This window comes from Waddlia chondrophila WSU 86-1044 (assembly GCF_000092785.1).
Taxonomy (GTDB): domain Bacteria; phylum Chlamydiota; class Chlamydiia; order Chlamydiales; family Waddliaceae; genus Waddlia; species Waddlia chondrophila.
In genome coordinates, this window is the sequence record NC_014225.1 from 1,958,120 (window position 1) to 2,073,462 (window position 115,343).

Sequence of the window (115,343 nt, forward strand, 5' to 3'; positions counted from 1 at the left end):
ACTCGATTTTGCACATCGACTTGTGCAAGGTCTGGATCCCGCGACAGATCGAAAAACACATTAAGCGTCATATTTCCGGTAGAAGAGCAGGAGGAATACATATAAAGCATATCATCGGCGCCGTTCACCTGCTGCTCTATCGGGGCTGCGACGTTATTAGAGACCACTTCTGCGCTTGCACCGGGATAAGCTGTCGTCACCTGAACCTGGCGCGGCGTGATCTCCGGATATTGCGCAATCGGCAAGTTCACCATTGCCATGAAACCTGCAAGCACAATCACAATGGAGATCACGGAAGATAGAATGGGCCTGTCGATAAAAAAATGAGAAAACATCTATGAACCCATATTTACTTTAATCGGCTTTTCCGGATTCAATTTCATGAGATTGTCAATAATCACAAGATCGCCGGGCTGAAGGCCCTGTTCGATAAACCAGTTATTTCCTTGCCAAGGCCCCACTTCAACGCTTCTGACTTGTGGATGATTGTCTTTACCCACCACCCAAACAAAGTGCCCTTTGGAGCCTTGCACAACAGCTTTCTGAGGAACTAAAATGGCATTCGGCCTTTTTGCGCCATGCAGGTTGACTCTGACAAATTGTCCCGGCCTCATATTCCCTTCAGGGTTCTTTAACTCCGCACGGATGAGAAATGTTCCGGTATTCGGATCAATATTCGGTTCTGAAAACGTAATGGTTCCCCAATAGGGATGGGAGGTGCCATTTGCCAAGATGACCTCCACTTCAAACTTCATCTCTTCCGGAGGGATAATCGTTCCGGAAGCTACGTCCTGATTGAATTGCAGTGCCTGATTTTCAGAGATGCTGAAGTTAATCCAAATCGGATCCAGTTGTGCAACATACGTTAACAGGCTGTCCTGTCCTGTAGGAATGTAGCTTCCCACCTGTTTATCCGTCTTACTGGCCAACCCTTTCAATGGCGAATAGATGGTGGCGTAGCCTAGATTAAGCTGTGCTTCATCCACTGTCCCTGCAGCTGCTAATACAGCCGCTTGGGCAGCTTTTTCCGATCCGATCGCATCGTCTAAATCCTTTTTACTCACAGCATCTTGTTCCGCCAAGGGGCGTATCCTTTTCAAATTGGCGCTTGCAGTGTCTAACCGCGCTTGCTGCAGTGCAAGCTCCCCTTTTGCCTTCTGCAGGGCAGCTTCGTAGGGTTTTTTATCCAATTCAAATAGGATCTGCCCTTTTTCCACCATTTCTCCTTCTTCGTAGGCAAGTTTATCTAAAAAACCATCTACGCGTGCGCGAATCTCTACCTGCAAAGAACTTTTCGCTTGTCCCACGAATTGGTAGACAACAGGAGCATCGACCGTTTCGATCGTCATGACATTGACATCCACTGGCGGGGGGTGCCGAGGCTGAACATTGCCGCTTCCGCAGGAAGAAAGGAGGGCAAAAACGGGGAGAATCCACTTATTCATCACAATAAACCTAAAAATGACCTAAAGTTAGCAGCTTAATTGATTATTTTTTTGAATGCACGTACGAGCTGCAAGATCAGTGATTTAAATAAATTATTTTACAAAAAAATCGAAATCGCTGTAAATGGAGAAACGAAGAAATTATTAAGGAGGAGAAGAGATGGTGCGGACACTATTGCTTGCTGCGCTCTGCGCATTTTCGCTGCCCTTGGCTGCTGAGTCTTTGGCTGGAACTTATGGAATTACGGGTTTTGATCCGAGTTCGGGAGAGCCTTACCAAGGGAAGGCGAAAATCACAGGGGAAGGGGATGTTTATCAGATGACCAGGAACATTCCTTCGGAGAAGAAAGTGTATATTGGAACAGGAATTCGGCAGGGAGACATTGTTTCATTTGTGCTGATTGACCAGAGAGCGCCTAATTCTCCAAGCGTTCAGATATACAAGATTGAGGATGACACTTTGTCAGGAAAGTGGGTTCATTTAGGACGGACGAAGAAAGGTTCGGAAACGCTTAAAAAGATCAATTAGAGTAATTTGCTGCCCTCCTCGGCGGAGGGCAGATTTTTATTTCATACGATTCTGAGGCAGCAGTGTTTAAATTTTTTCCCGCTGCAGCATGGGCAAAGGTCGTTGCGTTTTACTTTTTCAGCGGATTCGCTTTTAAAGTTTCGCAGCCAAGACATCGATTGCTCGGCAGTAGAAACCAGTTGCTCGAAATGTTGCTTGCCATATTCTTCTGTCTGAAAGTTTTCTTCAAAAAATTCTCTATCAAGAATAGAAGTATCTATTAACTGACGATCGAATGCGATCCTGACTTCATTACCAAGCCTTTCTAATTTTAAATCGCTTGCAGTACTGGCGAAAGCTGTAGTTATGATAACATCCTGATTTTCAATTGCTTGGTGCAATATAGGCAATAAGTGATTTTCCAGCGTCAAACTGTCGATCAACCCTGCATGCGTTTGTATTTCAATTGCAGACATCGCTGCCAGGCGGGCAAATTCATAAAGCTCCCTATCTTTGAAAATTGCGAGCAGCTCCTCATATCTTCCCATAGCAACGCTGGCGATGGCAGAGGCGAACCCTTCGGTGAGATGATCGCCTAGTAAAAATTCAAGAGTATCTTCTTTTAGGAAAAGCAGTCGAAGCATTGGTTCGTAGGCTTCTTCGGCCCTAAATTCAGCCAATAGATAGAGGGCATAAATATGTCCCATATAAGGGTCAGGAAGCTCAACTCCGCAATCTACAGCGTATTCTATCCGCTTGATAAGCTCTGGGATCATTTCTTTGCGCACTTCTTTTGCTAAGCGAAGAGGTTTAATCGGGAAAAAATTATTAAAATTTTCCGTAGCTCGCAAAACATATTGTACTAGTTCTGCTTTATCCTGTGTCATGCCTATCATATTTTTTATCCATTATTTATTTTGTGATTCTGGCTCTCGACAATGCGTCTCGCCTCTTCTATGGTTTCCATCTCTCGCTGCTTGTCTTTTACAGCATTGCCAAGCTCTTTCAGGTAAAAATCGTAATAAATTTTTTCATTATAAATTGATACAGAGTCAATATCAGGAAAAAAGATCCTTTCCCCTCTTTTCTTTTCATTCACAAAAATATTGATCACGATGTGGTTACTGTCAAAGGGATGGACCGTTAAATATTTCCGAAACGCTTGCGTGTTGTTAATTTTATCTAAAAATTCATCCATAATTTTTAAGATCAGCCTCCGTCCCTCATCTTTGGAAAGTCTCCTGTAAGTATGAAAGTCCATTCCTAAGTTATCATACTTACCATCGGGTGCTGCTTCCGAAATCCCACTAAGCCGCAGCCCATACAGCTCCTCGTAGGGATCGGTCAATTCATCCACCATTTCGTACGCCATTTTCCGTTTTTCCGACATCTTTCCTCCATAAGCTGAGCAGGAAGCGAGAAACATGAGCGCTACTAACAACACAACAGTCATTTTATCCATTGTCTATGTAATCTCAACTGTGATTTTGGCTCTCGACAATGCGCCTTGCCTCTTCTATGGTTTCCACCTCTCGCTGCTTGCCTTTTACAGCATTACCAAACTCTTCCAAGTAATATCCGTAATAAATGTTTTCATTAAAAATAGAAAAAGATTGGTAATTTGGGAAAAAAATTTCTTCTCCTTTTTCCTTCTCATTCACAAAAATATTGATCACAATATGGTTGCTGTCAAAGGGATGGACCGTTAAATATTTCCGAAACGCTTGCGTGTTGTTAATCTTATCTAAAAATTCATCCATGATTGTTAAGATCAGCCGCCTCCCTTCATCTTTGGAAAGTCTCCTGTAAGTATGAAAGTCCATTCCTAAGTTATCATACTTACCATCGGGTGCTGCTTCCGAAATCCCACTAAGCCGCAGCCCATACAACTCCTCGTAAGGATCGGTCAGTTCATCCACCATTTCGTACGCCATTCTACTGCTTTCAGATATCTTCCATCCATAAGCTGAGCAGGAAGCGAGAAACACAAGCGCTACTAACAACACAACAGTCATTTTATCCATCATCTATAATCTCCATGATTTTTACGTATCCAATACATTCTTTCCTCTATTTCTTTTTGATAAGTCGGACTCGACACGGCGTGGTCGAAAAAGGGAGCATCGGGATGCGGATCCAGCTCCACAGTCGTATGCCTGTTTCTCATCCTCCCCACAACGTCAATCCACGGCACAAAATCCCGCTTGCTCACGTAGTGCATCACCGACCCGCAGAATTTTTTATCAATATACGCAGCCGGAGCAACGGCTACGACGTGAATCCGCTTCCTTAGCTCTTCATCATAAGTGCTAAGCGCATTCCGTGTCAAAATCGCCCCCTGGCTATGGCAAACCATAATGATGATCCCATCCTCGGGGCAGTTCGCAAAAAAATGATCCCATTCCTTGTGCAAAAGCTGCGCCGGGCGGGTCACAATCCCCAAAAGATTGAGAAAACTCTCAATTAGGTCAAACACGCCATGGGAAGCATTATAGACAAATGAGGACGTGCAGCCGCCTGCCAGCTCCGACATCCGGCCGCAAAGATCTTCCGATTCCTCATAAGAATTGAAGATCCCATTCACTGTCATCACATGCACAGAGCCATACACATCATTTTTGGCAGATGTTGATTTTGATTGGTGGTCAAGCGAGGGGTGCGTGTTAAAATTAACCTGAATATTTCCCCGCTCATCCGCAGAAACATCGACATTCTCAACTAGAGCTTTAAAGATTGCTCTAAATGTATCCTTCAAGAATTTGACGATCTCATTAAAAAATAACCCCTCCGAGTCGATGTACATGGTCGGATTGTTGCGCACATAGCAGTAGAGGTTCGTTCCATTGACAAACCACATGGGATCAGGCGTTGTCCAACGCCCCATCTCTGCATCGTAGTAGCGCGCTCCAAAATAGACCCAGCCTGTCTCGGCATCCACACGCTTGCTGCTAAACCGCCAAGGATTGAGCGGAACTTTAGACTGGCTCGATACGGTCTCCACGCCAAAGGCGTCAAAACGGTAGCTTTCAACCACTTCTGCAGTGACTGCATCGACAAGCATGGAAACGTTGCCGCGATAATCGTGCAAAGGCAGATACGCTCTTCCTAAAAACTCCATCAGGACTGCAGCGCCAACATCTCCCTTAACTCCGACTCCCATGACGCGCAAGCTCTCGAGTTCTCCATGCTCGCCAATTGTGCCGATCTCCTTATCCCCCTGATAGAGATATTTCTCAGAAGAGATCTCTACCCACTGCTCTTCCTGAAGGGTAAAGCGGGTTTTTGACAATCTGCGGTGAAAGGGATCATAGGTGTAGGTTGTGCGGAAACTTTCTGTTAATGCCTCTGTTAATCTCCCAAAAGCATCATAGACATACGATTCTTCGTTTTTCGCAATCAGGTTGCCGTCGGCATCATAGCGATAGGTGTTTTCCCCCTGTTTAAGAAGCTGATTGAGTGCGTTATGCGTATTGTCCACTCCATCGCAGGCGACGCGGTTGCCCAGGGAATCGAAGGTGTACTGATGGCTGTTGTCGGAAATGAGCTGATTCATGGCATCGTATTGATAGCTGTAGCTTTCGCTTCCTAAATCATCGGTATAATCGACTGCTTCGACATTGCCGATTGCGTCATAGGCCATTTCCATTTTGAGATATTGTGATTCGATGAGGCTGGGGCGCAGCGACTGATCATAGGCATAATGGATCTCTCCTAAACGTTGCACCATTTGAGAGGATAAGCGCTTGCCGTGGCTGCCGTAATTATCCTTGTGCACATATCTTCCCCTGCGAATCTCTCTGAGATACCCGGCATCATAGGAGTAGCTGATCGAAGAGCTGTCCGGCAAAGTCACTTCTGTGAGCCGGCTTAATGGATCGTAGGCATATTCCAATGTGCTTCCATGAGCGAGCGTTTCCGAGACGATATTGCCGAATATGTCGTAGATGCGCGTTGTTCGGGACTGCGAGATGAGGTCTTCCACCTCAAGGATATTGTTGTTCCTGTCATAGGTGTAAGCATAAGAGATGGCGCCGTCGCTTGTCTTAAGCGATGACAGGCGCCCCAAGGGGTCATAAGCGTGATTCACGATCACTTGGCTTGGTTTGATGATCTCTTCCACTTCTCCAAAGGCTGTGTAAGTACGGCGGGTAATTTTTTGCTCGGGCTCCCCTTTTGCTTCGATGACTGTCATTTCTCTGTCTCTTGAATCGTATTCAAATGCTGTGGTGTGAATGCGCAAAATCTCCCCTGAGACAATCACGCTTTCTTTTTGCAAGAGGGGCTTGCCTATCTGATTGTAGAGATACTCGGTTTTCTGCACGGTTTCCGCATAGGTATTCTTTCTCTCCTGAACGGCGGGCCTGCCTCGTGCATCGAAGACTGTGAATGTGACATTTCCCCTGGGGTCGATCTCGGTGACTGCGGCAACTGTCTGCCCAAAGGTGTTGAGATAATTGTTGTCGTAGTGAAAAAGTGTTTCAAAGCCCTCCGCGGTCACTGTTCTTACTGGCTGAGAAGAGGAGTTGTAATCGGTAGACAAGGGGCAATGGCCGCCGATGATTTCACGCGTGCGGTTTCCCCAGGCATCGTAGGCATACTGCTTCAATAAAAAGAGGTTTCCGCTTTCATCGATGATCTTCTCTTCGACTACTTGATCTAAGAGGTTGTATTCCAAAACGGTGATCCGATAGGTGTGATCGCTGCACTTCTCCCACTTTTCTTTCTCTCGGCCAAGGGTGTCGTAGAAGATCAGGGTTTCGGCATCGCCTTTTCTTTTGGCTGTGAGCTGCCCTGCTCCATTATAGGTGTAGGTGGTCGCATTTCCTTCGGGATCGATCTCTTCAAGGAGATCAAAGGCGCTGTATTTCCACTCTCTTATCGACAGCAGTTCCCCTTCCCGGGAGATTTTTTCCTCTTTGATTTTCCTGGACTTGTAATCGTAGGCAAATTGTGTTTTGGTCCCTTGCGCATCGGTTGTCATCTTAAGAGAGCCGTCTTTGTTGTAAAGAACATGCTCGACTGTTTTGTCGGGATATTCGATCCGATAAGGCTTTCCATAAGCGGTGGTAAGGATACGGGTGATTTTCCCGTCGGGGTCTTCTCTGGAAGAGAGGTGGTTTAAGACGTTGTAGGTGTAGCGCTCAACTCCTGTAGAAAGCTTTCCGGAGCCGTCTTCGACAGGGGGAAGGGTTTTGGCAATTAATCGGTCGTAAGGGTCGTAGGTGTAGAGGGTCTCGTGTCCGCAGGGGTCGACCTCCTTGATTTTGTTTCCTTTTAAATCGTAAGCATACGATTTGACAAATGACCTGCCGTCATCATGCAGCTCTTCTTCTTTGATGAGGCGGTTGGAAAAGTCATAGGTGTAAAGGATTTGATACTCAAAATGGGGAAAACTTTTGCGGATGCAGTTGCCGTTTGCATCGTAGCTGCATGTTGTCACTCTTCCTGCGCGGTCGATCTCCTCTGTGATTAATTCGTAATCGTTGTATTTCCACGATTCGGAATAGAGATAGGTATTCTCGGTATCGTAGTAATCCTTTTTTACGATGAGTCTTCGGGAAGAGTAGTGGTTAACGACACGGCTGAGCTGTTTTTCGGCGCCTGTTTGAAGATCGAGATAGGAGTATGCCTCCTCGATCGGAACCCCTTTGGAAGAGAGTTTGATCCGCTTAAAGGTGCGCCTGGTAACGCCTGCAAGATCGTTGATGGAAGAAGAGGAGCCGTCATCAACGATTTCAAATGCTACCTCTCCGCAAGGATCATAAGCATAGTAATAACGCTCTTTGATTCCACCGGGATCGGAGACCATCTTCGTTTTAACCAGAGAGCTGTCGCCATAGTAGGTGTAGGTAATTCTTTGCTTAAAGTCTTCTCCTTCTCCCTGAAACGTCTCCGATTCGATGAGATTATTGGGATAATACGTATAGGTTTTGATGTACTTTTCACCCGATTCATCATCGATGTCTCTACACAATTTCCCCTGGCCTGATAAATTCCCATAGAACACTTCTTTAGAGACATTTCTTTTATTGTCGTCACAGAACTGTTTGCCGGCCCAGACATAACCTTTATCATCGACGATATAGTGGGATCGAAAATAGGTGGGATCCCAATGTTTATAACTGCCCCAGCGCAGCTCTTCTGAACGGTAAGGGGTTGTGTTGTCTGAACGGTAGTGGCAGATCGTGGTCAATCGATCTTCCTCGTTCCAGTGATAGGTGCTGCGATTCCCCCTTGCATCGATAACGTAGGTTTTTCGGTCGTCGTACACGAATGTGTACAAACGCTTCGGCTGCTCATCTGTGCCAATAGGAGCTTCTAAAGCCGAAACTTTTTTAGGCTTTTTCTTTTCCCCTCGATATGAAATGTTCAGATAGCGGTGATCGGGAAAGGATTTGGAGATTAATAAAGGACTCCAAGGGTCGCCTTCATGATCATATTGATAACTGACAGGGGGAGAAAAATTCGTCTCGACGCGATCAAGGCGGAAAAAATCTGATCGATGATACTCCACTGTTTTCCCTTCATCGCAAACGAGCTTGATGTTTCTTTCTTTGGAATTCTTGGCGATCACAACTTCTGTGATCAAAGCCCTCTTGGTGTCGTAAGACTGTATCCTATCGACATTGAACGAAGAATCGCCGTTATAAGCATAATAGTGGTGGCAGCCATTTCCGAAAGTGACATTGGTCAAAGAATAGTTGCTATCACCCTGTTTACGGCCGAAAAAAAGTATCTCAGCACCATGTTTCATCAGGGGACAGTTGTTTGAGATAATCATCCAGCTATTTCCTAAATTGACACGGCCGGAAAGCTTGGGAGGCGCTGTATTGGAAACTCCCCGTTTTAAAAAATCATAACGGACATGGTGCAACGCGTATTTTGAAGGATTGCTAAAAAAAACAGAGCTGTTCCGATAGTTAACATCAGCTATCCAAACTCTTTCCCTGCGATTCCAATGAAGAACAGATCCCCATACAGTCAGATCCCAACGCCCCCCTAAAAAGACTTTTCGATCAGATCCGCTGTTATAGTTTCTTTGGATGTGAATCGGACTGGCAGATCTGCTGAGGTAATCGGTTTCTGTTTCCACATAGTGGCCGGTGATCACGTTGACATTGCTGACAATTGCGCTGGGAGCTGTCTCAAAATCAATCAGGGAAGCGTACTTCTCCGGATCCATCTCTTGTAAGTCATCGGCATGCAAAGCAAACAGGGAAGCAATTAAAAGAAACAGAAAAAAGCGCATTTATCAACCTTTCAGGATTTAAAAGCGCTTGAGAGTACCTTATCAGGGATTTTTTGGAAACCAGCAAAAATAGGGATGATCAGCCGCTTTCATCATTTCCTTGTCTCCAATGGTATCTCCATAGGCATAGATCTCGTAATTTTCAAGCGGCCCCAAAACCTCCTCCAGCCGGTGCACTTTCTCCTCCCGCCTGCAATTTTTTCCGGCCAATTTTCCTGTTACGCACCCTTTGTGATCTACTTCCAGACGGGAAGAAAGCACCCGCTCGATCCCATTTTCCTTCGCCCACGGCTCCAGCCAAACATCAACCGAAGCGCTGACAATAAAGCAGCGATGCCCCTGCCTCTGATGCCAGCGCAAGCGGGCAAGCGCTTCCGGCCTAAATTTAACGAACTGACTCTTAACAAAGCTTTCGCCCATTTTCCTTACCTCATCCATCGGCCTGCCCTTAAAAAACTGCGTCAAGAGGGACTCTTTTGCTTCAGTGCGGGAAACCTTTCCCAAAAGATACCAAACCAACTTGGGAAGAATCGGAAGCGTCTTTCGGATAAAATCCCACCACCCGAACGTGTAGATGAGAAACTGAAAAAATGAATCGCGATAGGTGAGCGTCCCATCGAAATCAAAGGCGGCAACGCCTTTCTTAAGCTTTTGTTTTGACTCCAAGACAGAGATATCCTATTCTGAATTCACTTCACTATATGGAAAAATCTCTTTTAATCACAGGAGCCGCAGGATTTATCGGGTTCCATCTGGCAAGAGCCGCAAAAATGCGCGGCGACCGTGTTGTTGGCCTGGATAACTTCAACTCCTACTACGATCCAAAGCTCAAAGAGATGCGGGCACTTCTGCTCAAGCAGGAAGGGATTGAAGTCATCCACGGAGACATTTGCGATGAGGCGCTTCTTGAAAAGACCGCGAAAAGCCATGCAGTGACTCACATCGCCCACCTTGCCGCTCAAGCCGGCGTGCGCTATTCATTAGAAAACCCCAAAGCATACGTCAAATCGAATATTGAAGGCTTCCTTAACGTTTTGGAAGTGTGCCGCCGCCAAAATCTCAAACTTGTTTACGCTTCCTCCTCGTCCGTCTATGGCATGAATGAGAAAGTTCCCTTCTCTGAGATCGACAGGGTCGATCTGCAGGCAAGTCTATACGGTGCAACCAAGAAGTCCAACGAACTGTTTGCCGCCACCTACCACCATCTTTTCAACATTTCTGCCACAGGCCTCCGTTATTTTACCGTCTATGGTCCTTGGGGCAGACCCGATATGGCCTATTATTCCTTTACGCAAAAAATCCTAAACGGAGATCCGATTAAGGTTTTCAACCATGGCAAGATGCTGCGAGACTTCACTTACATCGACGATATTGTCCGTGGCACTCTCGCTGCCATCGACAAAGAGTGCGCCTGCGAAGTGTTTAACCTTGGCAACCACAGGCCGACAGAACTTAGAAAATTTATTGAAATCATTGAAAAAGCCGTAGGGAAAAAAGCGAAAATGGAATTTCTTCCCATGCAGCCCGGTGATGTACCAGCCACTTTCGCCGATATCTCCCATAGCCAAAAAAGCCTGGGTTTTGAACCGAAAACTTCTCTTGAAACAGGCATTCCTCTATTTGTAGAATGGTTCAATTTCTTTAAGAAAAATTAATAGTTTTATGTAATAATTTTCTCTAACAAACAAAAACATTTTTGATATGAAATCTACTTTTTCAATTTTATTTGATTCTGATCACATTTTCCACCCTTGGCAAAAGAAAAAAATAGACAGCCGCGATGAGCCGACAATATGTAGACGCATCCTTGGCATTATGCTGCTTGCCTTGAGCATTCCCTTTACATTAGGAATTGCGACAGGGCTTTACACCTACTGGGCCTATCGCAAAGTCACGCAGATCAAACAACAAAACCTCAATGATTTGCAAAAAAAGACGGAAGAACAAAAAGATGCCTCCATTGGATCTCAGAAAAATACAAACGAACCTTTGAAAATTTCTATAGATTTTGATGCAATAGAAACTGAAACAAATACACTTACATTCCAATATACCGATAAACCTTCAGGAAGATTCTCCAATATTCGATGTCCAGAACACACTGCATTGCAAATCAACGGCAAAGCCATCCACGCTAACTGGATTCAGATGCCTGACGGCAATACGTATCTATCAGCTCAAGCCCCCGTTCTTGAAGACTTTGAGAGTTTTTGGCAGGCCGCCTTTGAAAACAACTGTTTAATCGTCGATCTCACAACTTCTGAAGACAACCTCATGACCCGCTCAGATTTCACTATCGTCTATTACCACTCTGACAAAGGAAGAGAATCTCTTGAAGATTGCTCTGTGGAGCTCACAAAAACAGAACAGATCAAAGAGCATTTCACACTTTACACATACAAAGTGACAATTAAGGGAACGGGAAAGGAAGTTCAAAGGCTCCATTTCGATTCTTGGAAAGACTTCGACGGCGCCAGCATAGATACATTAAACCTGCTGGTCGACACCATTGATGAAAAGATGACGGACGGTAAAATCCCTTTAGTCCATTGCCGAGCAGGAGTTGGCCGCACAGGAACGCTTATCTCTGTCCTCACTCTCAGAAATCTGCAAAAGCAGGAGAAGATCACCCAGGGTAACGTCGATGAAACAGTCAAAGAAGTTGTGTTAACCGGACGGAAGTGCCGCGGACCCGGCTTTGTCCAAAGTGAAGAACAATTTAATGTCATTAAAGCTTCGTTGACAGTTTAACGACAGTCTCTACATGCGCCGTTTGAGGAAACATGTCAAAAGGGCAAGCGCCATCGATTTTATAACCCGATTCCTGAAGCATTGCAAGGTCACGCGCCAATGTCGCAGGGTCGCAGGAAACATAGATCAACCGAGTCGGGCGCATCTTGCCTATCGCTTTGATCATCTCAGGATGGCACCCTTTTCGAGGAGGATTTAAGACAACAAGGTCCATTCTCTCTGCGGATTGAATCCATTTTTCTGCCTCGGCACAGACAAACGAAACATTAGCAAGGCAATTGAGACTAGCGTTTCTTTCCGCGTCTGCAATCGCCTGCGGAACACATTCAACACCAACGACTCTGCCGGCTTTCCGCGCTAACAAAAGAGACAGCGTTCCCACTCCGCAATAAGCATCCAGAACCCTCTCCCCTCCTTTAAGCTCTGCCCAATCGATCACCTGACGATACAATTGCTCAGCTTGCGCCGGATTGACTTGGAAAAAAGAAGCAGGAGACACATAAAAACGGAGATCTAAAATCTCTTCTTCCATCCATCCTTGTCCGGATAACACTTCAAACGTTTTTCCCAAGACAACATTATGCAAATGGGGATTCACATTCTGGATCACACCCTTGACCTCAGGACATTGGCGCTGGATCTCTTCCGCCAAACGAGCTAAAGATTTTTTTTGATCTGTTCCGGTGACGATCACAACAAGAGCTTGCTCTGTTTTCACAGCTGTTTTAATGATTAAATGGCGCAGCTTTTCTTTGGAAATGCCAGAACTTTTGAGCAAAGCGACGCTTCTCTCATACACACGCTGTCCTAATGCGCAATGAATGTAGCACAGGTCGACATCGACTAAATGGTGGGAGTTGCGGGCATAAAAACCAATGCTTAATCCCTCTTTTTTCTGACGAATGGGCGCTTGCACCTTATTGCGATATTTCAAAGGCAAAGGCGAAGGGACGCAAGGGAGGACCTCCACATCCATTAACTTGCCGATCCGTTCAAAGGCATCGACCACCCTCTGCCTTTTCCTCTCTAGTTGAGACGAATAGTTCAAATGCATCACCTGGCAACCGCCGCAGCGCCCAAACAGAGGACAGACCGGATCAACCCTATCGGGAGACCGTTCAAGGATGCGAAGAAGTTTACCGACACCGTAAGTTTTCTTCACTGCAGTCAGCTCAACGAAAACTCTTTCCCCGGGAAGTGCACCATCGACAAAAAGGGTAAAGCCGTCGAGGTCTCCAACGCCCTCGCCATGAGTTCCTAGTGATCTAATTGAAATGTCAAATTTATCGCCAACGATTTTCATAAGGAAGAGATCATACAACTTCGGAATTTTGCTTTGCAAATATCTCCCGAAAAAATAGTATGGAAAGTTCACTATATCAGAACGAGGCGTTTGGAATGACTCGATATTTAGGGCTGCTGCTGATCATCGCCGCCTTTTGCGGTTGCGGCACTTCCCAACCACCTAAAATGGAAAAAGCCATTGACGCAACGGAAGTTTCCCGTCAAATTCTAACCTACAGCGAAAAACTCAGATTTCAAAAACATCTGCAATTAGAAGACTCTGTCGTTTACTACAACAACAAAATTAACCGCATCCGCCTCGACTTCTCATCAATGGATGTCCTCGATATTTGGGAAGCACGAGCGCTGCTGGTCGATCTCGTCGATGAGTTTCTCGAACGGATCAACGGAAACGCTATTATCTATCGCGATTTGGGAACCTTCCCTTTTACCGCGTCAGACCTTGAGGTCTACATTTATTTTAAGAGTTTTTACAACCATTACGTCAAGCTCGACTCCGTCGGAATGATCTCCCTAAAGCAGGGAATTGCCAGCTACATAGCCTCCGATGGCTTTGATTGCGAAGGCCCTTGTTGGCGCAAACGGAACGAATACTATTTTCAAAGCCGAAATTTCATTACGTTCAAACGGCAAGGAGAGGCCTTGTATAAGCCTGATACCGAGTCTGACTTCAATATCTTTGGAGACGAGCGCTATATTGATCCGGAAACGCGAAAATACTTAAACCGTATATCACCTAGAATCAAAACGAACCGGCCACGTTGACCGCTTGCAATCTTCAGGAAATCTACTCTGCCTGCCAATCTAAAAAATCGGGAGAGCCGGCGCTTGTTCCCAGCCTGATCTCCCAACGTGTCTATCACTCCAGCTACGGATGGGGACGTTTGTGGAAATGGTTTTATCTGGCAGTCCAATTCCTCACTGGAAAAGATCTTAAAACCAAACGTTTGATCAAAATCATGCAAAAAATGGAAAAAATCTTTTCCAAAAAGCTGCCGCAAGTGATCGAAAACGCCGCTGCCTATCAAGATTACCTAGAAAAAAGGATTCGAGAAGAAGAAGTGGATGAGAATGAAGTGCATGCCCTTCGCAAAAACGTCAGGCGGTGGACCCGTGCAACGGCTCCTCTTTCATCTATTGCGGGAAAAAAACAGAACGAGAAAATCACCTCCTTATTCCAAACTTACTATCCGGATTCAATCGAACGGGGAGAACTCCCCTTCTCCTATGGCCAAGGGGAAGTTCTCTTGCGGGAAACGCAATTACTGATCGATTTGGAAGGGTATCTGCACAGCCCGCTTCCTCTCGCTCTTTTCAAAAAACTTGCGAGGAAAGAAGATCTTTCGTCAAATGAACAGCACGAGCTGGAAAAATGGATTAAGATCCTAAATAAAAAGAAAGAAAACATTCCTGTCGATCTGTTTATCGACTGTCTAAGAGTGTTGACAAATAAGCCTTCATTTGGAGGCAGCTTGATCGAGCTAAAAGTCCGCTTGCTGCAAAACAATCTGGAACTTCTACGGATGAAGGAAGAGAAACATCTCTCTTGGAGAGCTGCTCTGCAACCGGGAGATGAGCTGAAAAGCGGCAGCCATACTTATCGACTGGGAGAAGCGATCGGCGTCAAGAGCGAAGGGTTTGATTCAACGCTAATTTTCGAGATTGAAGGAAACGAGGATCATGTCATCGCCGTTGGAATGAACCGGGCCTACTGGTCAATCAAACAGAAGGTGGCAAATGAATTTCAATGGGGAATAAAAATGCCTGAGATCAAGGAGATTTCTCCAGACGGGCGCTTTGCCATCATTGAAAGGCTGACACCGGCCATTTCCGAAAATCAATGGGAAAGTCCCGAAAATCAGCCTTTGGTTGAAAGCGACCTTTCGATCCTGGACCCAATCTCCAACCTCTTTAAATGGTGGGGCAAGGAATCCGTTTGCCCTGCAAATTTTTCCCTTAATCGCCTGATGTTCAACATGGACGGCGAGCTCAAGTACACACACTCACTGCAACCAACAGCCTTCGATTTCCGCCTACTGGAAGACCTTGCGTATGAGGTTGCGCAAGGGCATCTAAATGTTTACCTGCACATCATGCAACAATCGAAATTGAGCTCCCATCTAACGATGAATTTCTATCGGCGTGTCGTTGAGGCTTCTCTGAAAAATGAATCCGTCAAAATTAGAGATTTAGCTGCATATAGGAAGATCTCCGACCCTCTAGTGATCCAAAGAGGACGGAAACTCTACAAAAAAATTCAAAAATTAAGAGCCAAAATCATCAAGACATTGAATAAAGAATTTGATCATATTGATCAACACAGTCTCCTTGCCAACACCAATAAAGAGTTGAAAGAGTGGTATGAAGGCACCTGTTCAGCATCGCGCCTTTGGCCATCGATAGAAGAGGCGGTCACCGGAAACTTAAGGCGGCCCCTTCAACTAGGAAGGAATTTATGAACATTGCTCAATTTTTAGACCAGCCTGCAATCGGCTTTTTTGTGGGAGGAAGCTTTTCTCCCTGCCGCCATGCCTTAACTGAAGATCTCATCAGTCCTTATACAAAAGAAAAATGGAAAAGCTACATCCCTGCTAATGAACAGGATGTCAAACATGCAATAACCACGGCTAAAAAAGCTTTTCCCATGTGGAAAAACACTCCCGCACCGGAAAGAGGGCGTCTTTTGCGCAAAATCGGAGACTTGCTCTTAGAAAACAGCAGCACTTTCGCCAATCTAATGGCGCATGAGATGGGCAAGCCGATCACTCAAGGCAAAGGGGAAGTGAGCTACACAGCAGGCTATTTTCATTGGTTTGCCAGCGAAGCGGAAAGAATATACGGCATGACGATCCCGTCCCAATTTCCTGCCAAAGAGCTGACAATTCAGTACGAGCCTGTAGGGATCTGCGCTGCGATTACCCCATGGAATTTCCCGATTGCAATGGCAGGAAGAAAAATTGCCGCAGCACTTGCTGCCGGCTGCACAATCATCAACAAACCCAGCAGAGAAAGCCCTATTTCCATGCTGCTATTTGCTTACCTATGCCAAGCAGCTAACCTTCCGGAAGGGGTTGTCAATATCATTCCTGGTCCGGAAGAGATCATCGGCAAGGTCTTGCTCGCCTCATCCGATATACGCAAGCTTTCATTCACCGGAAGCACTGAGACGGGGAAATATCTTTACCGCAAATCAGCAGACACATTGAAAAAGCTGACAATGGAATTGGGAGGGCACGCTCCTCTTCTGGTCTTCGACGATGCAAACATCGACATTGCCGTCGCAGGAACAATTGCTTCAAAATTCCGCAACAACGGCCAAACCTGCGTTTGCCCTAATCGCATTTTTGTGCAAAAAAGCATTTACAACGCTTTTCTCGATAAATTTGCCGAAGAGACGGCAAAATTGAAAGTCGGCGATCCCCTGGATCCTCAGTCCGATTTGTCACCCATTCTACATCCAACAGCTGAATCAAAGGTCAAAAAGCACATTGCCGACGCACAAGAAAAGGGAGCTGAAATTATTTTGCAAGGAAGCTTCCCTTACGAGCCTTGCATCCTCAGCCAGGTGACGAGCGACATGCTGATTTACAAAGAAGAGACATTCGGCCCAGTAGCGGCTGTCATCCCTTTTTCAACCGAACGAGAAGGAGTAGAAATGGCAAACGATACCCCATTTGGCTTAGCCTCCTACTTTTTTTCACAAGATTTATCGCGCTGCAAACGAGTAGCCTCGGCTCTTCAATATGGCATTGTCGGGGTCAACGACCCTCTTCCCAGCACTTATCAAGCCTCATTTGGGGGAATCAAATCCTCCGGTTTCGGCCGTGAAGGGGGGCCGACAGCGATCAAAGAGTATCTGGTGGAGAAGTACATCTCAACATCAATAAATGCCGGGAATTAAGCGGTAAGGAACGCGGCGGCAATACTTTCTCCAAGCGTCTCCATATTTATTTTCACAACGGTGCTCATCACGGTAGCAGCGGTTAACCAATAGAATTGTCATGTACACAAAGTAAAAATAGGGCAAAAGATGGGAAAAACCGCAAGCCAAACAATAGGCAAGCGACAGCATCAAATCTCCGGTATAGTTCATATGGCGCGCCCTGCCCCACCAACCTGAAAGCAAGAGCTTCGTGTGGTGAAGAGAACCGTCTGCTGCTGTATACTGACAAGAGATAAACTCCGGCATTTTCCCCCAAATCGGCTCTTTTCCCTGGACTCTGCGAAAATGGTCTTTTTGATGATTTGCAGAACGAAAAATCGCATATCCGACAACTCCCAGCGTCAAAACAAAAAGAGCAAACCCTGTTGATAAGTCGACGGGATGATACAGAAGATACAACCCTTGCAAAGTATACATATACGGCAGCCAAACGAGATCACCCCAGGAAAGCATCCAGCCAAAATGATCGTGGCAAATGTCGATGGTTTTCAAATACCAAGTCTCGTGCCAGAAAAAATCCAACACATAGATGGCTTGAAGCACATTGACAAGGAGCATTGAATTAGGTAAATATCCCAAATCCGCATATTGCTTTGCAGCAAATGACCAGTTGATTAACGTCCAAGCAATGATCCCGGGACGTCCATTGAAAAAGAGTTTGAAGTCAAATTTTCCGATGCGGGGATTGAACTCGATTCCCATGAAAAAATCGTACAAAGGATTTCCACTGAATTTCCGATCTTCTGCATTGGAAGGAAAACGGTAAGCCTTCACATAGACGAAAATCGCTGTTAAATACCCCATCACGTTGGTTACGATCAAAAACCCTCCCCAGTTCTCCGCAATGATACTTGGAGAAAACCATCCCAAAACATAAGCGCCAATCCCGAAAAAGAGATGTGAGATTAACCACGCTTGCAAGCCATTGATTTGATAAACAAGCTGTTTGCCTGCCGGAGTGACCGCCCCCTCTTGGCGCCCTCCGCGATAGCGGGGAAGAATGCGATGGAGAAGATCCGGCAACCCGAGATAGAGGAGCAATTGAAACGCAAACCACCCTAAATACAACGCAAAAATGCCCACTTCGAAAGAGGGAAACAGTGAATCAAGAGAAACAGCCCCGGATGCTAACGCATAAGCGGGCCCGATCAAAGAACCTCTGAAGCGGACGCAAGCAATGTAGCAATAAAGCACCATCATTGGCGCTGTGGCAAGCAAAGCGATCGTTGAAAATAAACTGAGCCAGGTTGTTTCCCAAGCACGTCCCCAGTTTCTTGTTTGGACATTGGTAGTTGTTGCCGCCATTACAATTTGATACGTCTATATTTGTTTAGATATTTTTTATAAGTGATTAAGATTTTTTTTTATAGAAAAAGGAGCGGTCAGAAACTGACCGCATGAAAAAAATTTAGAAATTTGCGCCTAAACGAAGAACAAGGCCTCCAACACCTAAATATGCATGGCTCAATGCATCTTCAGCAATCCCTTTCCATCCCCAGTACTGAGCTTCGTAACCAATCTGGAAAAACGCATCGGCATCGCAAAGAACACACATTCTAAATTCCAGCCCGGCATAGACTTCATGGACTGGAATAAACCGAAATGCCTTGGATTCACGTCTCTCCTTTTCAGTAGGAGCTGGAGGTTCTGTCCGTGTAAAATCACTATCTAAAATACCTGTACTCATACGACAAACAAAAGCAACAGGAATGCAGCAACCGCACGCATTAAAGCTGCACAACTTCCAATGGCTGCTGGCACCAATATAAAGCCCGCTGCCATCAAGTCCTTGAGTAAAATCCCTTTCAAGTTCGCTAACATGGTCATCTGTCACGTCAATGTTGGCGAATTTCACCCCTAAGAAGGGCCGAAATAAAAGGCCATCGCAAATACAGCAAGAAGCCCCTAACTCAGCATCAAATACGCGATAATCAAATGCATATTTCGCCACTATCGGCACCTGATCAAAATGTGCCTCTTTATCTGCTTTAGAACGAAAAGAGGTGTAGCGCAGACTAAGATCCCATACATTCCAGCGTGCTGAACCGCCAACTCTCCATCCCCAATCATTCCCTGGAGTTAATTTATCGAAACTTCCATCTCCAAGAACAAGATCCGTACTGTGAAGATGCCAAAACAAGGCGTCGGCATACACAGAAAATTCCATGTTGCAAAAATCAACGCAGAGAAAATCGCATGTATTCTGATCATAGCAAGGATCACAATGATCATAGCCATCAAAAGCATGCGTAAAGTGGGCAGATGTTAAAAGGATGCCAAAAACAAGATTCTTTAGAATTTTCATCATCAGTCCAATCAAAAATTAAATGCTTTTTAATGATAAAGGCGATCTCTTCCGGATCGCCTTTAATGAAAGAAAGATTTAGAAATTCGCGCCTAGACGGAGAACAAGACCTCCAATACCTAGGTGAGCAAGGCTATCGATTGCCCGTACTAGTTCTCCTCTCCAACCCCAGTACTGAACTTCATAACCGACTTGGACAAACGCATCGGCATTGCAAAGGCCGCACATTCTAAACTCAAGACCTGCATACAATTCGTGCACAGGAATAAATTGGCAATCTTTAGCAGAACCCTCTTCTCCTACCTCTTCTCCTACACTGTATTTAAAGTCTCCATCAAGAACACCTGTGCTGAAACGGGAAACTAATGCAACTGGAATGCTGCGATCGCAAACATTGAAGCTGCAGATCTGCCAGCGGTTGTCGAAACCAACGTAAAGACCGCATCCATCCAATTTTAGCTTACGGTCTAACCCTTTGTCGAAAATAAACTCAATGTTTCTAATGTCTACTTTGATTCGTGCAAATTTTCCACCGAAGAAAGGCCTGAAGAGAATGCCTTCACAGATGCAGCACGCACGGCCAAGCTCAACATCGAACACATCGTAATCGAATTCACTTGCCGCCACGACAGAGCTTTCTCCAAATTGAACATCTCTCTTCGCTGTTGAAGAAAAAGAAGTGTAGCGGAAACCGATATCCCAAGAATTCCAGTAGGCGGAAGCTCCGATTCTCCAACCCCAATTGTAATCGTGATCGGTTTTTCCATCGTTTAATCCATCTTTTCTTCCATCATTTGTAATTAGAGAAAGATCGTTATGCCAGTAAAGCGCATCAGCATACAACTCAAATTCCATATCGCATAAGCTGATGTTGCACAGATCACATTCCGTACCCATGTAGCATGGATCGCATGCATCGCATGCTTCATCGGAATAAGCAAACTGAGCGGAGGCCAACAGTACAAAAAGTACTAAATTTTTCAAATGTTTCATTGTGAACTCCATTTTTGTTACCAAATAGAAAAAACCATCTTAGACTACAGCCTTGAGAGGATTTTTTCCAAATTTTATTTTCGTCACTGAAAGATCAATAAAGAATCTTAGACTGTGTAAAATGTAATACATCCATCGATTTTTTGAACAGTAGAAATCATCACAATCTCGTTAAATGTGAATAACGCGCTGCAAGATCTTTAACCTGGCAATCACTAGAGAACAGCACTTTGTAGATCATCCCGACCGAACTATCATACACTTGCTGAACAACACCAACACCAAATTCCTGATGAAACACGGCATCCCCGGACTCAAATTCTGTTTCCATTTCAGATGTTTGCATCATTGAAGAGCCCCCAATCGTTATCCCATCACGCACCCTTTGCAGATGTTCGATAGGAATTTCTTTGAGAAAACGGCTAGGCCTCTGCGTACGCGCCTGCCCCCACAAATAACGGAAACGGGCATCTGTAATATAAAGATACTCTTTGGCTCGTGTCATGCCGACATAGCACAAACGCCTCTCCTCTTCAAGCGCTTCTTGACTGCCCCTGGAGTTAGCATGAGGAAAAAGGTCCTCTTCCATGCCGACCAGGAACACAAGCGTATATTCCAGCCCTTTTCCATTATGGATCGTCATTAAATTCACTCTATCAACAAGGCCGGCGTCAGCTTCATCAAGACTCGATTTCAAGGACAATTCTTCAAGAAAGTCGGCAAGTTCGGCGCTGTCCCTCTCCTGTTCCCACTCCATTGCCTTTGTCCTCAATTCATCCAGGTTTGCTTTGCGGTCGTCAACGGTTTCCGGATCTTCAGATAAGTGGTTCAGATAACCTGTTTCTTCAACAGCTGCGATGACAAGCTCTTTGAGAGAACATTCAGCATAGATCCGCTTCAATTTTCGAATCATGGAAAGGTATCCCTCAAGCCCCTCTTTCTGCTTAGTGGTCATCCGCAAAGAAACACCGCCATCAACCAATGCCTGGCAATATTCCAAAATCGTCATCCCTTCCTGAGTTGCTCCCAGACGAATCTTTTCAATCGTCGCATTCCCAAGTCCACGGCGGGGAAGATTAATCGTCCGTTGAAAAGAAATGAAGTCTGAATCCGAATAAGTCATTCGTAAAAAGGCGAGCACGTCTTTGATTTCCTTCCGCTGGTAAAAAGAAATTCCTCCAACAATGACGTAAGGAATACGAGAAGATAATAAACGGTCCTCAAATGCACGCGATTGGAAATTGGTCCTGTAAAAAATGACCATTTCCTGATAGGGGATCCCTTTTTCCTCGTGGAAATAACGGATCGTATCTGCAACAAACTGCGATTCATTGCGATCGGAATCACCGGTGTAATGTTTAATCTTTTCTCCCGGCCCTAGCGCACTCCATAAATTTTTTTCGAAACGCTGCTGGTTGAATCCGATCAAGTGATTTGCCGCATCTAAGATATTGGCACGGCTGCGATAATTTTGTTCAAGTCTCACCACTTTAGCGCCTGCAAAATCGTTCTCAAAATTGAGAATATTCTGGATATTTGCTCCTCTCCAAGAGTAGATCGATTGGTCAGGATCTCCGACAACGCAAAGATTTTTCGTACGTTCAACAAGCTTGCACACAATTTCATACTGCGCATGGTTCGTGTCCTGATACTCGTCGATCAATAAATGAGACCATCTGTCTTGATACCCTTTCAGCACTTCCGGACACTCTCTAAACAGTTTCACGACAAGAAAAAGAAGATCGTCAAAATCAAGGGCATTATACTCTTTCAGCCTCTCTTGGTATTTCCTATAAACCATTGGCAAAGCCATGTCGGCAGGATCTTTCGACTGCGAGCTTTGCACTTGATCCGGCCCCAGCAACTGATTTTTCGCTTTGGAGATCAACGATCGGAACACTTTGGGCTCCATTTTTTTATCCCGAATTTTCAGCTCTTCCAAACAGGCTTTCAGCAATTTCAACACATCGTCTTCGTCATAAATGGTAAAATCACTGCGATATCCCAGCTCATGAATCGACTCCCTCAAAATCCTTGCCCCTAAACTATGGAAAGTGCTGATGAGAACGTGGCTGTTTGCGATCTTTCTGATCCTCTCCTGCATTTCCCCCGCAGCTTTGTTTGTGAATGTGAGTCCAAGGATTTGAGAAGCAGGCACTCCACTTTCGATAAGAGCAGCAATTCGGTAAGTCACTACGCGCGTCTTTCCGGAACCTGCGCCGGCCAAGACAAGTAAAGGCCCGTTAAATGTATTGACAGCATCTTGTTGCGGTTCATTCAATCCAGCGGCATACATCATTGTTTTCATCCTTATAAAATGGGTGCGCGCTCTTCATGTTCACGCATTCCTAAGTTTCCATAGCGATGGTAATCACAGCTATAGCTGACTTCTCTCAAATAGTGAAGAAGCTCTAAACGGCCATTAGCGACTACCTGGGAGAGGTGCACATGGCAACAAGCTTCCGAAAGCGCCTGACTTAAGCTTGAAGATGGAGCAGAAATCAGCCGTATCCGCTCAACTTCTCCTTTAAGCACGCGGTCGATAAAATTGGATTCCGACTCCGAAATGACATGCACTTTTGATGAGAGATTCACCCAATCTCCCTTAGAAATCTGCAGGACAGTTTTGCTGTCTCCGCTGACTTCTAAGTGTGTGCGGCAAATCGCAGCGGCAGCAATAATCCGCATCGTATCGATGAGTTCATCTTGAGGCTGTACGCGCAGCACAACTTTCTCGTGAGGAACATACTGAAACAGATTATCCTCTCCAACAATTTTACTAGGATCGGCCGCTGTAGAAAAATCGTGCTTATAATGATAAGCGTAACTTTGCACACTAGCTTCCCAAATCTCCATTTTTTCAGAAGACAACTCAAATTTCTGAATGAAAAGCCCAAGAACATTGATCGAGCTATCAAGCGCAGTGCGATGAGAGGGCAGTGCTTTTTGTTCCGCTCTCATCAATTGCGAAACGTAGTTTGGCCCTCCAGCTTTAGCCCCTTTGCCAAAACCGCTCTTCTTACAGCCGCCGAACGGCTGCCTTTGCACAATAGCTCCTGTGATCGTGCGGTTGACATACAAGTTGCCCGCAATCACCTTTTCCCGCCACAACTTCTCTTCCCGTTCATCGAGTGAATGCAAACCTGACGTCAAACCATATCCGGTTCCATTCACTAAACGAATCGCATGCTCCAGATCATCGGCGCACATTACACTCAAAACGGGGCCGAAATATTCCGTCCGATACGCTTTGCCGCCCTGTTTAACCCCCAGCTTAATTCCCGGAGACCACAGGCGTGGATTCTTAGGATCCTGCCTCGGCTTAAGCAGCCAGGATTCTCCCTCTTCCAAAGTGGTCAACCCTTCCAAAAGTTTATCTGACGGTTCGTTAATCAGGGGATTAATCTTTGTTGACAAGTCCCATGCAGATCCCGTTTGCAAACTTTGCGCCGCATCCTTTAATGTCTGCAAAAACTTGCGGTCCTCGTACACTTCTTTCTCCAGGATCAACAGACTGCACGCACTGCATTTTTGACCGGCGTGGCCGAAAGCCGAACGTACAGTATCTTTGATCGCAAGGTCGCGATCAGACATCCCTGTGACAATCATCGCATTTTTGCCGCCAGTCTCTGCCATTAAATCCAGTCCGGGACGCATCCTCAGCATCAGCTCAGCTGTAGATGTGGCTCCTGTAAGAATCACGGTATCGACGCGAGAGTCTTGAACCAACCGGCTTCCGACAGGCTCATCTTCGCATAAAATAAACTGCAACGTTTCCTTGCTGATTCCTGCATCCCAACATAAGTTGGCAAGCAGCCAGGCAACAAGCACCGTCTCTCTGGCAGGTTTAAAAATCACGCTGTTGCCAGTAACAAGCGCAGCCACAACGCCGCCGAGAGGAATTGCGCAAGGGAAGTTCCACGGCGGAGCCACAAGCACTGTTCCTTTAGGCGCCCATTGCAGATCGGACATCTCATGCCAAAATTTAGCTTGCCGCATGTAATATTCAACAAAATCAATTGCCTCAGACACCTCAACATCGGCCTCTTCAACAATTTTTCCAGCATCTGCGACCATGGCGCAAATCAGTTCTCCCCGATTCTGCCTTAACAAAGAGGCTAGTTCGGAAAGAATGCTGCATCTTTCCTCAAGAGAAACTTCATCCCATTTCGCTCCGGCGACCGAAGCGCACTGCAAAGCCTTTTCCGCCTGTTCCTGATCAGCAAGAGCGTAGTGGTAGAGCACCTTCCCAGGTACGGAAGGATCTACCCCTTCTCCGAAACAGTGGTCGTCAGGAGGAATTTCCCTACCGGCAACCACAAGCGGAATCGGAGCAATCTCCTTTTTTTTCCACCCCTGAAGAATTTGCTGGATCCATTTCCTGTTCTGTGGCAGCGTCCAATCTGTGTCGGGTTCATTCTGAAAGGGCAGCTCTATCGATACCGAAGCCGCTTCATGAAAGCGGTTCTGCGTTCTCCTCGGACTTTTACTGACAGCATTTGCAGCATGGCACGCAAGAGAAAAATGGTTTGCCTGGGATTGCCACTCCTCGGTATCGGGATAAAGGCCGAAAATATGGCGCAGGAAATTCTCCGGAGCTGTGTTTTCATCCAGCCGGCGCACCAAATAGGCTACAGCATGGACAAACTCTTTTTCCGTGGCTGCAGGGCAATATAAAAGGATGTCTCCGCTCAGCGTCTGCACAACGCGCCGCATATGATCTGCCATCCCTTCGAGCATCTCAAATTCGACAAATCCCTCCATCCCCGTCTCCGATCGAAGCAGCATCGCATAAGCAATATCAAATAGATTATGACTGCCCACGCCGACACGCGCCGCTTTCGCATGATCAGGCTGGCACGCATAAGCGAGCATCCGCTTAAAATTGGCATCCACATCAACTTTGTTCGTATAAGGAGCCTGCGCCCACCCCTTGAGCGACGCCTCCACTTGCTCCATCGCCAAATTCGCTCCCTTGACAAGGCGGATCTTAATCGGCGCCCCTCCATTTGCAACCCTCTTCATTGCCCAAACAGTGAGTTCCTGTTGAAGGAGATAAGAATCAGGCAGGTAACTTTGCAGAACAATTCCTGCAGAGTGTTGATAAAATTCCGGATCGTCCAGCACGCGTCTAAAAAGTTCCACTGTCAAGTGCAGATCCCGATACTCTTCCATATCGAGATTAACAAACTTCGGCACCCGCTTGCCGTTTGCCCGCACATAAAAATGGGTCATCGCCTGACGATAGAGTTTTTTCAATCTCGGCTCTAAAACTTCTAAAGTCTCCTCCCAGGAAAGCAAATTAATTTGGCTGCAAATGGTTGAAATCTTGATCGAAATATACTCCACTTCAGGACGCGCTAAATCTTCCAGGTAGATTTCCAACCTGCGCTTTGCTTCCTCTTCGCCAAGGATTGCCTCGCCCAAATGGTTGAGGTTCACTCTAACTCCTGCCTTCTTCCGTTTTTCCATATAGCGGGACAAAGGACGCTTTTCTCCCGGAAGGATGACACGGGACGTCTCTTTTCGCAGCATGCGGCGCGCCAACGGTACAAAAACCTGAGGAATCGACTGCCCCAAACACTTGAACACAAATAACTGCAGCTGCCTAAAGTAGGAAAGATACTTTGGAATCCCGAATTTATTGATCAGATGGATCATTTGATCTGCAACACGGGCAGGAAGTTTACTGCGAAAGCATTCATCTGTCATGCTTGTTGTAAACACTTTCCCTACAGGATCTTCCATCATATGATCGAGCTGGGCAAGAATGCGGTGCTCAGAAGTGGTTTGCACCCGTCTGGCTTCGTTAAGCATCAATGCAGCTAACTCGATCGCAAGCTCCCTGCGTTCCTCAACAGAAATCATACGTCCTTTAACATGATCGATCAGCCGTCTGGCATTTTCCAAATAGGGAGACTCTTCCATAACTTCCTTAACCAAAATCGCAAGTTTTTAAGATTGGATTCAGCATATCAGAATCGCTCCTTTACAAAAAGCGGATTCCAAGGTCAAAATAGACGTCAACCATGGATTCTAAATTGAAACAGTTGCTCTTTGTTTTTTTCACCTGCTTTCTGCTTCCTTTGTCTGCCAAAGTTTCCCTTGGAATCGATCAATTAGTCAGTGGAAAGTACGATTCTTTATTGAAAGGGAAGCGGGTTGGGTTGATCACAAACCACACAGCAGTCAACAAACAAATGGACAGCACCATCGACCTGCTGAAAAAACACGCTAAAAAGGGAGGCTTTTCCCTTGTTGCGTTCTTTGCTCCTGAGCACGGACTGACCGGTGCATCGCACGCCAATACCTTGATTCAAGACAGCCGCAGCCCTGAAGGAATCCCTATCTTCAGTTTACATGGCAAAACCAAGCGTCCGACAAAAGAGATGCTTTCCCACATCGACCTTCTCATCTTCGATATCCAGGATATCGGATCGCGCTCCTATACCTATATCTCCACACTTTTTTACGCCATGGAAGAGGCAGCAAAACACAACATCCGCGTGATTGTCCTGGACCGTCCCAATCCCATTAACGGCATCACCATCGACGGGCCGATGATGAAAGAACAGTGGCGTTCGTTTGTCGGCTATATCGATGTTCCTTACTGCCATGGAATGACAGTTGGAGAATTGGCACGCTATTTTAACGAAGAGTACAAGGTCGGATGCCGCCTTGAAGTGATTCCAATGCAGGGATGGACAAGGGAAATGACTTTTCGCGATACCGAGCTGCCATGGGTACCCACCAGTCCGCACATTCCCGAAGCCAACTCAGTCTGGTACTATCCGACAACAGGAATTCTTGGAGAGATCTCGATGGTCAGCATTGGAATCGGCTATCCTCTTCCCTTTAAAATGATAGGAGCTCCCTGGATCGACGCCGACGCTTTCGCCTCGCAATTAAATGCTCAACATTTTTCCGGAGTGCGCTTTCATCCTTTCCACTTCAAACCTTTTTACGGATTGTATGCCGATCAAGATTGCCACGGAGTCTTGATCGTGATTACCGATGACCGTCAGTTTCTTCCGGTAACCACGCAATATCTGATTATTGGAATGCTTAAAAGCTTGTATCCTAAAAAATTCAAGGAATCGATGCAGAAAACGGCTCACAGAAAAGAAATGTTCAGCAAAGTCAACGGCACAGACGAGGTGTGGCGCTTAATGCAGGAAGAACCCTATATCGTATGGCGGCTAAAAGAGCTTGACCGGGCGAAAAGGGAGCAATTTAAGCAAAAGCGGGAACGGTATTTATTGTACCGCTAAAAACTGGCACTTAAATTCATCAACTGCTAATATGTTGACGTAAATCCATTGAACTCTTAAAATTTTGGCTAACATCAACGAGGAGAAGCCACTATGAGTACCAAAATGAAAATCAAGCCGTTAGGCAACCGTGTTCTTATCAAAAGATCTAAAGCAGAAACGTCAAAAGGGGGAATCCTTCTGCCCGATTCTGCGCAGGAAAAGCCGAAGCAGGGCACTGTTCTCGCTGTAGGACCGGGGAAACTGGATGAAAACGGCACGATGGAAGCGATGCATGTTGCTGAAGGCGATTGCGTTCTGTTCAGCTCTTATGCGGGAACCGAAGTTAAAGACGTGGACGAAAACAGCGAGGATGAATATCTTATTCTTTCTCAAGAAGACATTTTAGGAATCCTCTCATCATAAGGAGCAAAAGACACATGGCTAAATTACTCAAATTTAAAGAAGACGCACTCAAAGCGATCCTTAAGGGAGTCCACACGCTTAGCAAAGCAGTTAAAGTCACACTTGGCCCTAAAGGGCGCAACGTCGTCATCAACAAAAGCTTTGGCGCTCCCACTTCAACCAAAGATGGAGTAACCGTTGCAAAAGAGATTGCCCTCAAGGATAAATTTGAAAACATGGGCGCCCAGCTTGTCAAAGAGGTGGCTTCTAAAACATCTGATACGGCAGGAGATGGAACGACAACAGCAATCGTCTTAGCAGAAGAGATCGTGAGAAAAGGCGCAAAAAATGTGGCTGCCGGATCTAACCCGATGAGTTTGAAGCGCGGGATCGACCTCGCAGTGCAAACATTGACTGAAGCTTTGCAAAATCTTGCAACACCTGTCAAAACATCGGATGAAGTGAAGCAAATTGCGACCATCTCCGCTAACAACGACCCGGAAATCGGCACGATCATTGCCGAAGCGATGGAAAAAGTGGGCAAAGACGGCATCATCACAGTTGCTGAAGCCAAAGGGATCGATACCACTTTAGACGTTGTCGAAGGAATGCAGTTCGACAAAGGGTTTGTTTCTCCTTATTTCATTACAAATGGGGAAAACATGACTGTGGAACTGGAAAACGCTTCTATCCTCATCACAGACAAAAAATTGTCCGCAGTTAAAGAACTCGTCGCATTTTTAGAAAAAGCGATGGAAAAAGGCCCTAAACCGCTTTTGATCATTGCAGAGGATATCGAAGGGGAAGCATTGGCAACATTGGTTGTCAACAAGCTTAAAGGGGGACTGCCTGTCTGCGCAGTGAAAGCTCCTGGCTTTGGCGATAGACGCAAAGCGATGCTCCAAGATATTGCGACCCTCACAGGAGCGACTGTTGTCAGCGAAGAGGTTGGCCTGCAATTGGAAGATGTAGGACCTGAAGTGCTTGGACAAGCAAAAACGATTAAAGTTTCCAAAGAAGAGACAACAATCGTCGACGGCATGGGCGACCATGGCAAAGTTCAAGAGCGCGTCGCTCAAGTTAAAGGAGAACTCTCCAAGCCGAATATCTCTAACTACGATAAAGAGAAGCTTGAAGAGCGCCTGGCTAAATTAGTCGGAGGTGTTGCAGTAGTCAACGTCGGCGCAGCAACTGAAACAGAGCTCAAGGAGAAGAAAGCACGTGTCGAAGATGCATTGCACGCAACGCGAGCGGCTGTCGCCGAAGGGATCGTTCCAGGAGGAGGCGTTGCTCTCTTACGCTGTGTGGATGCATTGAACACTCTGAAGTTGACTGACGAGGAAGCAATCGGCGTACAGATCATCCGCGATGCGGCGTTTGCCCCAGCAACCGCGATTGCCAACAACTGCGGAAAGCAAGGCAACCTGATCGCAGAGAAGATCTATGAATCTAAAGGCGCTATGGGCTACAACGGACTGACTGACACATTTGAAGATCTGCTTCAAGCAGGTGTTGTCGATCCGGTACTCGTAACTAAGCAGGCGCTGACCAACGCAGCTTCCGTAGCATCCTTGCTGCTCACAACTGCATGCATGGTCACCGACAAACCTGAGCCTAAGTCTCAGGAGCCTGCCATGGGCGGCGGCATGCCGGGCATGGGAGGTATGGGTGGCATGGGCGGAATGCCTGGAATGGGTGGCATGGGCGGTTTCTAACCCCAACCCTATCATTATTATTTGGAGGAAGGAAAATTCCTTCCTCCTTTTCTAAAATAAGGAATACTTTCATGCCAACATATGCCTACATTTGCGAAACATGCAAACATCAAATGGATGCGTTTCAAAAGATTACCGATTTCCCTTTGAAAGAGTGCCCGAAGTGCGCGGCGCCAACTCTTAGACGAGGACCTGGCGGCGGCATTGGTCTATCATTTAAAGGATCCGGATTTTATATCACGGATTATTCCCAAAAGCAAGAATGCCCCTCTTCATGCGGCAAAGAGGGTGCCTGCAAGCAGGTTTAAGAGAGGTCTCAAGAACTCTTAAAATAGTCTCTCATCGCAAAGATAGTGAGAAAATGATAATCAAAAGGGGATTTCACATCACCCATGACTTTTTGATCTTCATGAGCTATCTTTGATAATGTTTGCCCCCCTAAACTGGGACTTACCGCAAGCAAAGCTTGTATGAAAGGAAGAAGATCATCTCCACCCGGAACCGCAGCTTCTTCAGAAAGCATGACAGGGAGATATTTTTCCGTAATAGGGATCAATTTTTCTATAAACCTTCTGCGATTATTTTCAGTAGAAGAGAGCTGATCGTTCTCAAGATATTCATTCAGCAACGCTTCGACATCACTTTTAAATTCAGAGTGGTTAAATAGTTTTTGCAGTTTCTTCGCATCCTCGATATCCACCTTTTCGACTCCCTCCTGAGGCGATTGAGGATCCATTTTCGCAAGCCTCCCATTTTTCTCTTTAAACAATGAAAAATTTTCTTCAAAAATCTCGGCATCAGGATCTCTTGAAATTCCTTCTCTTTTATTGTTTAAAATTAAGATTTCATCGATTGTAGACACATTTCGAAGATCCACTCCCCCAACAAATCCGATCCCTTGATACAAAGAATCAAGGAATGGATGCGACAATCCGGGGTTTTGCTCTCTAATCAACATCATATTTAAGACAAATTGCGAGAACCGATGCTGATCATCATTACATAATTGATAAAGCAATGCCGATATAAGAGTGCTGTCATCAGTATCAGGTGCTTTGTCATCAATGTATTCTGCAATAAGAGCTCTGATGGCATTCCCTCCTTTTTTTGATGCTTCAAGCAGTCTATCGGAAAAATCAGAGAAATCTTCTCTGGACTTCCAATAATCAACAGTTTCCAAAAATTCTTCCCTGAAATTTTTCTTGATTCCTTTCGTTTCATTGCAAGCTCTGGAAAAGCCTATTTTAATTCTCGCTTGAATCATTTCCAACGCCTGGGAACGTCTGGTGTTTTTCACTTGAGAAAGATCGATCTTTCCATATTTTTGCATCGCCCTGATAAGAGATTCTACAACTTGCTGAGATTGAGAATTGAGATCATCCAGTTCAGACTCCCTTAAAGACTTTTCCAACAACATAGCAAACGCAGAAAAGAAATCCCCTTCATCCTTGGCAAGGGCTCTTACAAAGATTTCAGCCAATCGCTCAATATTATTTTCATTTGCAAGCTCCGGCAACGGCACCTTTTTTTCTTTGAAAAGGGCAAGCAACTCTATTGTCAAATTATTTAAGGCAATTTGTGAAGATTGATGCCGATGATCTTTCCACATCTGCTGTACCATCTTTTTTGCCCGACTTCCTTCCAAGTTGATATGCCCTGATAGCACATCGACCTCTTCTGCAACATCCACAGGCTTGCTGTAAATAGGCTTGGAAAGATCTATCTTATCCTCTGCCAAGTCTGCGACTGCTTTTGCTAAATGCTGGAAAAACTCTGATTGCTTGTTTAAAACACCGCGACTGATATCGGGAAAAAGAAATCCTGGCTCCTCCCGCCGAATGCGATCCATTTGCCTAATTAACCGAGGCACATGCTCCTTTCCTACCAATAGCACCGCTTTATAAAGATCGTCTTGATCGACTTCTTTGCTTCCAAATTTCTTAACTAGAGCATTCAACTCTTTTTTCCATAGCATGATATGTTCATCTGGAGGAAGCTTTCCCGTTTCGGCCATTCGCTTGACGGCTGCCGATGCAGCCTCTGTAAATCCTTTGCGAAAAACAACATTGCCGAAATGATTTCCTTCTAATTTTGCTTCTAACCCTGAATTTTCCGCATCTTCTCCTTTTAAATCTTCCAAAGCTCGAATTTTTCGTTCGTATGCCTGGATTGTCCCATCTAACGATATCAAAGCTTTTTCACGGCTGACTCTGTATCGACGATTAAACAATACCATCACCTTTTTCAAAAAACTGCATTCGGGATATTCCTGCTTGATCATGCGCAAACCACCAAGAACCCGTTGTAAATCTTCGACATCCCTTTCTTTAGACAAATATTGATGGGAAACCTTGACAACCTGCTGCAGACTCCGGCAATGGCACCTTTTCTTAAAACGGCTATAACGCTTTGAAAATTTAGATTTATCACTCTGATTTTCTAAAGAATGGATAAATCCCGAATAAATTAAAGGTTTTGATCGAATAGACATTATGACATCTAGCCCCTGTCTTTATTATAAAATAATTTTTATTTTATATCTTTAAAAAAGCTAATTATTCAGCACCCTTGTAAAAAGAATAAAAAATTTTTTGGAGTTACAAAATGGATAATATATAAAAATGGGTTTACCCCATTTTGTAATATTTCCTACTGTGATATAATGAAGAAAAAGGAAATACCCATGGAAGCACAAAGATCAATTAAAGCAGATGCTACAGGGCGCATTAACTTAGGCAAGGAGTGTGCTGGCCGCTTATTTACTATCTCTAAAGAACAGGATAAAATTGTTCTCGAACCAGCTCGAATTGTTCCTGAAAAAGAATTAAAATCCCATGAAACAATTGAAAATATAATTCTCGATGAGAATGAGTGGTTCAGATTTCAAGAAATCATGGAGTCAGATGACGAACCAACTGGCAATTTGCGACGACTCATGAAAGACTCTGATTAATGGCTGAGAACATGCAACTAAAGTTCAAACGATTAGACAATTCAATTGAATGCATTGGATTTGATTGTGGAGAGGAAGCCCTCAATAAATTTTTATCTTTAAGAGCACTCACCGAAATGTCTCAGCGTCTTTCTGTCACGACTGTAGCTTTAGATCAAAGGACTGCATCTATTATAGGTTTTTACTCAATTTCCCCAACTCAAATAGCCAAGGAGTCTTTATCCAAGCGCGAAGGGCGCGGAGTCCCATATGATTTAGTACCAGGCATACGAATAGGACGTTTAGCCATTAGTAAAAAATATCAAGGTAAAGGGTTTGGTGCAAAGTTACTAAGGCATGCTCTGCAGAAGTGTTTGAAAATATCAGAGGAATTTGGCGGAAGAGTAGTTGTGGTTGATGCAAAAAATGAAATGGTTGCGGCCTTCTATGAACGCTACGGGTTCAAATCAATCAAAGATGATCCCTTAGTATTCGTCCTCAAGGTTTCGACGCTGGTTAAAATTGAAAACAAGGGCGACACTATCTAGTACCCAACCATGAGAATTTGTTTCAAAAATTTTCATGGTTGGGTACTAGTCGGCCTTGAAAAGATGTTATACCGAACCAACTTCAAAAAAATGATTTTTGAAGTTGGTTCGGTATATTATTTACTCTTTTGCCAAAAAGCCGGAACCATCACAGCAAGAACGGCTAAGAACTCCAAACGGCCAAAAATCATAAGAAGAGAGGAAAATAACAAAGCAAAGTCCGATAAAAAGGCGCACGATTCCATGGGGGAGGCCATACGGAAGCCCATTCCTATATTATTGATCATCATCGTAGACAAAGACAAAGAGGTTTGAGGATCGATGCCATCCCAAACGTAAAAGATCGTCGAAAATGCCATCATTGCTATCACAATCACAAAATAACAAAGAACCATGATCGACGCTCCTGATCCTACTTCCTTCTCCCCTAATTTGAAGAAACGCAAAGTTTCAGGACGAAAAAGTGATTCGCACTTGTATTGAACGATACGAAACACCATCAGCTGACGGATCACTTTCATCCCTCCGGCTGTTGAACCGGACATTCCACCGATAAACATCACAATCAGCATCAACACTTGGACAAAATAAGGCCAGTGATCGTAATCGACTGTGGCAAATCCCGCTGTCGTCATGGCTGAGATAAATTGAAACGATCCATACCTGATCGCATCATGAATCGACATAAGACCCAACTTTTCCCCAGACAAAAGAACTAGAGGATTTCCAACCAGCTGCCAAGACACAACCCCGCAGCCAAGAATAAGAATCGCAATAAACAAAAAAAATTCCGGCTCATAGATCCGATAGAACTTTCCCTTCAATAAAAAAAAATAGAGGGAAAAATTAATTGAACCAAGTACCATAAAAATCATCACAATCCAATCGGTGAACGGATTGTCGAAAGCTCCAATACTCGCATTTCGAGTCGTAAATCCTCCTGTAGAAATTGTCGAAAGTGTCACAGTGGCAACTTCCAGCCAACTCATTTCATGATTTGTTACTAAGAGCAAACCTGCGAGGATAGCAGTGAGACCGAGATAAATTTTCCATAATTGCAAAGCTGTCTCTTTGATACGAGGTGTCAAAGAGTCTTTAATCGGACCGGGAATTTCTGCTTGAAACAACCTCTTTCCGCCTATGCCAAGAGCTGGCAAGATGGCGACAAACAAAACGACAATTCCCATGCCGCCAAGCCATTGAGTAAAGCTTCTCCAAAAAAGCAGCGCCTTCCCAACCGCTTCGATCCCTTCATAAAGTACTTTCCCTGTTACAGGATCTACTACAGGCTTGATCGTCCCGTAATAACTGTAGATGGTTTTCTGCTGTCCGCCAAAAACGCGCTCGATCGGAATTTCCTGACCCGTGCGCGGATCATACTTCTTTGCCTGCATAGTCGTAGCTCCAGCAGTTGAAAACCCCGAAGCAGCTTCAAAAAATGCGTGGCAAGGATTTTCAAGCGTTCCGCTCAAGTAAAAAGGAAGGCCTGCGAAAACCGGAGTCAAAAACCAAATTAAGACGACCGCAACAAGCCCCTCTCTGCGGTAAAGATGCCCGATGGAATGTTTTCCATATTGATAGCAGCAAAAAGAAATCGCAAGACATGAGGCAGCCGACCAAAAAAATGCATGCGTTACATGTGGCTGAGGATGCATCATCGGATCTGCAATCCACTGATAATAAGCAGCAAGAAGCAAAGGAACAACAAGAACTACTGCCAGGCCTAAAAGATAGTATCCTAAAATCTTACAGATATCGCGGTATAGCATAGAAAGTTAAAAAATTTTTTCCAATTCAGGAATATGTTTCGGGCTTGTGATGACAATCACCGTATCTCCAGGAGAAATAATTCTGTTTCCGTTCGCTACCATAATTCTCCCGCGGTTTTGAATCATTGCAATCAAAAAATCTTTGGGCAGCAACGATCCAAGCTCGGACAAGGGAATGCCGACAAGCTTGGATTCCATGGAAACGTTAATTTCTAAAATTTCCGCCTGATTGTCGTAAAATGAGACAAGTGAAGTAACCGTTCCCCCAAGAATGTGGGAAAGAATATGGTCTGCAGTGCTGATTCTCGGAGACAATGCATGATTGATTCCAAGCTGATTGGCAATAGGGGCGTAGTTTGTGTTAGACAGAGTAACCACCACATCATCGCAACCAACCTCTTTCCCCAAAAGAGCAGCAATCATGTTCATCTCATCGCTTTCAGTGCAGGCGACAAAGACTTCGGCCGTTCCGATCTTTTCGGATTTAAAATAATCGATATCATTCAACTGATGGTTCATGATTGTTGTATTGGGAAGCTTCTCGGCAAGATAGCGGCAGCGGTCATAATCTTTTTCGATTAAGCGTACATCAACTTCGCGTCCCTCAAGAAGACGTGCAAGGTTCAACCCTGTCAGCGATCCTCCTATGATCACAACGGAAGAAATTCTTTGCTGTTTAATGCCAAGGAACCGATGTAACTCAGAAATGGCCTCCGTTTCTCCAATGAACGTCACTTCATCGCCTGGTTTAATCACATCCTGGCCATGAGGAAAGATCACTTCCTTGGCCCCTTTCTCTTCTGCATCCGGAATATCACGTCGAATGAGACCAATAATCACCCCTTTCGGCAACGTCAAATGCTGCAATGGCACATCGCTTTTGCGCCATTTTTCCGGAATTGCCAAGGTTCTCAATTGAACAGCGCCGTGCGCAAAGTTCTCCACAGCCAAAGAACCCGGACTGACCATGTACTTCAGGATATCATTTGCCACAAGGAGTTCGGGGCCGATAAAATAATCCACTTCAAATATGTGGGAAAAATCCAAACGTGTCCGATTGAGGTAGCGATTGTCACGCACCCTAGCAATCGTACGGGGATATCCTAAATGCTTAGCAATGGCGCAAGCTGTAAGATTGACCTCGTCTTGACTTGTCAACGCAATCAAAAAATCGGGAGAGAGATCTAAGAGATCATCAAGAAGCTGCCAATCCGTTCCGGAGCCTTGGCGGATCGCAACATCCATCTCCCAAGAAGCTTTTTCCAATTTTTTTTCGTTAGGATCGATTAAAATCACATTATGCTCTTCTTTTGAAAGCACTTGCGCAATGTAGCGGCCGACGCCTCCGGCACCTAAAATCACAATATTCATTGACTAAACCTTAAGAGACATTCTCCGAATCCTTTGATTATCCAACAACATATGTTTTTTTTCACCCACCTTTTTTACATTGATTTATTATCCATTTTTGGTTATCAACTAACAATACAGACGTTAATTATTTTAAAGGTTAAATTAACGATTTACTTAACTAATGAATAATAAATTTATTACTTTATTGATTGTCAATCTGATCTTCCTCTTTTCTGCCGAGGCAGAAAACACTTTCCAAATCGAATCGATTTCAGAAGCTTTGCAAGGACCGTATCAATACCAAACTGTCAACGTGATTACTGGCGAGTACTGCGAAAGCTGTATTGATCTATCATTAAAAGATCCCTGCCCGCTTGAGCTGCGCAGATACTACACTTCTCACGATCCGATAGCTCAAGGATGGCATTTCAACCATCCGAATATCCTCCATGCTGAAAACGCCGTTCCCCCCGATTGGATTCCAGAGTCTCTCCATTACACATTCGATCAGCAAAACCGCCTGACAGCAATCTCTGCAGGCCCCGGCTCTCCTGAGAGAATTCGGCTTCGCTACCAAAGCGAAGGTACTGTCTCAATGGATGTCGAGGATGAAGATGGCAGACTGCTGCAATACACATTTGAAACCTATCAGACATCCCGCGCTATCCATCCTTACGTTCTTACCCAGTTAAAAGATCAGAAAGGCAGAGAGATCAATTATCAATATGCCGACCATCCCACCGAAAGAAAACTGCTGCTGAAAAAAAGAGAAGAGCCTGAGGGACGATATTTAATTACTGAATACTACGATGCCTCCGCAAATAATGTCGGAGGAAAAATCGTCATCATCGACGATCTCATACGGGATCCCCGCATTGGAAGGGTGAAGCTGCAAAAAGCTCCTGTCGGACCCGATCATTCTCCCGTTATTACCAACCGCTTTTTTTATCAACCGGGACAGACTGAGGTGTATGACGCACTGGGAAATAAAACCGTCTACCAATACGGAAATTTCCAAAAATTGATCAGTGTCGATCATTATTTAGATGAGCATACCCTGTACCGCAAAGAGAGAATGTTCTGGGATGGAGAGGGAAAAATGACCAGCCGCGCAATCGAAGACAAAGACGGCAGTGTCAGCCTCCTGCACACCTACGATTACGATTCTTTCGGCAATGTAGTGAAAACCACTGTTTGGGGAAATTTATCGGGAACCTCTTCCCATCCAGTAGAGATCTATTTGAACGGACAGCCCATCGACCAAAAGCTCGAACATTACTCCACAACCTACGACTATTCCGAAGATGGGAAATTTCTCCTCCAAGAAAAAGAAGACAACGGACTCATCAAGCGCTACTGCTATCAAAATGGTAAATTGACGGCCAAACTTATCGGTGAAGAGGAGCGCATCCACTGCCGTAACTTCTATCATTACAATGAAGACGGTATGATTATTCAAGAGATCGAGGACGACGGCTCCTCTTTTCAAGAATCGGACCTTTCGAACGTAACAGAAAGACGATATACGCGTATCTCTCCAATGAAAGAGGGACCGGGAAAAGGAAAACCTGAAATCATTGAACAGGGATTTTTGGATCTTGGCACAATGCAGGAAATCCTTTTGAATAAAATATTGCTGGCATACGCCGCCAACGGCGAAATTGCCGTCAAAACGGCTTTAGATGCCAACCTCAATCTATTTGAAGAGACAACTTATGCATACGACTCCTTTGGAAGGCTGATCTATACCGCAAACCATAAGGGTGAAGAGCAACAGTTCGAATACGATCTTCAAGGCAACCTGACCAAACAGGTCGTCGATGGCTTGGAAATGCACTGCACCTACGACTTCGCAAATCGCCTGATCAAAAAAGAGCACTGGAAAGATGAAGAGCTCCAGCAATGCATCTCCTATCGATATGACTACGCAGGCAACATGACCGCATCGACTGACGCCAACGGGAATGAAACACACTACATCTATGACCCGATGGGCCGCTTAATTAAGACAATCCTGCCAGCAATGCTCAATAGCAACGACATTCCCGTCTATCCGACGACTAAAGAGAGCTACGACATTTTCGACAGAGTTGTCGAATCCACTGATCCAAAAGGATACTGCACCAAGACTTCTTATAATGCCCGAGGGAATCCTATTGCCGTGATCCACCCCGACGGCACTCAAGAATTTTTCAATTACAATCTCGATGGATCGTTAAGAAAGAAAATTTCCAGGCAAGGGTTGGCGACCCATTTTCAACGCGACCTTTTTTCCCGTGTCACCAAAGAGACCTGCTTTGACTTAGAGGGTAGATTGGTTGGAGAGAAAATTTTTACCTATTCCCCTTTCAGACTGATTTCCGAAACCTCAATGGATGGATGCCTGACCACTTATACTTACGATGGGGCTGGCAGGCAGATCAAAATTGCCAAAGAGGACCGCTACAAGCTCGAAATCACCTATGACGCGGCTGGGCAAATAGAAAGCAAAAAAGAGTGGTATGGAGATGATCAAGATGAATGTGTCATCGGAATGATTGAGAGAGGCAGTCAAAACGAAGTGATTGCCATGGCTATTCAAGACTCCAAAGGACAAATTCTGCGCCACCGCGAAGTTCCTTCTGAAAAAAAAGAGGAAAACGCAGCATTTCAAGAAGCGTATGATTACAATAGCCTTGGTCAGCTCGTTCTGAAAAGAATAGAGGTCGATTCCAGAGGCGATTCAACATCGATCACTTTTGACGCATTGAACAGGCCTGTCTCAATCGAAAAAAGAAACTCTCTGGGCACTCTATTGACAAAGAAAGAGATCCGATATGATCTCTCGGGAAACAAAGAGAAAGAGATCCACGACATTGTCAAAAACGGAGAAAAAAAAGGTGTTTATGCCATTCATTGGGCATGGGGACCAAACAACCGTCTGGAAAGCGTCACGGAAGGGCTAGGTTCTCCGCTTGCTCGCACAACAACTTACCACTACAACAACGACGGCTTTCTGAACCTGGCTGTCAAGCCTGATAATGTCTCCATCTCTTTCGAATACGACAGTAAAGGGGCGATCGCACGGCTCGTCAGCTCCGATGGAACAGTCGATTACTCCTATAAGTATAATGATGCGGGGCGGGTCGCCGAAATTGCAGACAATCTCTCAGGAACTCTCACAAAAAGAAGCTACGACCCGTATGGAAAAATGATTCAGGAAACCCTTGCTAACGGAATGGATTTTCGCTATGACTACGATCTTCTGGGACGCTTGAGGCAATTGACCCTTCCTGACAAATCAAAGATCAGCTGGGAATACAATGCGGCTTACCTGACAGCGGTTACCCGCTTGTCAAAAAGCTGCGACGCGCTCTATTCCCATCAATATACAGCATACGACCTCGATGGGCGTTTGCTGGAATCGCACATGATCGGAGAGCTGGGGCCGATCCACTACGAATATCAGGGTAGCGAGATCTCTTCAATCCATTCTCTCTACTGGAGTCAAGGGATTGAATACGACAGCCTCGGCAGGATTGCATCGCTAAACACAGACGACCCCATCGGAACACTCACGAATTCCTACGAATACGATGATCTCGATCAGATTGTTTCGGAAGCAGGCCTGGACCAACATGGCTTCAGCTATGACTCGATCGGCAACCTTGCATCGATCGATGGGTTCGAATGCTCCGTGGACGGGCTCAACCAACTATTGGGAACCGGATCCCATGCAATGACTTACGATAAAAATGGCCAAATCATCGAATGCTGGGACAACGGGCAGCACTTCTTCTTCACTTATGATGCCTTAGGCCGTCTTTTGACCGTCAAAAAAGAAAAAGAGCTTCTTGTTTCATTTACCTACGACCCTTTTGGACGCAGGATGACCAAATCCGTCTCCCGCTATTTTTCAAAGGATCACACCTATCGTCCGGAAACGTTTGAATCTTATCTTTGGGAAGGGGAAAACGAAATCGGAGCGGTAAGCAGCGGTGGGGAGATTGTCCAGCTGCGCGTCCTTGGCTTTGGGTTAGGGGCTGAAGTGGGCGCGGCGGTCGCGTTCGAAATCAATCAGAAACTTTACGCTCCCATTCACGACCACAGGGGAAATGTCGGCTGTCTGATCGATGCGGACAGCGGAGCTCCCGTTCAATGGTACCACTACAGCGCTTTCGGCAAATGCACTCCTTTTTCACAGCAGTACAAACCAGTCGACAACCCTTGGAAATTTTCCAGCAAACGGGTGGATCAAGAGACCAATCTTATCTACTTCGGCAAACGCTACTACATGCCCGGAGTCGCACGCTGGATTTCAAAAGATCCTTTAGGCACTCCGGATTCAGTCAACCGTTACGCCTACTCCTTGAACCAGCCAATGACAAGAATCGATCCGTTCGGGCTGTTTTCTTTCGGAGACTTATGGAACAGCGTATCAACATTTATCGGAAACGCCTGCCACTATGCGCACCTCTCTCTCCAATCATTGAAAAACTCTCTCAGCTTTGAAAACTCTCTCCATCAGACGATCGCTAAAATCGGAGAATTAACCATTGGAAAAACCCTTCTTCTGCTAGGAGGATACTACAAGCATCAATCCGAATCCGGCATCTATGGAAAAGGGGAACTCAACGATAAAGTTCGAATCACTTTAATCAATGGCATCCTAAACGCCCGCTGCAATTACAAAGAGTCTCTAGATTTCATTTCCAATGCCCACGGCGGCGTCAACATTCACTACCTTTTTGATGCCACTAATGGGTGGACGAACGATATGCTGCGTGCTTTTTTATCCCGAATGGGATACACCTCTTCCACTTCGTACAAACTTGCCGAAATGTGGAAACAGCTGATTGATGAAATGGGGGGCATCGGCGAAGGAGGCCTGATCATCCACTACGCCCATAGCATCGGCGCCACCCACACAAAAAACGCTCTAAATTTGCTTTCTCCGGAAGAGAGGGCGATGATCCGCATTTATACCTTCGGTTCGCCGACAATGATTTCCGATCCATGCCTGGAAAACGTGAAAAATTTCATCAGCTATCGGGATGGAGTTCCGCTGCTTGATCCCATTGGATTTTTCTCAGGGCTTTTCGGTTTGTCGGAGACAATTTCCATGGTAGGCTCTCCCTGGGGAATTCCTTTCATCGAACACACCTTAAATGGAGGCGTCTATCTCGACATCATTAATATCCTCGGCATTCATTTCCTCAAACATTACGTTGGCAAGGAATAGCTGCCTTTACTTAAAGAGCTGGAAACCCGTATAATGTTCCGCATGAAATACACCCCCATCGTCGGAACCTTAGGCTACGTGCTACATCCCAATAGCAAAGAAGTTCTTCTTATGCACCGCAATGCACGAGAAGACGACGACCATATCGGAAAATACAATGGGCTAGGGGGTAAAATGGAACCGACAGAAGATATCGCTACTTGCATGAAAAGGGAAATTCTGGAAGAAGCCGGCATCGAAGTGGAAGAGATGCAGCTAAGAGGGACCCTCAACTGGACAGGTTTTGGCCCGAAGGGAGAGGATTGGATGGGGTTTATTTTTTTGATCACCCGATTTTCCGGCACTCCACTCAATCGTTGCCCTGAAGGGGAATTGGAATGGGTACAGATAGACAACATCAATACTCTACCCATGTGGGCCGGAGACCGCTATTTTCTTCCGCTTATCTTTGATCAAGATCCACGTCCTTTCCACGGCTACATGCCCTATGAAGGAGATCAACCGTTAAGCTGGTCTTATCTTCGTTATTAAATAATTTTTACTCACTTGCTTTAAACCTCAAAATTTTATACAATTTCCCCTTACTTCATGCACTGGTAGCTCAATTGGATAGAGTACCCGGCTACGAACCGGGCGGTTAGAGGTTCGAATCCTCTCCAGTGCGCATCACTTCGACGGCGAGACATCCGGTATATTATGATCGTGCAAGCTTTTCCCTCAGGCCCGTTCGAGACCAACGCCTATATCATTGCCTGCAAAAAAACATCGGAAGCTGCAATCATTGATCCCGCGCCCAATTCCGCCGATGCAATCATTTCCTACTTGAATGAACACGAATTCAAGCCTCAAATGATTCTCATCACCCATTCCCACTGGGATCACATTGGGGATACAGCAATGCTAAAATCAACATTTCATGCGCCGGTTTACGTTCACCAACTCGATATGCCCAATTTGAACCGGCCAGGATCGGATGGGCTGCCTCTGTTAACAGAGATCGAAGGGGTCCATCCGGACAAATACTTGAATGACGGTGATCTGATTGAAGTGGGTGAGTTAAAGCTAAGAGTGATCCATACTCCGGGACATACGCCCGGAGGCGTCTGTCTTTACTGCCCCGAGCATCATACACTGATTTCCGGAGATACTCTTTTTGCTGGCAGCATCGGAAATCTTTCCTTCCCCACAGCAAGCCCAAAAGATATGTGGGAATCACTGGAGAAGCTTTCCAAGCTTCCTTCGGAAACCAAAGTTTATCCAGGCCACGGGCCTGCAACGACCATCGGCCATGAAACTTGGCTATCAAGAGCTAAAGAAATTTTTGGAGGTTAACCCCATGAACACATTAATAGGTAAAAAAGCGCCGGCGATCAATGCCTCGGCAGCTGCAGGAAAAAAAACAATCAACAATTTTTCCCTTGAGCAATACAAAGGAAAATATGTTGTTCTCTTTTTCTATCCACTCGATTTTACATTTGTCTGCCCAACCGAACTGCACGCATTCCAGTCTAAGCTGGAGGAGTTTCAAAAACGCGGATGCGAAGTGATCGGCTGTTCGATCGACAGCGTATTCTCCCACCATGCATGGCTGAAAACCCCTGTCAGCAAAGGGGGAATCGAAGGAGTTTCCTATCCAATCATTTCAGACATTCACAAAACAATCGCAAAAGATTACGGCGTGCTATGCGAAGAAGAAGGAGTTGCCTACCGCGGCCTATTCCTCATCGACAAGGAAGGATGCATCAGGCATCAGCTCGTTAACGACCTGCCGCTTGGCCGCTCCGTTGATGAAGCACTACGCATGCTCGACGCTTTGATTTTCTTTGAAAATCACGGAGAGGTCTGTCCAGCCAACTGGAATGAAGGAAGCAAAGCGATGAAGCCTACCCAAGAAGGCTTGGAAAAATTTTTCGCCGCTGAAGTTAACTAACAGTTCCGACCATCAGGGAGAAGCGATTCTCCCTGATGCGATGTCAGGTAATCGTATAAATCTGATTCGGAAGTGATAAAAATACTTTGATAATATTGACAAAGCGGAATGACTGTATCAATAATTTCAGAATCGCCAACACCTGGAAGGCAGACAGCCAAAACATCATCAAATAAATCTTCTTTTTCTAAAATCTTCAGCCCGGAAAAATAGTCCTGATAGCTAAACCCCTCCTCTTCAACACGGAAGAAGATCAGGTCGTAATCATATAGGAGAGCTTGAACTGCACAGAAAAGTCCTCGGCTATCGGGAGGCGGATTTCCTAGAGACTCCATCACCTGTGGCAAAGAGCTTAGGAGATGAGGCTTACGGAAAGTCCCTTTTTCTGCTTCCCCAAATAAAGCAAGTGTATGTAAAGGGGTCATCTTTTCACCTCTAAACGGCTAGTCCTTCTAACCAGCATTATATCAAATATTTTATTAAATTTAAAATTTGAGAAATTATTTTATCTTTGATTGCTATCGTAATAGCGGGCGACGTTTCCCAAACCAGCCTCTATATTCAAAAGGCGGTTGTACTTGCAGATTCTGTCTGTTCGGGAAAGAGAGCCGGTTTTAATCTGTCCGGAGTTCACCGCAACGCTGATATCGGCAATCATCGTATCCTCTGTTTCTCCGGAACGATGGGAGATCACAGACGTGTATCCATGAGTATGGGCAATTTTGACCGTCTCCAACGTCTCTGTCAACGTGCCGATCTGGTTTACTTTAATCAGAATCGAATTGGCAACTTTTTCTCTGATCCCTTTGCTCAAATAGTCAGGATTCGTCACAAACAGATCATCGCCGACAATCTGCACTTTGGCCCCTATCTGCTCGGTCAAAAGCTTCCATCCACTCCAATCAGCTTCATCAAGTCCATCTTCTATGGAATCTATCGGATAGCGAGCGCATAGCTCTTTTAAATAACCGATTTGCTCCTCTGATGTGCGCTCCGCATAACTTTGATTGCGCTCCTGCTTTTTTTTCTCGATATATTTTTTCGCCATTTTGTCGTAAAATTCCGATGCTGCACAATCAAGAGCTAAAGCGATCTGCTCGCCAGGCTTATACCCTGCCTTTTCAACCGCTTCAAGAATCAGATCAAGAGCTTCTTCATTGGAGTTTAGATTAGGGGCAAATCCTCCCTCATCTCCAACGGCTGTGACATGTCCTTTCTTTTTCAGCAATGCTTTAAGCGTATGAAAAATTTCCGATCCCCAACGCACAGCTTCCTTGAATGTAGGCGCACCGACGGGACGTATCATAAACTCTTGAAAATCAAGAGAATTATCTGCATGAGCTCCTCCATTGATGATGTTCATCATCGGGCAAGGAAGAACATACGTATGGCAGCCTCCGATGTAGCGATAAAGGGGAAGGCCGGCAGTTAACGCGCCGACTCTTGCCAGAGCCAGAGAGGCCCCAAGAATTGCATTGGCCCCCCAGTGTTCCTTATTTTTCGAACCATCCGCAGCGATCATCAGCATATCAAGACGGGTCTGATCAAAAACATGCTCACCGATTAACAATTGAGCAATCGGTCCATTGACGTGCTGAACAGCCAACTCGACCCCTTTTCCAAAATAGCGGGATTTGTCTCCGTCGCGCAGCTCAAGCGCCTCATGCGTTCCAGTAGAGGCTCCTGAAGGAACAACTGCTTTTGCCATCATATTCTGATCGGTTGTAATCATCACTTCAACTGTCGGGAATCCGCGAGAATCGAGAACTTCAATTGCTTTTACAGAACGAATACGGGACATGATTAATCGCCTCACTTATGGTAGGTTTAAGATAACGATTTTCCCATTTGATCTCAACGCCTGTGATGTTTTTGAACAACGCTTTCAATTAAAGAGAGATAAGACTCGAAACGCAAGGGGGAAATATTTCCATCCTCCACATCTTTGCGTACCTGGCATTTTTCCTCATGTGTGTGTGTACAATTAGGGAAACGGCAAAAAGAGCTGATCTTTTCGATTTCAGGAAAATACTGCTGAATCTCCTCTTGTGCCAAATCCCACAAGCCAAAACTTTTAATACCCGGAGTATCAACGCAAAACCCTCCACAATCGAGAGGGACGAGCCTGGCCTGCGTCGTTGTGTGTGCCCCTTTGCGCGTCTGTTTGACCGTATCCCCAACTGGGAGATTCAAACCTGTCAGTTCATTGATTAAAGAAGATTTCCCCGTTCCCGATTGACCTGAGAAAACCGAGGTTTGATCGCGCATTGCTTCCTTCAACTCATCAAGCCCGCAGCGGCTTTCAACACTCACCTCGAAAAAAGAAATACCAACCTCTTTGTATGCCTGTCTGCATTTTTCCAACAGATCCCTTTGCTCTTTACGGGCTTCATCATCAAAATCATGAGAGTCCAAAAGATCTACTTTATTGACAATGATCACAGGCCTCATCCCGCCTTTGCAAGCTGCTATGATATAGCGGTCGATCAAAGCCGGCTTCAACGGAGGGATGACAACAGAACTTGTGATCAACACTTGATCGATGTTAACAGCAATCAGATGCTCTTTTTTCCTTGATAGATTATCTGCGCGGGAAAGGATCGATTTCCTTGGCTCGACATCAACAATCATCCCTTCGTTATCAGGCATTTTAGCAAATCGGACGATATCGCCGACGGCCACAAGCGTCTTAGTTTGAGTTTTTTCCCTCTTTAACAACCCGCGGATCATGCAGGTGTAAATCTCCCGATCGCAATCGACTACAATTCCTTGCGAAGTCACGGACAAGACCCGGCCAAAGAAAAGCTCCTGGTCAACGACACGCTCTTTGATCTCTTTTTGCAGGCTGTCTGTGTATTTGCTCTTATCGGTTTTTTTGAATTTAGAACGGTCTCTCGAAGATTTTTCTTTTCTTTCCTTCCGTTTTTGCTTGCGGTCGCTGCCGAGGTATTCCTCTTCGATCGGGCAAGCGATCCATCGCTTTGAAACTGTCGGATTTTCTTGATCTTCCATGTTTAAATGATAGCACATCTATTTAACTAAGCACAAATATTTAAAAAATATATTTATAAAAATAAACATTTCATTTTAATAAAAAAACTGATAAAATTATTAAAAGATCGTAAAGTGAGGATCTCGAAATGTCAGCTGAACTTTCAAATAATCCTTATTATGCAAAAGTGTATATTTGGGATACCAAGGTTGGAAATGAGGACGGCGAAGGAACAACGGTGGGACATGCTTCCATCGATCTTCAAGGGAAAAATCGAGGCCGCTATTTCAGTTTCCGCCCACGCAATTCCCTCTTAGTCAATCCCCTCTTTTTATTTTTTCCTGTTCTCGGGAAAAGCGAACCAAATCTTATATCTGACATTGAAAAGGAGGATAAAGCTCCAGACCACACTTACAAATTGCAGCTTAACCAAAGCCAATATGACAAAATGGCTAAAGAAATAGACCGCCTGACAAAGCAGACTAAGAAAGGAAAATTGCTTTACCATCTTTTTCCAAATATCACTGTTCTCAAACCGATACAGATGCTGGCAACAGAAATTGCCCAGAAAGAGATAACCAGATGCCCATTTTCCGGGCACCTTATGGGAGACGAACGCTATAAAGATTTTTCTGAGTTGCTTAAAATTAAAGAAGGCCACTGCGCATCGACAGTTCATCAGATCGTTAGCAGCGCCTTCCAGTTGCCTCCTACCGGCCCAACTCCATGGAAAATCCACCCAACTCAACTTGGTTCATATATAGAACATCTAACTAAAGAATAAGACTCGGAATTTTGACAAAAATTTTCCTTGAATTTGAACTTAGAGAAGCCGACGCGTCAAGCCCCGCGAGCCTGAATAGGCCCCCGCGATGCAAGCGGGGGGTTCAAGTTAGTTCAGTATAAAGATATTCTATAGATCATCACTATAACGATCTCGGAATTTCGGAGTCCGACTATAATGCTCGGCTTGGATTTCAGCATGCTCCTCACTCAACTTAGCCAATTGAGAATTCAACCCCAGCGGAGAAATTCCCCATGGACTAAATGATTCTCTAACTTTAAAACCTGCCGTTTCTACATATGACTTTGCAAATGAAGTGCAATGCTCACTTCTCAAATTTCTTATAGAAGCTGCATTTTCCAAGACTTCAGGGTACTCTTCAAGAAAATCACCATCCATGACATTTCTCATAAAGCTTTCATTAGCGCATAATTTTACAACTGAAAGCAAATTAACTTTTTGGAAAAGACTGTAAAGAACCATGCCTTTATCAACATCACCTTTATCTTTCGACATTTTTTCCTTTAATTCCCTATATTTACTCTCAGTCACATCTATCGTGTAAACGGAATCCGGCCTCATCGCTTCGTCATCTCCCTCCCTTTCCTCACAGTGGCTGCGCTTAGGATGAATCTCTCCTTTTACAGATGCAAGCAAGTAAGCAAACGGATGCGAAAGAAGGATAATATTTTTCTTATCCGGCCACATTCCTCCATATTCTTCTTCAGAGTGCCCATCTTTCTCTTCATGAAGAGAAACACTTGTATGGCCACACCTTCCTTCCTCTGCATCAGTTTGCCAAATATGAATTTTCATGGAATATTTGCTGGCTTTATTATCCTGCTCTGATAATTCCCTCTCCGAATCGGCTGGTTTTTTAGAATTTCCTGTTATTCCTTTCCAAAACGAAAAATAACTTGTATTAATCATTTTCAACTCCTCCTATTAATAATAAATAAAATATAATATAAATATAACTTAATTATGTTTGTTTTATATTAAATTAAATTTAATAAATAATTAATTTAAAATATTAATTAATAAATATTAGAGGTTTCGGAAAAGAAATAATTTATTGAAAATGATGCAGCAAAATCCCTCCGGCAACAGCGACATTGAGAGAGTCTAAGCCGCTGCTGATGGGGATTGTCAACCTCTCGCCTATAGAAATGACCTCTTTTGAAGGACCGTGCGCTTCACTGCCAAGAACAAGTGCCATTTTTGAAACTTTAGGGATAGCACCTATCTTTTTTCCTTCCAAATCGGCAATAAAAACGCTCATTTGATGATCGATAAGCAATGTTTTCAAAGATTCAAGATCTCCAACAACTATCGGAAGCTTAAAGATCGCTCCCTTGGATGCGCGAATTGCTTTGTCATTGAAGGGGTCGCAACAATTTCCCAATAAAAACACTCCGTCCCAGCCAAACGCTAAAGAGGTGCGTATCAAAGTCCCTAAATTCCCGGGATCATTGAGATTTTCCAAAACTAATAAGCGTTGCAGCCGAGCAGGAAGTTTAAAGCTTGGCATCTTCACCTCCGCTAAAACCCCTTCCGGAGATTTCACCCCGGAAATCTTTTGAATCATTTCTGGAGAAACTGCATACACCTCCGCACTTTCAGGCAAAGAAAATTCTGTGCTGGGCGATGTTGTTAAAAGAGTGCGGACCAATCTTACATTTTCTCTGACCAGCTTTTTGCCTTCGATCACAACGCTTCCTTCTTGCTGCCGCATTTTGCGCTCTTTTCGCAATGCCGTTAAACGTTTAATCAATGGATGCTGCAAGCTAGAAAGCGTTCTCATTCTTTACTCCATACGGTTTGCTTTTTCAGCAATAACAGAACCTCCTCAGGAAGATGTAAGTCATGAGAAATCGCAAGCCTCTCCGCTTCCCGAAGCAACTCCCCCATCTGTCTTCCTGGAACAATCCCCTCTTCTAACAACATCGATGCGGAGACAACTGGAGATTGATTAACAATTCTGTTAATGTGGACGCGCAAACGATCCATTCTTTCACGATGAACCTGAAATTGCCCGCCGTTTTTCCTTGCGCATACGACCTGTAAAACGGTTTCCGCTTGAGGATGAGCATACAACGGAACCCAATCCGCATCCTGGTCGCTGACCTGAGTGCGCACTTGATGGGTATATTCAACGAGTTTAATTTCTTTGTTGCTTACCTTAAGATAATAGCAAAAAGCAACCTGCTCTTCCAAAGGACTGTTAGGAAAAAGCTCCATGACCTGCAGAACAGCCGGACATTCCAAAGGAAAGCGGTTGATCGCTTCCACCCGTTTCAGCAGCTCTATTTCAGGCACTTTTTTCAAAGGGGGAAAGACCTCTGCCAATAAACCGACAGCATGCATTTTGAGGAGAGCTTCGCCAAAAGAGGGATAACGAGCCATCTTCTGCAGTTCATGCCACACTCTCTCCATAGCTACAGCGGGAAATAAACAATGCGCATGATCCTTAATTGCCTGTTCTGTATCAGGATCAAGTGCATAACCGAACCGGTACGTAAAACGGATTGCACGAATCATCCGCAGCCGATCTTCCTTAAATCGTTCATACGGATCGCCAATTGCGCGGATCACACCTTTTTCAAGATCCTTGCGGCCATCTACAAAATCGATCACGTTCTTCTCCAAAGGATCGTAAAACATGCCGTTGATGGTAAAATCGCGCCGCTTAGCGTCCCCTTCCGCGTTCGTATAGGCACATTGTGTCGGACGCCTTCCATCTTCATAACCTAGGTCTTCCCGAAAAGTAGCCACCTCGTATTGATGGCCATCCATCAAGACCACCACGACCCCGAAACTGATTCCAACTTCTATCGTCTTCTGAAACAGCTCAACGATTTTCTCCGGTTTGGCGTCGGTGGCAATGTCGATATCGTCCGATGGGTGGTCGAGCAAAAAATCGCGCACCCAACCCCCTGCATAATAGGCGGCATAGCCTGCATTCCTAAGAGTTTGAATAATTTTCAAAGCGCCGGATTCAACATTCGTCATGTTTTCATTTTACGATATTTCCTATTTAAACTAACCCGTTTTCGTGTAAACTATTGATACTATGGATAAAAAGATTCAAGTTTTAGACGAACAAACAATCAATCAGATCGCAGCCGGAGAGGTGGTCGAAAACCCAGCCTCGGTTGTCAAAGAACTGGCAGAAAACTCTCTGGATGCGGGGGCGACAGAAATTACGGCAGAAATCCGTGCTGGCGGCAGGCAACTGATCCGCATTACCGACAATGGAGCAGGGATGTCCGGTGAAGACGCTCTGCTCTCCCTCGAACGGCATGCGACCTCCAAAATCCGAGGGATCGAAGATCTCTACGACGTCTACACCATGGGGTTTCGCGGCGAAGCCGTGCCGTCGATTGCCAGCATCTCCAAGCTGACCATCCTCACCCGCTCAGTTGAAGAGAAAAAAGGAACCCTTATTTATGTAGAAGGAGGAAAACTCCTCAAAAACTGCCCCGTTGAAAGAGATCCAGGCACAACAATGGAGGTGGACAGCCTTTTTTTCAACGTCCCGGTGAGAAAAAAATTTCAACGATCTCCGACATACGATTCTAACGAAGTGCTCAAAGTTCTCTCAATGCTTGCATTGACCCGCCCGGATGTCAAATTCACCTTGATCAGCCAGGGAAAAACGCTCTTGAAAGCAACTCAAGGAGATTTCAAGAGACGAATCGAAGAGGTTCTGGGCAAAGAATTTTCCTGCGGCCTATGTCCCCTTTCTTTCGAAAAAGAGGGAATTAAATTGGAAGGCTTCGTCGGGCTTCCTTACTACAATCGACATAACCGCACAGGACAGTATCTGTTTATCAATGGACGCGCCGTCTTCAGCCCTTTAATCTCCTTTGCTGTGAAAGAAGGGTATGGAACGGCAATGGGAACGCACCGATATCCCGTTTTTGTGCTGCGCTTATCTATTCCTGGAAGCCTCGTCGATGTCAATGTCCACCCCCAGAAAAAAGAAGTGAGGCTAAGGCAAGAGCAGCAATTTAAACAATTGATCGCCGAAGCAGTCGAGAAAGCTTTGTCCCACGAAATTCTCCCGGAAACAACTGTCGAAACACCGCTTCCTTTCACCTACTCTCCATCTCTTGCAAGTCTTCCAGACAAAGTAAGCATAGAAGAACGATTTTATACAACGGAAGATTCTGCTATTGACTTCAAGGAGTGGATGATAAGAGAAGCTGAAAGCGAACCTGTGGAAACATCAAAGACCGCCCCGCTCTTTCCACAAGAGTCAGCAGACGCCCCTCCTTCTGTCCTGGCAACCGTCCCCGGATTTATCTTAGTCCAAACCTCCAAAGAAAAACTTTATTGGGTGAGTGCAAGAAACGCTCACGCTCGTGTCCTCTATGAAGCATTAGACAAAAATTATCTGCCGGCAACGCAGATCCAACAACTGCTTATCCCTCTGAATTTCGATTTTTCCCCTATTGAAGCTGCAGCGATCAGAGAACACCTTGAAATTTTGGAAAAATGGGGATTAGGAATCAAGGAATTCGGACGAAATAGCTTTGCAATAGACGCCATTCCCAGGTTATGGGACGAAACAAAACTTGAAGACCTCTTGCACTCCATTGCAAAAGAGGCTGCAGAAACCTCGAAGCCTGAAAGGAAGCTGTTTGTGCAAACTGTTGTGAATTCTGCTTTTGCAAAAGATCAAATGCTTTCACAAGCTCAAGCGCAAGCTCTGATCAATCAGTTGCATCAATCAAAAAACCATCGTTTCTGTCCCTTAGGGAAGCCGACGGCGGCTGAAATTTTGGAAGAGGAGATTGCAAAACTATTTCAGACATGAGAAAAGCAAAAGTATGAACATCTTTAATCAACGAATCGAAAAACTTAAACAACTGCTCGAACATGAGGAGTGCGACGGACTGATTGTCGACGACACCATCAATCTCTATTACCTCACCGGGCTCTATCTCTCTGCCGGAAAATTATTGATCTCTCCAAAGGAAACGACTCTCCTGGTCGACTCCAGATATTACGAACTTTGCAAATCAGATAGCCCGTTCCCGGTTGTCTTATCGACAAAAACATCCACGATCAACGATCTTCTCAGTGGCTCCGGGATCAAGCAGCTGGCCTTCAATAGCGATAATACGACATATGGAGAATTTAAGAAGCTCGAAAAAGAAGCTGAACTCCTCAATTTGAAACCGATCTCAAATCCCATCTTAAAGCTTCGCGCAATCAAAGACAGCCAAGAAATCGAAACGCTTAAAGAGGCCGCAGCTCTGGGATCTGCGGGATATGATTATCTTGTAGAGCTTCTGAAAGAGGGAATTTCGGAAACAGAGCTTGCCATTGAACTGGAAATTTTTTGGAAAAGACGCGGCTCTAAAGCGATCGCCTTCGATCCTATTATAGCGTTCGGCTCTAACAGTTCTATGCCTCACTACAGGGTAGGGCAGCGCAGGCTGAACAAAGGGGAATCGGTACTCATCGATATCGGCGTCAATCTCGATCACTACCACTCAGACATGACCCGTGTCGTCTTTTTTGGCGAACCGGACCCTAAAATCACCAACATTTACCGCATCGTTTTAGAAGCGCAAGAAAAAGCGCTTGCACTCTGCCGTCCAGGCACTTTGATTGCAGACCTGGATGCAGCAGCGCGCTCCCATATCGAAGAGCAAGGCTATGGAGAAAATTTCACTCACAGCCTCGGCCACGGAGTCGGACTTGAGATCCATGAGCTTCCCATAATAAGAAGTCAAAATAGCAACGCAGAATCCAGGCTGGAAGAAGGGATGGTGATCACAATCGAACCCGGAATTTATCTGCCAGGGATTGGCGGGGTGCGGATCGAAGACACAGTGGCCATTACAAAAGGGGCTTGCGAAAATCTCACCAACCGATCGAAACAATTAATCACTATCTGATGTTTAGCTTTAGACAAAAGATTTTTATCACTTACGTCTTCGTCTTTCTGGTTTTGATTGCGATGATGTTTCCTTTTGCTCAAAGGGCCGTCAAAGACATCGTCAAAAAATCGATGGAGGACAGAGCTTTAGAATTGATCTCAAAGATCAAAAGCGCGCCCAACGACGAAGCGCTGATCCGCAACTTGAAAGAGCAAAAAGCACTGATTTTTTTCCGCGTCAGCGTGATCACCAATGAGCGGAAAGTGCTGTACGACTCCCATACAAAAGGGATATTGGGCCCCCGTTTCAGCCGTGAATACATCGTCAGCCACCCTGAAGTGCTGCAAGCGTTCCGGGAAGGGAGCGGATACGCTCAGGAATATTCCCAAATCTTAAACCAGGAGTTCGCCTATTTTGCAAAATCTTTTCCCTTCCATGAAAAAACCTATGTTTTGCGCACCGCCTTCCCTCTGCAATACGTCGAGGAGATCACAAAAGACTTTGAATTCGGATTCCTCGGCTCTGCCATCGCAATTCTGCTTCTTTTCAGCGTCATGACCTGGTTTATCATTAACTATCTGACTCGTCCAATCCAACAAATCATCACTGCGGTAAAACCTTATCAAGAAGGCGCTTCCCCTACGATCCCGCAAATTTTTCTAAAGCCGAAAAATCGTTCGGATGAATTTGGCAAACTAGCGAGCACTCTGAATTCACTCTCCATCAAGATACGGAGCCATATCGATTCGCTTACAAAAGAAAGGAATGAGAAAGAAGCTGTCTTAGAATCTTTAGTAGAAGGAGTCATTGCTGTCGACAATCAAAACAGGATCATTTTTGCCAATACCATGGCGTGCAAACTTCTAGGAACTGAGCTCCCCTCCATTTTAAACAAGCCGGTGGAAGCCATTCAACAGCCTAAGTGCTCTGAGCTCGTGCGCTTGTGCCAACAAGAAGAGAAAGTTTTAACTGATACACTTGAAATCAAGTTGCACAGCAAGCGGAGACACTTTGATCTTGTTGCCGCTCCAAAAAAAGATGCCACAGGAGCGATCCTCGTCCTTCAAGATAAAACAGAGCATTACAAGCTCATCGAAATGCGCAAAGATTTTGTCGCCAACGCCTCGCACGAGCTAAAAACTCCAATTACCATCATTCAAGGATTCGCTGAAGCGCTCCACGACAACCCTGGTTTGCCGATAGAAACCTCATCAGAGATTACTAGCAAGATCGTCAGAAATTGCATCAAAATGACGATGCTTATCAAAGATCTTCTCACATTAACCGATATTGAACACATCCCAGAGTCGCGGCTATTGGAAACCGATCTTCTCGAATTGATTCAGACGGTCGAATCCACCGTTCAGGACGCTTATCCGGACGCAGTGATCACAGTTCACTCCAATCCCGATGAACAGTATTTTTTATTGGCTGATCCTTATTTGCTTGAGCTTGCATTTAATAACCTGATCGAAAACGCCGCCAAATACTCCCCGCCTCCGGCAAAAGTGAATGTCACGTTGAAACAGATCAAAAACGGTGTGCGCATTGATATCTCAGACCAAGGATATGGGATTCCCAAGAAAGAGCTGGAAAATATTTTCCAACGCTTTTACCGAGTGGATACGACAAGAGCAAGAAAAGTGGGCGGCTCCGGTCTCGGTTTGTCGATTGTGGAAACCATTATCGCCAAGCACTTTGGAGAAATCAGCGTCACTTCCGAAGAAGGCAAAGGGTCTACATTCACCATTTTTCTTCCCTCTCAGCGAGAAAGGTAGCAAAAAACGGGAAATAGATTTATAAGAGTGAGACGAGGAGACTTTGACCGTGGATGTTGACGAACTGACAGACGTCATTAAGACCTGCAACCAGAAATTCCGTAAAGCACGTGAAGAGATCAGCCGAGTCATCGTCGGCCAAAAGGAGATGATCGACCGCCTGTTTGTTGCTCTTCTTTCCGATGGCCACGTCCTTCTGGAGGGGCTGCCCGGACTTGCAAAAACGTTGGCAGTGAACTCATTGGCAAAGGTGATTCAATGCGATTTCAAAAGGATCCAGTTCACTCCGGATCTGCTGCCGGCAGACCTGATCGGCACCAACATCTACAATCCCAAAGAAGCGGCCTTTACCGTTAATAAAGGGCCCATTTTTACCAATATCCTTCTTGCAGATGAGATCAACCGCGCTCCAGCCAAGGTCCAATCGGCTCTTCTTGAGGTGATGCAAGAAAAACAGGTGACTATCTCAGGAAACACTTATCCTGTCGGCAAGCCCTTTCTCGTTTTAGCTACGCAAAACCCGATTGAGCAGGAGGGGACCTATCCTCTTCCCGAAGCGCAGACCGACCGCTTCATGATGAAGGTGCGGGTCGGATACCCTAGCTTAGAGGAAGAAAAAGAGATTTTGTCCAGAATGGCGACGCTGGAAAAACCTCCTGAACCGGCAGCCGTTATGACAGGAGATGAGATCATTGAAGCAAGAAAAATCGTCAATCAGGTCTACATCGATGAAAAAGTGGTCGACTACCTTCTGCAAATCGTTTTTGCAACAAGGGATCCAGGAGTTTTCGGTATTGATGCCGAAAACCTGGTCATGTATGGCGCCTCTCCTCGGGCGAGCATCGGATTGACAATGGCGGCAAAAGCGCTCGCTTTTCTTTCCGGGCGCGCTTTTGTCACACCGCACGACATCAAGCAGCTAGGGCACGATCTGCTTAGGCACCGGATCCGGCGCACCTATGAGGCAGAAGCTGAAGAGATCTCTTCTGATGAAATCATTAACCGTGTGTTCGAAAAAATTCCGGTGCCATGAGCGAAACATCGCTTGAAGTTGTCAAGAAAATCCGCCACATCCAGATGACGACGACCCATTTGGCAAACGACATCATGGCAGGCGCCTGGCACTCTGCTTTCAAAGGGCAGGGGATGGAATTTGAAGAGGTGAGGGAATACCAAGTTGGAGACGACACCCGCAGCATCGACTGGAATGTCTCTGCCCGCATGGACCACCCTTATGTCAAAGTCTTTGGAGAAGAGCGGGAACTAACGGTCTTCCTCGTTGTAGATGTTTCCGCCTCATCCAGGTTTGGAGGAAAGCATCAGTTAAAGCAGGATCTGATCGCGGAAGTGGGAGCTGTCCTTGCGTTTTCCGCAATCAAGAACAACGACAAGATCGGACTTGTCCTGTTTTCAAGTGAAATTGAAAAATACATCCCTCCCAAAAAAGGAACAAGGCATGTCCTGCGCTGCATCAGGGAGCTATTAGCATTCAAACCGAAGCATAAGGGAACCGATCTGGAAAAAGCGCTCGAATTCCTGGGCACGGCTCAAAGCAAAAAAGCGATCTGCTTTCTCCTTTCAGATTTTCTTTGCTCAATTCCGGAAGATTCCCTAAGCGTGATTGCCAAGCACCACGATTTGATCGCCATTTCCTTTCGCGACCCTTATGAAATGGAGCTTCCCAATCTCTCGTTGGTCACTTTAGAAGACCTGGAGACAGGCAAACAAGCAACCATCGATACGGGCAACGCAAAAATGGTTCAACAATTCAATCAACACTCTCAAATGGATCTTGAGCGGTTGGATAAAATCATGAAAAAAATCCATGCTGGTACGATTCATCTAAAAACAGATAGTTCCTATCTCAAGCCCATGCGTAAATTTTTCAAGCAGAGAGGGGTTCGTCATTGAGAATTCTCTATCTACTCATTCTCACAGCACCTTTTTTATTATTTGCAGAAGACAGTTGGACTCAAGAACTTCCCGGAGGTTTCCGCGCCTCGGTGCATGTTCCCAAAACCCGCATCAGTATCGATGAAGAACTGATCCTGCATCTCGCATTAGAATATCCTTCAACTCATTTGCCTGATCTAGATACGATCCGCATGAATCTTCTCAAGTACGTTGGAGTGACAGAGCCTCCGTTTGCCCTAATAGGAGAGAAGGTTGAAGAGGCGGGAAAAGGAGCGATGAAAATCACTTTCCGCATGGAACCGCAGCTTGCAAAAATCCACTTTGTCAGCTTTTACGACATTCCGTTTGTCCCTTTAGAAAAGGGGCCGACAAAAAAAATCATTTCGGAAATTTTTGAAATCGATGTTTTCCTTCCTAAAATCGATCCTGCATACCACGGACACGCCATCGGCCTGCTTTCATTGACCGAACCGCTGCCGATCGGCATGGATATCAAAAATACACAGCGAATTGAGCACCCTGACCGCATTCAAGAGGAGGCTAAAAGAAGCGTTTCCATCGTTTCTTCCCGCTCCATTCCCTGGACTCAAATGATGGGCGTTTTGTTGTTTTGCATCATTGTGTTTATTGCCAGAATGCAGCCCAAGAAAATTCCAGATCCGAAAAAAACGATTCAAAAACAAGCTGCCAGCGCTAAGCTCAAAGCTCTTGACACAATTCGCACACTGGATTCAGCGGAAAAAGAAAGATTTTACATCGATCTAACGAATACAGTGCGAACATTTATCGAGGAAAAATATCAAATCAAGGCAACCTCGCAAACAACACAGGAATTTCTGCATGCGATGGCCAATCATCCCTCCTTCGACAATGAGACTCAAGCAATGCTATCCGATTTTTTAATCAGCTCTGACCGCGTTAAGTTTGCCGATCAAAAACCGTCAGAAGATGATTGCAACAAAGCACTGCAGACAGCTGAACAATTTATATCGAAATAGCTTGGAAGATCATTCTTCAAGATCCGGAGAAGGTTCATATCTAAGATATACGCAAATACCTTTTTGTGGTATTTTTTGCGGATAAGAAATGGCTCGAATTTCAAATTCAGTATCGTCATCTGGAAAATCCGAAATAAATTCCGTATCTGCCAAGCTTGCAAGCTCTTGCTCGTCTACGAAAATCACAAAAATTTTAGAGCAAAGATCTTTTCCGAAAAAGAGTATCACGGATTTACCGCGTCAAAGAACCAATATTTTTTTGGTATTAAAGTTCATATGATTGTGGATACCGAAGGAGTTCCCATTGAATTTTCATTTACTCCTGGGACGCAGATTGCTACCTAAACTTGCCTTAGAGGTCATTAGTTTGGTTCAGATGCGTAGAAGGGATTTGAAGAGTAAGGGTAATCCCTTACCGAAAATCAATTCTTAGCAGATGAATCGAAATAATGACCTCTAAGGCAAGGAAGCGTAATATTTTCCATTTCGTTAAAGGAGAATATTCATGGAAATGTATGCAACCACCGTTTACGTAATTGCCGATGAAGTGCTTCGAATTCTAAATTTAAAAGATGACAGTCAATCAAGAATGTCCAATGCAGAAATCATCACCTTTGCCATATGTACGGCAAAGTTCTTTTCAGGAAACTTCAGAATGGGAAGATATATGTTCAAGAAACTTGGATTATTTCCAAATATATTGAGCAATAGCAGGTTAGATCGCAGAATTCACAAAATACCCAGTAATTGCTGGGATGCTATTTTCAGGTTTTTGTCCTTCCTTGCAATCAAGTCATCCGATACCTGTTACTTTGCAGTCGATAGCTTTCCGGTCACTTACTGTCAAAAAAACCGCATTGATAAAAGAAAGCGGTTTTTAGATCGGAAATATATTGGCTTTGCAGCCTCAAAGAAACGATATTTCTGCGGCATCAAAGTTCATATGGTTGTTACGAATCAGGGACGTCCGGTTGAAATGCATTTTAAACCAGGTGCAGAAAGTGATCTCAATGCCCTATGGCAGATGGAGCTGGATATTCCAGAACATTCGATTCTTTATGCTGATGGGGCATATAACTGTTTCGACTTGGAAGACATACCCTTTGAACAAAACATCATATTATTAGCAAAACGTGGAAATAAAGCAAAAAATAGGGTGCGCTCAATTAGCGAAGAACGTTCGATCAGCAGCAAAAGACAAATCGTTGAGACTGCATTTAACTCAATTACGACACTCTTTCCAAGAAATATCAAGGCGAGTACAGAGAGGGGATTTTTAACAAAAATCATTTGCTTTGTTATAGCCTATAGCACCTCGTTCCTCTGTCCGATGAAGCTCATTTAGAACGGATTGAAACGCACCATCTACAGCTCTAACCATCTCGGTAAGGGATTACCCTTACTCTTCGATGCTTAAAACTGTATCTGGCACCTTTCAATCCGTTCTAAATGAGGTTTCGGTAGCAATCTGCGTCTGGGAGTTGCGCAGATATCAAAGCTTTGATGAGCATGGATTTAGATCTATAAAGGCGCAATTCTTTTGGGTGATAGGGCCTGCACGAATGATCATTTTGAAGAACAGCTTTTTTTAGAAAAACACATCTCATTGATTCCAAAACGGAGAAAAGATCTAAAGCGTCAACATACAGCGGAAACGAAACAAAATAGAAACAGTTTTCAGTAGTATCGTGAGCAGGATGCCAAGGAATATTGGAGCAAGGACTGAAGTCGGATTTTATTTGAAAATTATTTTTTTTATTCTTGCGTATATGATTAATCTATCGTTTCCGTTGAGAGGAACGCACACCCCGTGATGATGCCGCACACCAATTGTTTCCCATTGACGCGCCGCCGGTGTGGAAGATAGGAAAAATCTTAGATTATTCATTCATTTTCATTTTTTAATAATAAGAATTTGAAAGCAAAAATATTTTTTGTTTATGCTCTGGTGTAAAAAAGGACAATGTCTATGAACCAGCCGAGCAAAGCTAGAAAAATCGCCTATTTTTCCATGGAGATTGCCTTGGAATCCTCCCTTCCTACCTATAGCGGAGGGCTCGGCGTTTTAGCGGGAGACACCATTAAATCAGCGGCAAATTTAGAAGTCCCCATGGTTGCGATCTGCCTTCTCTATCGAAAAGGCTACTTTTTCCAACGGATCGATTCCGAGGGAAGGCAAACGGAAGAGCCTGTCGAGTGGGAAATTGAAAATTTTCTCCACAAACGTCCCGAAACCCTGACTGTGACGATTGAAGGAGAGGAGGTAACGATCAACCTTTGGGAATATAAGGCAATTGGCCTCAAGGGCTTTCAAATTCCCGTTTACTTTCTTGACAGCGACCACCCCTCTAATTCGGAATGGCACCGCTCTCTGACAGATGTCTTATACGGAGGAGACGAAAAATACCGCCTCTGCCAGGAAGTGATTTTGGGCATTGGAGGAGTGCGTGCGCTAAGAGCTCTTGGATACGACAACATCGAACGCTTCCACATGAACGAAGGGCACGCCAGCCTGCTTACCATCGAACTTCTTAGAGAAGAGTGCAAAGGGAAAAGCATCAACGATGCCTCCGAAGAGGAGATTTCCCAGGTAAGACAGCAATGCGTATTTACGACACATACCCCTGTCCCTGCCGGCCACGATCAGTTTTCCTGGGAGCTTGCCCAGTCAGTATTAGGAGAAATGACCCCAACGGCATTAAAAGATCTTGCTTGTTGCGAAGACAAACTGAATATGACCTATCTTGCGCTGAATTTAAGCCATTACATCAACGGAGTCGCAAAAAAACATGGCGAGATTTCAAACCTTATGTTCGCCGGCCATAAAATCGAAGCGATCACGAACGGCGTCTACGCTCCTTTTTGGGCAAGCGCTCCATTCCAGAAGCTTTTTGATCAGTATATCGTCAATTGGCGCGAAGACAACTTCTCCTTTCGCTCAGCTCTTCAACTCCCCATGGAAAACATTTGGGAAACCCACATCCAAGCAAAGAAGCTCCTTTTAGATTACATCAATCAAAAAGAAAACTACAGCATGGATCTGCAAACGTTTACCATCGGGTTTGCCAGACGCTCTGCGACTTATAAAAGAGCAGACCTGATCTTTCGCGATCTGGAAAGGCTTAAGAAAATCGTCAAAGAAAAGGGGCCGATCCAAATCATTTTCTCTGGTAAAGCTCATCCAAAAGACGCTCAAGGCAAGATTCTGATTCAAAAAGTTTATGAAGCAAAAAAACAGCTTGAGAATGAACTTAAGATCATCTACCTTCCAAACTACAACGTCCAGATCGCTAAATTGTTGGTCGCTGGAGTTGATCTTTGGCTGAACAATCCACGCGCCCCGATGGAAGCTTCGGGAACAAGTGGAATGAAAGCGGCTCTAAACGGCGTTCCCTCATTGAGCGTTTTGGATGGTTGGTGGATCGAAGGATGCTTGGAAGAAGTCACCGGATGGGCAATCGGAGATGAGCAAGAGGAAGCAAAATTTAATTTTTCACAAGAAGAGAAAGAGAAAATTGATCAATCAGATGCAAAATCGCTTTACGACAAATTGGAGAACCGGATACTCCCGCTTTTTTATCAGCAACCCAATCAGTACCGCAGCATCATGCGGAACTGCATCGCTCTAAACGGAGCATTTTTCACAACTCAACGAATGGTCCAGCAATACGTTGTCAACGCCTACTTCAGATAAAACCATGGGACAAAATCGAGTCGTCATTGAACACGTCAGCCCTCAGATTAACTGCGGACAATTTCCTATCAAACGAACCTTAGGAGAGTCTATCCGGATCTCTGCGGATATTTTCTCCGATGGACACGATAAACTTTACGCAAACGTCCTTTGGAAGCATAAAAATCACCGTTCCTGGAAAAAGGAAAAAATGCACTTTTCCGGCAACGACAGCTGGACAGCGGAATTCACACCGGAAAAAACTGGCATTTACCTCTATACAGTCATCGCAGGGATCGACCATCTTTCCACCTGGTATTCGGACCTGCTAAAAAAAATTGAAGCTTCTCAACCGATTATGAATGATCTAAAAACAGGCGCCAGGCTGTTGAAACGCCTATCCCGCATCAAAAAAATCGAAGAGATCCTCCAACTGATCGAAACAGAAAAAGGGATTGAGCTTCTTAAAAAGCCTCAAACCGGAAAGTTTCTCTCCACACTGTTCCACAACTACCCAGAGGAACAATTTTTGACGAGATATCACAAAGAATTGGAGATGGAAGTCTCAAGAATAAAAGCTCGGTTCAGCACATGGTACGAACTGTTTCCAAGATCAACTTCAAAAAGAAAAGGTTCGCATGGAACATTTAAGGACTGCCAAAAGCTCCTTCCTGAAATCGCTTCAATGGGGTTCGACGTTCTGTACTTTCCTCCGATCCATCCGATAGGGATCGAACACCGCAAAGGAAAAAACAATCAGATCAAATCGCATAAAAACGATCCAGGGTCTCCCTGGGCGATCGGTTCCAAAGAAGGGGGGCACGACGCTGTCCATCCGCAGCTGGGAACACTTGAAGATTACCGGGAATTGCATAAAGAAGCTAAAAAATTCGGCATCGAGCTTGCCCTTGATCTGGCCTTTCAATGCTCTCCTGACCACCCTTACATTAAAGAGCATCCCGAATGGTTTCTTTGGCAGCCCGACGGGACTGTCCGATATGCGGAAAATCCTCCTAAAAAATATCAGGATATCGTCCCCTTTGATTTTGAATGTGCTGACTGGAAAAGCCTTTGGGACGAACTGAAGCGCATCGTCTTGTTTTGGTGCAAATCAGGAGTGCGCATTTTCCGCGTGGACAATCCTCACACGAAGCCTTTCGCGTTTTGGCAGTGGCTGATCGCCGAAGTGAAAACCGACTACCCCGACACACTTTTTCTATCCGAAGCTTTTACCAGACCCAAAGTGATGCAGCATTTAGCTAAAATCGGCTTTGATCAGTCCTACACTTATTTCACTTGGAGAAATACTAAAAAAGAGCTGGAAGACTATTTCCAGGAGCTGGCTTCTTCGGAATATTTAAGGCCGAATTTTTGGCCGAACACCCCTGATATTCTTCCGCAATTCCTACAGCAAAAAAAGCGTCAAGCCTATGTCGCACGCCTCGTTCTAGCAGCTACAGCAAGCTCTAACTACGGAATCTATGGGCCCTGTTTCGAGTATATGGAACATTCTTCCCTGGAAGAGAACTCCGAAGAGTATCTGAATTCGGAAAAATATGAAATCAGACATTGGGAAGCTCCTAAAGAGACTCTTAAAGAGCTAATCGCCCTTGTCAACGCCATCCGAAAAGGAAATGCAGCTCTTCAATTTACGCGAAACCTGACAATCATCCCCAATGACAATCCCCAGATTATTTCATATGCTAAGCAATCTCCGATCAATGACAACCTATTGATGATCGTCGTTTGCTTAGATCCGCAGCACACGCAATCGGGCTGGCTCTCCATCCCTTCAGAGCAGCTTGGCCTCCCTACTGACCAGCCTTACTTAGTGCAGGATCTTTTATCAGGGGATAAGTACATGTGGCAAGGAAATTCCGCTTTTATAGAACTTAATCCTTTCGTGATTCCCGCACACATTTTCAAAGTGTGCAAAAAAATGATCAAAGAACAACAATTCGACTATTTCATGTGAGAAATGATGACAAACTGGTATAAAGACGCAATTGTCTATCAATTGCATGTCAAATGCTTTCGCGATAGCAACAAAGACGGCATCGGCGATTTCAAAGGACTGACAAAAAAACTCGATTACCTGCAGAACTTAGGATGTACGGCAATCTGGCTCCTTCCCTTCTATCCGTCTCCTCTAAGAGACGATGGCTATGACATTGCCGACTATCTTAATGTCCATCCCAATTACGGCAGCTTAAAAGATTTCCGCACCTTTTTAAATGAAGCGCACAAAAGGGGCCTTAAAATCATCACAGAGCTTGTGATCAACCACACCTCCGACCAACACCAATGGTTTCAACAATCCCGCAAAGGAAAACCCGGCTCTCAGTGGAGAGACTATTACGTTTGGAGCGACACACCGGACAAATACTCTGAAGCCAGGATTATCTTCAAAGATTTCGAAACTTCCAACTGGACTTGGGATCCTGTAGCAGAGGCGTACTACATGCACAGGTTTTATTCCCATCAGCCTGATTTGAATTATGAAAACCCTGCCGTGCACCAAGAGATTTTCAATATTCTGAATTTCTGGATGAACATGGGCGTCGACGGCATGCGGCTGGATGCGATCCCCTATCTTTATAAAAAAGAGGGCACCGATTGTGAAAATCTTCCGGAAACTCATCAATTTTTGAAAAAGCTGCGCCGCTTTGTCGATCAAAACTATCCGGACCGCATGCTGATTGCCGAAGCCAATCAATGGCCGGAGCAATCAGCCGCCTATTTTGGCAATGACGACGAGTGCCATATGGCGTTCAATTTTCCGGTGATGCCCCGTCTCTACATGGCTTTGCAAATGGAAGATCGCTTCCCCATTATCGATATCATGGAACAGACCCCCAAGCCTCCTCCTTCCTGCCAGTGGGGAATTTTCTTGCGCAATCACGACGAATTAACGCTGGAAATGGTCACAGAAGAAGAGAGGGACTACATGTACCGTTCCTACGCGATCGACCCTCAAGCGCGGATCAATCTTGGTATCAGGAGAAGACTTGCCCCCTTGATGAATAACGCAACGCAAAAAATCCACCTGATGAACGTCTTGCTCTTTTCTCTTCCGGGTTCCCCAATCATCTACTATGGCGATGAGATTGGAATGGGCGACAATTACTATTTGGGCGACAGAGATGGAGTCAGAACACCGATGCAATGGAATACGGATAGAAACGGAGGATTTTCCGACGGCAACCCGCAAAAGCTTTATCTCCCTTTGGTGATCGATCCGGAATATCACCACGCTTTCGTCAACGTAGAAAATCAGGAGAAAAGCCCCTCTTCACTGCTATGGTGGATGAGAAAAATGATCAGCGTACGCAAAAGATACAAAGCTTTCAGCCGAGGAGATATCCACGTTCTGTCCCCTTCTAATTCGAAAGTGCTGGCATTCATTCGGGAATACGAGAAGGAAAGCATCCTCGTCTTGATCAATCTCTCCAAATATCCGGTCTACGTCAATCTTAATCTGAGCCAATACTCTGGAGGGAAGCTGAAAGATATTTTCGGCAACCAGGAATTTTGCTCCATTAAAGAGGGTTCCGTCGGTTTGACAGTTGGAGGCTACGGCTATTATTGGCTAGCCATTTTTCCCAGCGATTTGGAGTTGCCGCACGGGGATCACCTTGAAGAGCTTCAACTTAAGAAATCATGGCAAGACATTCTTCTGCCTGAATACGAACACACATTTTGCAATCGCATACTCATGAACTATCTTCCGTTGTGCAGATGGTTTCAAAGAAAGGCGGATAAGATTATCGACATCTCCATTTCCGATAAAACCGCGTTCGATTCTGCCATTTTTCTCCATCTTAAAGTGGACTATGCCAGCCATGAGACAGAATACTACCAGTTGCCGATTAGCTTCAAACCTGGAATCGGGCACGAAGATTATCAGCACGGGGTGATCGCAAAAGTCCGCTTCGAAAATACAGAGGGGCTTTTAATCGATGGAATCTTCGATGAAGAATTCCGCTCTCACCTTTTAAATCATTTAATTCTGGAAAAAAAACAATTGAAAAGCCGAAAAGGCTCAATAACAATACAAACAACTGCAGCTTTGAACAAGCTTGGAAAAGCAGAAGGAAGCCAATTTTCAAGAGTTTACTCCGCTGAACAGACAAACAATTCCATTTCTTACGGAGATGCAATCATTGCGAAGTTCTTCCGCAAGGTTGAAAACGGGCTTAACCCCGACTATGAAATTGCCAGGCATTTAACACAGAGCGCGAAATTCAAACAAACGCCGCGCCTGCTCGGCTCGATTCAATACACCATTAAAGGAAAAGCGCCATCCATACTCGCCATGATCCAGGAATTTGTCCCAAATGGCGGCGATATGTGGCAACATTCATTAGATACAATCAGATTATTTTTTGAAAATGCCTTAATCCGAGAACCTGGAACGAATTTCGATGCGCTCGAAGAATCTATCGGAACCCATTTTTTACAAACAATCAAGCTCTTAGGAATTCGAACGGCCGAACTCCATCTCGCCTTATCAAACGATTATGGAAAAGAGGAGTTCAAACCGGAGCGCTTCACGTGGATGTATCAAAAATCGCTTTTTCAATCCATTAGAAGCCAAATCAAGAAAGCCCTCTACCTGCTTGGTCAACGTTATCAAGAGTTCGATGAAGCAGATCAACGGCTTGCAATCAATCTTCTCGATAAACAATCAGAATTTGAAAAACGAATTGCCGACTTGCAAACCCGAAAAATCGAAGCGAAAAAAATAAGGATCCATGGCGATTACCATTTGGGTCAAGTTCTCTATACCGGCAACGATCTTGCCATCATCGATTTCGAGGGAGAGCCTGTGATGCCGCTTAGCGAAAGAAAGCTGAAAAAATCTCCGCTTCAGGATATTGCAGGAATGGTGCGTTCGTTTCATTACGCATCTATCTGGGGCTTTCAATTATTTGAACAGTACAGAGGAGACTCTTCCTCCGCTGTTTTGCCTTACAGATCGCGATGGTACACAACTCTAAAAGATCTCTTCATTTCAAGCTATTCTACAAGGCTGTCCGATGCAGAACCTGGAATGATCCCTACAAATCCGGAAGACTTCCAAACGCTGCTGTTTGCCCACCTCATTCAAAAGGCTGCCTACGAACTTTCCTACGAGATGCAAAGCCGTACAGGCAAAGTGATGATTCCCATGATGGGATTAACAGAATTATTGGAGGAAAAAAGCGGATGAAAGAAGCAGTCGCCGTTTACTCGCTACTCTCTGAAAAAGATATCTATTTATTCAAAGAAGGAACGCACGATCGGCTGTATGAAAAACTTGGATCCCATGTGGTTGAAGTAGACGGAATCAAAGGCACCCAATTTGCTGTCTGGGCTCCAAATGCCGAATCTGTTTCTGTCATCGGAGACTTCAACGATTGGGATCGAAAGAGACACCAACTTCATGTCCGCTGGGATGAGTCGGGAATTTGGGAGGGGTTTATTCCCGGAGCCAAGCAAGGAGACTGCTATAAATACCACATTGCATCCAAAGTGAACGGGTACCGCGTCGAAAAAGGGGATCCTTTCGCGTTTTTTGCCGAAGTCCCGCCTAAAACGGGTTCTATTATTTGGGATCTTGCGTACGAGTGGAAAAGCCTCACGGAAGAACGGAGTAGATCCGACAAGCCGATCAGCATCTATGAGATGCACTTTGGATCCTGGAGAAGAGACGAGAAAAACACTCCGCCCTCTTACCGGGAAATGGCAGAATGGCTGCCGCCCTATCTCTTAGACATGGGATTCACTCACGTCGAATTTATGCCGATGATGGAACATCCGTTCTATGGATCGTGGGGGTACCAAAAAACTGGATATTTTTCCCCCACAAGCCGATATGGATCCCCTCAAGATTTTATGTTTCTGATCGAATCTCTGCATCAAGCAGGGATCGGCGTCTTCTTAGACTGGGTACCCTCTCATTTTCCTTCCGACCAGCATGGCCTTGCGTTTTTCGACGGCACACACCTTTTCGAGCATGAGGATCCCAAAAAAGGGATTCAACCCGACTGGAACAGCTACATTTTCAACTATGGACGCAACGAAGTACGCTCCTTTTTAACCAGCAGCGCAAATTTTTGGTGCAGCCGCTATCACATTGATGGGCTTAGATGCGATGCAGTCGCCTCGATGCTCTATCTCGACTACTCACGCAAAAATGGCGAATGGATTCCAAATGCATACGGCGGAAACGAAAATTTGGAGGCGATAGATTTTTTAAAAACTCTCAACACAACGATCTATCAAAACCATCCGCATGTCCAAATGATTGCTGAAGAATCGACCGCCTGGCCAATGGTTTCACGTCCTGTCTACCTAGGAGGGCTTGGGTTTGGCTGGAAATGGAATATGGGATGGATGAACGATACACTGGAGTATTTCAAAAAAGATCCCGTCCATCGGAAATATCACCACAATGAATTGATTTTCAGCATTTTATACGCCTTTACAGAGAGTTTTGTCCTCAGCCTTTCCCACGACGAGGTTGTGCATGGGAAAGCATCTCTTCTAACTAAGATGCCGGGTGACGAATGGCAAAAATTTGCCAACCTTAGATTATTATATGGATACATGTTCACCCATCCGGGAAAAAAGCTTCTTTTCATGGGAAGCGAAATCGCCCCTTGGACGGAGTGGCATCATGAAGCTGGCTTAGAGTGGCATATCCTGGACTATGAGAGGCATGCAGGAATTCAAAGGTGGGTCCGAGATCTCAACAAAGCTTACTGCACTCTTCCGGCGCTGCATCAACTGGATTTTTCCGAAGAGGGATTTTCATGGATTGATTGTTCGGATTGGGAAAACGGAGTGCTGAGTTATTCAAGAAAAGGATTTGATCCGAAGGATACGGCCGTTGTGATCTTAAATTTGACGCCGGTGCCGCGTGAAAATTACAAAATCGGCGTTCCTTTTTCAGGAAACTGGCAGGAAGTCCTGAACAGCGACTCCCACTACTATGGAGGCTCGGACAAAGGGAATTTCGGACGAGTGGCGTCCTATCCCATTGCCATGCATGGACACGACTACGCTTTAAGCCTCACCCTTCCCCCTCTGGCTATGATTTGTCTGTCCCCGGAATAGCCGAATAAAGATTTAAATAAAAATCATCAAGATATGCTTCCTCTGAAGGTGAAAGCTCTAATGGGTTTTCCCGAAAACGTTCCATTGCAATGATCAGTTTCGAAAGGTCGAATGTCGATGATCGCATATAAAAATTGGAAAGATCGTGCGCTTTGATTTGAAAGAAGGGCTCTTTTGTTTCTTTGCCGGGGTTTCCCAAGGCTTTAATTAAGTTAAGAGCGTCTTCCGAGGAGAACCCATGGAAATAAAGGCTTATTAAGAGATTTTTCGCAACGATGTTTTCGATTGCATCATGCGGCGATGAAGTTAGTGTGATGGGATTAGATTGAATGACAAGATCTTGCCCCGTCAAAAGGAAGGTGATATTTTTTAAAAAATCTGGATGATCAAGCTTCCGTTGGATGATTTTTTGAGCCTCTATCAGCTTTTTGTCAAAGGCATCAGATGTTGGATCGTTTTTTCTGCGACCATAGATGAAGCAGGGTTTTACTCGAGTCAGCTCGTCAACTGGCAGAGTAACCAATTCCGATAAATAATTTTCTTCCTCTTCAAGAGACTTAAATCCAATGCTAGGGTTTAAATTCTTGCTATTATGCTGTAGGGCTTCCTGTCGACTAACAATTAGAGAATTTTCTGTACCGTAACCTAAAGCTATCCCCACAAGAACATTATCATGTCCCCCAAAGGTTTCAGAAAAATCTTTGGAAGAGTTGATCAGTGTATCGTAGAAGCTATGAGAAGTCAGATGCGGACCCAAAACATATCGAAAAAGAGATAAATTTTGATCTACTGTATTTAGAAAAAGTTTTTTATGGATAAATAACAGATGTTTGTATGTGGACGCTTTAGAATCTGGGTGATCATAAGCTTTTATTCGAATGGGTGATGAAATGTTATATTGGGATAATTTTGCATTCCATACTCGTAATCCTTTTTTGAGAATTAAAGATGTTTTATGACCCGGAAATCCGGCATATACATCTCCTTGCTCTGCAATACCCAGAATACAAAGAGGCTTTACGCCTTCAATAACATATCCAACCTCATGTTCCTTTAGCACATGTCTAAAAAATATTTCCAATGAAGCAGCTTCTTCATTGCTTAACAAAATGGAAGCATGGCCTGTAGAGGCCATACCCAACAAAAATAGTAAAGATAAAAAGTAGGAAAGGATTAGCCGAAGCATTTGCAACGTCCTGGACACCAAATAATACTACATCCTCCATCTGCGAGATATGATCAAAAGTTGTGTTTGAGATAAAAAGAGCGTACCCTATGAAATTTTAGAATCAAAAACAAATTTTATAGGAGATACGCTCATGAAGAATGATGTCATTTTTTTGGATAAATTTCACGCAACAAGTGAAATGAACAGCTTGCTGGAACAAACTTTGAGGGAAGGAGCTCGCCTGTTGCTTCAACAGGCTATTGAAAATGAAGTCAATGAATACCTGGAATCGATGAAAGGCAGGAGGGATTTCGAGGGAAGAAAACAATTTGTCCGCAACGGCTACCTCCCTGAAAGAGAAGTACAAACAGGAATCGGACCGATATCAGTGAAGCAACCTAGAATGACCTGCTCCCCTGAAATCGGTCCATATAAAATTAGAGGTTTGTGTAAACTATTAACCACAAAAAGGAACACAAGCCATGAAAAAAAGATTTTCGGAAGAACAAATAATAAATGTTCTCAATGAAGTAAAAGCAGGTCTTAAAGTCGAAGAAGCCTGTCGCAAATACGGAATTTCAAATGCTACTTACTACAACTGGAAAGCTAAATTTGACGGTATGGTTGCTTCAGATGCAAAAAAGCTTCGCTCTCTTGAAGCAGAAAACAACAAGCTAAAGCGATTGGTTGCTGAGCAAGCTCTCGACATCGTAGCTTTGAAGGATGTTGTTTCGCGAAAGTGGTAACCCCGCGAGCCAAGAAGGCATGCGTGCAAATTCTTGTAAAACAACACAAGAGAAGTGAGCGGCGCGCATGTCAGCTTGTTGGGGTTCATCGATCGGTTGTACGATACAGCTCAAGAAAACAAGATGAAACCGCTCTTATAACCAAGATAAAACAAATCGCTTACGAGAAACGGCGGTTTGGATATCGTCGCATACATATGATACTCAAACGCGAAGGCGTGAAAGTCAATCATAAAAAGGTGTACCGTATTTACCGTGCCTGTGGATTAAAGGTCCTGAAGAGAGGGGGAAGAAAACGCGCTATTGGCTCAAGAAGAGCTCAAGATAAACCTTTCGCTCGCAATCAACAGTGGGCTCTTGATTTTGTCCATGATGCTCTAGCTAATGGCAGGAGAATCAGGCTCCTGACTGTGATTGATACCTACACCAGAGAATGCCTTCGGATATTTGTGGACACATCTATAAATGGGAGGAAGGTAACAGAGATATTAAGCGAAATTATGGTTGCAAATGGAAAGCCAAAGGTAGTCCTTAGTGATAACGGAACAGAGTTTACCTCGAATACCGTGCTAAAATGGTCGTCTGATCAGGGAATAGATTGGCAATACATAGAGCCAGGGAAACCATATCAAAATGGTAACATAGAGAGTTTTAACGGTGTCAACAACGGTTTAAAATTGACCCACTTTTTCTAAAATCAGCGGTTTAAAATTGACCCACCCACATACTTTTTCTTTAGCTGCCCGCAGATCCGAAGCCGCGCCGAGCTAGCCACCCCGCAGCTCGGCGAGGCGCGGCAAGGATCTTAGCCTTCTTCTTTGGGATTAAAAATTCCCATCTTCTTTTTTTCTTTTAAACGATAGCTGTCTCCCTTAATCGGAATGATGTGGCTATGGTGCAACAGCCTGTCCAACAAAGCCGATGTCAATGCCTGGTCTCCGGAAAGAGACTTGTCCCATTGGGAAAAATTCAAGTTCGAGGTCACTATTGTCGACCCTTTTTCGTATCGCTTGGCAATGACTTGGAAAAAATGATCTGCTTGATGCCTTTGCAGGGGCAAATATCCTAGTTCATCAATAATCAATAACTTGGATGATAAAATTCCATTGCGAAACACAACTTCGTATTTGCCCTCCTTATACGCATTCTCAAGCAGTACCACAAGGTCTGCTGCTGTGATAAACCGAGCTTTTAACCCTGACTGGGTGGCTAAATATCCCAACGCTATTGCCAAGTGGGTTTTGCCAACTCCACTTGGACCGAGAAACACAATGTTTTCCGCTCTTTGGATGAATCCCAGGCTTGCCAACCCCATTATTTGCTTTTTATCAACTCCTTGAGCGAAGCTAAAATCAAACTGCTCCAAAGTCTTTATTGAGGGAAAACCGGCAAATCGCGTAAGGGTATTTTGCCTTCTTGTTTGTCTCGCTAAATACTCTGATTGCAACACTTGCTCTAAAAAATCCACATAGCTTTTATCCTCTTTGACAGCCTCTGATGCAAGGGATTGAAATTGGTTCTCAATTCCGATCAAGTTCAGCTTCTGGCACAAATCTTCGATTCTCTCATGTTGGAGATTCATATCATATCCCCCGTCATTTCATAGATCTCTAAAGGGTGTGGTCGGACAATTTCAATTTGTCGTATTTGACATCTTTTATCGGAAAAATAAGCGGGAGCCAATGGCTGCAAATGCTTAGATTCTTCCACAAACCTTCGTTGGGGAGTTGACTTCAACTCTTTGATCCATCGCTTGTTTGCAATTTCCGACAGCCATTTCTTTACTTCATAGTTCAAAGAATAGAGGTCGTGATCTTCCTTTGTCACCAGAGGATAATAGAAACTGCGTTTTAAATATCCGATGAATCTCTCGACTTTTCCTTTGGTTTTAGCTCTGTATGGACGGCATAGACGGGGGATGAATCCCCAGTGTTTAGAAAAGTCCCAAAAAGCCTTCTGAAAACCATGTTGAGATGGCCCATATTTATCCCTTTGAATGACAACGGTTTTCATGTTGTCGTACAACAACTCCTTACAAAAACCGCCAAAATACTCAAATGCATTTTGATGACATCTCATCAGGCTCTCTTCGTTCGTGGATTGAACAAACTCAACGTATGCGCATCTGCTGTATCCCAAGATCATGACGAAAGCGTATAACCCTTTGCTTACCACTGTCCAGTCCACCTGAGCCTGATGCCCAGGAGGAGTTTCAAATCGCACAACTCTTTTTTGGGACTCTACTTGCTTTTTTCCTTTTCTTACCCAGTCTCGCAAAATTGTAATCCCTCCTTGATAGCCGAGTTCTTTGATCTCGCGATACAGAACAGTAGCCGGAATAAAATGGCGCCCGGCATTTTTTATCCGTTTTTCAAGAAACGCTTTAAATGGATCCAATTTCGATGGCCGCTTCTGGTTTGAGTGATATTTTGGCGGCTTCTTTGATCTTAAATATTTCCTTACTGTGTTTCTCGACAAACATAGTTCATTGGCTATCTGTCGAATTCCCTTTCCTTGTTTTCTTAAAATTTGAATTTCCATGAAATACTCCTGAGTGATCATTTCTACCCCCTCGATATAAAGGGGATTGTTTACTCAGGGTGGGTCAAAATTCAACCGCTCAGCTGGGTCATTTTATCACCGTTGCTAACAACGGCAAGCTTCGAGATGAATGTTTGAATGAAAATTGGTTTTTAAATTTATCAGATGCAAGGAGAATTGTCGGAAAGTGGGCTAATGAATACAATTTATATCGTCCACATAGTGCACTTGGAGGACTGACGCCTCACGAGCTGGCTAGCCAGCTCAGTGAGTGTTTGAACTCTAGTGAAAAAATGCTACAGTTAACAGGAACCTCTAGTTGAAACTGGACCTAATTATGGGGCAAGGTCACAATAGGTATTATTTAAAAAAGAGGCAAGAAAAAGAGGTAGGGAAGTCATTTAGAGTGATTCCGAATCTCTTCTTACTTGCTCTCTAGTAATTATAACTTTTTGGTGACATAAATCAGGTCGTTTTTATCCTGTTCATCTAAATAGTCGCGCCACTTTTCTGCTAACCAAGAAAAATCTTCCAACAGATCAACAATTCCACCATATCCAGAAGGAGCACATTCTCCTTGATAAATGAGCATAATAGAAAAATCCTCTTCATCGATTTCTAGGAAAGTTTGTATATCCAACCGATCAAACGGAGCTTTTTTTCTTAACGATTCACGGACGCTATTTGGAATATAATTGCCTCCACAGTAGACTGGTGTTGACAGTGTAAGCCGCGATCCACACTCCAACATATGCACAGACACCGCAAATCCATTCAAATAAATTTGCGCCTGTTCGGCATGTGACAATTCTTGTAATAATCTATTAATCTCTTTATCAATTAACATGACCCAGTCCTTGTTGAATAGATTTTCTGTTTCCGCAATCATAACCCTAAAACTCAAATACCTAATACTTTTCTCCTTCACCTATATTATAGTATATATTTGAATAAAAAAGAAGAGGCGAGGGTTGAAAAATAATTATAACATCCAATTAATAGGATCGAGTTTATTTTGGGTTAAAATCTCGTTAATTTTTGAGAAGTGTCGGCACCCAAAAAACCCTTTGTGAGCAGCAAGAGGAGAGGGATGTGCAGCTGTGAGCACACTTAATGCCGGATGTTCTTTGAATTCGGCAACGTGCTCGACTTTTTTCTTCGCGTAGTTTCCCCAGAGAACAAAGATGAGAGGATCTTTTTTTTGGCAAAGCTTTGCAATGACAGAGTCAGTGAATCTTTCCCATCCTTTTCCTTGGTGTGAGTTGGCGCTATGTGCACGAACTGTGAGAACGGCGTTAAGCAAAAGAACGCCTTGTTCTGCCCAGGAAACGAGATTTCCCTTTATTGGGATAGGAAGTCCGAGATCGTCGTGAATTTCTTTGAAGATATTTTGCAAAGATGGAGGAGCAGGAACGTTTTCCGGCACACTGAATGAAAGACCGTGTGCTTGTCCAGGTCCGTGGTAGGGATCTTGTCCGACAATGACAACGCGAACTTTATCATAGGGCGTATGTTTAAAGGCGTTGAATACAAGATTTCTAGGAGGGTAGATTGAATGATGGGAGCGTTCTTTGACGAGGAAATTTGAGAGGTTTTTCATGTAGTCTTTTTTGAATTCATCTGCAAGCACTTGATCCCATGAGGGTTCGATCATGCAGTTTTTACTGCTCGTACGTATATCGACCATAATTCAAAATATAATTTCGCACATTATTGGATGGCTGTTGAGTTTCAAATTTTGAATCATAACAGGTATCACTCCTTGACTAGAATAGGTGGAAATCTTAACATGTACGCTCATCTTAAGGAAGTAGAAAAATGAGTCTTGAAGATAACAACTTAATTCGATTTACCCGTATTTCCAAGAAGAAAGAGGGTTTGTTTGCCAATTTTAAGGCCAAAGGTGTTCGTGGCGGCACGGCATTTACGGCGAGTATTGCGGTGGATTTAAATTCAGCTGAGGTGGATCCAGCGGATTCTTTAGAGAAGATTATTGAGGAATGTGCGAAGATTGCTGAGCGCGATATCAAGAAATCTAATTTGCAGTTCGAGGGATTGCACGCGATTTAATTTTTCATTCACGATTATCTGGGTGTAGCGCAGCTTGGCCAGCGCACTTGCATGGGGTGCAAGGGGTCGGAGGTTCGAATCCTCTCACCCAGATTCTTTTTAATCAAAGACTTACGAAGATCTATTCGTTTTTCCCAAGCCTTTGATTTTCTTTAGGTGGTGGATAGGTGGTGGATGATACCACTTAAAACACGAGTTAAAAATGAGAACTTTATATGATTTATACACCTCCGCCCCCTCCGGCTATAATGTATCAAGCCGAAGAAAACTATTTCCCTCAGTGCAAGCCTTATTACTATGAATGCGATGGTTGCATCATTAACTTGGCCGCTGCCACTAAGTTTTACGTGGATCACTTTCCTTTTACTTCTTATTATTGGCCTCGAGCCAAAATAGGTAGCAATTCATACCAACTAACCTCATCAATGAGCAGCCATGAAGAGGCAATGCAGTTTTTGAAGGAGTTGATCGCTAAAATTGAAGAAGCTAATAACAAGCATTAACAACCAAAAGGCTCTCTACTTTCCTTTGCATGAAGGACATCCTTTTGAAGAAACACGACCACGAATTTCGCTATATTTTTCATGTCCATTTTTACACATCCACCACACCTTCTTTGCGCTTCCAGGCAATTCGTTTATCGGATTTCTCTCGTTTTTAGAGAAATCCCAATCAGCAGCAATTTCAGGGTGCTTTATTTTAAGGCTATCTTCCGGTAAAACCTTTTTTCCAGAACAATAAGGACAGCCACCTTTTTTGGATCGTGTTTTGTCGTAAATTTTTGATTTGAAAGAATGAGAAGGATTTCTTGGACAAACCCAAAAGACTTCAACATCACTCCCAGGCAAAACATCAAATGGGGAAAGGGGAGCATTTCTATTAAAATCCCACTCACAGATGACTTCGGGATTACTCAAGGCTAAATTATTTTCAGCAGAGGCTTCCTTTCCTTTACAAATTTTACATCCATTATTGTCTAAACATCGATCAGCTATTCTAGCTTTCCACTCATGCCCACTCCTACACCTCCACCATGCCGCATGATTACTTCCAGCTGAGAATTCTAAAGAAGTTAGATGATTATTTTTTGTTGGATGCCATTCTTTAGCAATTGACGGATGTGTTTTATCTAAAGATCCATTTTTTTCCACAGTTTTTTTCCTTTGAGATTTTGCTCTGTCATCGTTAGCACATACAGGACAACCAGATCCTTTATGGCGATTCCAAACCGTAGCTTCCCATTCATTTTCACAAGTCTTACAGTACCACCAAATCCTTTGATTAGACCTAGGGGTTAATGTGAAAGCTGTGATATTCCCATTCTTAGAAGGATGTAGCTCTGAAGCAAGTTGCGGATTCTGCACTGCTAAGTTATTACATTCGTCAGGATAATAACCTCTACAAAAAGGGCATCCGCTTCCCTTTCCATTATTAGCTTTAGTGCGACTTAATATTGTAGCGAGCCAAGAGTGGTTTTGTTGACATTTCCACCAAACTTCTATTCCAGATCCAAATGTAAAGGCTTGTGGGGTTTTAGAGCCATTTTTCTCAAAGTCCCATTCCTTACATAATTCGGGATGAGTTTTATCTAAAGATTGATCTGGTTGTAAAAAATTCTGAATCAATTGATCTGCATAAGCTTCATTCATTAAATTTGAGCTCTGAAGATATTCTTTAGCTTTTGATTTTTCAGGCTCGATAAGTTCAACTACTTGCAACGTTTTATGTATGAACTCTTTTACACTCCTATGGAGACTGGTCATTTGATTTTTGATTGTTCCTGATTCATCAAATAAAATATCACTAGGACTTAATTTTTCTAAACTAGAACCTCTAATATTGAAAATATTAATACCTAACGAAGATAGCTTATCTTTTTTTTTCTTATCTTTATCTTGTTTACCCTGATGATAATAGCCACCATCCACCTCGACCCCTAATTGATATTTTTCAATAAAGATATCGCATTCAATCCCATCTATAATCTTTCTCTGAACTGCAGTAAAAAATACATATTTTATTTCAGCAAAGAATTTTAATTCGACTTTAGATGTTGCGGGAGAACAATGAGGGCAGCCTGATTGTAATCTTGTTCTATTTCCTAAAGCTGTTAACCATTCATGACCTCTTAAACACTGCCACCATATTCTGCGACTGTTATAGGGGGAAATCTCATGTGGTTTACATGAGTTTTTCCTCGGATGCCACTCTAAAACAAAATGTGGAAATAAGTCAGCAAAGCTGTAACCTGGACGGAAATTTCGACCAGAACAATATGGGCATCTATGACCCCTAGTTTGACTTTGAATTGTTGCCTCATAAGTTTCTGAACAATTGTTACAAATCCACCACGCCTTCTTGCCACTACCGTATGTAAAATCAATTGGTTTCTTAGTTTCATTTTTAGATGGATGCCATCTTTTTGCAATTTCAGGATGAGTTGTTTGAAGATTATTTTTCTCGGTAGCTTGTTTAGGCATAAAACTATGATTTTTTTGTTTTGTTAAATTGACTTTTTTTACAAATTGGGCACCCCCTGCCTTTCGCTCTATTATTAATAGTCGCTTCCCATTCGTGTCCCATAGAACACTGCCACCACACTTTTTTACCTGAATTTGGAGTCACCTCTCTAGGAGAAATAGAAATGTTTTTTTGATAATTCCACTCACTTGATAGAGAAGGATTTATCACTGCAAGGTTATAAGAGGACGAAGTTTTTTTTCCTGCGCAAAATGGACACCCAGTACCTCTCGTTCTACTTGCAATGGAAGTTTCCCACATATGCTCAGCATTTTTAGAACATAACCACCAGACTTTGACATTAGAATTAGGACGAAAACAAGATGGAGTAGACGCACCATTTTTTATAGGATGCCATTCTTTAGCAATCTCGGGGTAAGACAATTCAAAGTTGTCAAAACTACTAGCTTTTTTTCCTGAACAAAATGGACATCCATTTCCTTTTCTTCGTGCTGTTACTGCGGTTTCCCATTCATGACCTTTTGGACATTTCCACCAAACCTTTCTGCCACTACACTTTGTAACTTCTTTAGGGCTTAGAGAATTTTTAGTCGGATGCCATTCTTGTGCTAAATTTGGAAAGCAATAAGCTAGGGAATTTTTTAAAGAAACTTTTTTACCACAACAGTAAGGACAAGTGGGATGCTGAATACGAGAAACAATACTATTCTGCCATTCGTGATCATCACCTTTGGGACACTTCCACCACACATTAATACTGCTTCCACAACTTAACATTGACGGGAGTAACGAACCATTTTTTGTCGGATGCCATTCTTTCGCTAAATATGGAGAGTTATCAACAAAAGAGCCTTTATTGAGAACGGCCTTTCTAATGCCATTTTTACCTCTATTATTTTTATTATAACATTCAAGACACTCCTTATTTCCACTTTGAACTCTTCTCCAAACAGATGCTTTCCATGAAAAACCACAAGAACATTTCCACCAAACCTTTTTGCTGCTTCCTGCTGTTACCTCAGAAGGTTTAAGGGGTCTGTTTTTTTCATAGTCCCATTGAAGAGCGAGGGAAGGGTGTAATGTATTAAGCGCATTATCAACAGAAACACGCTTTCCTGAACAAAATGGACAGCCTTTACTTTTGACACGACTATTGATTTTTCCTTTCCAGACATGAGAAGGATTATTTTTACATTTCCAATAGACCGAAACTTCACTTCCTGGAGAAAAACTCTTTGGAGCCAAGTAACTATTTTTTTTATAATCCCAATCTAAAACTAAATCAGGAAAGAGATGAGCTATACTCTCTTCTTCAGGTACCTTCCATACATCATTAAGTATTTTTTTAAAAAGTTCTTCATTAACAATTTTCCTTTTGGAAAGATACTCATCTATGTTTTTTGTTTCGGAAGCAGAAAAATAAAATTCTTTTTTTATATAATTCAAAAGACGAACAATAATTTGTAAATGAGATTCTTTTTTCCGATAAAAAATGTCATACTCACCAGTAGTACCTAGACGCTCGTCCCTTAACCGTACAAGAGTTATATCATTTGTATAGAAATGAGTATTTTTAAGTTTATCTTGGTCTTCCCTGTCTTTATGCCAAGGATATCCATCAACTTCAAAAGCCAATTTTAATCCTGGGATAAAAATATCGCACTCACGCCCAGCCACACGTTTACGCCACATCACTTTCGAAAAAATACTCTTTAGCTCAACATAAATGCGAATTTCCAATTGAGACGTCTGGTAAGTACATTTAGGACAACCATGATTTTTTCGAGCACTAATAGGAACGCACCATTCATGTCCCTTAGAACAGCGCCACCATGCTCTATATCCACTACCTACTGTAAATTCGGACGGTGTGTGAGTCCCATTTTTTGTTGGATGCCATTGGGAAGCAATTTCAGGAGATCTTTCAGCTAATGATCCATCACGTTTGATTAATGATGCTATTCGTCGTTGACCTATAACCAATTTTAAACAATGTGGACATTCACTTTTTCCTCTACTTGTCCTGTTTGAAACAGCTACAATCCATTCATGCCCCTTTGAACACAGCCACCATACTTTTTTATGACTGGCATAAGTGACGTCAGATGGTCTCAAAAAGCCATTTTTTGTTGGGTGCCATTCATCTGCTACTTTGGGATGCGTTGTTGATAGACTGTTAGATAAAACCACTTTTCTTCCGGAACAGATGGGACAACCTCTTCCTTTCGTTCGGTTTGAAATAGTCGCTTCCCACTCATGATCTTTACCTTTTGAGCATTGCCACCAGACTTTTTTTCCACTAGAAGAAGTAACATTTTCCGGTGATAAGTCCCCATTTTTCGTAGGATGCCACTCAAGCACTAAATGAGGTTGTTGCTCAGCCAGACAACCCCTACTTTTCAATATGGAGGAGAAGTGTTTAGTCCATGCAGATTTTGCTTTACATTTAGGACAGGCTGTACCGTTTGATCTGTGGTATATCGGTGCCTGCCACTCATGACCGCACATGTTACAAAGCCACCAAGGACGTTTACCACTTTTTGCAAATAATTTATTTGGATCCATATCTCCATTTTTAACGGGATGCCATTCTCGAATCAGATTTTCTGATATTTTTTGTCGCTTGTTTTTCGACATATTCATTTTTCCTGTTCAAAATTGGTATAAGACTAAGATATAATTAAGGTAAATGTCAATTGTTTTTGTTGACAAACACCTGGAAATCATGATAAAAGGTTTTCTTTCTTGTAATGATATCTTTGGGAGGATCATCCTTGCATATAAAACCTTTCAACCAAACGCTTCAAGATTTCGTCCGAGTCGTAAGTTGCGAAAAAAGTAACAGCATCAATACGACTAATGCTAGCGAACAAGAACACATGCTCGACTATCTAATACAACTCATGCAATACTGCGTACGATTTGATCAGAACAATATTCCGAAAGAACTACACCTTCACCCTGAGTTTTTTGCACTTCCTAATGTAGAAACATTTTTCACCAGCCTGTTTGATAATCTACACGAAAGTCTTTTCCCCAAGGCAAAAAACGTCTTTCTGCAAGGACTTTCCTTCATCGTTAAATACATCGGCTTACCTAAAAGTAGAGAAGTTATGTATGGGCTGATGGAAAAGCTTCAAAATCGCTTCCCCACTCTCAAAGAGATGCATGACAAGGCAATCGAAAATTTCATAGAGGAATTCTTTCGTCCCACAATAGGAGAATTTCTCGACAAATATAAGGTAAATAAAAGGCTCTTACAGATTGCATTTCCAACCATTTATGAACTCTTTGTTACCCCTCTTGATACTGTCCATGATCGTAAATTATTCAATTTTTATTGCAATCCATGGATCTATCAGCCGATTATGGATTATCTTGCGAAATATCCTCAATCTAATGAAGCGCCTCTAAACTTTCTTGAAGACCGTCTTCAAGCTATTCATGCAAGTACAACTACCGAATCATGGGAAGAGCTCTCAAAAAAAGCACATAACTTATGCACCCATAGCTCTAATTTAGAACAATTTGCAATTGCATGCTGCGGTTTATTGGGGGAAATAAAAACTGCTGCCCAGATTAGGTCAAAAGGCACTGTGATTTTTTTGCCGGAAAAGAGCGATGAAGGAAAAAACTGCGATCTTCTGGTAATTGATCCAATAGGCAAGCTGGAACTCATTGAATGCAAAGCCAAAACTCCGCGACATGGGCTTGAAGAGACAACAGCTGGAGTAACCCAAATATGGGATGATTTTTTTACTAACTTTAGTTTGGCAATTCACTCTTATGTAGACTATCATCAAAAAGCTATTCAAAACCCATTAGGTTTCTCCGAATGTTTTCCTCTTTTATCAGCCTTTGAAGGCAGCAGTTATGCCCAAGCACTTCCTCTCATCCAATCAATTCCGAGCACAACAGGAAATGTCACTCTTAAAAAATGGACAGCGGAGCAAAAAATAAGTCATTTGTTACGTGCTCTATTTTTGCGCCCTCTTGTCCTTGATCCTTGCTGCGTGCCATTACCACCTGAAGAAGAACGGCTTACACAAAGACAACAGGCAACAGAAACGACAATCAAAAATAAAGAATGGGTCATTTCGATTTTTAACAAGGCCACCAAACAATTGGAAGATACCTACCACCGACTCACAGCAGAAGGACAAACCGTTAATAAACTGCTGGTCGCTCTCGACCTGGAATTATCCTATCGTCTTTTGCACGATCATTTTAGCTATAACAATGGAAACATCGCAGAGGTTGCCGAACAAGCGCTTTATGAAACGTTTGAACCTTACAGAACAACTTTTGCAAAGAAAAATCTCAATCTTGGCCTATTGCTTATTCAACCATGAGGATTTTCGTAATAAAACTAGAAGCCCTATTTATTAAATTAAAAAAATATTTTTTTTCATAACTAGGGCAGGGCAATTTCATGAAAAATACTTGATACACTAAATTCTTTAGTATTAGACTCTTTAGTCAACCCCACCAAGGAGATGGATATGACTGAAGAAGATCTTGATCAAGACACCAGCAACGCTTTTAGAAAATCACTTGAAGAACACTTTGGCTGCCTCGACGATTACAGACGACAAGGTAGCATAAGGTATCGATTAATAGACATTCTGTTTATCACGATTTGCGCAGTGATAAGTGGAGCCAATGATCTCAAGGCTGTGGCGATGTATGCGCAGCGCAAGCGCCGCTGGCTAACGAGCACCCTTGCACTTGAGGATGACGTCCCATCCTACACTACCTTTTGGACTATCTTTGTCCTATTATCCCCTGTTGCCTTGGAACAATGCTTCGTGCAATGGGTACGATCGAAAATCGGCGCAAACACGCCTGATGGCCACAATGTAAGCATTGATGGTAAAGCCCAGAGGGGAACTGCGAAAAAAGGCGAACCTCATTCATTTGTTCACATTGTAAGCGCCTGGGCTGCGACACACAACCTAACCTTGGGGCAGCTAAAAGTAGATGGAAAATCCAATGAAATAACGGCCATCCCGAAGTTGTTGGATATGATCGATGTTGCGGGAGCCACGATTACGATTGATGCGATGGGCTGCCAAACAGCAATCGCGGAAAAAATTGTAGACAAAAGTGGAGATTATGTTTTGGCTCTAAAGGGCAATCAAGGCCATCTTTCAGATGAGGTGGAAAACTACTTCGTCCAAGCGGAGCAAATTGATTTTGAAGGTGTTTTATGTAACGCTGTAGGGTCAAAACACTGTGCACACGGGCGGATAGAAATGCGTGAGATATACATTACAGAAGACATTGACTGGTTGCAGCAAAAAGAAGAGTGGAAAAACCTAAAATCCTTGATCATGGTGAAGAGTGAACGCATAATACCTGGGCGATCGACTTCGACTGAAAGGAGATATTACATATCAAGTTTGTCGGCAGATGCATTAAGGGTCGCCAATATAATACGAGGGCACTGGGGCATAGAGAATTGTGTCCACTGGATTTTAGACGTAGCTTTTAGGGAGGATGAACAGAACGCAAATGCAGGAAATATAGCTGAAAACATGTCGATGATAAGGAGATTATCGCTGAATCTTCTTAAGCAGGAAAAGACTGCTAAATGTGGGATTGAGATTAAACGTCAGATGGCAGGTTGGGATGATGAGTACTTGCTAAAAGTGCTGGGTGTCAAATCTTTTTCATGAAATCGCCCTGATAACTAGGGTTCTTAAACTGAAAGCAATCATAATCCATTCTATTAAGAATATTTAATCAAATACCCTTCTGGAAATAGTAGCTTATCTTGTGGTGTTCTACGACCATTGTCCGGCAAACACAAGGTAACATCAGCGTGTAGTGCTACCCGTTAATCAAGCAAAAACTAAGAGAGTTTTCGCCCCCCTGATACAGGAATTTTCGAAGCTCTCATATTGCAGTAAATGCTGCCTTTCAGCTCGCTAACGCTCGGCATTGACCGCAATCTGATTTCTCCTTCAATGCTTCCTATCAGGGGCGCTCGCATTAAGCAGCCTCACATTTATAATAATGTTTTTCCATTTCATTTGGAGATCGGTATTTCAAAGTAGAGTGCAGGTAATCGGAATTGTATTTCAGAACCCAACTTTGCAATTCTTTTGAGAGTTCTTCTGAAGACCTCCATTCTTTTAGCCATAAAAGCTCCTCTTTCATGGTGCGCATGAATCGCTCGGTCTCTGCATTTCCCTTTGGATTGTTGTAGCTTGTGTAAATTTGCTCTACATCTACTTTTGAGCAGTAACGCATATAAGCCTCTGAAGTGGGCTGACATCCGTTTTCTGAGACAAGTTTTAGTCCTTTGCCACGGGCCCCTTCTGGAAATTGCGTGTTAAGCGCCCGGTCTAATGCTTCTAGCCAGTCTATTGACTTAGAGCGCCTTCCAGACTTCAACCCCACAATTTTTTTCGTGTACCAGTCAAGTACAACTGTTATGTAAGTCCAGCCATCGCCTTCGACAAAAACTTTTGTCATGTCTGTTCCCCATATCTGATTAGGTTTTTCCGCCTTGGGCTTCGGTCGATGATGTCTATCAGCAGTTTTAGGCCTCATTTTTTTGGCGCAAAGAAGATTTCGCTCTTTCATAATTCGATAAATGCGTTTCAAATTGCACGGTATTCCATCTCTATAACGCAAACTTGCCCATACTCGCCTGTAACCCCAAAAGGGGTGCTCCATTTTTATCTGAGCAATTCTTTCGGCGAGGACATCATCGATTTTTCTTCTTATCTCAGGACGTTTTCTCTTCACAGATACCACTCCTCGTCGTTTTTTTTTAACTCGAGAGTAAGATCTGCAACCACTTGTTTCAAACGATTGTTTTGCTTCTGAAGACGTGCTTCCTTTTGGTCTGATTTTCCTTTTTCAAACGCTCGGCTCGCATTGTTTAGAAAACAGTCCTTCCATTGGTAGAACTGAGCCTGACTTATTTCGTATTCAGTGCAAATTTCGGCAAGGGGACGACCCCTTAATCCTTCCAATATAATTTTTGTTTTTAATTCAGGAGTCCATTTTCTTCGTTTCATGAGTAAAACCCTATAGTTTAGATAGTTATTTTACTCTCTTAGCTCCTTTTATGTCTTAACGGGGAGCAGTATAAACCCATTTCGATCTCCTGAGCAAGCGCTCCCAACTGCTACAGCTATGATGAAACCCAAGGTATCAACTACTATATGCCTTTTTCGACCCTTGATTTTTTTACCTCCGTCATAGCCCTTAAGCCCCCTTTTTCTGTTGTTTTTACAGACTGGCTATCTGCTATACCCGCGCTTGCATCCTCGGCTTTACCAAGAAGAATTCGCAATCTTCTACGTAAATAATCGTGAACCATGTGAAAAACTCCCTTTCTTTTCCAACGAGAATATTGGCCCTGTACAGCTGTCCATGGAGGAAAATCATGAGGGAGATGTCTCCATTGGCATCCTGTTCTCAAAAGGTAAAAGATAGCATTAAACATTTCCCGTCGAGAGTGCTTTGGCTTCCTGCCGGCATTACGGTAAGTTGAGCTGGTTAAAAGTGGCTTGATTTGCTCCCACTCTTTGTCTGTTAGGTCATCCGGATAAGGTTTGCGCATTTTAGCCCCCACATATTCAAAAAATGCGCTAATTTATACCTAAAAGTTTAATTCACATACAACCTCTTAACGGGGAGCAGTATAACTCTACTTGCTTTTTTCCTTTTCTTACCCAGTCTCGCAAAATTGTAATCCCTCCTTGATAGCCGAGTTCTTTGATCTCGCGATACAGAACAGTAGCCGGAATAAAATGGCGCCCGGCATTTTTTATCCGTTTTTCAAGAAACGCTTTAAATGGATCCAATTTCGATGGCCGCTTCTGGTTTGAGTGATATTTTGGCGGCTTCTTTGATCTTAAATATTTCCTTACTGTGTTTCTCGACAAACATAGTTCATTGGCTATCTGTCGAATTCCCTTTCCTTGTTTTCTTAAAATTTGAATTTCCATGAAATACTCCTGAGTGATCATTTCTACCCCCTCGATATAAAGGGGATTGTTTACTCAGGGTGGGTCAAAATTCAACCGCTCAGCTGGGTCATTTTATCACCGTTGCTAACAATACCTGGCTTCGCCAACAATTGAGTAAAGAAGACGGCTCTATTGACAAAGCTATTGAAATGGTCGAACACAATCTTAAAGACACCGTCGCATTCATAAATGCCAAAGGGATGTTACATTTTGACGCTCATTTTCACAACATTTTGACAGATGGTGAGCTGCTCTATTTTTCTGATTTCAGCCTTGCAACAAGTTTCCAATTTGCACTATCAAAGGAAGAGTTGCAATTCTTCCAAAACCACCAAAATTACGATCGTTGCTATGTGGTAACGACTTTGACTTCCTGGATCATTTCCAGAGTATTTGGAAAGGATCATTTTGATGAAGTTTTAAACGACTATGCAAATGGAAAGACTCCACTTGTATTGCCAGCTGCATTAACTCCTTATCTCTCATCGATTGTAAAACGTTATGCAAGCATTACTCTCAAAATGAATACGTTTTTTAAAACTCTCAGAGAGGAAAATGAGATATGATCAAAAGTTGTGTTTGAGATAAAAAGAGCGTACCCTATGAAATTTTAGAATCAAAAAAAATTATAGGAGATACGCTCATGAAGAATGATGTCATTTCTTTGGATAAATTTCACGCAACAAGTGAAATGAACAGCTTGCTGGAACAAACATTGAGGGAAGGAGCTCGCCTGTTGCTTCAACAGGCTATTGAAAATGAAGTCAATGAATACCTGGAATCGATGAAAGGCAGGAGGGATTTCGAGGGAAGAAAACAATTTGTCCGCAACGGCTACCTCCCTGAAAGAGAAGTACAAACAGGAATCGGACCGATATCAGTGAAGCAACCTAGAATTCGAAACAGAGAAGAGAGCTCTGAAGGGTACTCAAGCGCAATTCTTCCGAAATATCTAAGGAGGGTGCCATCTCTTGATGCGGTGATTCCAGCTCTTTACCTCAGGGGGATTTCTACAAGCAATTTCCAGGATGCACTTGAAGCGATCATGGGCAAGGATGCGAAAGGATTATCCGCAGCTAACATCACTCGTTTAAAACAATCTTGGGAGCAGGAATACAAAGACTGGAACAAGCGCTCTCTTGAAGGAAAGCGCTACGCTTACATCTGGGTAGATGGGATCTATTTCAATGTTCGTCTTGGAGATGACCGAATTTGCTTTCTCGTGATTCTTGGCGCTCTTCCTAATGGTAAAAAGGAACTTGTGGCGATCCACAATGGTTATAGAGAGAGCAAAATTTCCTGGACAGAGGTATTGGAGAGTTTGAAGCGGCGCGGGCTGTGTACAGCTCCTGAGCTTGCGATAGGAGATGGTGCGCTTGGATTTTGGTCGGCAATAGAGGAAGTTTTTCCGAAGACAAAGCAGCAGCGGTGTTGGGTGCATAAAACGGCCAATGTGCTGGATAAAATGCCCAAAAGTATTCAAGTGAATGCGAAAAAGGCCATTCATGAAATTTATATGGCCCCTACCAAAGAAGATGGACTGGCGGCGTTTGAGGTGTTTTTAAAAACATACCGAGACAAATACCCCAAAGCCTGTGCTTGTCTTGAGAAGGATAAGGCGCAACTGTTTACCTTCTACAATTTTCCGGCGATCCATTGGCAGCACGTCAGGACAACTAACCCGATTGAATCGACTTTTGCAACAATAAGACACCGGACAAGGCAAACCAAAGGCTGCGGTTCAGTGGCTGCCACTTTGACAATGGTATTCAAGCTGGCTACTACAGCCGAGAAAAAATGGAGAAAACTCAAAGGTTGTGAAATGATTGAAAAAGTAATCAACGGAGTGGTCTTTAAAGATGGAGAAGAGGTTCTGGAAAAAGAAAAAGTAGCTTAAAAGAATTTTTAAATTAGGGTGCGCTTAAGGATTCGAAACACAACATTTGAAAATATCTCAAAGATTTTCTTGATGAATATAATACTTAGTTTCGACATGTTCCTCTGAATCCAAACTCTCAAATTTTGAGGATAGAACTTCGGAATGAGGCCCTGAAGCATAAGAAGAAAAAATGCAAGATGTCAGTAAGAATAGAGAGAGGATGAATTTTGTTTTCATAAAAGCTCATTGTTGTGGATTCGTCAGAGGAATATATTAAATGACACCTAGATTTTGCAATACAAATTTAGCATTGAAGCAATGCAATACTGTAGGGCTTTAGCAAATACTCCTGACTTGGCAGAAAAGGCGCCTCCTCCTCATCCCGGAAGTCATCAGGCGAACTTAATGACGTGTCGGCAATAAGCTTCCACTCCCCCTGAGGAAGCGTCACTTCCTTATTTTCTGCACTCGGATTGTATGCGGCAAACAAATGATGCGACTGCACTTCATCAACTAGTAAGTAGGCAAGAAATTGAGTATCCCCATCCCAATCCGGATGATCAGGCTGTTTGCCATGCCAAACAATATCCTCTGGAGTCAAATAACGCCCCCTTCTCAATTGCGGATGACGTGCTCGGAATTGAATACACATCCGGTAAAAGCGAAAAAAATCTCCCTGCAATTCCAACTCATTCCAGAGAAACCAATTCATCTCATTATCTTGACACCAGCTATTGTTATTCCCGAAACGGGTGTGTCCATACTCATTTCCCATTAAAAGCATCGGAATGCCTTGCGACAGCATGAGAGCCAAATGAAAGTTTTTCATTTGCCTGACCCGCAAGTCATTGATCTCCTGGTCATCGGTTTCCCCTTCCTCTCCGCAGTTCCAGCTAAAGTTCGCAGGGTGCCCGTCTCTGTTGTTTTCCCCATTAGATGTGTTGTCTTTTTGATTGTAAGTGACAAGATCCCGCAAGGTAAAACCATCATGTGCTGAAATAAAATTCACACTGGATCGCGGCGTACGGCTCCTTCCGAAAATATCATCCGAACCGCACAACCTGGTAGCAAAGCTTCGATTTTTTCCCTTATCCCCTTTAATAAATTGCCTGACCACATCTCGGTAAACATCATTCCATTCGCTCCATCTTTCCTCTCTTGGATAAAACTTACCCAACAAATAAAGCCCCGCAGCATCCCACGGCTCTGCAATCAGCTTAGTTGCAGCAAGGATCGGATCGTTGGAAATGGCATCAATCAATGGGGGGTTCTTAAGAGGTTCCCCATGAACTCCTCTGAACATCACGCCGGCTAAATCGAAACGGAACCCATCAACATGCATTTCAGATACCCAGTAGCGTAAGCAATCTTTGATAAAATCCCGCACAATCGGGTGATTGCTGTTGATCGTATTGCCACAGCCTGTGAAATCCATCTTTTCATGCTGATCATCAAACAGATAGTACGTTTGCGGATCGATGCCAAAAAACGAAAAGGGTTCCTGATCGCTCTCCCCTGTATGGTTCAAAACAATATCGAGAATCACCTCAATGCCATTTCGATGAAACTCCTTAACCATCGTTTTGAAATCAAGAATCGATTGCCCAAATTCATCAATGGATGCGTATCTGTTCATGGGAGAAAAATAATGCAAAGGGGAGTATCCCCAATAATTAACCAGCTTTTCCCCATTTAATGGATTGTACCTGAAGTACTCCAGCTCATTGAACTCGTTGATAGGCATCAATTTAACAGCATTGACACCCAGACTTTTTAAATAGGGAATCTTCTCTACAGCTCCCAAAAATTTCCCGCGCCAAAGAGCATTGCTTGACGAATGGTTGGTAAATCCCCTGATATGCATCTCATAAATCATCATCTCTTCGCGAGGAAGGTTCAAAGGTCGATCCCCTTCCCAGTCAAAGATCAATTCCTCATCAACCAGGCCAAGAGGCATCTCTCCAATTCCCTCTCCCCAAACAGACGAAGTTGCCAGCCCTTTGGCATAAGGATCTATGACCAGCCGTTGATAATCGTAATAGTCAGTAAAGACCTTCCCTTTACCTTTTTTAAAACGGTATGCATAGCAAAGGCGACGGGGTAGATTCTCCACATAAATATGCCAAACATAACCTGTCCGGTTAATTTGCGGGTCGAGGGGAATCTCTTTAAACGGACGACGATCATCAAAATGAAACAAACACAAAGCCGCTTCCGTCGCCAATCGGGAATAGATCGCAAAATTTACCCCTTTAGAATCCCTCTTAGATCCATAAGGTTTACTCTTTCCGGAAGATTCACGCGTTTGCACCAAGGAAACCATCCTATGACTAATGATGATCCCTTATCATATAACACTTTTTTTATAAAAATAGCTAACGGTAAAGGTTTGGATTAGTCTTTGAAACATCGAAATTTAAAAAGCCTTGTGAAACGAAGGGAAGAGCCTCATTACCAAATGTATTTCTAAATTCTTCTCTCGCCTGATCCGCCGTCATCACGTTGTTGACGACGCTCTTATAAAGTTGATAACGCACCCTAATAATCTCGTTGACAAGGGAAGGATTCCCGTAAACAACCATCAAAAGCTGCCTGGAAGCTAAAAAAACACGCAATTCCAGCTTATTTTCCTTAACAGTGATGAAATCCTGCAACGAATAGTAGCCGTTCCGCAGCTTAATTGGACGTTTATCCTCCCCTTTGGGAGGTTCGACATATGCACCTGCAAGCATATGCGTAAACGCATCGTTCAACTCGGGATCCTTGAGATCAATTGTCGCAAGTTCTTTGACATGATTGATTTTAGGAAGAGATTCCGACTGCACAATCAAAGCGGACAACATCTCGGAGACAAAATTCGGCCGCAAAGCTTCCAATTTCTGATAAAATTCCTGATCTCTATATAAAAAATCGATTAAATAATGTGCTGTATTCAAATGAACGGCAAGTTTTTGCGGATTGCCATCCCTCTCTTTTTTATCCACAAATATGTTGAAACTCAGCTTAGAGCTTGCCTTGCTATTTTCTCTCTGTTCCTTTTCTTTTTTTTCAGATCTGGTCGCAACTGTATCGCGGTAGCGCTTCATCGCAGATTCATTGATGTAGTCGCGCTCAGAGTGCTTCATATACTCTTTGAACTTCACCTGCACAAAAGAGTGGCTGCGAAAGCTTTCCAGGCGCCCAAAAGTGATCATCACCAAGAGCATCAGCATCGACATGACAAAAATCAATACATTCATGAAGCTATCCCAATATTGCTAATTATTATAGGTTATCGATTCTTTAACATGCGGAAAGGGAAACGCATACAAAAGCACTTTATCTTTTCCGTCAGCCTCAACGACAACGCGCATCCTGATCATTGCGGGAAGCTGCCGCCACTCAGCCTTCCATTCGCTTATCCAACTACCCCGACTTCCTTCAAAGGGATCAGGTTCCTCTTCTTTGCGCGGATTCCCGGTTTTCAAATCGATTTTCCCTTTGATTGGAGGCACAAAAAAAGAAAAACTCAATTCCTTAACCCCTTTCATCAAGACTTCATAGCTTTGCGGAATCGGTTCATTTTCCACCCACCGCTTTTCAGATGGCCAGGTGACCAACAAAAGGCGCCCCTGGCTGTCAAGCATGATCCTTCCAATCACCAGATAAGCCATTTCCTTGTCAGACTGAACGCAATTGTCGAAGACAAAAACTAAACTAGGACTGCCAGCCATAGAGATGGCTGCTGCACTCGTTGATGTGAAGAAATGAAAGTCCTTATTCTTTTCTGAAGGAGCAATCGTATGAGGAAGCACTGTTCCCAAGCGATGTTCAACATATCTCTCCTCAAAATTTTTCTCTTGCTGGCGATCGAGCGCAGCTCCCATCAACGTCATTTCATGATAAAAATAGGTTAACACACCCAAAATCATCGCTGTCAAAGTCATTGAGATTAAAAGTTCGAGCATGGTGAGAAACCGCCTGCGAACAATCATGACGATTCCTCTTGATCAGATTCTTCTTGTTCCTCTTCCTCATCACCCTGTGGAAGCTGTCCATCCCCCAAATCGCGCGCGATAAACAGATCGTAGTGATACTTTAAGCCCTTTTTTTCTTCAGATGGGGAAACAAAGAGGTAGTCTAAGCCAATTAGATACAAAGTCAACGCCGCACCAGGCTCCCCTTTGGGTTTAAAATTTTCCACTTTGAAACGATAACTCCCCTTGAATGGAAGTGATTGCAGCTCTTCCCGAGAAATGGAAAACTCCAGCTCATTAACAATTGAAGCCCAGGAAACTTCGTTCTTATACAACTTTTCTAAGAGATTGACATAATGCAAGTTCACCGCGTGATCCAGCTCCACTTTATCCATAAAATGCCGCTGCGTGCGCAGCAAATAGAAATAAGGATAGATCAAAGGGATCGCCGCCATGACGATGAGAGCAATCGCAATCATCACTTCAAGCAGGAGAATAGGACGTTTACTGCGTTTGATCATGATTCTTTTCCGCTTTCGACCCGCTTTTCTTGGGCTGATCCTGCAAGACCTCCTCTACCATATAAGCTGTCAACTGCTTAAAGAAATTCTCATCTTCCTCACTGCCTTTGCAAGCTGTCCACATCTCCCCCCTGAAAGGAACTTGGGAAACGATTTGGCTGGTGATCGCCTGAGGATGCCCCCTCAGGCAAACTGCCCGCCGCATGGCTGCGCCTGTAAACGGATCCTCATGAGAAGAAAAACGCAACTCCCCCTTGCTCATCATTGATCCTCGGGACTGGAAACGAAGCTCCAACATGCCTGGTTGCGAAGGGAAAGAATCCTGCCTTTCAAAGCTGATGTAATGAACAGATTCCATCACACGATGAGACCGCTTGATCACGCTCTCCCATTCCTTTGGAACACCTCCTTCCACCTCTATAAAGTATTCCATTCCTTGATCTTGCGACCAAGGACGCACCTTTAGATAGACATCTCTGGACAAAATCAGCATCATATCCTGAGCCAATCGGATAGAATCGACAAAAAGCGCCGTCTCTGTGTTAAACCTCTGCGTCATTAACGCCCTGCGGATATTGAATCCGATCACTCCAGAAACAAAAAGCAGAATCGAGACGACTATCAACATTTCGATCAGCGTCAAGAAACGCCTGCGGACAATCACTAAGGGTTTTCCCTTCTGTAGTTCTCGTAGTTCTCCGATCGAATGATAATTTCCCCTCCTTCGACCGATACATCATATTCGTCTCCCCAGCCATCATAGATCAATTTATTAGGATCATCGACAAGCGAAGACTTCTCCACAAGTTTTTTCCATTCGGAATCGATATCATCGATGAGCCCTGGGCGTTCGGCAACAGCGAGATTTAAAATTGTCTCCAACCTGGCCATTCCCGTCTCCGTTTTGAATGCCCTTCCTTTGTCCAGCGCTCCTGTATAACGCCACGCCAACGCTCCCATAATGATCCCGATCAACGTGATGACGATGATCATTTCAATTAAGGTGATGTAGCGTCTTTTTACGGTCATTGTATTCATCGCTTCCTCATTAAATAATCTCTATTTTTCTAATTTTAGTGGGATCGCACCTAAATTACAAGCGTTCAAAGGCTATCATCTTAATCATTTATTAATAATGTTTTTTTTAAAAAAACAAAACAAAAACTTTTTTATGTTATAATAATTTTAGGAAAATAAAATTAACCTTACTTGGTGATTTATGAGCAGTTTAAGACCAACAGGGCAGACAGGACAAACAGTTCAATTTGGAAGTAAGACAGCTGTAGCCGAGAGTCGTGGGAAATTTATTAAAGGTGCAGGAAAAGGCAAGAAAAAAACAAGGCTGAGCTTAACTGAAAATCACGTTTACAACATCGCTGCAAAAAAAATCGATTCAAACGGCAAACCAACGCGTTCCAGTCTTTTCCACAAGGCGCGCTATGTAAGAGTGAAACAAGGGAGCGACACTTACGATGTGAATATCGGAAGCCTTGCGAAGCGGCTGGGGATTTCCAGGGGAGAAGCGCGCAAACTCGCAGAAGGAGAGGGCGGAATAGGCAGAATGCAACAGGAAGCGCATGTGCGTGAAGAAGCGATCGAACGCTATAATCGCATTGCAGAACAATATGGGAAACACCAAGGCAAGCTGCAAACAAAAGATGGATTGAACACAGGTTTAAAGCCCAGTACAATTCTGAAAGTTGTTCAAAAAGGATTGGAAATTGGAGAAGATGGCAAAGTAAAAACCAAACCTCAGCAACTAGCTGTCGGAAAACACATAGTGAGAATAAGCGAAGGCGGTCAACTTTCCGTTTTACAAAAAGCGATTGGTGAAGGCTCCAATGGAGCGGTTTTTCAAACATTGAATATTAACAAAGCAAAGCTCGAGGCAATGAAAGAGGCGCATGATAAAAAAGCAAACGAAAAGCTGTTCAATGAACATAAAGTTCTCTTATATTTACAAGATGGGAAAGCAGATAAAAAAATAGAGGGAATCCAATCAGCCCCAAGGGAAGTAACCACGATCAATACGGGAGAAACTCAGAAAGCCTTCTATCAAACAGATCTAGCAGATGGCAGTATAGACTCCAGCAACTCCAAAATGCAGATTTTCAACGCTCTTCCGCAGAGAACCCGCCTAGATCTCTGTAAGCAGCTTCTCAGTGGCCTAGCACACGCCCATACTTATGGTGGATCTCCCTTTTTTGGGGTTGTTCATGGAGATATTAAACCTGAAAACTGCTTGATGCATCTTGGAGACAAAGGATATCCCGAACGGTTCGAACTTGCCGATTGGGGCGGATCAGGCATTAACGAAAAAGCACAATCTTACACTCCTGCTTTTTATCCTACTGACATCTCAGATCGAGGCATCGCTCAAGCAAAAAGAGCAGATGTGTTTGCAATCTCTCTTACCCTTGTAATGGTCTTATCAGGGGGAGAAATGCCGGAATTGCAAACGTCTAATGAAGGAAGCCCCATTCCTGTAGAATCTTCATCGAAAGAAGCCCTAGCCATACGAAAAAATCTTCAGGAAAAAGGGATTGATGAAAAAGTCATCAATGTTTTGATCAAAGGACTGGGACGAAATCGTCCCCCAGCATTTCAGCTAAAAGCTGAATATGAGCAGGCTATCTCTAGTGTTTCTAAAGAACCTGTAGATCTGGAAGCTATTCAGAAATTGAAAGATGCAGTCTATATGCAGCAAATATTGGATAGCTCGTTTCTCTAGATCCAAAATTTTCCCTCCGAAAAAAGCTTTTCGAACCGCTTTTTTTTTCGATCGGCAATTCTTGTGCCAGCCATCCCATTTCTTTGCAGCAAACAAAGATCCTTAATCAATTCTAACATCAGAAAATAAACGAGATGGGATTCATTCGGAAAATGTTTTCCTGAAAATAACCTGTAGCTCTCGACAAAGAAATCAATGGCCTTCTTCGGTAATCCATTCCTTCTCAACTTTTCGATAAAAAAATGATAGGTCTTCACGAAATCAAGGGATACCGGACCCTCCCCTTCCATTTTTTTGTTGATCGACAACGAGATCCCTTCGAGATCGAGAAAAACAATTTTCCCCTTCTCCGGATCATACATTAAATTTTGCGGCCCTGCATCTAAATGGATCACGCCGGTTAAAAAAGGGATGGAAAAGGATTCTAAATGGCACTGATGTAGTTTTTCCAGATAAAACCCCGCTTCGTGCTGTAAATGCAATTGATTAAATTTTTCCTTAAAATCGTTGATCCAAAAATCATAAAATTCCAGAAATCTCTTATGCGGTGATCTGCGATACACAGCTTTTTTCATGTGAAGCTCTGCTAAAGCCCTCCCCAAAGCCTTAAGTGACACGAAAATTTTTTGATGATTTTCTGTTGAACAATCATCAAAATAATTTTGTATCAAATCCGCTTCCACTTTCTGAAAAACAGCAACATCGTACAAAACACGATCATCCTCCGCCCTAAAATATCCGAGGATTTTTGGAAAATCGCTGAATCTAAGCTTAAGCGATTTTAACACTTCGATAACATACTGAAGCTGTTTTATCCCCGGAAATTGATGATGATGGACGGGAAACAGCATCAAGTAAAGCGTGGTGCCATTCACTTTTAATTCAACCTTCCACACCCGTTTGCGCTTCGGCGGAATATGCAATGTATGATTTGTTATGTCTGCAAACGATAAGCTGTCCTTGCTTAATTGCAGCTTATCGCATAAAACGTCGATCACTCCCTTCACAATGAAAACGAGCTCATATCTGCTAAAGGCAAAAGGATTGCCAACAATACTGTTCCTATCACCAGTCCCATAAAAATCAGGATGATCGGCTGCGCAAGCGCCATCAAACGGTCGAGTGTTTTTTCCAAATTTTCCTCGTAAATATCAGCAATTTTATTCAACATCACAACTGTTGTTCCAGAATCCTCGCCTACTGCCAACATCCGCGAAACCATTTGAGGGATCCACTCCGATTTAGACAATTCCTTACTCAAGGAACTTCCTTCAATGATTTTTCCTTCTGCTTTCCTTACCTCTTTTTCCAAAGTCTCATTCAACATCACGTTGCGCGCAATCTTCAAAGAGTCGATCATCGTCATTCCTCCATTCAGCAAAGTTCCCATTGTGCGTGTGAAACGCGCAATGGCAGCCTGCACCATTAATGTCTTGATAACTGGGATCTTGAGCAGCTGCCTTTCCAACCACGATTTTCCTTCAGGAGTGCGCAATCGGAAAAACGCCCACGTGGCAAAAGTAAAAACCACAGGAACATACACCCACCACCAGGCGCGGAAAGCGTGGCTTAAGCCCATCACAAAAGCGGTAAACGCATTAAGTTCCCTGCCTTGGAATATCCCTTCGATCATCGGAACGACAAAGCCAAGTAAGATGATAATCAGAACCAAGCAGAAACCTGCTAAAATACCAGGATAAATCATTGCAGTCATGATGTCTTTGCGCAATTTATACTGTTTAGCTAAAAGCTCTGCTAATTTTTCCAATACAACGTCCAATGACCCTGAGGACTCTCCAGCACGAATCATTGAATAATAGAGTTTATCAAAAGTCGCTGGAAAGTCTTCCATAGCTGCCGAAAGGGACTTACCCGCCTTGATCTGTTCACATAAGCTAAGCAAAATGCGATGATACCGCTCATGCCTGCACTGCTCCTCAAGGGCAATGAGGCTTTCATAAATGGGCACGCCAGCGCCGACCAATTGAGCAAGCTGCATCGTAAAGGCAAGAAGCTGATCGCCATTCATGTTCTCTTTAGAGACTGCGCCTTGCTTCATTTCGATCGAAGCCACCATCACTCCCTGGTCACGCAAGCGGCTGCGAGCATCTTTTTCACTGTGGGCATCGATAAGTCCGTTTTTTTTCTTCCCTTTGGAATCAATGGCTTGATACGCATAAAGAGGCATTACTCCACCTCCTCAAATCCTCTTGTCACCCTAAGAACTTCCGCAATTGTCGTAACTCCGGCAGCGGCAAGATGGGAACCGTGAGAAAGCAAACTCGACATACCGCTTTCAAGGGCGATCTTTCTCAATTCGACGGCATCCGGGCTTTTCACAATCTGCTTTTTAATCGGATTGTTGATCACCATCATTTCGTAAATGCCGTGGCGGCCGCGGTAGCCCGAGCCAAAGCACTCCTTGCACCCCTCTCCTTTGAATAACTGCCCGTTATTCAAATCGGACCGGGCAAGCCCGAGCGACTTGATTTCGTCATCAGATGCTTTGTAGGCAGTGGAGCAATCAGGACAAATACGTCTGACGAGGCGCTGTGCAAGAACACCGACAATCGTCGAAGAGAGAAGGTAGGGCTCGATCCCCATATCGACTAAACGCGTAATCGCAGAAGGGGCATCGTTGGTATGCAGCGTACTCATGACAAGATGACCGGTCAGCGATGCTTGAATAGCGATCTGCGCTGTTTCTAGATCTCGGATCTCCCCCACCATCACGACATCGGGATCCTGCCTCAATATTGTGCGAAGCCCTGCAGCAAATGTTAAGTTGATCTTCGGTTTGACTCCGATCTGTGCAATCCCTTTCAAGTTGTATTCGACAGGGTCTTCAATCGTCATGATGTTCGTTTCATCGCTGTAGATTTCATTGATGGCACTATAAAGAGTTGTTGTTTTACCACTTCCCGTAGGGCCTGTCACAAGAAGAATCCCCTCGGGAAGCTTGATCATCCGCTTAAATTCATCAAAAACCTCCGGCAGCATGCCTAAAGAGTACAGGCCAATCACCACATTTCCCTTGTCCAAGATCCTGAGAACAATTCTTTCGCCGCCGGTGATGGGGACTGTGCTGACACGAAAGTCGATTTCACGCCTTCCCATCCTTAGCTTAATTCTGCCATCTTGCGGTAAACGGTGCTCGGCGATATCCATTTTCGCCATCACCTTGATACGGGCAAGAAGCTGCGCCTGAAGTTCAGGAGAAGGAGAGTGGCGGGTTTGCAAAACACCATCGATTCGATAACGGACGCGCAAACCTGACTCCTGAGGTTCAAAATGGATATCGGAAGCCCCTTGCTGAATCGCTTCTGTCAAAATCAAGTTGAGAAGCTTGATGATTGGAGATTGCTCTCTGGACGTATCAAACAGGTCGTACACTTCAACTTCGTCGTCTTTTCCCTCCTCCCTTCCCTTTGCCAAGGAGGCGATAAATTCTGAAGCCGCTCCTGTTTCCGCATCGTACCGTTCGCCAATGGCAAGCTCGATCATTTCCCGGGGGCTGTACACGGCTTTGACTTCTCTCCCAAGCAACATTCTGATCTCTTCCAAAGGATCGAGATTGAGAGGATCGGAGACAGCAACGACTATGAGGTTTTCTTCTTCCTTGATGGGAAGCAGCGTATGTTTTTTAACAAAGCTATAAGGAAGCATTTTGAAAACTTCACTTGGGGCATAATAGCCGGTAAGGTCATCATAGATCTCCATGCCAAATTGCTCTGCCATGGATCGGTTGACATCCTCCCCTCCAAGAACACGCCTCAGTGTCTGATCTTCATCGGATGCCTCATTATCTGCCATGCCATTCATCCTCCTCGCAGATGTACCTGGGCCTTTTGGGTCCGAATAAAATTGTCATGTACCCTTGTAAGCAACGTTTTTTTTCGCACTCAAGAGCTTCGTTCAACTTAGCAATGAAACAGGGAAGATCCCCCGGCCTTCTGCACAAATGTTCCTTGCGCAGCTTCGCAAAATCCTCACGAGGATCGGAAATGATTTTCGGAGTCATAAAAATGACGAGTTCAGTTTCCTCATCGGTTAACTGTGTTGTACTGAAGAGTTTGCCCAATCCCGGCAATTCGCCTAAAAATGGAATTTTATCGCACATATCGCTTCCCTGCTTTCGCTGCAAGCCGCCGATGATTACCGCCTGGCCATCGGGAATATTCACCTGATTGATGATCTGCCGACGGTTAACCTGAGGTTGGCTTGAGTTTTGCTGCGATGGAGGGATCGTATCAAAAGTGATCTCCGAATTCAAAGTGATATAATTTTCTGGATCACCGAAATCTGTATCTTCAGAATAATGGATAATCGGAGTCACGCGAATCGTGATTCCATATTGAGCTCTTGTAAAAGCATTTTGCGCTGGAACAGCTGCACTGTCTGTAATATTGGTTCCAACAAGGATCGACCGCTCGTCCTGGATAGAAATGACAGCTTCCGTTTGGTTGATCGCAACCACAGAAGGGCTTGCTGTCAAATAGACATTGTCCTGACTCATCAGAAACTTGTAAGCCAGATCAAAAGCAGGAATTCCGCTATCTGTTTTTTTCCGGCTGATAAAAAAGTCGATCACACCGCGGCCGCAAGTTGCAATGGTGCTTGCATCCGCAATCGCCTCGCACTGGTCCAGGCCGCCGGCCCAGACGGTCGACGTCCGATGTTTTTGCGAAGCGGCCGATCCGATTTTCAACAAATTCAATCCGTAAGAGATATCCCTCTGCAAAATTCTCTCAAAAAGAAGCACTTCGATTTGCACCATCTTCTTGGGAACGTCAAGCTTGGCAATGATCTCTTTGAGCTTAGGCAAAATGTCGGTCTCGACCACCATGATTAACGTTCCTGTTTTGGGATCCACGATAAAATTATCACGCCCAACATTAACTTCCCGATTCTGTACTCCTGGCTGCGTTTCAATAGGCCGCGGATTAATTGAATACCCGCCCTGTTGATAGAAAGGAGGAGTAAAATAACTTGGAATTGGCAGGGTGCGCTCAAGGTTCTCTCTTTCCTGCTTGACAGCATCCTGAATTTCTTGCCGTGCACGCTCTTCAACATTCCTCAGCTGTTCTTGAAGCTCTTGATCCACTTGTGCAAGGTCCTGTGTCTGAAAACCCACTCTGTTGGCAATCATCAATTCGTAAATTTTTGATAGGATTTTCGCCAAATCTTCTGGGTCGGAGTGTTTAACGGAATAAGAGAAAATGCTTTTGTCTCTAGCTGCACCGACTTGGTGTTCCACTTCTCGGATAATCTCCTCCGCTTTTCTAATCTCTTCCGCAGTTCCAATGAGAAAAACGGCCTGAGCGACTTTGGGCAATGCAATCACAGTCAAGGCAGAAACTCCTCTCAGCTGCCCGTTTGATCGATTGCTGCGCTGAGGCGGCTGCCGGATTGGAGGGCGATTGCGATTGTCCGCTCCCTGCCTCTGTCCAGGCTCAAGCGGCGCTGCTTCCTGGACATCTTCTTCTTCAATAAATTCTTCAAAAATTGTCGATAAGATTTTCGCCATTTCCTCTGCCTCTACGCGAAACAGGGGCACAGCCTTATATTCCAATTCTCTTTTGTTTGCAGTGACAAAGTCGTAGACTTTGAGGAGATCTTTAACAGCATCCGCCTCAGCGGTGATCATGATCACCCGGCCGACCCTTTGCAAGACCGTGCTATTAGGATTGGTAAATTTCTCTAGGAAAAACCACACTCTCCTGACATCCATCGGTTCGGGAGAAAAGACAAAGCTCACACGCGCATTCCCGGGATACGCTTCGAGATCCATGGGATTGCTTGTGATCAACCTGACAGTCGAAAAATCATCTTTGATTCTGTACAACTGACGCAAATAAGGATTCAGCTCCTTAATGCCAACTCCGCTTTGAAGCAAGATCTGCTCCAACATTTCTCCCCAAGAAGCATGAGGAATCGGAATATTTGAGCTAATGCTGACCTGAATCGAGGCGATATCCGGAGGAATCATGTAGACAAAATCGAGAGAACCATAATCGATAATCAACTGCTGAAGATTTGTATCAGGCTGATGCCAAAGAGCGTACCCTTCATCCTGCATACCAGGTTTTGTCACCATCTCCCGCCAGCTCTCTTGAAGGATGCGGATATTTTCCTTGGCATCGTTGATCTGGACTAAGAGATCATAGTAAGATTCCTCTGGGGCATCTTGCTCGTACAGTTCAACTACCCTGTTCTGCAAGCTGTGCAAAACTGCCTGTCTTTCCTGAAGCTCGCTATTGAGTTCGCCTAAAAATTTCTGCATTTCCGGGCCGAGCTCACTGCCTCCTGAAGCGATTCCCGCTTTCTTTTCAGCGATTGTCTGCCCAGAAAGAGGCATCAAATTCATTAAAAATATTAATCCAATTAAACGATAAGTCATATGCCGATATCTCACTTGCCTACTGCCCATTCTTTCTGTCAAAAGAGCCGCGTAATGTTTTAATCCTTTCGATGTGTTCTTCAGGGATCTTGCCTTTGTACCGCTCCCTGATCTTTTCAATGTACTCTTCCTGTCCCTCAGGAATCACCTCTTCAACCTCGCCTTCCTCATCCGTTTTTTCTTCCTCTGCTTCCTCAACATTTTTCCTTGGGAGAGGCTTCGGCGAGTCTTTCACTACAGGTGTTGCTCCTTGCTGAAGCGGGATTTCCACAAGCTTGACGTCTGTACGGGCCGTATTATAAATCAATCCAACGAGAAGCTGCCTTCCGTCGTCTCGAAAAATCTCGTCGATCACAAACAGAGGACCTGTGACTCTCCTGTCAACATAAGCATCTATCTGCTCCGGAGTGGAAAGCTTCACCCATTTTCCTTCCGTAAATAAATACCAATCCTTGGGACTGATCAGTATCCGCTCCCCTTTCACTTCAAACATCAGCTGGGACCTTGTGCGGGCACCGACAAATTTAAACTCTTTCTCCAAATTTCTTGGAGCGGCTGTCTCGGTTGATTTGATCACATTCAACGAGACCTTTCCTTTGCCTCCGACATCCCAAAGATCGAATTTCAACAAGCGATCTTCCACTTTACTCAACACTAAAAGAGGGTATTTCTGTGTATCTTCCCCTGCAGAAACTTGCTTCCATTTTCCTCCGATCCAAGCGGCGCCGTCCCCCTCCCCCAGATAGATGGAATAAAGCTCATCCTTTTCGCCAAAATCGATTCTCTGCTTGTTGAGCTTATCTCTGTATTCCTCGCCGCCATGCCTCTCAAGAAAAAGATCCTTGCCATACCAACGCGCCCTCTGCCGCGCAAGCAGCGTCCCATCCACTTTCCATTTCCCGATCTCCCAGCGGCTGGCCCCATAACGGGCCATCTGCTTCTCCTTCAAATTGAACTGGGCAAACTGTTCAGGCTTTCGAATCACCTGGCCATACTCATTGCGCATGGAAACACTGACTGACGCTTCTTTATCCAAAGGCACAGCTTCAATCCAAAGGGATGTTTCTTTATTATTCGGACTGAATACGTATTTGATCCGCGGCTGGTCCTTATCATAAACCAGGTACAGCGGCTCTCCCGGAGGAATCGATTCGGAGTCTTTCGACCCTGTGATCGAAAAGTGCAGAAGCGACTCCCCCTCATTAGCATCCGGCCTTTCATTCCTTCCATAGTAGACGATGACATTCCTAAGATCGGGCAACTGAAGAGTCATCGGAAAGAATTTCAACTGCAGAAGGGGAGGGCCGATCCGATCGTATTCCTCCTCTGTCTTTGCAAAAGCCCCTTCAGGCAGGATCATTTTCTTCTCAGATAACTTAGGAATAGGGATTTGCGAAGGACGTTTCCATAAATAAAAAAATGCCAGAAACGTAAAAATCATGATTAAGCCCAAAAGAGCCCTGTTGATCCAGATCATCCAGTTTTTCGTCATGCGTCCATTCTGCCACAAAAATTCGAAAAAGATAAATGATACCTTATTTCTACAAATTCTTTATAGTGACAAATTTCTTTTCACAGTATATAAGGAAATTATATAAAAAATTATTTAGGAGGAACCCGTCGGATGATGTCAGATAAAAAAGAGCACGAAGAGGAGATCATCGTTGAAAAAGAAACGAAAGAGGAGAGCGGAAAAAAATTTTCTGAAACGATCGAAAACCTCAAAAAAAACAAAAATATCGAAAGCATATTAGAGTATGCGCGCAATAATACAAAAGATACTGTTGCTTTTGTTTTACTGATCATCGGTATTCTTTGGATGTTGGGGCAGCCTTTCAATGGCGGAATTCTCGTTGGATTAGTCGTTGGCTTTTATTTTTCCAAAGAGTTCATCAGCTATGTGAAAGATTTTAATTCCCACCTTGAAGAGCAAGGGCTGGCCAAAACAGTCATTTTAGGAGGGGGAGCGCTTGCCCTTTTCTTTCTTGCTCCCGGAATTTTCATTGGCGTTGCTGTGATGGCTGCTTTAAAATACCTCTTAAAATCGGAGTAGAGGCCATTAATGGTTTCTCAATACGACTGTTTACTCCCTGAAGAGTGCCTGCAGATTCAGCAGCAGCTCCATTCCCTGAAGGACAAGTGGGAGCCTCGCTTAGGAGATCTACCCTTTTATACACTCGGGGCGGCCAGCTATCTGGATGCCGGAAAAAAGGGAGAATTTTTCTATAAGATGAAAGCCAAACGGTTCAATCCTTTGCTCAAAGAGCACTTCGATTCTCTCTATCAGAAAGTCGCTGAAGTGCTTGAAAAGGAAACGGGCAAACCTGTTGTTTATGAAGAAAATTACGGATATCCGGGATTCCACATTTTTCTTTTCTCTGAAGTGTTCGAATTCAACATCGCTTCTGTACACTTCGATCTTCAATTTCAAGAACTCTCCTGGCGTTATAAAAACGTCGATCAACTTCACCCCTTAAGCATTACACTTCCCATTGCCCTGCCGGGATCAGGAGGAGGGATGTTTTGCTGGGATATCCACTACCGGGACGTCAAAGAGCTGCCGCGCTCTGAATTGGAGAAGCGTTCGCAGGAAGAAGAGCCGGTCTTGATCGAATACTCGCCAGGTCAAATCGTGGTGCATGAAGGACTTTTCCTTCACCAGATCGCCCCTGCCGAGGAAATGAAGGAAAATGACGAGCGGATCACCCTCCAAGGACACGGACTTTTTTGCGATGGCGCCTGGCATTTGTATTGGTAACTCTTGGAAGTCGTTGCAAAAAACCCTTTGAATTCGCTACCTTTTGAATCAACCGTTGATCAAGAGGAGCCATGGTTCATATTAAAGTTACCAAAGGATTGGATATCCCCATCTCAGGGAAGCCTGCCGGAAGCATTCAACCGCTCACTTTAAGCGGAGAAGCCAAGCAGAATAAAACGCCAAAAACCCTTTCACTCAACTTAGATCCTTTCAAAGGGATCCGTTTCAAACTTCTCGCAAAAAGAGGAGATCGAGTCAAAATTGGGCAGCCTCTTGTCGAAGACAAGCTAACCGAAGGGAGGGTTTTCGTTTCTCCTGCAGGAGGAACAATCGCCGAAGTGCGCAGAGGATTGAAACGAAGACTCATCGACATCATCATAGAGCTTGATTCTGAAGAGCAGGAAATCAATCACGGATCCATCGACGTTGCCTCTGCATCCAAAGAGCAATTGGTCGATCGGTTTCTCCGAAGCGGTATTTTTACACGGATCAGGCAACGCCCCTTCAACCTTTTAGCCGATCCCGCAAAAACGCCACGCAATATTTTTGTGAAAGCTGTAGAATCGGCTCCTTTCGTCCCTCCGGCTGAAATGCAGGTAGAAGGAAAGGAAAAAGAATTTCAAGCAGGGTTGACCGCTTTGTCCAAAATGACAGATGGCAAGGTGCATCTTATCTATCGAAAAGGAACGGAATCCAGAGCGTTTACCGAAGCAAAAGACGTAGAGAAGCACACCGGCGAAGGGCCCCATCCTTTGGGCACCCACTCACTTCACATCGATCGAATCGATCCCATTCAAGGAGTGGAAGATATTGTATGGACGCTTAATGTCCACGATGTTGTTTCCATCGGCCATTTATTGAAAACGGGAAAAATATTAACTGAAAGAGTGATCGGCATTGCTGGGCCAGGCATCATTTCTGGACGTACCGGCTACTTTAGAGTACGTGAGGGATTCCCCATTGAAGCGCTGATTTCAAACCGCATTAAGGAGGGGTATGTGCGGCTGATTTCAGGTGATCCGTTAACAGGGAAAAAGGTGGAATCGGAAGATTATCTTGGCTTCTATCACTACGCTTTTTGCGCCATTCCCGAAAGTACAAAGCGAGAATTCCTGCATTTTTTCCGTTTAGGCCTCAACAAGTACAGCTACAGCAGAGCCTATTACTCAGGCCACATCGATTCAACAAACAAGCAATACGATTTTACCACTAGCCAACACGGCGAGCACCGAGCATTCATCGACCCGACTCTCTATGACAAAATCATGGAGCTTGATGTCCCGACCATGCAGTTAGTCAAAGCAGTGATGTCAGAGGATTTCGACATGGCAGAGGAACTTGGATTTTTAGCTGTGGACGGCGAGGATTTTGCTCTGCCCTCGTTTGTCTGCCCTTCGAAAATCGATATGATCAGCATTATCGACGACGGACTGAAGGCTTACGCAACCGAAGTGCTCGAATAGATCCTAAAGTCCTGAGTCTTGATCAGGATCATTTGATAAATGAACTGTTGTGGTTGGAAGTGCGATTTCAGCGCCTTGAGATTCGATAATGTCTGCGATTTTTAAAAGGACATCCTGTTGAATATCGCGCCACTGCCCCCAATTTGTCGTTTTAGTGAAGCAATACACCTCTATATTCAGTGAACTAGCTCCAAAATTCATGAAATGCACGAATAAAAATTTTGATCGATCAATCGCTGAATGCGTTTCCAGCATCTTTCTGATCTCTTTGACAATGGAATCGACTTTTTTCACATCAGCATAACGCACGCCGACAGTTTCTTTGATTCGCCGATTGTACATTCTACCCGGATTTTCAATGATTGCATCGATAAAGACCGCATTGGGAATATATGTGGGACGTCTGGCAAATGTACGAATACGCGTCATGTACCAACCGATCTCCTCGACAACTCCTTCAAAATGTTTATTCGGTGAAAGGATCCACTCACCAATTGCAAAATGGCGATTGATATGGATCATCAGCCCTCCAAAAAAGTTGGCAACAATATCTTTGCCTGCAAAGCCAATTGCCACGCCGCCAATTCCGCCAAATGCCAACAAGGCTGTCAACTGCACTTCGAAAATGTCAAGCACGATCATTCCGACCACAAATAGAATAAACACCGTGAAAACTTTTCCGATAGCCTGGATCAGAGCTTGATCCTGAGCTGCGCTTTTACGGCTGCTCACCCGATTAACCAGCTTCTTTTGAAAACGGGATTTCCAACGCAACGCGATCCAGGCAGTAAACAGGAGAAAGAAAAGCTGGCGAATTTTCGCGATGAAGCTGGCCGGAATCAAAAGATCTGTGGATCCAACCATCGCCTGAATAAGAAGGAGGATGCCATAGCCCCAAACTAACCAGGAGGAAGGAAGATAAAACGAATCACACAAAGTGCGCAGCCACTCCGGCAATGATTCCATCCCAACAAGATGGCCTAAGACTTTACGGACAACAATGCCCATGATCGCAGTCAAAGAGAGGATCAGCCCTAACTGCACCCAAAAAATTGAAGGAGCGCTGATGATGATCGATAAAATTTCCATAAAGCAAATAATATTAGTACAAAATTTCTTGATTTGCAAGGCTAAGTTAGTTATATCTGATCCTTGTCAAATTCCCAATTTTTGGATCACGATCGGTATAGCTTTATAAGATGGGCATAAAATGAAATTTGTAAGAAACACAACATTCCTTCTATTTGCACTGTTCTGGGCAACGGTGCTCCCGGCTGAAATTTATGAAACATCCCGCATGGATGAACTTTACGGTCACCTCGAACCTGGAATGCTGGTCGTTTTCGATATTGACAACACTTTGATCGAACCTGTGCAAGAACTTGGCAGCAACCAATGGTTTGAAAATAGAATCAAAGAATACTTTTCCCATGGCTACAGCAACCATAACGCTTTGCATACAGCACTCAAAGAGTGGATAGCGATCCAACACATCACATTTGTGAAATTGGTGGAGCCTGGGATCGATGAGGTCGTCAAAGACCTCCAGGGAAAAGGTTACACAGTGATGGGACTGACGACCCGGGACCTCACTCTATCGGATCGAACAGCGGAGCAGCTGCAATCTGTCGGCATCGATCTTTCAAAGACCGCTCCCACTCAGGAAGAAGTGTTTTTTATGAACGAGCGCGGAGTCCTTTTTCACAAAGGATCTCTCTTCACTGCCGCAACGCACAAAGGAGAAGCGCTTCACAAATTTCTTGAAATCTCCGGATATCAACCAAGTTCTGTGATGTTCATTAATGATAAATATTCCCACCTTATCCCTGTGGAAGAGTATTGTTCTCAATCCGGAATCCCTTTTGTGGGTCTGCGGTATGGACATACTGACGAAAAAGTGAAGAGCTTTTGCAAGCAGATTGCCGACGTGCAATTTTACCACTTCGGCCACATCTTATCGAATGAATCTGCGGAAAGGATTCTGCACGAAAGAGATTGAAATCGTTTTTACCTTTTTTTATAAAGGATGGGTATGAAAATTCTTCTTGTCTTCCTGATTTTCATCTCCTCTTTGCTCGCGGCCAAAGACATCGCGATTATTGCTCACCGAGGAAATTCCAAGGAAGCTCCGGAAAATACCATATCCGCCTTTCTCTCCGCAGGGAGAGTCGAAGCCGACTTTGTCGAATGCGATGTGCATCTAACCAAAGATGGCATACCTGTGGTTGTCCATGATCGCTTCCTGTGCCGCACAATCAATTCTCATTATCCTATTGCCATAGAAACCTTAACTCTGGATGAGCTCAATTCTTACGATGCCGGCAGCTGGTTCTCACAGAAATTCGAAGGGCAGCGCATTCCTACGCTTTCCAACCTACTAAATACGGAGCTTGGCCGTACTGGCATTATGTTAGAGATCAAAGAAGGTTCAGCCCCCCCGAACATCCTCGCTAAAAAAGTTGTCGAAGCCGTTAACAAAGAACCCCGCAGAACTGTCATCATCGGCAGCCAATCTGCGAAAATTTTAGAAGAGGTGCGCAAACTTTCCCCTCGCCAACCGATCATCGCTATCATCGAAGACATTCACAAAATCAAGCCCCATAGAGAAAACCGCCCGAATTTTTATGCCTTGCATTCTTCGATTGTTTCCAGCGAGCTTGTGCGCGTCGTGCATGACGAACAACGTTTAGTTTGGGTGTGGACAGTGGATAATCCGGATAAGGCGCGCCATTATGCAGAAATGAATGTCGACGGCATCATTACCAACAGCCCGCGCGAGATGCGCCACGCCGGCATTTCTACGCTTAATTGAATTTTATTTAACAAGGAGTGTTCCCATGGGAACTCAATCATTAACTGACAACATCTACTATTCAGTACGCAACGCAGCTTCAGCGGGATGGGAAATTGCTCAATCGTGTGTAGGAGTCAGGCAAAACGCGTCCACAACAGAAAAAGTGTATAGAATTTATAACGCATCAGTTGCCGCTCTTGTTGCTGCGGGATGGGCCTATGAAATCGGGAGTTCAGTCCTGGACATCTCCTCAACTTCCGGACCATATGAAAGCGCTTGGAAAACGATCACGATTTTCTTAGCCACAGGAGAATATCTATCAGATGCAGCATTTCATGCGATCGCCTCCCAGGTTTCGGAGAACTCATCCACAGAGTTTAAAGCCGCAACCATTGCTCTCGACATCCTCCGCTTAGGCATTATCGGAAAGCTGCAAATGACTCAACCCCCGCTTTCAACAATCCCTCCAGCTTTGAACTATACAGATATTTTCAATCATTTAGGAAATATCGCCTACAACACAGGATTGATCAGCCTTTTCTGTCCTTCAAAAAAAGAGCATAATGAATAACCTAATCAATGTTTTTCGGTTAAAATGACAACAATGTATCCAAAAATCCCCAAAATCGGCGCTCTTAAACCTGCCTATCTCTTGATCAATGGCGAATGGATCGAGTCTGTTTCTCCGCATAGAATTAAAAATCTCAATCCGGCTACCCAGGAAGTTCTTGGAGAAATTCCCATGTGTACCGAAAAAGAGGTAAACCAAGCTGTACAGGCCGCTTTTAACGCTTATTCTTATTGGAGAGAGGTTTCTCCTTCCCAAAGGGCGCGCACCATGTTCAATTATCAGCAGCTTATCCGAGAAAATATAGAGAAGCTGGCCCACAATATTTCACTTGAGCAAGGAAAAACCTTAGCCGACGCTAAAGGAGACGTTACTCGCGGTCTCGAAGTTGTTGAATACGCTGCCGGAACCCCCTCTCTGATCATGGGAGAGTCCGTGGAAAACGTCTCGATTGGGATCGATACCTACAGCCTACAGCAGCCCCTTGGCGTTTGCGCCGGGATCACTCCTTTTAATTTCCCAGCGATGATCCCTCTTTGGATGTTTCCGATCGCTATCGCATCCGGCAATACCTTTGTTCTCAAACCTTCCGAGCAGGCGGCAACGACAGCAAATATGCTTGCCGAGCTTGCTCAGAAAGCGGGTATCCCAAATGGAGTGCTCAATGTGATACATGGTGGAAAAGAGGTGGTCAATGCACTTTTAGACCACTCGCTGATCCGCGCCATTTCCTTTGTTGGCTCTCCTCATGCTGGCCATGAAGTTTTCGCAAGGGCAACTTCTCAAGGCAAACGGGTGCAAGCACTTTTGGGAGCCAAGAACCATGCCGTCGTCATGCCGGACGCCAATAAAGAAAAAACTCTCAATGCTATTGCCAGAGCAGCTTTTGAAGCATCAGGGCAGCGGTGCATGGCTCTCCCGATTGCGATTTTCGTGGGCGAGTCCAAAAAGTGGATTCCCGAGCTGATTGAAAAAGCAAAGAAGTTGAAGGTTGGCCCAGGTCTGGATCCTTCCAGCGACCTGGGTCCTCTAATATCGCCGGAAGCCAAAGAAAGAGTACTCTCTATTTTTGAAAGCGCGCTTCAAGAGGGAGCCGAACTGCTTCTTGATGGGCGTCAACTCCAAGTACCTGGCCATGAGAACGGCAATTTTGTCGGTCCTACCATTTTCAACAAAATCACACGCAAAATGCGTATCTATGAAGAGGAAGTTTTCGGTCCCATTCTTCTTTTGTTCGAGTCGACATCACTTGACCATGCCATCTCGATCATCAACAACAACCCCTTCGGCAACGGAAGTGCCATTTTCACTGAATCTGGCCACCACGCCCGCCACTTTCAGCACTTTGTCGATACAGGGCAAGTTGGCATCAATATCCCTATTCCTGTTCCTCTCCCTTTTTTCAGTTTCACAGGATCAAGAGGATCAATCAGAGGCGACTTGCATGCCTATGGCAAGCATGCCATCCGTTTTTACACACAGACCAAAACAGTAACGGCAAAGTGGTTTGGCACAGAAAGCCGCAACTATGAAAAAATCTACGAAGAAACGCCTGTCTGACCAGTTGCAGTCAAGCAGCTCAATCTGAATAAATTAGGCGATATAAGCGGGCCTCTACATCAAAAACTGATTCTTGAAGTTGATTCGCTATATACCAAATTGGAACTAAGATATTTAACATTTTTTAGAAAATTTCTAGAATTTTTTATATTGATTCCGATATAAGGTAAATTTACAGATCTTTTTAAGAGATTGCTTGAATATTCTCCAAACCGGAATCGATATGGACTGGTTCTTGGTCAAAGTTTCCTCCATTCTTTGATTAAGAACCAGTTTTTTTTCTTAACAAAATATTTTACATTTCTTTACAGACCTTTAATTTCAAGATGTTATAATAGATTTGAAATTAAGGAGTTAAAGTTTATGTTTCCTCCAATCGATCATACAAAACCGAATGTGAGTGCTGCTGTTTCCCTTCCCGAAACATCTTCTGCCTCGCAATCAAAGATTCAATACTTCGTGATCAATAACTTTGATTTCATATCAACCAGAACCTGTCGCGACCTCTGCATCACCCAAATCGATTCTGCAAGCGAGCTTGACAGCAAAATCCAGCAGCTTGTCCGTACCCATTTTGAAGGCGGACAAAGAGTGTATAAAATGCACGAAAAAATCGCAGCCTTAGACTTTAAAAATATCGTGGTTCAAGATGGTGAAAACACTCAAGTCATTTCAGCTGAATCAATTAAAATCATCTTTCTCAACGATGAGGAATATGACCTCATGGTTGATTCTTTTATCGAAGAGCACTCAACAAAAGTAGAAGAAGAGGCTGATACCAGAAGCATTCCTCTTTTCAGCAAGCAAGGCCTTGCATGCATTAAAGCCATGACTCTGGTTTTCCGCAAAAATCAGGAAATTGTCGCGTTTTTCACTCAGGTAAGGGAACAAGAACTGACCCGCGTGGACGAAGAGATCAGAGAGAGACAAACAAAAAACAGAGACAAGCGTTGGAATCAGTGGATGGACTACTGGCTCCAAAAAGACGAAAACCGTCGCGAAATTTTAGTGACTGTTTTAAAAAATTCTCTACTTTGAAATAAATTTACATCTGCATTTCTGTCTTAAATACAGGAGTTGCTTCCGCATATAAGCGATAAATATTATCGTCATAGTCTATTTTGACATACCCCGGACGCCCTAAAAAATGCCCCTGCTCAGTGTAAATCGAGGTCAAGGAGGGATTAATCAGTCCGGTTTCTCGACAGTAACCGAAAAGTCCTCCCTGCATCGATCCTGTAAATGGATCTTCGTTTACGCCGACAGCAGGTCCAAATGCCCGTGCATGAACATGGTTTTTAGGATCAATGGCAAAAGGGGTCAATGCACAGATCATGACAATCTCATGCTCTAAGCAATATTGCTTCACCTCATCCATATTGGGGCGCAACCCCCCAAGGGTCTCTAAATCTTTGAAAGCAAGATATAGATAACGATTGCCTGTTTCGATCATCGGGGAAGCGATTACATCGGGAAAGTCCAGAGGTTCAAGAGATACGGTGAACGGTTCCAAGTTGACCTCCGGCGATTCAAAGTTGAAGCTAGGTTTGCCGGCAGTGCAATCAATCTCCAAATTAATGACTCCAGCGTTTGTCTCCGCACGAAATTTCTTTTTTTCCCCGTGCTTCACCCAACCATCTTGCTCCATCGCAGACATTGCTCCAATAGTTGCATGTCCGCAAAAACGGATTTCATCGCCTGTGGGTGTGAAATAACGAAGCTTAAAGTCCGCGGTTTCACTGGGGAGGATATATCCTGTTTCAGAATGTTTCAGCTCGTTTGCCAAATGTTTCATCTCTTTATCGTTCATTCCACTAGCATCAATCACTGTTGCCGTAGGATTTCCTCCAAACATCGTATTTGTAAAAGCGTCTGTCTGATAAATTGTTAATTTTTTCATTTCAGTACCAACCTTTCTTGCATCGGATTTTGAAATATACCGAGCTAACCTAGCATTTTCGTTTATTTTATACAATGAAACAGAATTTGAATATAGAAATAGGGTTCATAGCCAGCCATTAACAAAAAGTTTAGAAATAAAAATTATTTTTTATATTAAAAATTAGCTAACAGCACCAAGGAGAATTCTGTTATGTATCGTCTATTACTATTATTTTTGCCCTTCTCTCTTCATCTGAATGCGGCTACAGAAGAACAAAAGCGGATAGAAGAAAATATTCAAGAAAGAAAACAGATAGAAAAAGAAGTCCAGGAACGCGAATTGGACAAACAACGGCAGCAGAGAGAATGGGAACGCCGATTGCAAGAAAGAAGGCGTAGAGCACGTGAAGAAGAGTATCGAAGAGAAGAGCAACGCCGCATTGAACGACGACTTCAAGACCAAAGACGTTATTAAGAGCGTGTCCTCAATTAGATAGTGTCGCCCGCGAGTTTAACATTGCAGATAATTACAAATTTTTTCCAGGGAGAGCTTCTTGGAAGACAAGGCAAGCTGGTATCAGTTGGCGAGTCTGAAAATGATCTTCTCAGGGAAAAAGAAGCAGCAAGATGCATGTTTAGCTAATTTTGACGACCCGCTCTATAATGAAGTATTTGGTATAAATTCAAAAGGTTGTTTTATGAAAAAATTCTTTTTAATTTTTATCATCGCTTTATCGATGGGATTCCCGCATGCTTACGGGGAAGAGCACCGATACATCGTCAAATTCAAAAGCAATTCTAAAACTAAAAGAACAGCCAGTCCCATAACTGACGCTCCCAAAGGACACGTGATCCGCTCTCTTAAAAATGGATACGTGATCAATCTCAACGAAGCTTTAGACATAAAATCGATTCTTGAAGACAAGGAAGTGGAATCGGTCGAACAAGACCGCCTCATGCACCTGATCGAACCGACCAGCATAATTCCTGTTAAATCCAACATTGAAAATGAAGAAAAAATCCCAAACGGAGTCAAACGGATCAAAGCAGACACAGGAGACATCTACCCCGAAATGACTGTTGCTGTCATCGACACAGGCGTTGATCCGAATATCCCAGATATCGACGTGGTCTTAGGAATTAACTTCATTAATTCTTCTAAGGCGCAAACAGATGACAACGGACACGGTACGCATGTTGCCGGTACAATCGCTGCTAAAATCAATGGACGCGGAGTCGTTGGAGTCGCTCCCGGCACAAAAGTAATTGCCCTTAAAGTTCTTGACGCTAAAGGATCCGGCTGGATGTCAGACATCATCGCAGCTATCGAGTGGGTAACTGAACACGCAGATCAGATCGATGTGGTCAATATGAGCTTGGGCGACTTAGGAAATGGCACTTTTATGCATGAAGCGATCCAAAAAAGCGTCAACAAAGGCATCGTCTACGTAGTCGCTGCAGGCAACAGCAGCATGGATATCTACGGCCATAACAGAAATTATTTCAAAGGAAGCAACTTTTTCCCTGCCTCTTATCCTGAAGTGATGACTGTTTCCGCTATGACTGACACAGATGGGAAGCCCGGCGGAAATGGACCAAAGAGTTCATACGGAGAATTGGATGACACACTTGCCTGGTTTTCCAATTTCAGCACAGCTGTTCATCCCGATAATCCAGTCTATTCACCTGGAGCCGGAATTGATTTAGCAGCTCCAGGTGTGGACATTCTATCGAATGCTCCAGGCGATAAACTTATGAAAATGAGTGGAACCAGCATGGCTTGCCCACATGCCGCAGGCGCCGTAATTCGCTTCATTTCAGAGTATGGAGAAGAGTATATGGAAAACGGTAAAAAGGACGCACAATTTGTCTACAAAATCCGTCAAGCATTGATCGATATTGCTCAGCCTCAGGAAGAGTGGAATGACAATCACGATGCTAGCGATCCCGATTCAAATCACGAAGGGCTCCTCCAGGTTCCTTGATTTGAAAATCAAGGAACCGCTTTTTACCTCTTAATTCAAAGAGATTGTCGTAATAGCCGGAATAACAGGGCAACCGCCTTGCAAAGCCATGACTTGCGAAAGCAGCGAGAACGTTGCTTTCGAGTTTAAATCTCTATCATCAATGTAGAAATAAGAACCCCGATAGCAGACGTATATCCCGCAAGGAACACAATCATCTTTGGTAGAAATCGGCTTGCTGTTGATCGATATGATGCCGTCAAGCAATTCCGACCAATCAAAATAATTACCATTTTCATCAAGAGTGACCGTGACCTTACCGCTCTTTTCATCACAAAGAGGAGGATTAACTCCTTGAGAAAGGAAATAAAGGACACTCAGGAGCGATCGCGTATCGACGAGCACCTCATTGCGTTCTCTCTTCGCACCGTGATAAGGAAGCATGCGGATACTATATGTCCCGGAATCCACATCAAGAAGCTCCCAAACTCTGGCATAAAGATGATTCATTGCCAAATTCGGTGCAAGCGCGATAGAGAATACAGGTTTTCCTGTTTTAGGATGCACATCAACGACAATATTGATCGCATCGTGCAATTCAAGCTCTCTGAAAATGTTCATCAATTCAGAAAATTTTTTATAATCTGGAGCAGCCTCCGGAGTTGGACCCGAAGCTGATGGCGCATTTGCCAGGCCATTCATCCGTTGCACCACGACGCGAAAAACGCGATCGATACGCCATCCAGAAGAGTTTAACAGCAAAAGGCTAGGCAACTGGATTGGAGTCAACAACTCCTCAGAAAACCCTTTTCCGCGAACGGGAGAATACACCGTCGTCGGCTTATCGATCAAATCCAAACCTAACTTCAGAGTATCGTTTTCAAAAGAATTATCTTTAATATCAGCACCAAGGCTGCGTTTTAATTCATAAGCGGAAGAGATCGTACCAATCTGCAAAAAAGTTGGTGTGTCGCGATAACGAAGGCGCACAAGGTTTAGCAATAACTGCGTGTCGTTGCTGCGCTGTACGGCTCTGTTATAAGCCAAGCTGTCGTTTCTCAAACTTGTCGGTCCAAGCTTTCCCACACAACCTGTCGCCATAAATACAGTAGTCAATA

Annotated in this window: 96 protein-coding genes, 2 tRNA genes and 1 pseudogene (2 of these 99 running past the window's edge); 50 read left to right on the forward strand and 49 right to left on the reverse strand. The window is 44.1% G+C overall.

From position 1 onward, the window contains the following. Nucleotides 1–335, reverse strand: partial view of an efflux RND transporter permease subunit gene (locus tag WCW_RS08775; protein WP_013182866.1) — the 5' end (the start) only. 2,785 nt of this gene lie to the left of the window's left edge; only the first 335 of its 3,120 coding nucleotides appear in the window; its start codon is at nt 333–335; its stop codon lies beyond the left edge, outside the window. After that, nucleotides 336–1,445 carry an efflux RND transporter periplasmic adaptor subunit gene (locus WCW_RS08780; RefSeq protein ID WP_013182867.1) on the reverse strand — a complete coding sequence of 370 codons (1,110 nt, stop codon included), beginning with the start codon at nt 1,443–1,445 and terminating at the stop codon, nt 336–338. It lies immediately after the preceding gene. A gap of 160 nt (nt 1,446–1,605) precedes the next feature. On the opposite strand from WCW_RS08780, the gene WCW_RS08785 reads away from it, so the two are divergent. Next, nucleotides 1,606–1,974, forward strand: a complete 369-nt coding sequence (locus tag WCW_RS08785) for a hypothetical protein (protein ID WP_041941610.1) — start codon at nt 1,606–1,608, stop codon at nt 1,972–1,974. A gap of 41 nt (nt 1,975–2,015) precedes the next feature. Here WCW_RS08785 and WCW_RS10195 read toward each other — a convergent pair whose 3' ends face one another. The 5 genes from WCW_RS10195 to WCW_RS08810 are packed head-to-tail and all read right to left on the reverse strand — an operon-like array spanning nt 2,016 to nt 9,868. Next, complete coding sequence (locus WCW_RS10195) at nt 2,016–2,849, reverse strand: DUF1186 domain-containing protein (RefSeq protein WP_013182870.1); 834 nt, start codon at nt 2,847–2,849, stop codon at nt 2,016–2,018. 5 nt (nt 2,850–2,854) lie between these two features. Then, nucleotides 2,855–3,415, reverse strand: a complete 561-nt coding sequence (locus WCW_RS08795; RefSeq protein ID WP_013182871.1) for a hypothetical protein — start codon at nt 3,413–3,415, stop codon at nt 2,855–2,857. A gap of 13 nt (nt 3,416–3,428) precedes the next feature. Next, nucleotides 3,429–3,980, reverse strand: coding sequence for a hypothetical protein (locus WCW_RS08800; protein WP_013182872.1), 552 nt, complete (start codon nt 3,978–3,980; stop codon nt 3,429–3,431). Next, nucleotides 3,977–9,202 (reverse strand): RHS repeat domain-containing protein, encoded by a 5,226-nt coding sequence (locus tag WCW_RS08805; RefSeq protein ID WP_013182873.1) that lies wholly within the window; start codon nt 9,200–9,202, stop codon nt 3,977–3,979. Before WCW_RS08805 ends, WCW_RS08800 begins: the two co-directional genes overlap by 4 nt. 42 nt (nt 9,203–9,244) lie before the next feature. Then, nucleotides 9,245–9,868 (reverse strand): HAD-IB family hydrolase, encoded by a 624-nt coding sequence (locus WCW_RS08810; RefSeq protein ID WP_013182874.1) that lies wholly within the window; start codon nt 9,866–9,868, stop codon nt 9,245–9,247. A 35-nt stretch (nt 9,869–9,903) separates the two neighbouring features. On the opposite strand from WCW_RS08810, the gene WCW_RS08815 reads away from it, so the two are divergent. Both WCW_RS08815 and WCW_RS08820 read left to right on the forward strand, forming a co-directional pair. Then, nucleotides 9,904–10,857 carry an NAD-dependent epimerase/dehydratase family protein gene (locus WCW_RS08815; RefSeq protein WP_013182875.1) on the forward strand — a complete coding sequence of 318 codons (954 nt, stop codon included), beginning with the start codon at nt 9,904–9,906 and terminating at the stop codon, nt 10,855–10,857. 46 nt (nt 10,858–10,903) lie between these two features. Next, nucleotides 10,904–11,953, forward strand: coding sequence for a protein-tyrosine phosphatase family protein (locus WCW_RS08820; protein ID WP_013182876.1), 1,050 nt, complete (start codon nt 10,904–10,906; stop codon nt 11,951–11,953). Here the strand turns inward: WCW_RS08820 and rlmD are convergent. Then, nucleotides 11,931–13,295: a 23S rRNA (uracil(1939)-C(5))-methyltransferase RlmD gene (gene rlmD, locus WCW_RS08825; RefSeq protein ID WP_227738810.1), complete on the reverse strand. Its 1,365-nt coding sequence runs from the start codon at nt 13,293–13,295 to the stop codon at nt 11,931–11,933. The genes WCW_RS08820 and rlmD overlap by 23 nt on opposite strands. 56 nt (nt 13,296–13,351) lie before the next feature. On the opposite strand from rlmD, the gene WCW_RS08830 reads away from it, so the two are divergent. The 3 genes from WCW_RS08830 to WCW_RS08840 are packed head-to-tail and all read left to right on the forward strand — an operon-like array spanning nt 13,352 to nt 17,159. Then, nucleotides 13,352–14,023 carry a hypothetical protein gene (locus WCW_RS08830; RefSeq protein WP_013182878.1) on the forward strand — a complete coding sequence of 224 codons (672 nt, stop codon included), beginning with the start codon at nt 13,352–13,354 and terminating at the stop codon, nt 14,021–14,023. Next, nucleotides 14,020–15,717, forward strand: coding sequence for a hypothetical protein (locus tag WCW_RS08835; protein WP_013182879.1), 1,698 nt, complete (start codon nt 14,020–14,022; stop codon nt 15,715–15,717). The genes WCW_RS08830 and WCW_RS08835 overlap by 4 nt, the downstream gene beginning before the upstream one ends. Next, nucleotides 15,714–17,159, forward strand: coding sequence for an NAD-dependent succinate-semialdehyde dehydrogenase (locus WCW_RS08840; RefSeq protein WP_013182880.1), 1,446 nt, complete (start codon nt 15,714–15,716; stop codon nt 17,157–17,159). Before WCW_RS08835 ends, WCW_RS08840 begins: the two co-directional genes overlap by 4 nt. Here the strand turns inward: WCW_RS08840 and WCW_RS08845 are convergent. From WCW_RS08845 to WCW_RS08865, 5 genes are all read right to left on the reverse strand, one after another. Beyond that, on the reverse strand, nt 17,139–18,506 hold the full coding sequence (locus WCW_RS08845; RefSeq protein WP_013182881.1) for a phosphatidylethanolamine N-methyltransferase family domain-containing protein: 1,368 nt from the start codon (nt 18,504–18,506) through the stop codon (nt 17,139–17,141). The two genes, WCW_RS08840 and WCW_RS08845, sit on opposite strands and share 21 nt — an antisense overlap. 103 nt (nt 18,507–18,609) lie before the next feature. Beyond that, complete coding sequence (locus WCW_RS08850; RefSeq protein ID WP_013182882.1) at nt 18,610–19,509, reverse strand: Lpg1974 family pore-forming outer membrane protein; 900 nt, start codon at nt 19,507–19,509, stop codon at nt 18,610–18,612. 75 nt (nt 19,510–19,584) lie between these two features. Next, nucleotides 19,585–20,499, reverse strand: coding sequence for an Lpg1974 family pore-forming outer membrane protein (locus WCW_RS08855; protein WP_013182883.1), 915 nt, complete (start codon nt 20,497–20,499; stop codon nt 19,585–19,587). Nucleotides 20,500–20,659: 160 nt separating this feature from the next. Next, nucleotides 20,660–22,795, reverse strand: coding sequence for an ATP-dependent helicase (locus WCW_RS08860; RefSeq protein ID WP_041941944.1), 2,136 nt, complete (start codon nt 22,793–22,795; stop codon nt 20,660–20,662). 14 nt (nt 22,796–22,809) lie between these two features. Further along, nucleotides 22,810–26,427 carry a bifunctional proline dehydrogenase/L-glutamate gamma-semialdehyde dehydrogenase gene (locus tag WCW_RS08865; RefSeq protein WP_013182885.1) on the reverse strand — a complete coding sequence of 1,206 codons (3,618 nt, stop codon included), beginning with the start codon at nt 26,425–26,427 and terminating at the stop codon, nt 22,810–22,812. 101 nt (nt 26,428–26,528) lie between these two features. On the opposite strand from WCW_RS08865, the gene WCW_RS08870 reads away from it, so the two are divergent. The 4 genes from WCW_RS08870 to WCW_RS08885 all read left to right on the forward strand — a co-directional run bounded on the left by WCW_RS08870 (nt 26,529) and on the right by WCW_RS08885 (nt 30,177). Further along, entirely contained in the window at nt 26,529–27,770 is a 1,242-nt protein-coding gene (locus WCW_RS08870; protein ID WP_013182886.1) for an exo-beta-N-acetylmuramidase NamZ family protein, read from the forward strand. A gap of 93 nt (nt 27,771–27,863) precedes the next feature. After that, a complete protein-coding gene (locus WCW_RS08875) occupies nt 27,864–28,175 on the forward strand; it encodes a co-chaperone GroES (protein ID WP_013182887.1) in 312 nt (103 codons plus the stop codon). A 14-nt stretch (nt 28,176–28,189) separates the two neighbouring features. Next, nucleotides 28,190–29,869, forward strand: coding sequence for a chaperonin GroEL (gene groL / locus WCW_RS08880; RefSeq protein ID WP_013182888.1), 1,680 nt, complete (start codon nt 28,190–28,192; stop codon nt 29,867–29,869). Between the two features lie 71 nt (nt 29,870–29,940). Next, on the forward strand, nt 29,941–30,177 hold the full coding sequence (locus WCW_RS08885; RefSeq protein WP_013182889.1) for an FmdB family zinc ribbon protein: 237 nt from the start codon (nt 29,941–29,943) through the stop codon (nt 30,175–30,177). 8 nt (nt 30,178–30,185) lie between these two features. On the opposite strand, the gene WCW_RS08890 is transcribed toward WCW_RS08885, so the two are convergent. Further along, entirely contained in the window at nt 30,186–32,360 is a 2,175-nt protein-coding gene (locus tag WCW_RS08890; RefSeq protein ID WP_013182890.1) for a hypothetical protein, read from the reverse strand. 192 nt (nt 32,361–32,552) lie between these two features. Between WCW_RS08890 and WCW_RS08895 the strand changes: the two genes are divergently transcribed. Together WCW_RS08895 and WCW_RS08900 are read left to right on the forward strand one after the other, a co-directional pair. Beyond that, complete coding sequence (locus WCW_RS08895) at nt 32,553–32,822, forward strand: hypothetical protein (RefSeq protein WP_041941612.1); 270 nt, start codon at nt 32,553–32,555, stop codon at nt 32,820–32,822. Continuing rightward, nucleotides 32,822–33,349, forward strand: a complete 528-nt coding sequence (locus WCW_RS08900) for a GNAT family N-acetyltransferase (protein ID WP_013182892.1) — start codon at nt 32,822–32,824, stop codon at nt 33,347–33,349. Before WCW_RS08895 ends, WCW_RS08900 begins: the two co-directional genes overlap by 1 nt. 116 nt (nt 33,350–33,465) lie before the next feature. Here WCW_RS08900 and WCW_RS08905 read toward each other — a convergent pair whose 3' ends face one another. Both WCW_RS08905 and trkA read right to left on the reverse strand, forming a co-directional pair. Beyond that, nucleotides 33,466–35,118, reverse strand: coding sequence for a TrkH family potassium uptake protein (locus tag WCW_RS08905; RefSeq protein WP_013182893.1), 1,653 nt, complete (start codon nt 35,116–35,118; stop codon nt 33,466–33,468). Between the two features lie 6 nt (nt 35,119–35,124). Beyond that, nucleotides 35,125–36,489, reverse strand: a complete 1,365-nt coding sequence (gene trkA / locus WCW_RS08910; protein ID WP_013182894.1) for a Trk system potassium transporter TrkA — start codon at nt 36,487–36,489, stop codon at nt 35,125–35,127. A gap of 163 nt (nt 36,490–36,652) precedes the next feature. On the opposite strand from trkA, the gene WCW_RS08915 reads away from it, so the two are divergent. The 5 genes from WCW_RS08915 (at nt 36,653) to WCW_RS08935 (ending at nt 43,622) form a co-directional block, all read left to right on the forward strand. Beyond that, the gene (locus WCW_RS08915) at nt 36,653–41,692 is read left to right on the forward strand and encodes an RHS repeat-associated core domain-containing protein (RefSeq protein WP_013182895.1); all 5,040 of its coding nucleotides are present in this window, start codon (nt 36,653–36,655) and stop codon (nt 41,690–41,692) included. Nucleotides 41,693–41,734: 42 nt separating this feature from the next. Further along, nucleotides 41,735–42,223, forward strand: coding sequence for an NUDIX hydrolase (locus WCW_RS08920; protein WP_041941947.1), 489 nt, complete (start codon nt 41,735–41,737; stop codon nt 42,221–42,223). 59 nt (nt 42,224–42,282) lie between these two features. Beyond that, nucleotides 42,283–42,356 (forward strand) — tRNA-Arg (locus WCW_RS08925). Nucleotides 42,357–42,388: 32 nt separating this feature from the next. Continuing rightward, on the forward strand, nt 42,389–43,024 hold the full coding sequence (locus tag WCW_RS08930; protein WP_013182897.1) for an MBL fold metallo-hydrolase: 636 nt from the start codon (nt 42,389–42,391) through the stop codon (nt 43,022–43,024). 4 nt (nt 43,025–43,028) lie between these two features. Next, complete coding sequence (locus tag WCW_RS08935; RefSeq protein ID WP_013182898.1) at nt 43,029–43,622, forward strand: peroxiredoxin; 594 nt, start codon at nt 43,029–43,031, stop codon at nt 43,620–43,622. Here WCW_RS08935 and WCW_RS08940 read toward each other — a convergent pair. The 3 genes from WCW_RS08940 to rsgA all read right to left on the reverse strand — a co-directional run bounded on the left by WCW_RS08940 (nt 43,619) and on the right by rsgA (nt 46,634). After that, a complete protein-coding gene (locus WCW_RS08940; RefSeq protein WP_013182899.1) occupies nt 43,619–44,047 on the reverse strand; it encodes a hypothetical protein in 429 nt (142 codons plus the stop codon). The genes WCW_RS08935 and WCW_RS08940 overlap by 4 nt on opposite strands. An 80-nt stretch (nt 44,048–44,127) precedes the next feature. Next, complete coding sequence (eno, locus tag WCW_RS08945) at nt 44,128–45,423, reverse strand: phosphopyruvate hydratase (RefSeq protein ID WP_013182900.1); 1,296 nt, start codon at nt 45,421–45,423, stop codon at nt 44,128–44,130. A gap of 53 nt (nt 45,424–45,476) precedes the next feature. Beyond that, complete coding sequence (rsgA, locus tag WCW_RS08950; protein ID WP_041941948.1) at nt 45,477–46,634, reverse strand: ribosome small subunit-dependent GTPase A; 1,158 nt, start codon at nt 46,632–46,634, stop codon at nt 45,477–45,479. A gap of 128 nt (nt 46,635–46,762) precedes the next feature. Between rsgA and WCW_RS08955 the strand changes: the two genes are divergently transcribed. Beyond that, nucleotides 46,763–47,398 carry a hypothetical protein gene (locus WCW_RS08955; protein WP_013182902.1) on the forward strand — a complete coding sequence of 212 codons (636 nt, stop codon included), beginning with the start codon at nt 46,763–46,765 and terminating at the stop codon, nt 47,396–47,398. Between the two features lie 129 nt (nt 47,399–47,527). Here WCW_RS08955 and WCW_RS08960 read toward each other — a convergent pair whose 3' ends face one another. From WCW_RS08960 to WCW_RS08970, 3 genes are all read right to left on the reverse strand, one after another. Continuing rightward, nucleotides 47,528–48,328 carry a hypothetical protein gene (locus WCW_RS08960; RefSeq protein ID WP_013182903.1) on the reverse strand — a complete coding sequence of 267 codons (801 nt, stop codon included), beginning with the start codon at nt 48,326–48,328 and terminating at the stop codon, nt 47,528–47,530. A gap of 142 nt (nt 48,329–48,470) precedes the next feature. Beyond that, nucleotides 48,471–49,202, reverse strand: coding sequence for a TrmH family RNA methyltransferase (locus WCW_RS08965; RefSeq protein WP_013182904.1), 732 nt, complete (start codon nt 49,200–49,202; stop codon nt 48,471–48,473). Beyond that, nucleotides 49,199–50,410, reverse strand: a complete 1,212-nt coding sequence (locus WCW_RS08970; RefSeq protein WP_013182905.1) for a CCA tRNA nucleotidyltransferase — start codon at nt 50,408–50,410, stop codon at nt 49,199–49,201. Before WCW_RS08970 ends, WCW_RS08965 begins: the two co-directional genes overlap by 4 nt. A 61-nt stretch (nt 50,411–50,471) precedes the next feature. Here WCW_RS08970 and mutL point away from each other — a divergent pair, with 61 nt between their 5' ends. The 6 genes from mutL to WCW_RS09000 are packed head-to-tail and all read left to right on the forward strand — an operon-like array spanning nt 50,472 to nt 57,982. Then, complete coding sequence (gene mutL, locus WCW_RS08975) at nt 50,472–52,220, forward strand: DNA mismatch repair endonuclease MutL (protein WP_013182906.1); 1,749 nt, start codon at nt 50,472–50,474, stop codon at nt 52,218–52,220. A 13-nt stretch (nt 52,221–52,233) separates the two neighbouring features. After that, nucleotides 52,234–53,310, forward strand: a complete 1,077-nt coding sequence (locus tag WCW_RS08980; RefSeq protein WP_013182907.1) for a M24 family metallopeptidase — start codon at nt 52,234–52,236, stop codon at nt 53,308–53,310. Beyond that, entirely contained in the window at nt 53,265–55,070 is a 1,806-nt protein-coding gene (locus tag WCW_RS08985; protein ID WP_227738811.1) for an ATP-binding protein, read from the forward strand. The genes WCW_RS08980 and WCW_RS08985 overlap by 46 nt, the downstream gene beginning before the upstream one ends. A 43-nt stretch (nt 55,071–55,113) precedes the next feature. Next, a complete protein-coding gene (locus WCW_RS08990; RefSeq protein ID WP_420805039.1) occupies nt 55,114–56,103 on the forward strand; it encodes an AAA family ATPase in 990 nt (329 codons plus the stop codon). Further along, nucleotides 56,100–56,981, forward strand: coding sequence for a DUF58 domain-containing protein (locus WCW_RS08995; protein ID WP_013182910.1), 882 nt, complete (start codon nt 56,100–56,102; stop codon nt 56,979–56,981). The genes WCW_RS08990 and WCW_RS08995 overlap by 4 nt, the downstream gene beginning before the upstream one ends. Next, nucleotides 56,978–57,982 carry a hypothetical protein gene (locus tag WCW_RS09000; protein WP_013182911.1) on the forward strand — a complete coding sequence of 335 codons (1,005 nt, stop codon included), beginning with the start codon at nt 56,978–56,980 and terminating at the stop codon, nt 57,980–57,982. The genes WCW_RS08995 and WCW_RS09000 overlap by 4 nt, the downstream gene beginning before the upstream one ends. A gap of 9 nt (nt 57,983–57,991) precedes the next feature. Here WCW_RS09000 and WCW_RS09005 read toward each other — a convergent pair whose 3' ends face one another. Further along, nucleotides 57,992–58,210, reverse strand: coding sequence for a hypothetical protein (locus WCW_RS09005; RefSeq protein WP_041941613.1), 219 nt, complete (start codon nt 58,208–58,210; stop codon nt 57,992–57,994). 277 nt (nt 58,211–58,487) lie between these two features. On the opposite strand from WCW_RS09005, the gene WCW_RS09010 reads away from it, so the two are divergent. The 5 genes from WCW_RS09010 (at nt 58,488) to glgB (ending at nt 68,756) form a co-directional block, all read left to right on the forward strand. After that, complete coding sequence (locus WCW_RS09010) at nt 58,488–59,327, forward strand: IS982 family transposase (RefSeq protein ID WP_013182914.1); 840 nt, start codon at nt 58,488–58,490, stop codon at nt 59,325–59,327. Nucleotides 59,328–59,951: 624 nt separating this feature from the next. After that, the gene (gene glgP, locus WCW_RS09015; RefSeq protein ID WP_013182916.1) at nt 59,952–61,676 is read left to right on the forward strand and encodes an alpha-glucan family phosphorylase; all 1,725 of its coding nucleotides are present in this window, start codon (nt 59,952–59,954) and stop codon (nt 61,674–61,676) included. Between the two features lie 4 nt (nt 61,677–61,680). Then, nucleotides 61,681–63,630 carry an alpha-1,4-glucan--maltose-1-phosphate maltosyltransferase gene (locus WCW_RS09020; protein WP_013182917.1) on the forward strand — a complete coding sequence of 650 codons (1,950 nt, stop codon included), beginning with the start codon at nt 61,681–61,683 and terminating at the stop codon, nt 63,628–63,630. A gap of 3 nt (nt 63,631–63,633) precedes the next feature. Further along, nucleotides 63,634–66,867, forward strand: a complete 3,234-nt coding sequence (gene treS, locus WCW_RS09025) for a maltose alpha-D-glucosyltransferase (protein WP_143876378.1) — start codon at nt 63,634–63,636, stop codon at nt 66,865–66,867. Then, nucleotides 66,864–68,756 (forward strand): 1,4-alpha-glucan branching protein GlgB, encoded by a 1,893-nt coding sequence (gene glgB / locus WCW_RS09030; RefSeq protein ID WP_013182919.1) that lies wholly within the window; start codon nt 66,864–66,866, stop codon nt 68,754–68,756. Before treS ends, glgB begins: the two co-directional genes overlap by 4 nt. On the opposite strand, the gene WCW_RS09035 is transcribed toward glgB, so the two are convergent. Continuing rightward, nucleotides 68,731–69,960, reverse strand: coding sequence for a hypothetical protein (locus tag WCW_RS09035; RefSeq protein WP_227738812.1), 1,230 nt, complete (start codon nt 69,958–69,960; stop codon nt 68,731–68,733). The two genes, glgB and WCW_RS09035, sit on opposite strands and share 26 nt — an antisense overlap. 115 nt (nt 69,961–70,075) lie before the next feature. Here WCW_RS09035 and WCW_RS09040 point away from each other — a divergent pair. From WCW_RS09040 to WCW_RS09050, 3 genes and pseudogenes are all read left to right on the forward strand, one after another. Next, nucleotides 70,076–70,330 (forward strand): annotated as a pseudogene (locus WCW_RS09040) (IS256 family transposase); the annotation flags it as partial. A gap of 76 nt (nt 70,331–70,406) precedes the next feature. After that, the gene (locus WCW_RS09045; RefSeq protein ID WP_013181718.1) at nt 70,407–70,670 is read left to right on the forward strand and encodes a transposase; all 264 of its coding nucleotides are present in this window, start codon (nt 70,407–70,409) and stop codon (nt 70,668–70,670) included. A 23-nt stretch (nt 70,671–70,693) separates the two neighbouring features. Further along, nucleotides 70,694–71,365 (forward strand): IS3 family transposase, encoded by a 672-nt coding sequence (locus WCW_RS09050; RefSeq protein WP_265100816.1) that lies wholly within the window; start codon nt 70,694–70,696, stop codon nt 71,363–71,365. Nucleotides 71,366–71,475: 110 nt separating this feature from the next. Here the strand turns inward: WCW_RS09050 and istB are convergent, their stop codons facing one another. Beyond that, the gene (gene istB, locus WCW_RS09055) at nt 71,476–72,252 is read right to left on the reverse strand and encodes an IS21-like element helper ATPase IstB (protein WP_013181833.1); all 777 of its coding nucleotides are present in this window, start codon (nt 72,250–72,252) and stop codon (nt 71,476–71,478) included. Continuing rightward, complete coding sequence (gene istA / locus WCW_RS09060; protein WP_169302731.1) at nt 72,249–73,211, reverse strand: IS21 family transposase; 963 nt, start codon at nt 73,209–73,211, stop codon at nt 72,249–72,251. The genes istB and istA overlap by 4 nt, the downstream gene beginning before the upstream one ends. A 59-nt stretch (nt 73,212–73,270) precedes the next feature. Between istA and WCW_RS10045 the strand changes: the two genes are divergently transcribed. Continuing rightward, the gene (locus WCW_RS10045) at nt 73,271–73,534 is read left to right on the forward strand and encodes an integrase core domain-containing protein (RefSeq protein ID WP_013182923.1); all 264 of its coding nucleotides are present in this window, start codon (nt 73,271–73,273) and stop codon (nt 73,532–73,534) included. A 119-nt stretch (nt 73,535–73,653) separates the two neighbouring features. On the opposite strand, the gene WCW_RS09065 is transcribed toward WCW_RS10045, so the two are convergent. Continuing rightward, nucleotides 73,654–74,058, reverse strand: coding sequence for a hypothetical protein (locus WCW_RS09065; RefSeq protein WP_041941950.1), 405 nt, complete (start codon nt 74,056–74,058; stop codon nt 73,654–73,656). A gap of 135 nt (nt 74,059–74,193) precedes the next feature. Further along, a complete protein-coding gene (gene ung / locus WCW_RS09070) occupies nt 74,194–74,898 on the reverse strand; it encodes a uracil-DNA glycosylase (protein WP_013182925.1) in 705 nt (234 codons plus the stop codon). Nucleotides 74,899–75,029: 131 nt separating this feature from the next. Here ung and WCW_RS09075 point away from each other — a divergent pair, with 131 nt between their 5' ends. After that, nucleotides 75,030–75,281, forward strand: a complete 252-nt coding sequence (locus tag WCW_RS09075) for a hypothetical protein (protein WP_013182926.1) — start codon at nt 75,030–75,032, stop codon at nt 75,279–75,281. Between the two features lie 18 nt (nt 75,282–75,299). Continuing rightward, nucleotides 75,300–75,374, forward strand: a tRNA-Pro gene (locus WCW_RS09080). A gap of 425 nt (nt 75,375–75,799) precedes the next feature. On the opposite strand, the gene WCW_RS09810 is transcribed toward WCW_RS09080, so the two are convergent. Together WCW_RS09810 and WCW_RS10050 are read right to left on the reverse strand one after the other, a co-directional pair. After that, nucleotides 75,800–77,761, reverse strand: coding sequence for a zinc-ribbon domain-containing protein (locus tag WCW_RS09810; RefSeq protein ID WP_013182927.1), 1,962 nt, complete (start codon nt 77,759–77,761; stop codon nt 75,800–75,802). A gap of 4 nt (nt 77,762–77,765) precedes the next feature. Beyond that, on the reverse strand, nt 77,766–80,399 hold the full coding sequence (locus WCW_RS10050; protein WP_013182928.1) for a zinc-ribbon domain-containing protein: 2,634 nt from the start codon (nt 80,397–80,399) through the stop codon (nt 77,766–77,768). Between the two features lie 137 nt (nt 80,400–80,536). Between WCW_RS10050 and WCW_RS09110 the strand changes: the two genes are divergently transcribed. Beyond that, the gene (locus WCW_RS09110; protein WP_143876379.1) at nt 80,537–82,114 is read left to right on the forward strand and encodes a hypothetical protein; all 1,578 of its coding nucleotides are present in this window, start codon (nt 80,537–80,539) and stop codon (nt 82,112–82,114) included. Between the two features lie 150 nt (nt 82,115–82,264). Next, on the forward strand, nt 82,265–83,440 hold the full coding sequence (locus tag WCW_RS09115) for an ISAs1 family transposase (protein ID WP_013181323.1): 1,176 nt from the start codon (nt 82,265–82,267) through the stop codon (nt 83,438–83,440). Between the two features lie 316 nt (nt 83,441–83,756). Here WCW_RS09115 and WCW_RS09120 read toward each other — a convergent pair whose 3' ends face one another. From WCW_RS09120 to WCW_RS09135, 5 genes are read right to left on the reverse strand one after another with little or no spacing between them, the layout of a single operon-like run. Then, the gene (locus WCW_RS09120; protein WP_013182930.1) at nt 83,757–84,518 is read right to left on the reverse strand and encodes an IS3 family transposase; all 762 of its coding nucleotides are present in this window, start codon (nt 84,516–84,518) and stop codon (nt 83,757–83,759) included. Next, nucleotides 84,515–84,793, reverse strand: coding sequence for a transposase (locus WCW_RS09125; RefSeq protein ID WP_013181285.1), 279 nt, complete (start codon nt 84,791–84,793; stop codon nt 84,515–84,517). Before WCW_RS09125 ends, WCW_RS09120 begins: the two co-directional genes overlap by 4 nt. A gap of 48 nt (nt 84,794–84,841) precedes the next feature. Continuing rightward, nucleotides 84,842–84,961, reverse strand: a complete 120-nt coding sequence (locus tag WCW_RS10565; RefSeq protein WP_079891154.1) for a hypothetical protein — start codon at nt 84,959–84,961, stop codon at nt 84,842–84,844. Further along, entirely contained in the window at nt 84,937–85,341 is a 405-nt protein-coding gene (locus WCW_RS09130) for an IS5 family transposase (protein WP_013181716.1), read from the reverse strand. Before WCW_RS09130 ends, WCW_RS10565 begins: the two co-directional genes overlap by 25 nt. Before the next feature lie 52 nt (nt 85,342–85,393). Continuing rightward, nucleotides 85,394–85,729: a hypothetical protein gene (locus tag WCW_RS09135; protein WP_420805040.1), complete on the reverse strand. Its 336-nt coding sequence runs from the start codon at nt 85,727–85,729 to the stop codon at nt 85,394–85,396. Nucleotides 85,730–85,788: 59 nt separating this feature from the next. Between WCW_RS09135 and WCW_RS09140 the strand changes: the two genes are divergently transcribed. Beyond that, nucleotides 85,789–86,316, forward strand: coding sequence for a hypothetical protein (locus WCW_RS09140; RefSeq protein WP_013182932.1), 528 nt, complete (start codon nt 85,789–85,791; stop codon nt 86,314–86,316). 77 nt (nt 86,317–86,393) lie between these two features. Next, nucleotides 86,394–87,647 carry an IS256 family transposase gene (locus tag WCW_RS09145; protein WP_013182738.1) on the forward strand — a complete coding sequence of 418 codons (1,254 nt, stop codon included), beginning with the start codon at nt 86,394–86,396 and terminating at the stop codon, nt 87,645–87,647. Nucleotides 87,648–87,933: 286 nt separating this feature from the next. On the opposite strand, the gene WCW_RS09150 is transcribed toward WCW_RS09145, so the two are convergent. The 6 genes from WCW_RS09150 to WCW_RS09175 all read right to left on the reverse strand — a co-directional run bounded on the left by WCW_RS09150 (nt 87,934) and on the right by WCW_RS09175 (nt 93,144). After that, on the reverse strand, nt 87,934–89,940 hold the full coding sequence (locus tag WCW_RS09150; protein ID WP_162268161.1) for a glycogen debranching protein: 2,007 nt from the start codon (nt 89,938–89,940) through the stop codon (nt 87,934–87,936). Nucleotides 89,941–90,004: 64 nt separating this feature from the next. After that, nucleotides 90,005–90,868 carry a hypothetical protein gene (locus WCW_RS09155; RefSeq protein WP_013182935.1) on the reverse strand — a complete coding sequence of 288 codons (864 nt, stop codon included), beginning with the start codon at nt 90,866–90,868 and terminating at the stop codon, nt 90,005–90,007. Between the two features lie 18 nt (nt 90,869–90,886). After that, on the reverse strand, nt 90,887–91,603 hold the full coding sequence (locus tag WCW_RS09160; RefSeq protein ID WP_013182936.1) for a hypothetical protein: 717 nt from the start codon (nt 91,601–91,603) through the stop codon (nt 90,887–90,889). Further along, on the reverse strand, nt 91,600–92,106 hold the full coding sequence (locus tag WCW_RS09165) for a hypothetical protein (RefSeq protein ID WP_013182937.1): 507 nt from the start codon (nt 92,104–92,106) through the stop codon (nt 91,600–91,602). Before WCW_RS09165 ends, WCW_RS09160 begins: the two co-directional genes overlap by 4 nt. After that, nucleotides 92,090–92,734 (reverse strand): hypothetical protein, encoded by a 645-nt coding sequence (locus WCW_RS09170; RefSeq protein ID WP_143876382.1) that lies wholly within the window; start codon nt 92,732–92,734, stop codon nt 92,090–92,092. Before WCW_RS09170 ends, WCW_RS09165 begins: the two co-directional genes overlap by 17 nt. A 35-nt stretch (nt 92,735–92,769) precedes the next feature. Continuing rightward, complete coding sequence (locus tag WCW_RS09175) at nt 92,770–93,144, reverse strand: hypothetical protein (protein ID WP_013182939.1); 375 nt, start codon at nt 93,142–93,144, stop codon at nt 92,770–92,772. Nucleotides 93,145–93,325: 181 nt separating this feature from the next. Between WCW_RS09175 and WCW_RS09180 the strand changes: the two genes are divergently transcribed. Next, nucleotides 93,326–94,837, forward strand: coding sequence for a protein kinase domain-containing protein (locus WCW_RS09180; RefSeq protein WP_013182940.1), 1,512 nt, complete (start codon nt 93,326–93,328; stop codon nt 94,835–94,837). On the opposite strand, the gene WCW_RS09185 is transcribed toward WCW_RS09180, so the two are convergent. The 5 genes from WCW_RS09185 to WCW_RS09205 are packed head-to-tail and all read right to left on the reverse strand — an operon-like array spanning nt 94,834 to nt 102,729. Further along, nucleotides 94,834–95,844: an aminoglycoside phosphotransferase family protein gene (locus tag WCW_RS09185; RefSeq protein WP_041941617.1), complete on the reverse strand. Its 1,011-nt coding sequence runs from the start codon at nt 95,842–95,844 to the stop codon at nt 94,834–94,836. The two genes, WCW_RS09180 and WCW_RS09185, sit on opposite strands and share 4 nt — an antisense overlap. Beyond that, nucleotides 95,841–97,025 (reverse strand): type II secretion system F family protein, encoded by a 1,185-nt coding sequence (locus WCW_RS09190; protein WP_013182942.1) that lies wholly within the window; start codon nt 97,023–97,025, stop codon nt 95,841–95,843. Before WCW_RS09190 ends, WCW_RS09185 begins: the two co-directional genes overlap by 4 nt. After that, nucleotides 97,025–98,650 (reverse strand): type II secretion system ATPase GspE, encoded by a 1,626-nt coding sequence (gene gspE / locus WCW_RS09195; protein WP_013182943.1) that lies wholly within the window; start codon nt 98,648–98,650, stop codon nt 97,025–97,027. Before gspE ends, WCW_RS09190 begins: the two co-directional genes overlap by 1 nt. Then, nucleotides 98,640–101,204 (reverse strand): type II secretion system protein GspD, encoded by a 2,565-nt coding sequence (locus tag WCW_RS09200; RefSeq protein WP_049767140.1) that lies wholly within the window; start codon nt 101,202–101,204, stop codon nt 98,640–98,642. The genes gspE and WCW_RS09200 overlap by 11 nt, the downstream gene beginning before the upstream one ends. Nucleotides 101,205–101,256: 52 nt before the next feature. Then, entirely contained in the window at nt 101,257–102,729 is a 1,473-nt protein-coding gene (locus WCW_RS09205) for a hypothetical protein (protein ID WP_013182945.1), read from the reverse strand. Nucleotides 102,730–102,861: 132 nt separating this feature from the next. Here WCW_RS09205 and WCW_RS09210 point away from each other — a divergent pair, with 132 nt between their 5' ends. The 3 genes from WCW_RS09210 (at nt 102,862) to WCW_RS09220 (ending at nt 105,458) form a co-directional block, all read left to right on the forward strand. Then, nucleotides 102,862–103,290 (forward strand): hypothetical protein, encoded by a 429-nt coding sequence (locus WCW_RS09210; protein ID WP_013182946.1) that lies wholly within the window; start codon nt 102,862–102,864, stop codon nt 103,288–103,290. A 9-nt stretch (nt 103,291–103,299) separates the two neighbouring features. Beyond that, nucleotides 103,300–103,995, forward strand: a complete 696-nt coding sequence (locus WCW_RS09215; RefSeq protein WP_013182947.1) for a hypothetical protein — start codon at nt 103,300–103,302, stop codon at nt 103,993–103,995. A gap of 71 nt (nt 103,996–104,066) precedes the next feature. Continuing rightward, entirely contained in the window at nt 104,067–105,458 is a 1,392-nt protein-coding gene (locus WCW_RS09220) for a Na(+)-translocating NADH-quinone reductase subunit A (protein ID WP_013182948.1), read from the forward strand. A 3-nt stretch (nt 105,459–105,461) separates the two neighbouring features. Here the strand turns inward: WCW_RS09220 and WCW_RS09225 are convergent, their stop codons facing one another. Continuing rightward, complete coding sequence (locus tag WCW_RS09225) at nt 105,462–106,547, reverse strand: mechanosensitive ion channel family protein (protein ID WP_013182949.1); 1,086 nt, start codon at nt 106,545–106,547, stop codon at nt 105,462–105,464. Between the two features lie 121 nt (nt 106,548–106,668). Here WCW_RS09225 and WCW_RS09230 point away from each other — a divergent pair, with 121 nt between their 5' ends. The 5 genes from WCW_RS09230 to WCW_RS09250 all read left to right on the forward strand — a co-directional run bounded on the left by WCW_RS09230 (nt 106,669) and on the right by WCW_RS09250 (nt 111,418). Next, complete coding sequence (locus tag WCW_RS09230) at nt 106,669–107,457, forward strand: DUF2608 domain-containing protein (RefSeq protein WP_013182950.1); 789 nt, start codon at nt 106,669–106,671, stop codon at nt 107,455–107,457. 33 nt (nt 107,458–107,490) lie between these two features. After that, the gene (locus tag WCW_RS09235; protein ID WP_013182951.1) at nt 107,491–108,270 is read left to right on the forward strand and encodes a glycerophosphodiester phosphodiesterase; all 780 of its coding nucleotides are present in this window, start codon (nt 107,491–107,493) and stop codon (nt 108,268–108,270) included. Nucleotides 108,271–108,295: 25 nt separating this feature from the next. Next, a complete protein-coding gene (locus tag WCW_RS09240; protein ID WP_013182952.1) occupies nt 108,296–108,823 on the forward strand; it encodes a hypothetical protein in 528 nt (175 codons plus the stop codon). Nucleotides 108,824–108,856: 33 nt separating this feature from the next. Beyond that, a complete protein-coding gene (locus tag WCW_RS09245) occupies nt 108,857–110,380 on the forward strand; it encodes a CoA-acylating methylmalonate-semialdehyde dehydrogenase (RefSeq protein ID WP_041941959.1) in 1,524 nt (507 codons plus the stop codon). A gap of 363 nt (nt 110,381–110,743) precedes the next feature. Beyond that, nucleotides 110,744–111,418 (forward strand): hypothetical protein, encoded by a 675-nt coding sequence (locus tag WCW_RS09250; RefSeq protein WP_013182954.1) that lies wholly within the window; start codon nt 110,744–110,746, stop codon nt 111,416–111,418. A 7-nt stretch (nt 111,419–111,425) separates the two neighbouring features. On the opposite strand, the gene WCW_RS09255 is transcribed toward WCW_RS09250, so the two are convergent. Continuing rightward, nucleotides 111,426–112,280 carry a PhzF family phenazine biosynthesis protein gene (locus WCW_RS09255; RefSeq protein ID WP_013182955.1) on the reverse strand — a complete coding sequence of 285 codons (855 nt, stop codon included), beginning with the start codon at nt 112,278–112,280 and terminating at the stop codon, nt 111,426–111,428. A 192-nt stretch (nt 112,281–112,472) separates the two neighbouring features. On the opposite strand from WCW_RS09255, the gene WCW_RS09260 reads away from it, so the two are divergent. Beyond that, a complete protein-coding gene (locus WCW_RS09260; protein WP_013182956.1) occupies nt 112,473–112,736 on the forward strand; it encodes a hypothetical protein in 264 nt (87 codons plus the stop codon). A gap of 223 nt (nt 112,737–112,959) precedes the next feature. After that, nucleotides 112,960–114,246: a S8 family peptidase gene (locus tag WCW_RS09820; protein ID WP_013182958.1), complete on the forward strand. Its 1,287-nt coding sequence runs from the start codon at nt 112,960–112,962 to the stop codon at nt 114,244–114,246. Between the two features lie 30 nt (nt 114,247–114,276). Here the strand turns inward: WCW_RS09820 and WCW_RS09270 are convergent, their stop codons facing one another. Continuing rightward, a protein-coding gene (locus WCW_RS09270) for a hypothetical protein (protein ID WP_143876385.1) crosses the window boundary here: on the reverse strand, nt 114,277–115,343 show its 3' portion. The gene runs 19 nt beyond the window's last position; 1,067 of the gene's 1,086 nt are visible here — the last part of the coding sequence; its start codon lies off the right edge, out of view; it ends in the stop codon at nt 114,277–114,279.

Excerpts from the sequence above, each read along its gene's own strand:
- WCW_RS09225 (WP_013182949.1), bottom strand. The coding sequence starts at position 106,547 with ATGGAAATTTTATCGATCATCATCAGCGCTCCTTCAATTTTTTGGGTG.
- WCW_RS08915 (WP_013182895.1), top strand. The coding sequence starts at position 36,653 with ATGAATAATAAATTTATTACTTTATTGATTGTCAATCTGATCTTCCTC.
- WCW_RS08980 (WP_013182907.1), top strand. The coding sequence starts at position 52,234 with ATGAACATCTTTAATCAACGAATCGAAAAACTTAAACAACTGCTCGAA.
- WCW_RS08940 (WP_013182899.1), bottom strand. The coding sequence starts at position 44,047 with ATGACCCCTTTACATACACTTGCTTTATTTGGGGAAGCAGAAAAAGGG.
- istB (WP_013181833.1), bottom strand. The coding sequence starts at position 72,252 with ATGAATCTCCAACATGAGAGAATCGAAGATTTGTGCCAGAAGCTGAAC.
- gspE (WP_013182943.1), bottom strand. The coding sequence starts at position 98,650 with ATGGCAGATAATGAGGCATCCGATGAAGATCAGACACTGAGGCGTGTT.
- WCW_RS08900 (WP_013182892.1), top strand. The coding sequence starts at position 32,822 with ATGGCTGAGAACATGCAACTAAAGTTCAAACGATTAGACAATTCAATT.
- rsgA (WP_041941948.1), bottom strand. The coding sequence starts at position 46,634 with ATGGAAGATCAAGAAAATCCGACAGTTTCAAAGCGATGGATCGCTTGC.
- glgP (WP_013182916.1), top strand. The coding sequence starts at position 59,952 with ATGAACCAGCCGAGCAAAGCTAGAAAAATCGCCTATTTTTCCATGGAG.
- WCW_RS09165 (WP_013182937.1), bottom strand. The coding sequence starts at position 92,106 with ATGATCAAACGCAGTAAACGTCCTATTCTCCTGCTTGAAGTGATGATT.
- WCW_RS09145 (WP_013182738.1), top strand. The coding sequence starts at position 86,394 with ATGAAGAATGATGTCATTTCTTTGGATAAATTTCACGCAACAAGTGAA.
- WCW_RS09810 (WP_013182927.1), bottom strand. The coding sequence starts at position 77,761 with ATGCCTAAACAAGCTACCGAGAAAAATAATCTTCAAACAACTCATCCT.
- WCW_RS09250 (WP_013182954.1), top strand. The coding sequence starts at position 110,744 with ATGTTTCCTCCAATCGATCATACAAAACCGAATGTGAGTGCTGCTGTT.
- WCW_RS08785 (WP_041941610.1), top strand. The coding sequence starts at position 1,606 with ATGGTGCGGACACTATTGCTTGCTGCGCTCTGCGCATTTTCGCTGCCC.
- treS (WP_143876378.1), top strand. The coding sequence starts at position 63,634 with ATGATGACAAACTGGTATAAAGACGCAATTGTCTATCAATTGCATGTC.
- WCW_RS09020 (WP_013182917.1), top strand. The coding sequence starts at position 61,681 with ATGGGACAAAATCGAGTCGTCATTGAACACGTCAGCCCTCAGATTAAC.
- WCW_RS08970 (WP_013182905.1), bottom strand. The coding sequence starts at position 50,410 with ATGACGAATGTTGAATCCGGCGCTTTGAAAATTATTCAAACTCTTAGG.
- WCW_RS09255 (WP_013182955.1), bottom strand. The coding sequence starts at position 112,280 with ATGAAAAAATTAACAATTTATCAGACAGACGCTTTTACAAATACGATG.
- WCW_RS09045 (WP_013181718.1), top strand. The coding sequence starts at position 70,407 with ATGAAAAAAAGATTTTCGGAAGAACAAATAATAAATGTTCTCAATGAA.
- WCW_RS08875 (WP_013182887.1), top strand. The coding sequence starts at position 27,864 with ATGAGTACCAAAATGAAAATCAAGCCGTTAGGCAACCGTGTTCTTATC.
- WCW_RS09135 (WP_420805040.1), bottom strand. The coding sequence starts at position 85,729 with ATGGAAATTCAAATTTTAAGAAAACAAGGAAAGGGAATTCGACAGATA.
- WCW_RS08920 (WP_041941947.1), top strand. The coding sequence starts at position 41,735 with ATGAAATACACCCCCATCGTCGGAACCTTAGGCTACGTGCTACATCCC.
- WCW_RS09075 (WP_013182926.1), top strand. The coding sequence starts at position 75,030 with ATGAGTCTTGAAGATAACAACTTAATTCGATTTACCCGTATTTCCAAG.
- WCW_RS08870 (WP_013182886.1), top strand. The coding sequence starts at position 26,529 with ATGGATTCTAAATTGAAACAGTTGCTCTTTGTTTTTTTCACCTGCTTT.
- WCW_RS09215 (WP_013182947.1), top strand. The coding sequence starts at position 103,300 with ATGGTTTCTCAATACGACTGTTTACTCCCTGAAGAGTGCCTGCAGATT.
- WCW_RS09820 (WP_013182958.1), top strand. The coding sequence starts at position 112,960 with ATGAAAAAATTCTTTTTAATTTTTATCATCGCTTTATCGATGGGATTC.
- groL (WP_013182888.1), top strand. The coding sequence starts at position 28,190 with ATGGCTAAATTACTCAAATTTAAAGAAGACGCACTCAAAGCGATCCTT.
- WCW_RS08860 (WP_041941944.1), bottom strand. The coding sequence starts at position 22,795 with ATGTATGCCGCTGGATTGAATGAACCGCAACAAGATGCTGTCAATACA.
- WCW_RS09130 (WP_013181716.1), bottom strand. The coding sequence starts at position 85,341 with ATGCGCAAACCTTATCCGGATGACCTAACAGACAAAGAGTGGGAGCAA.
- WCW_RS09260 (WP_013182956.1), top strand. The coding sequence starts at position 112,473 with ATGTATCGTCTATTACTATTATTTTTGCCCTTCTCTCTTCATCTGAAT.
- WCW_RS08930 (WP_013182897.1), top strand. The coding sequence starts at position 42,389 with ATGATCGTGCAAGCTTTTCCCTCAGGCCCGTTCGAGACCAACGCCTAT.
- WCW_RS08815 (WP_013182875.1), top strand. The coding sequence starts at position 9,904 with ATGGAAAAATCTCTTTTAATCACAGGAGCCGCAGGATTTATCGGGTTC.
- mutL (WP_013182906.1), top strand. The coding sequence starts at position 50,472 with ATGGATAAAAAGATTCAAGTTTTAGACGAACAAACAATCAATCAGATC.
- WCW_RS09160 (WP_013182936.1), bottom strand. The coding sequence starts at position 91,603 with ATGATTGTTCGCAGGCGGTTTCTCACCATGCTCGAACTTTTAATCTCA.
- WCW_RS09235 (WP_013182951.1), top strand. The coding sequence starts at position 107,491 with ATGAAAATTCTTCTTGTCTTCCTGATTTTCATCTCCTCTTTGCTCGCG.
- WCW_RS08800 (WP_013182872.1), bottom strand. The coding sequence starts at position 3,980 with ATGATGGATAAAATGACTGTTGTGTTGTTAGTAGCGCTTGTGTTTCTC.
- WCW_RS08895 (WP_041941612.1), top strand. The coding sequence starts at position 32,553 with ATGGAAGCACAAAGATCAATTAAAGCAGATGCTACAGGGCGCATTAAC.
- WCW_RS09175 (WP_013182939.1), bottom strand. The coding sequence starts at position 93,144 with ATGAATACAATGACCGTAAAAAGACGCTACATCACCTTAATTGAAATG.
- istA (WP_169302731.1), bottom strand. The coding sequence starts at position 73,211 with ATGGAAATTCAAATTTTAAGAAAACAAGGAAAGGGAATTCGACAGATA.
- WCW_RS09190 (WP_013182942.1), bottom strand. The coding sequence starts at position 97,025 with ATGCCTCTTTATGCGTATCAAGCCATTGATTCCAAAGGGAAGAAAAAA.
- WCW_RS08905 (WP_013182893.1), bottom strand. The coding sequence starts at position 35,118 with ATGCTATACCGCGATATCTGTAAGATTTTAGGATACTATCTTTTAGGC.
- WCW_RS09200 (WP_049767140.1), bottom strand. The coding sequence starts at position 101,204 with ATGAATTTGATGCCTCTTTCTGGGCAGACAATCGCTGAAAAGAAAGCG.
- WCW_RS08840 (WP_013182880.1), top strand. The coding sequence starts at position 15,714 with ATGAACATTGCTCAATTTTTAGACCAGCCTGCAATCGGCTTTTTTGTG.
- glgB (WP_013182919.1), top strand. The coding sequence starts at position 66,864 with ATGAAAGAAGCAGTCGCCGTTTACTCGCTACTCTCTGAAAAAGATATC.
- WCW_RS08845 (WP_013182881.1), bottom strand. The coding sequence starts at position 18,506 with ATGGCGGCAACAACTACCAATGTCCAAACAAGAAACTGGGGACGTGCT.
- WCW_RS08830 (WP_013182878.1), top strand. The coding sequence starts at position 13,352 with ATGACTCGATATTTAGGGCTGCTGCTGATCATCGCCGCCTTTTGCGGT.
- WCW_RS08885 (WP_013182889.1), top strand. The coding sequence starts at position 29,941 with ATGCCAACATATGCCTACATTTGCGAAACATGCAAACATCAAATGGAT.
- WCW_RS08795 (WP_013182871.1), bottom strand. The coding sequence starts at position 3,415 with ATGGATAAAATGACTGTTGTGTTGTTAGTAGCGCTCATGTTTCTCGCT.
- WCW_RS08865 (WP_013182885.1), bottom strand. The coding sequence starts at position 26,427 with ATGGAAGAGTCTCCCTATTTGGAAAATGCCAGACGGCTGATCGATCAT.
- WCW_RS09205 (WP_013182945.1), bottom strand. The coding sequence starts at position 102,729 with ATGACGAAAAACTGGATGATCTGGATCAACAGGGCTCTTTTGGGCTTA.
- WCW_RS10195 (WP_013182870.1), bottom strand. The coding sequence starts at position 2,849 with ATGATAGGCATGACACAGGATAAAGCAGAACTAGTACAATATGTTTTG.
- WCW_RS09230 (WP_013182950.1), top strand. The coding sequence starts at position 106,669 with ATGAAATTTGTAAGAAACACAACATTCCTTCTATTTGCACTGTTCTGG.
- WCW_RS09240 (WP_013182952.1), top strand. The coding sequence starts at position 108,296 with ATGGGAACTCAATCATTAACTGACAACATCTACTATTCAGTACGCAAC.
- WCW_RS08850 (WP_013182882.1), bottom strand. The coding sequence starts at position 19,509 with ATGATGAAAATTCTAAAGAATCTTGTTTTTGGCATCCTTTTAACATCT.
- WCW_RS09010 (WP_013182914.1), top strand. The coding sequence starts at position 58,488 with ATGGAAATGTATGCAACCACCGTTTACGTAATTGCCGATGAAGTGCTT.
- WCW_RS09170 (WP_143876382.1), bottom strand. The coding sequence starts at position 92,734 with ATGTTGATAGTCGTCTCGATTCTGCTTTTTGTTTCTGGAGTGATCGGA.
- WCW_RS08820 (WP_013182876.1), top strand. The coding sequence starts at position 10,904 with ATGAAATCTACTTTTTCAATTTTATTTGATTCTGATCACATTTTCCAC.
- WCW_RS08995 (WP_013182910.1), top strand. The coding sequence starts at position 56,100 with ATGAGCGAAACATCGCTTGAAGTTGTCAAGAAAATCCGCCACATCCAG.
- WCW_RS08935 (WP_013182898.1), top strand. The coding sequence starts at position 43,029 with ATGAACACATTAATAGGTAAAAAAGCGCCGGCGATCAATGCCTCGGCA.
- WCW_RS09065 (WP_041941950.1), bottom strand. The coding sequence starts at position 74,058 with ATGTTAATTGATAAAGAGATTAATAGATTATTACAAGAATTGTCACAT.
- WCW_RS08780 (WP_013182867.1), bottom strand. The coding sequence starts at position 1,445 with ATGAATAAGTGGATTCTCCCCGTTTTTGCCCTCCTTTCTTCCTGCGGA.
- WCW_RS08890 (WP_013182890.1), bottom strand. The coding sequence starts at position 32,360 with ATGTCTATTCGATCAAAACCTTTAATTTATTCGGGATTTATCCATTCT.
- WCW_RS09245 (WP_041941959.1), top strand. The coding sequence starts at position 108,857 with ATGTATCCAAAAATCCCCAAAATCGGCGCTCTTAAACCTGCCTATCTC.
- WCW_RS08960 (WP_013182903.1), bottom strand. The coding sequence starts at position 48,328 with ATGATTAATACAAGTTATTTTTCGTTTTGGAAAGGAATAACAGGAAAT.
- WCW_RS10050 (WP_013182928.1), bottom strand. The coding sequence starts at position 80,399 with ATGTCGAAAAACAAGCGACAAAAAATATCAGAAAATCTGATTCGAGAA.
- WCW_RS09155 (WP_013182935.1), bottom strand. The coding sequence starts at position 90,868 with ATGAATGTATTGATTTTTGTCATGTCGATGCTGATGCTCTTGGTGATG.
- WCW_RS09115 (WP_013181323.1), top strand. The coding sequence starts at position 82,265 with ATGACTGAAGAAGATCTTGATCAAGACACCAGCAACGCTTTTAGAAAA.
- WCW_RS09220 (WP_013182948.1), top strand. The coding sequence starts at position 104,067 with ATGGTTCATATTAAAGTTACCAAAGGATTGGATATCCCCATCTCAGGG.
- WCW_RS08805 (WP_013182873.1), bottom strand. The coding sequence starts at position 9,202 with ATGCGCTTTTTTCTGTTTCTTTTAATTGCTTCCCTGTTTGCTTTGCAT.
- WCW_RS09210 (WP_013182946.1), top strand. The coding sequence starts at position 102,862 with ATGATGTCAGATAAAAAAGAGCACGAAGAGGAGATCATCGTTGAAAAA.
- WCW_RS09125 (WP_013181285.1), bottom strand. The coding sequence starts at position 84,793 with ATGAAACGAAGAAAATGGACTCCTGAATTAAAAACAAAAATTATATTG.
- trkA (WP_013182894.1), bottom strand. The coding sequence starts at position 36,489 with ATGAATATTGTGATTTTAGGTGCCGGAGGCGTCGGCCGCTACATTGCG.
- WCW_RS09180 (WP_013182940.1), top strand. The coding sequence starts at position 93,326 with ATGAGCAGTTTAAGACCAACAGGGCAGACAGGACAAACAGTTCAATTT.
- eno (WP_013182900.1), bottom strand. The coding sequence starts at position 45,423 with ATGTCCCGTATTCGTTCTGTAAAAGCAATTGAAGTTCTCGATTCTCGC.
- WCW_RS08965 (WP_013182904.1), bottom strand. The coding sequence starts at position 49,202 with ATGAGAACGCTTTCTAGCTTGCAGCATCCATTGATTAAACGTTTAACG.
- WCW_RS08855 (WP_013182883.1), bottom strand. The coding sequence starts at position 20,499 with ATGAAACATTTGAAAAATTTAGTACTTTTTGTACTGTTGGCCTCCGCT.
- WCW_RS08955 (WP_013182902.1), top strand. The coding sequence starts at position 46,763 with ATGTCAGCTGAACTTTCAAATAATCCTTATTATGCAAAAGTGTATATT.
- ung (WP_013182925.1), bottom strand. The coding sequence starts at position 74,898 with ATGGTCGATATACGTACGAGCAGTAAAAACTGCATGATCGAACCCTCA.